Raw genomic sequence first — 115343 nt, 5'->3', positions numbered from 1 at the left:
GCCACGCCCTGCCGCACCCGGTGCCCCTCCGGGGTCAGAAAACAGTCGTGCGGCGGCCTCGGATGCCGGAAGGCCAGCCCCCGCTTCACCAGCGAAGCGAGCTGGGCCTCGGTACCCCGCAGCCGCCCGGTCACCGGGTCGGCGGCGTCGATGACCCGCCGCTGCGCGGCGGTCGGCGGTCGGGTCACGGCGCGCTCCTCTCCGGCCGGGGGCGGCATCCGAAGCACGCGCCCCACCTGCTCGAAGGCTACGACCCGCCACTGACAACCGCCTCTACTGCCGGTAGCCGCCGAGGAACCGCCCGATCCGCCCGATCGCCGCCTCCAGGTCCTCGGCCCGGGGCAGCGTGAGGATGCGGAAGTGATCAGGAGCCGGCCAGTTGAAGCCCGTGCCCTGGACCACCTGGATCTTCTCCCGCAGCAGCAGGTCCAGTACGAACCGCTCGTCGTCGTGGATCGGGTGCACCTTGGGATCCAGCCGCGGGAAGGCGTACAGCGCGCCCTTCGGCTTCACGCACGTCACGCCGGGGATCTCGTTGAGCTTCTCCCAGGCGACATCGCGCTGCTCCCGCAGCCGCCCGCCGGGAGCGGTCAGTTCGCCGATGGACTGCCGGCCGCCGAGCGCGGCCTGGATGGCGTACTGCGCGGGCGCGTTGGCGCACAGCCGCATGGAGGCCAGCATGGTGAGGCCCTCCAGGTAGTCCTTGGCGTGCTGCCTGGGGCCGGTGACCACCATCCAGCCGGAGCGGAAGCCCGCCACGCGGTACGTCTTCGACAGGCCGCAGAAGGTGAGGACCACGAGATCGGGGGCGAGGGCGGCGGCCGAGTGGTGCACGGCGTCGTCGTAGAGGATCTGGTCGTAGATCTCGTCGGCGAACACCATCAGGCCGTGCCGCCGGGCCAGGTCGAGGATGCCCTCGACGATCTCCCTGGGGTAGACCGCGCCGGTCGGGTTGTTGGGGTTGATGATCACGACCGCCTTGGTCCGGTCGGTGATCTTCGACGCCATGTCGTCCAGGTCCGGGTACCAGTCGGCCTGCTCGTCGCACAGGTAGTGGACCGCCTTGCCGCCGGCGAGGGTGGTCACCGCCGTCCACAGGGGGAAGTCCGGGGCGGGGATGAGGATCTCGTCGCCGTCCTCGATCAGCGCCTGCACGGCCATGGAGACCAGCTCGGAGACGCCGTTGCCGAGGAAGACGTCGTCGACTCCGACGTCCAGGCCCAGCGTCTGGTAGCGCTGGGCGACCGCCCGGCGGGCCGAGAGGATGCCCCGCGAGTCGGTGTAGCCGTGCGCCTGGGGCAGCATCCGGATCATGTCCTGGAGGATCTCCTCCGGCGCCTCGAAACCGAAGAGCGCGGGATTGCCGGTGTTCAGGCGGAGCACGCTGTGGCCGGCCTCCTCCAGCGCGTTGGCGTGTTCTATGACCGGGCCGCGGATCTCGTAACAGACCTCGCTCAGCTTGCTCGACTGCCGGAACTCCATGCGCGCTTCCCCTCCGGAATCTGGTGTTGCTTGGTTTTACCAAGTAGCGGCTTGGAAAGTCCAACAACTTGTCTAGACTGCGTCGCATGCCACCTCGCCGAAGCTACGACCAGTACTGTTCCGCCGCCCGCGCACTCGATGTCGTCGGCGACCGCTGGACCCTGCTGATCGTCCGGGAGCTCCTCGCCGGTCCCCGCCGCTACACCGACCTGCACGCCGACCTGCCCGGCGTCAGCACGGACGTCCTTGCCTCCCGGCTGAAGGACATGGAGCGTGACGGCCTCGCGACCCGCCGCCGGCTGCCCCCGCCCGGAGCGGCCTACGTGTACGAAGTCACGGCGCGGGGACGGGATTTGCTGCCCGTGCTCCAGGCCCTCGGGGCATGGGGGCAGGCGGAGCTCGGCGAGCGGCGCCCCACGGACGCGGTGCGGGCCCACTGGTTCGCCCTGCCGCTGCTGCGCCTGCTCGACGGGGAGGGGCTCGTCGAAGTCCGCCTGGAGGAAGGGCTGTTCCACCTGCGCGCCGGTGCCGAGGACGGCCCCGTGTACGGGGACGGGCCCGCTCCCGGTGAGCCGGACGCCCGGCTGGTCCTGGACACCGGCACCTGCACGGCCCTCGGCCGGGGAGAGCTGAGCCTGGCCCAGGCCGTGCGGGAGGGGCGGATCGAGGTGACCGGCGAGGGCACCCTCGCGAAGGCGCTCCGCGAGGCATGAGGGAAGGCCCGCCGAAGCGGGCCTTCCTAGGCGGCGTCAGGCGTTCGGAGGCACCCGGGCCGGACGGCCCGGCCCGCGCGTCAGCGCGTAGCCGCCGACACCCGCGAGCGCGGCCAGCGCGCCGCCGAGCGCGGTCCACACCCACCGGTCCGACCACCGGCCCGAGCTCCAGCCGTCCTCGGGCTCCAGGCCGGCCAGCACCGCCGCGTCCTCCTGCTCCTCCTCGGGCCGGGTCGCGATCCCCGGCACCAGCGGCTTTGCGAGCGAGCCGTCCACCGCGGCCGAACCGCCGATGTCCGCGGAGTCCACCCGCACTTCGGAGCCGACCGGGAGACCGAGGTCGGAGGTGGGCACGCCGATGGCGGTGAGACGGACGTAGTACGTGCCGGGCAGCGGGTCGTCGGCCCACGGCTCCGACCAGGCGCGCACCGTGCGCAGTACACAGGCCAGCTCCACCGAGGGGGCGTCCGCCGCCGCGGTACGCGTCTGCGCCCCGTACTGGCAGGCCTGGCGGCGGCGCAGTCCGTCGTAGACGTCGACCTGCCAGGTCTGGGAGGCGTGCGCCTGAGGGAGCTTCACCGTCGCACGGACCGTGGGGCGCTGTCCGGTGTCGGCGGGGAACGACCAGTACAGGTAGTCACCGGTGGAGCCGCTCGCCGTGGCCTGCCGCCCCTGCTCGATCTCCGTCGCCGTACGGAACGACGTGCCCGCCCGGGTGGGGGCCGCCTCGCCGTCCGCCGACGGGCTCGGCGAGGAGTCGGCGGCGGCCGGGGCGGCCGCCAGGCCGAGGGCCAGCAGTGCGGCGCTCAACACGCTCACGGTTCGCATCAGTTGGTCCTCCAGATCGCAACCCGCCAGCGCGACAGCCAGCCCCAGACGAGACCGGCGAGGAAGCCGGTGAGGATCAGCGCGCCCAGCAGCCACCAGCCCCGGCCGAGACCGAAGGAGGCCACGTCGTCCGCCTGCGACGGCCCGTCCACGACGTCGACCGTCAGCTCCAGCGGCAGACCGGGCGTCGTCTTCACGCCGGAGACGGCCGAGTAGGAGTTGGTGACCGCGAGGCACACCGTCTCCGCCGCCGGCTTGTCGCCGTCGGAGTCCTCGCGCTCGGGCTTCGGATACCGCAGACCCGTCGAGATCACGTCGGTACGGCCGGTGCCGGCCGCCTCACCGCGCACGATCTCCCGGCCGTGGACGGTGACGGCCCGCAGCAGCACCCCGTAGTCCGGGTTCACCGCCCGGTCCGCCGCCACGCTCACCGAGGCCCGCAGTTCCTGGCCCGGGAGGACGTCGACGCGGTACCAGCGCTGCTTGCCGAACTCCTCCCGGTCGGTGAACAGGCCGGACTTCAGCGTCGGCGCCCCGGTACACCCGGCCGCGCCCCGGGTGGCCACCGGCGTCACCACGGGTTCGGCCGCCCGGACCACCAACTGGTTCACACGGTCGGTGAGTTGGTCCTGATGCTCGACGGATGTGTAGGTGCCGCCGGTGGCCTCGGCGATGCAGCTCAACTGCCGGCTCAGCTTGGCGGTCGGCACGAGACCCAGCGTGTCGATGGTCAGCCCGATGCCCTTGGCGGCGATCTCGCGGGCGACCTCGCACGGGTCGAGCGGGGCGCAGGTGTCCTCGCCGTCGCTGATCAGCACGATGCGCTTGGAGCCGTTCCCGCCGTCCAGGTCGCCGGCCGCCTTCAGCAGGGCCGGGCCGATCGGCGTCCACCCCGTCGGGGTCAGCGTGGCGACGGCCGTCTTGGCCTCGGTGCGGTCCAGCGGGCCGACCGGGTAGAGCTGCGCGGTGTCCTTGCAGCCGGTCTTCCGGTCGTCCCCGGGGTAGTCGGCTCCGAGAGTGCGGATGCCGAGTTCCACCTCCTCGGGCGTCGCGTCGAGCACCTCGTTGAACGCCTGTTTCGCGGCGGCCATCCGCGACTGTCCGTCGATGTCCCGTGCCCGCATCGAACCGCTGACATCGAGGACGAGGTCGACCTTGGGGGCGTCCTGGCCCGTGGGTTCACCGGCGGCCGCGCCGGCCGGGAAGGCGAGCCCGGCCGTCAACATGGCGAGCAGGGCACACGCCACTGCCGCCGGCCGTTTTCTTGTGATCATCGGCGGATCCTATTGATCGCCGGTTCCCTGCTCCAAAACGAGGCTCAGACGAGGGGATTGGGCAGCTCCGCCCACTGGTCCCCGGCCGTCCGCGGGGAGAGCCGCATCAGCGTGAGCGCCTTCGTGGGCAGCGGGCCGGCGCGCAGCGCCGCGAGGTCCGGGGTGCGCGGCAGATCCCGCAGGGCCGCCTCCAGCGCCTGGGCGAGGGCCGCCCCCGACCCGGCCGTGCCGGCCAGCGCGCCCGCCACCAGGGAGCCGAACAGCTTGCGCCGGAGCGCGCGTTGGTCGTCCGTGACCATGCGGGCGGGCAGGTCCGGCACCGTGATGCCGTGCCGGGTGAGGCGGGCCGGGCTGACCCGGATGTCGGCCAGGTCCCGGTAGACCAGCCGCAGCGGATCACCCGCCGGCGAGAGGACCACCAGCAGGTTCTGACCGTGCGCCTCCAGGGCCACACCCAGCTCCAGCATCCGCAGCCCGACGGTCAGGGCGAGCCGCGCGAAGGCCGCCAGCCAGCCAGGCGAGCGGGGGAGCGAGGTGGTGGCGAGCGCCGCCACCGGCAGGACACGTTCGCCGCTCGCCGCGTACGCCCGCGGCGACTCCCGCAGCACGGCCGCGAGGTCCGGGGAACCGGCCGCCGCCGCGCCCAGCGTGCGGGTCATGTGCAGCAGTCCGTCCAAGCGCGCCGCCGGCGCCTCGGCGAAGTCCGACAGCACGGCGGACGCGGCGACCGAGGGCAGCGAGATGTCCCGCACCGACGACGTCAGCCGGGCGCTGAGCGCCGTCTTGACGTGCGGCCCGCCGGGCAGGGCGAGCGTCCGCAGGGACATCAGGGGATGCGCGGTCAGCCGCTCCTCGCACGCCCGCTTCAGCACATGCGCCGCCTGCCACGGATGCACCGGCAGCACCACCCGCTCCCCGTCCCGCAGCTCCCGCGGCCACGCACCGGTCACCAAGCACTCCTCCGCCCGCACCGGCACCAGCCCGAGCTCCACGACCGGCCGGTGCTCGGGCCCGTAGGCGAACTGCTCGGCCACCGAGAAACCGGGCCGGGAGCGGCACGCCGGGTGGAACGGATGCCCGTCGACGATCCGCTGCTCCCACCCCCAGTCGCTCTCCGGCCACTCGTCCGGGCGGCGCCCCTCCTGCGCCGCCCTCGACAGCGCCAACGAGGCGACGCTGTGGCCCACTTCGGCGGCGAAGGACGCGGAGTGCGGTACGGCGAGATCGGTCACCAGCCGAGCCGGATCGTCGTACTCCGCCTCGCCGAGCCGTACGACGGTGACGCACGCGCCGGTCGCGTACGGATCCGGCCGCGGGCCGTGCAGCCGCCGGCCGTCGGACAGACGCAGGGACAGGCCGTCCCGGCCCAGGTCCCTGCGGGCGACCCAGGGCAGCGGATCGTGGGCGATACCGCGCCACAGCCGGGACAGTACGGCCGCCCGGGCACCGGGCAGTTCTGCCTCGTACCGGGGCAGAAGACCGGGCCGCACGACGGCCAGCTCGTCGGCGATCTCGGCCTCGGCGGTGGGGGAACGGTGCACGAGCGGGCTCCTCGGGTACGAATAGGGCGTCACGACGGGATGACGCATACATACTGATCATCTCCGCCCGGAGGTCCTCACGGACCGCAGGGAACACAGGGAACGAGTGGATCGCGTGGACCTCATGCCCCCGCCCGCCGACGGTGACTCCGGCCACGGCGACATCACAGCCGACGGCTGCGCCGCCGACGCGTACGCCGCCGACGCGTACGCCGCCGTGCCGCTGCTGAACTGTCTGCTGCGGGAGGTGGCCCGGCCGGTGCGTCGGGAGGGCCGGTACCGGATCTACCGGCTGCCCGGCGGAGACCGCCTGCTGCGCGTGCGCGGCACGCGGCGTCCCGCCGGACCCGAACTCCGCGTCGCGGGCCGCTGGCGCCCCGTCGGCCACACGGAACTGGTCAAACTCGTCGCCGAGGAGCTCCGCCGGCACACCGGGCTGTCCAACCACGAACTGCCCGCCGAGATGATCGACAGCCGGGACGCCGTGGCCGCGCTGCTCGCCGCCCGCGCGGGGAAGGCCCCGCCCGAGGACCCCTACCGGCGTTCCGAGCAGTGCCTCCTCACCGGCCACACCCATCACCCCGCCCCCAAGGCGCGCGGGGGCGGGCCCGCCGCCGGCTGGCTGCCGTACGCGCCCGAGGCGTACGCCCGGTTCCCGCTGACCCTGCTCGGACTGCGGGAGGACACCGTCGTAGAGGAGGGCGACACCTCCGCCCTCGACGCCCTCGGCGCGGCCCCGCCCGGCTACCGGCTGCTGCCCGCCCACCCCTGGCAGCTCGACCTGGCCGGCCAGGAGCTCGCCGCCGCCTTCGCGGACGGCAGACTCGTCCGGCTCGGAACGACCGCCTGCGAGGCCTGGCCGACGGCCGCGATCCGCACGCTCTACGCGCCCGACCAGGACCTCTTCCTCAAGTTCAGCCTGGACGTGCGCATCACCAACGACATCCGCCGGCTGTGGCGCCACGACCTGCTCGCGCTGCGCCGGACCGACGCGGCCGTGGGCGCCGCCTTCGACACGTGCGACGGCCGCTCGGCCTGGCTCAGCGACCGCGGCTACCGCACCGCCGACTTCGCCTTCGAGGCCCTGGCCGTCCTCGTCCGCGACGGCTTCGGCGGGCGCCTCCTGCCCGGCGCGACCCCGCTGCTCGCCGCCGGGCTCGTCGAGGGCTTCGACGGCAGTCCCCTCGACCGTGCCCCCGATCCCGCCGCCTGGTGGCAGGCGTATCTCGCGCAGGCCGTGCCCCCGGTGCTGGAGGCCTTCGCCGGGCACGGCGTCGTCGTCGAGGCCCATCTGCAGAACACCCTGGTCGCCGTGGACGCCGCCGGCATACCCGTGCAGACGCTGTACCGGGACGCCGAGGGCGTCAAGCTGCTGCCGGAGGTGTCGCGGGAAGCCGGCTGGGAGCGGCTCGTGTACTGCCTGGTCGTCAACCACCTCATGGAGATCGCCGGCGCCCTCACCGAACGCCACCCCGGCTTCGACCCGTGGCCCGCCGCCCGCCGCGAACTCGCCCGTCACGGCCTCCCCGAGATCCCCGCGCTGCTCGCCTCACCCACCCTCCCGGGCAAGACCAACCTGCTGCTCCGCTGGACGAACGCGAACGGCGCGGACGCCCGCTACCTGCCGCTGCCCAACCCGCTGCGCGACGCGTAGACCGCCGGCACCGCCCGCGCCCCCGGGCGGCCCTGTCCCGCGTTCCGCGGCCGGGATGCCGATGCGCGCGTCCGTCGCTTCGCGGTCCGTGCGAGGTCGGGTGGCTCTGTTTCGTGGGGGTCGGCCGTGGTGCGGTGCGCGTCCCTAGCGGTGTAACCACGCGGGTTCGGGTCGCTCTGTTCCGTGGATGCGGCCGGGATGCCGGGCAGTCCGCCGCCGAGGCGGCTCGTGCGGGCCGCCGGCCGGGCGGCGGCCGCTCACCCGTCCGGACTCTCCGGCAGGGCGCCGACGGCGGGCGGCGGTCAGGGTGAGGGTGCCGAGGAGTGTCCGCCGTGACGGGCGGGCCGTGCCGGTCCCGGCTCGGCCGGGTGGCTGTGCGTGCCGTGCCTGCTGCGAGGAGAGGTATGACCGAGACCGACCGGGCCACCACCCCCGCCACCCAGGCCGGAAACGATCAGAGCCCGGCCTCCGGCGAGCCGGCTTCCGCCAGGGCCGACCTCCGGAGGGTGGGTGCGAACCCCGACCACTGGTACCCGGTCGCCCTGTCCCGGCGGGTGCGGCGTGAGCAGGTGACGGCGACCGCGTTCGCCGGCGAACGCATCGCCCTCTTCCGCGGCAGCAGCGGCGAGGTCCACGCCCTGGAGGACCGCTGCGCCCACCGGCAGGTCCCGCTGAGCATGGGAGTCGTGGAGGGCGAGACCCTCCGCTGCCGCTACCACGCCTGGGCCTACCGCGGTGACGGCCGCATCTCGCAGATCCCGTACCTGGCGAAAGGCGACCGCCGCCCACCCCGCGGCGTGCGCGGCTACCCCGTCCGCGAGGCGTACGGCCTGGTGTTCGTCTTCCCGGGCGACCCGCTGCGGGCGGCGGCCACGCCCCTGCCCGAACTGCCGGACTTCGGCTCACCGCGGTACCGGACGATGACGTACTCCCGGACCGTGCGCTGCCACTACTCGTTCATGCACGAGAACCTCCTCGACATGAACCACCAGTTCCTCCACCGCGGCGTCGTCGGCAGGCTCCACCCCCGACTGCTGGGATACCAGGCCGACGAGCGGTCGGTGGAGGCCAGGTACCTGTTCACGCACTCGGGCGGGAAGCGGAACCGCAGCGCCGGCCTGCTGGCCGCCGAGGGCCTGGGCGGCGGCACCGCCGACGTCATGACCATCCGCACCGAGTACCCGTACCAGACCCTCGACCTGGTCCCGGAGAACGCCGACCGCCCGGCCTTCCGCCTCTGGGCCGCTTACGTACCCGAGGACGCCGAGCAGCGCACCTGCCACGCCTACGGCCTGCTCATGATCGAGAAGCCCGGGATCCCCGGTCTGCTCCAGCTGGCCTGGCCGTTCATCCGGCGTTTCACCGAGCGCGTGTTCGCCGAGGACCGCATGGCCGTGGAAGCCGAGCAGCGGGCCTGGGACGAGCAGGGCGAGGACCGCAACCACGAGGTCTTCCCCCTGATCCTCGACGTCCGCGAGGTACTTCGCGCCAACGGCGTTCCCCTCCGGGCCCGGTCCGCCGAATGCGGCCGCACCGCACGGTGCGACGCCGTCCGGGCTCAGGAGTGACCCGGACCTGTTGCCGTTGCCGCCGTGTCCGGCCCCGGCCCGGGCGGGACATCGTCGTCCAGGTCCCCCCGGAGAGCGGCGACGACGGACGCCGTCATGGACGCAGGGCGAGCAGCGCGAGCGGCCCCCACACCGCCGGGACCGACCAGAGCGCCCAGTCGCCGGCGGACTGTGCCCAGAGCGTCAGCACGGCCGCGCCGGCCATGCCGACGCCGTGCCCCCGCACCACCGAGGCCGCCCTCCCATGACGCCGGTCGCCCCGCGCGAACAGCGGCCAGGCGCCACCGATGAGCGCGGGCAGGCCGAACGAGAGGCGGATCATCGCGCCGCCGAGGCGGTCCTCGGGCCACCCCACGGGCGAGTCGGACGTCCGCTGCCGCCGTCCGCCGTCGTCCCGCACCTCGACGACCTGCCCCTGCCAGATCACGCCCACGGCCTTCTCGCCCGGCTCCAGCTCCGACACCACCGGATCAGCGCGCAGGAACGTCACCTGCCGGCGCTCCCCGGACGGCAGCGCCGACTCCGCTTCCGGTGAGGAGTTCCGCTCCCCGCGGTGCGGGTCGGCCGTCCGGACGGTGAACCGCTGCTCCCACCGGCACCCCGACGCCTTCACCGGCACCGAGACGCACCCAGGCGCGGCACGGAACTCCCCCATCCCGGTCCAGCGCCCCACGGATCTCACCGTATGCGAGCCCACCGGCCGGACCGAACGCCTTTCCGACCGCATGGAATGATGACCGGAGACAAGGCGACGGCGGAACGAGGAAGCCGGTGTGAATCCGGCGCGGTCCCGCCACTGTGATCGGTGAGCCGCTCCCGGCAGGCCACTGCCCGCGCACGTGCGGGAGGCCGGGAGCCGGCATCGGAACCGAGAGCCAGGAGACTCACGCGGTCGCCTCCTCGACGAACCACCGGGGCGGATCTCCCCGGAGAGAGGAAGGTGCGGCGTGTCCGCGAGGCCGGCCGGAGGGGCTCCCTGCCGCATCGTCGTCTGCCGGGACTGCTGCTGCGGCAGCCGGAAGGTGACCGGCGTCGATCACGCCGCCCAGACCGAGCGCCTGCGCGCCGCTGCTCCCGTGCGCGTCTCGGACTGTCTCGACGTCTGCGACCAGGCCAATGTCATCGTCGTCCAGCCGTCCGCCGAGGGGCGGGCCGCCGGTGCGCGGCCGGTGTGGCTGGGCCTGGTCAACGACCCCGCCGCCACCGAGGACGTCGTCTCCTGGGTGCGAGAGGGCGGCCCCGGTGTCGCGCCACGGCCCGAGATCCTCGACCTGTACGTCTTCACGCCGCTCACGAGGCGACGTTCGAACGGCTCATGACGGCGCCGGCGCCGAGCGCACGGGCGATTCAAGAGTCGCGGTGAGCGAGGTCGGCGTCGGCCGTGCCGGGGCGTTCCGACCAGAACGCGGGGGCCGTCAGCCGCCACACGACCATGAGGACCACCCCCGTGACGGTGATGCCGATGCCGATGACGAGCGGGGGACCGAGCCCGAGCCAGGACGCGCCGCTGTAGGAGTTGGCGGGATCGGCCATGTCCGACACGGACTCCACGAGCAGCCAGGTCAGCAGTCCGGCACCGACCAGCGGGCCGAGGCCGATCAGGAAGAAGTCGCGGACGCTTCGGGTCAGTCGGTGGCGGTAGTAGACCGCGCACGCGATGCCGGTGAGCGCGTAGTAGAACGCGATCAGCAGGGACAGCGCGGTAAGGGAGTCGAAGAGGGCGTTCTCGCTGATGCGGAAGAGGACGAGATACCAGACGATGGCGATGCCGGCGACCCACCAGGTGCTCACGTCGGGGGTGCGGAACCGCGGATGGATGCGGCCGAACCGCGCGGGCAGCGCGTGCCGGCGTGCCATCGACAGGCCGGTGCGGGACGCCGGGATGATCGTCGTCTGCGTGGAGGCGAGCGCGGACGTGGAGACGGCCAGCAGCACGACCCAGTCCCAGCCGCCCATCGCCTCTTCGGCGAGCAGCGCGAAGACGAACTCCTCCTCGGCCGCGTTCTCGGCGAGGTAGCCGGTTCCGGCGTAGGCCACGACCGCGAAGGCGACCGCGACGTAGGTCACCAGCAGCAGCACCGTCGACCACACGGCCGCCTTGCCGGGGGCGGTCGCGGAGTCCTCGACCTCCTCGGTGAGGTTGACCGCGGACTCCCAGCCCCAGTAGACGAACACGCCGAGCAGCAAGGACGCGGTCAGGGGGGCACCGCCGGCGCCGAACGGGTCCAGCCAGCCGAGCCTCGGTTCGACGGAGTCGAGGGTGCCGGTGCCGGCGTACACCCGGTAGAGCGCCACCACGGCGAAGACGAGCAGACAGATCACCTGCGCAAGGATGAGGACGTTCTGCACCTTCGCCGACAGCTCCGTGCCGATCACACAGACGGCCGTCATCACCAGGACGAGCAGCACCGTGAGCACCTGGCGTACGACGTCGTCGTCCGCCCAGCCGTCCAGGCCGACGGCGAGCAGGAAGAAGGTCACCGCGACGTCCGCGAGCGAACCGACCACCAGCACACCGGTCATCGCGATGGCCCAGCCGCCGAGCCATCCCGCCCACGGCCCCATGGCCCGGGTGACCCACGAGAAGGTCGTGCCGCAGTCCTGGTCGGCCTTGTTGAGGTAGTAGAACGCCGACGCGATCAGCAGCATGGGCACGAACGACGCGAGCATCACCCCCGGCGCGTAGATGCCCACCAGCGCCACGACCGGGCCGATGACCGCCGCCACGGAGTACGCGGGGGAGGTCGCGTTGAGCCCGATGACCAGCGCGTCCAGAAACCCGATCGCGTCGGGCTTCAGGCTCGCGGACGGTGGCGGGCCCGCGTCCGTGGTGTCCTTGGCCATGCTCTGCACTCCCGTTGTGTGTCGATGCTCCATACAACAGGCACGTTCCAGGCATTTTGGCCATTGTTTATGATTCGGCGTCTTATGTCGTCAAAGGGGGGCGAACGCGGGGACGTGGTCGCTCCCGTCACCTCCCGGGTGACGGATCTGTGTCATGACGGACCCGTCGTCCAGTCCGTACGATTCACCAATGCTGAAAGAGGTCACCGCGACCCGTTACATCGCACCGCTGCGATCCGGCGGCTCCGTCCCCGGCGTCGTCGAGGCCGACGACCTGGGCACCTACGTCGTGAAGTTCACGGGCTCCGCACAGGGCCGCAAGGCGCTGGTCGCCGAGGTGATCGTGGGGGAGCTGGCCCGGGCTCTCGGGCTGCGGTTCCCGGAGCTCGTGCTGGTGCACTTCGATCCGGCGATCGCGGACCACGAACCGCACCAGGAGGTGCGAGGGCTGCACGCGGCCAGCGCCGGCGTGAACCTCGGCATGGACTACCTGCCGGGCGCCCGGGACTTCACGCCCGAGGTGGCGCGGGCCTTCCCGGTCGATCCTCTGGAGGCGGGGCGGATCGTGTGGCTCGACGCTCTGACCGTGAACGTCGACCGCACCATCCACAGCTCCAACCTGATGGTCTGGCCCACCCTCGGCGTCGCACCCCCGCGCCTGTGGCTGATCGACCACGGTGCCGCCCTCGTCTTCCACCACCGCTGGGACGGCACCGACCCCGCCAAGGCCTACGACTTCCGGCACCACGCCCTCGGTCACTACGGGCCCGACGTCCGGGCCGCCGACGCTGAGCTCGCGCCCAGGGTGACGGAGCGGCTCCTGCGCAAGATCCTCGCGGAGGTCCCGGACGCCTGGCTCGCGGACGACCCGGCGTTCGCCACGACGGACGAGGCGCGCGAGGCCTACGTGGAGTACCTCCACGCGCGCGTACGCTCCTCCGGGGCCTGGCTGCCCACCGGCTTCCCCTCCGGGGAGGAGATCGCCGCCGAGGAGGCCCTGAGGGCGGCGAGGAACCAGCAAGGACGACCCGCGTGGCTCAGGCAGGTCCCCGACCTGCACGGCAAGCCCGCGGCCCGACAGGATTGGTCGGTGCACCTCGGATGAGTGGCCGCGTCGAGATCGAGTACTGCACCCGGTGCCGCTGGCTGCCCCGCGCGGCATGGCTGGCGCAGGAGCTGCTGACGACCTTCGAGGCCGAGCTGACGGAGCTGGCCCTGAAGCCCGGCACGGGCGGGGTGTTCGTCGTCCGCGTCGGTGACGAGGTCGTCTGGGATCGGCGCGAGCAGGGCTTCCCCGAGCCGACGGCCGTGAAGAAGGCCGTACGCGACCGAGTGGCCCCGGGGAAGACCCTGGGCCACTCGGAGCGGTAGCGGCTGGTCAGCCCTTGAGCTGCTGGTACGCCGGCAGGGTCAGGAACTCGGCGTAGTCCTCGTCGAGGGCGACCTTCAGAAGCAGGTCGTGCGCCTGCTGCCAGGTGCCCGCCGCGAAGGCCTCGTCGCCGATCTCGGCCTTGATGTTCGCGAGTTCCTCGGCGGCGACCTCGCGGGCCAGTTCGGCGGTGACCAGCTCGCCGTTGTCGAGGACGACGCCCGCGTTGATCCACTGCCAGATCTGGGACCGGGAGATCTCGGCGGTGGCGGCGTCCTCCATCAGGTTGAAGATCGCGACCGCGCCGAGACCGCGCAGCCAGGCCTCGATGTAACGGATGCCGACCTGCACGGCGTTGACCAGGCCCGCGTACGTCGGCCTGGCGTCCAGCGAGTCGATGGCGATCAGGTCGGCGGCCCGGACGTCGACGTCCTCGCGCAGCCGGTCCTTCTGGTGGGGCTTGTCGCCGAGGACCCTGTCGAAGGACTCCATGGCGATCGGCACCAGGTCGGGGTGGGCCACCCAGGAGCCGTCGAAACCGTCGTTCGCCTCACGGTCCTTGTCGGCGCGGACCTTCTCGAAGGCGACCTTGTTGACCTCGGCGTCCCGGCGGGACGGGATGAAGGCCGCCATGCCGCCGATCGCGTGCGCGCCGCGCTTGTGGCAGGTGCGGACGAGGAGTTCGGTGTACGCGCGCATGAACGGGGCCGTCATCGTGACCGCGTTGCGGTCCGGCAGGACGAACTCGGCACCGCCGTCACGGAAGTTCTTGACGATGGAGAACAGGTAGTCCCAGCGGCCGGCGTTCAGCCCGGAGGCGTGGTCGCGCAGCTCGTAGAGGATCTCCTCCATCTCGTACGCGGCCGTGATCGTCTCGATCAGGACGGTCGCGCGGACGGTGCCCTGCGGGATGCCGACGTAGTCCTGCGCGAAGACGAACACCTCGTTCCAGAGGCGGGCCTCCAGGTGCGACTCCGTCTTGGGGAGGTAGAAGTAGGGGCCCTTGCCGAGACCCAGCAGGCGCCTCGCGTTGTGGAAGAAGTACAGCCCGAAGTCGACGAGCGCGCCGGGCACCGGGGTGCCGTCGGCGTCCACGAGATGACGCTCGTTCAGATGCCAGCCACGCGGGCGCATCACGACCGTGGCGAGCTCCTCGTTCGCCTTCAGGGCGTACGACTTGCCTGACCTCGGGTCCGTGAAGTCGATGTTCCGGGTGTAGGCGTCGATCAGGTTGAGCTGACCGCGGACCACGTTCTCCCACGTGGGGGCGGACGCGTCCTCGAAGTCCGCGAGCCACACCCGGGCGCCGGAGTTGAGGGCGTTGATGGTCATCTTGCGGTCGGTGGGGCCGGTGATCTCGACCCGGCGGTCGTTCAGGGCCTCGGGGGCGGGAGCTACCTGCCAGGAGTCGTCGGCGCGGATCGCGGCCGTCTCCGGGAGGAAGTCGAGGGTGGAGGTGCGGGCGATCTCGGCGCGGCGCTCGGCGCGGCGGGCCAGGAGTTCGTCACGCCGCGGGGTGAACCGCCGGTGCAGCTCGGCCACGAAGGCGAGCGCCGCTTCGGTGAGGACCTCCTCCTGCCGGGACAGGGGTTCGGCGTCGACGATGGCCAGCGGGGACGGCGCTGGTGCGGACATGGAGTGTCACTTCCTTCAGCGAGCTGCGAAGACGAGTCGGCGGTTCGGCACCGGGCCGCAGAGTGGATACTAGTTTCCTCATGGTGGAAGTTCAATCGCCTTCATTCGAGGCGGGCGAGGTCGGCCTCGGTGTCGATGTCGAAGGGCCGGGCCACGTCCCCGCACTCGACGAGCGTGACCGACCGCACGTGCTCCTTCAGGTAGGCGCGCGCGCCCCGGTCGCCGGTCGCGGTCGCCGCGATCCCCGCCCAGTGGGCGGCGCCGAACAGCACGGGATGGCCGCGGACCCCGTCATAGGCGGCCGACACCAGTGACTCCTCGTCCGCAAGGGCCCCGAGGACCCGGGCCACCGCCTCGGGCCCGATGCCGGGCTGGTCGACGAGCGAGACCAGGACGGCGCCGGCGCCCGTACCGGCGAGCGAGTCGAGACCGGCCCGCAAAGAAGTCCCCATGCCCTGTTCCCAGCCGGGGTTGTCGACGAGGACGCAGCCCGGCAGCGAGGCCCGGGCGCGCACCTCGTCCGACCGGGCGCCCAGCACCACATGGACCCGTGCGCAGCCGCCCTCGCGCAGCGCCCGCACCGCGTGCTCCACGAGTGGCCGGCCGTGATGGGTGAGCAGGGCCTTGGGACGCCCGCCGAGCCGCCGCCCGCCCCCGGCGGCGAGCAGCAACCCGGCGACCTCGAACCCCTCGTCCGTCGTCTTCCTCATCGTCATGGGTCCTGCATACCGCACGGAGCCGTCACGCAGCGGAGCAAGTCGATGACGCAATGGACTGGCGCCTGGTGGGTCGGGTCGTTTACTGTCCCCGCACCGACCGGCCGGGCGTGCCCGGGCCGGAAGGCAGGCGCACGGCGAGGTGCGAGGGGGAGGACTGTGTTGCGGAGCGTGGAGCAGAGGCGGCAGGGGTCTGTGACCAGCGGCGGCGAGGATCCGCGCGTGACGGAGCTGCGCTCCGCCGTGGCGCGGCTGCGCCGCCGGCTCGCCGCCCACCCGGGTGAGTTCGCCGACCGGAGCATCGCCGAGGAGGAACTGGCCGCCCTGGACGCGATGGCCGCCGAGGGTACTCCCGAGGTCCCGCGGCTGCGCCGCTCACTGCTGCTGATCGCCGGTGCGATCGGTTCGGTGAGCGCGCTGTCCCCGGAACTGGCGGAGGTGCGCCGGACCGTCGACCTCTTCGGAGGGCCGGTGCGCGGGCTCGGCTAGGGCCTGCTGGGGGCTTCCCGGGGGGCACGCCGAGAGCATGCAGCGGACGCCGCGCGGCCGCCCCCGCGGGGCGACGGGGCCACTTTCGTGAGCGGCCCGGGGTGAGCCGGTTCGCCCGGAAGAAACCGGTCGCCCGGTGCGGGACCGCCGCGGCAGGGCTGTCCTTCTCGGGTGTACGCGCTCCGTCCGGGGCGCGGTGGCTCCGCGGCTGTCGTGACCGCCCGCGCCACCGCACCGGAGTGCTGTTCCGCGGCGGCCCGTACGGAGCCGTTGCCGGGCCGGGACCCGCTCGCGTCGCGTCAGTGCGTCAGGCGGGGCTCTGGCTCGCGAGGGCCTCGGAGAGTTCGCCGGCGATCTGCTGGAGCACCGGGACGATCTTCTCCGTCGCCTCCTCCGTAACGCGCCCCGCCGGGCCGGAGATGGAGATGGCCGCGGCCGTGGGGGAGCCGGGCACCGAGACCGCCAGACAGCGGACGCCGATCTCCTGCTCGTTGTCGTCGATGGCGTAGCCCTGGCTGCGCACGTCCTCCAGGGCGGCGAGGAACCCGTCGGGCGTGGTGATCGTCTTCTCTGTCGCGGCGGGCATGCCCGTGCGGGCGAGCAGCGCGCGCACCTCCTCCGGCGGGAAGCCGGCGAGCAGCGCCTTGCCCACGCCCGTGGAATGCGGCAGCACGCGCCGCCCCACCTCCGTGAACATGCGCATCGAGTGCTTCGACGGCACCTGCGCCACGTAGACGATCTCGTCCCCGTCCAGCAGCGCCATGTTCGCCGTCTCGCCGGTCTCCTCGACCAGCCGGGCGAGATAGGGCCGCGCCCAGGTGCCCAGCAGCCGGGAGGCGGACTCGCCCAGGCGGATGAGGCGCGGGCCCAGCGCGTACCGCCGGTTGGGCTGCTGACGCACGTACCCGCAGGACACCAGCGTGCGCATCAGGCGGTGGATGGTCGGCAGGGGCAGCCCACTGCTCGCGGACAGCTCGCTCAGGCCGACCTCGCCGCCCGCGTCCGCCATCCGTTCGAGCAGGTCGAAGGCGCGCTCCAGGGACTGGACTCCGCCGTTGGCGGAGGACCGGGCGGAGTCGGTGGTGCTGGCGCTGGACGTCGGCACGGCGCGTTCCTTTCGGGCTGGCGGAAGAGCTGAAGCCTACCCGGCGGTCGGTTGACTCCCCGCTTGTCCGTAGCTACGTTCTGCTTGTTGGAAACGTTATTCCGCTTTGCGGAAGCCTCCAGGGTTGGTTGCGTGCGGGGTGCGGTAGTTCCAGTGTGCCCTTGACGGTGGGAGAGAGGGAGTGAAGACTCCTTCAACAGAAAGTTGAATTCCGTTACGCGGAAGCAGGCGGAAACGGGTAGACGGATCAGACGGAAGCGAAGGGGTTCGGGTGTCCGACGCTGAACTGGTGCTGCGCTCGACGCGAGTCATCACCCCCGAGGGGACCCGCGCCGCTTCGGTCGCGGTCACCGCCGGCACGATCACGGCCGTCCTCCCGTACGACGCACCCCTGCCGGAGGGGGCCCGGCTCGAGGACCTGGGCGACCACGTCCTGCTGCCCGGCCTGGTCGACACCCACGTGCACGTCAACGACCCCGGCCGCACCGAGTGGGAGGGTTTCTGGACCGCCACCCGCGCCGCCGCGGCCGGCGGTATCACCACGCTCGTCGACATGCCCCTCAACTCCATCCCGCCGACCACGACCGTCGAGCACCTCCGTACCAAGCGGCGGGTCGCCGCCGACAAGGCGCACATCGACGTCGGCTTCTGGGGCGGTGCCCTGCCGGACAACGTCAGGGACCTGCGCCCGCTGCACGAAGCCGGGGTGTTCGGCTTCAAGGCGTTCCTGTCACCGTCCGGCGTGGAGGAGTTCCCACACCTGGAGCGGGGCCCGCTCGCCCGCGCGATGGCCGAGATCGCCGCCTTCGACGGGCTTCTCATCGTGCACGCCGAGGACCCGCACCGGCTCTCCTCGGCACCCCGGCGAAGCGGCCCCAGGTACGCCGACTTCCTCGCCTCCCGCCCGCGGGACGCCGAGGACACCGCCATCGACCGGCTCATCCGCGAGGCCAGGGCGCTCGACGCGCGCGTGCACGTCCTGCACCTGTCCTCCGGCGACGCCCTGCCGCTGATCGCCGAGGCGAAGGCGGACGGCGTCCGGCTGACCGTCGAGACCTGCCCCCACTACCTGACCCTCACCGCCGAGGAAGTCCCCGACGGGGCCAGCGAGTTCAAGTGCTGCCCGCCGATCCGCGAGGCCGCCAACCAGGACCTGCTCTGGCAGGCCCTGGCCGACGGCACCATCGACTGCGTCGTCACCGACCACTCCCCGTCCACGGCCGACCTGAAGACGGACGACTTCGCCACCGCCTGGGGTGGCATCTCGGGGCTGCAGCTGAGTCTGGCGGCGGTCTGGACCGAGGCCCGCAGGCGGGGGCACGGCCTGCAGGACGTGGTCCGCTGGATGTCCTCGCGTACCGCCCAACTGGTGGGCCTGGACCCGCTCAAGGGCGCCATCGCGCCGGGCCGTGACGCCGACTTCGCCGTCCTCGCCCCGGACGAGACCTTCACCGTCGACCCGGCGGCCCTCCAGCACCGCAACCACGTCACGGCGTACGCGGGCAGGACCCTGTACGGCGTCGTGAAGTCCACCTGGCTGCGCGGACAGCGCATCGTCGCGGACGGCGAGTTCACCGAACCGAAGGGCCGACTCCTCACCAGGCGGCCGTGACCACCCCCGCATCCGCGAACCCACCGGCCGACTCCCGAAAGGCACCACCCGTGACGGCGATCCCCAGCTTCACCGGCGACGCGAACCCCTACGGAGGCGGCGACCCGTACGCGGACTACCGCACCGCCGACTTCCCCTTCGCCCGGTACGCCGACCTCGCCGACCGGCGCCTCGGTGCCGGGGTCGTCGCCGCCAACGACGAGTTCTTCGCCCAGCGCGAGAACCTGCTTCTGCCCGGGCGCGCCGAGTTCGACCCCGAGCGCTTCGGGCACAAGGGCAAGATCATGGACGGCTGGGAGACGCGCCGCCGCCGGGGCGCCTCGGCCGACCACCCGTGGCCCGCCGCCGAGGACCACGACTGGGCGCTGGTCCGCCTCGGCGCGCCGGGCGTGATCCGGGGGATCGTCGTCGACACGGCCCACTTCCGCGGCAACTACCCGCAGGCGGTGTCGGTCGAGGGAACGTCGGTGCCGGGCTCACCGTCCCCGGAGGAACTCCTCGGCGACGACGTGAAGTGGACGACCCTGGTCCCGCGCACCCCGGTCGGCGGCCACGCGGCGAACGGCTTCGAGGTCCGCGTGGAGCGGCGCTTCACGCACCTGCGCGTCAACCAGCACCCCGACGGCGGCATCGCACGCCTGCGCGTGTACGGCGAGGCCGTCCCGGACCCCGGGTGGCTGGAGGCGCTGGGCACCTTCGACGTCGTCGCCCTGGAGAACGGCGGCCGGGCCGAGGACGCCTCCGACCTCTTCTACTCCCCGGCGGGCAACACCATCCAGCCGGGCCGCTCCCGCCAGATGGACGACGGCTGGGAGACCCGCCGCCGACGCGACCAGGGCCACGACTGGATCCGCTACCGGCTGGTGGCCCAGGCCCGGATCCGCGCCCTGGAGATCGACACCGCGTACCTCAAGGGCAACAGCGCCGGCTGGGCCGCGGTGTCCGTGCGCGACGGCGAGGACGGCGAGTGGCACGAGATCCTGCCCCGCACCCGCCTCCAGCCCGACACCGACCACCGCTTCGTCCTGCCCGCCCCGGCCGTCGGCACGCACGCCCGCGTGGACATCTTCCCGGACGGCGGCATCTCCCGGCTGCGCCTGTTCGGCTCACTGACCCAGGAGGGCCTCAGCCGCCTCGCGGCACGCCACCAGGAGCTGGGCGGCTAGGGTCCGTCCCGAGCTCTTCGAGCAGGGGCCCCAATCGCCGCACCGGCTGGAAGCCCAGTACGCGCAGTACGAGGGCTTCCGGGCAGCACGCCGAGAGACGGCACCGCACGCCGCGTGGCCGCCTCGGTGCGGCGTGGTCACTTCAGGGCCCAGCCACCCGGCCGGTGGGGCGCACCGGCCCGGCGGCCCGGTGCGCCCGCCTGTCTCACGCCGCGTGCCCGCCGTCCACCGCGAACTCCGCCCCGGTCACATACGTCGCGCCGGCCAGATAGGTCACCGTCGACGCCACCTCGTCCGCCGTCCCGAACCGGCCCAGCGCGGTCATCGCCGCCTGGCCCGGCGCGAACGGTCCGTCCGCCGGGTTCATATCGGTGTCGGTCGGGCCCGGCAGGACGAGGTTCGCGGTGATGCCGCGCCCGCCCAGCTCCCTCGCCAGGGCCTTCGTCAGGCCGGCCAGAGCCGCCTTGCTCATCGCGTACAGCGTCCCGCCGGGGCCCGGCACGCGCTGGGCCATGCAACTGCCGATCGTGATGATCCGCCCGCCCTCCGTCATCCGCGCGGCGGCGGCCTGGGAGGCGAGGAAGACACCGCGTACGTTGACGGCGAGCACCCGGTCCACATCCGCGAGCGACAGGGTCTCCAGCGGCCCGAGCACCCCCACCCCGGCGTTGTTGACCAGCACGTCGAGGCCGCCGAGCGCCTCGGCCGCCGTGGCCACGGCACCGGCCGCGTCGTCCGCGTCCGCCACGTCCGCGCGCACCGCCACCGCCCGGCGCCCCAGCGCCTCCACGGCCCGTACGACGTCCTCGGCCGCCTCCTTGCCGTTCACATAGCCGACGGCCACATCCGCGCCCTCCCGGGCCAGCCGCAGCGCCGTCGCCGCGCCGATGCCCCGGCTGCCGCCGGTCACCAGCGCCGTCCTGCCGTCGAGAGTTCCCTGAGAAGAAGTCATGTGCCCATCCCAGCCCCGGGCCGACCGGAGCGCTGGCGGCGAACGGACACGGAGTTCTGGTCCTCCCGCCGAAGAGGCGTACGGGCCGGCGATGAGTTGCGGATGTCCCCGGGGTCTGAACCGATGGCAACAGATCCCGTTCGTCCCTGGAAGGAAACACCGCCATGGGCAAGCTCGTCTCCACCCTCTTCGTCACGCTCGACGGCGTCTACCAGGCCCCCGGCGGGCCCCAGGAGGACACCCGCGGGGGCTTCACCCACGGCGGCTGGAGCTTCCCGTACGCCGACGACGACTTCGGCCGCTTCATCAGCGAGGTCTTCACCCGGCCGGGCGCCTTCCTGCTGGGCCGCCGTACGTACGACATCTTCGCCACGTACTGGCCGAAGGTGACCGACCCCGGCGACCCGGTCGCCTCCAAGCTCAACTCCCTGCCCAAGTACGTGCCCTCCTCGACCCTGACGGATCCCGGGTGGGCGGGCACCACCGTGCTCTCCGGCGACCTGGCCGAGGAGGTCACCGCCCTGAAGGAGCACACCGACGGCGAGGTCCAGGTACACGGCAGCGGCGCCCTGCTCAAGTCCCTGCTGGCGCTCGACCTCGTCGACACGCTGCATCTGCTGACCTTCCCGGTCGTGCTCGGCAGCGGGTTCCGGCTGTTCCCGGAAGGGGCCCGGCCGACCGCGTTCGAGCACGCCGGAGGCAGCGTCACCGGCGCGGGAGTCTCGGTCCAGACGTACGACCTGGCGGGCCGCCCTCGGTACGGCGAGTTCGGGCTGCCGGAGAACGCGTAGCCGGGCCCGGCCGCCGGCCCGACTTCCCGGTGAGGCCACGGAGTTCACCGGAAGGCGTCCTGCCCAGCCAGCCGTCCGGCTGCTACCGCGAGTACACGGTGGCACGGCCGATCACCACGCGTCGTCCGACCTGGTCGACCACGGCTGCTGAGGCGGTCCGTCCAGCCGCTCAGGACGACTTCCGGCTCCCGGCGGCCGCGAACAGGGCGATGCCCAGCACCAGCAGGGCGATGCTCGCGTAGACCTCGTAGCCGTCGAGGACGCCCGGTCGCCGCACGAGGCCCCAGTTCCAGCCGGTGAACTCGTGCACCAGGCCCGCCACGCCCTGGACCAGGGCGAGGAAGCCGAGAATCTCCAGTACCTGCTTCATGGCGGAAAGCCTCGCCCCGCGGACCTCCTGCGCACATCGGCCGCGGGGCGAGCTTCCTCGGACGTGAGTCCCGGCTCCGCCGGTCCGGCCCCGCCGAAAGTCTGCGCCGGGGCGACTTTGGTCGACGATCCCGTCCGCAGCGGGGTGAAGTGCGCCGGGGCTGCGTAGATTTGCCGTCCGTGAGTGGTGACAAGGCGGGGCGGTCCTCCCCGGTACCGGCGGAGCAGACACCCGCGCTCTTCACCGGGCCCAGATGGTTCATCCCGTCGGCCCTGCTCCACGAACTGGACCCCGACACCACCCGGGCCGGGCGACGGCCCCGGCGCACCGCCCGCGACTGGATCGTTGACTTCTCCTGCTTCCTGCTGGCCGTGCTGGTGGGTGTGCTCGCCGCCGAGGCGATCAACGACAACCCCCGGGTGCCACTCGGCCTGGTCGTCCTGGACCAGGTGATCGGCGCGCTGGCCTGCGCGGCGGTGTGGCTGCGGCGCCGCTGGCCACTGGGGCTGGCCGTGGCGCTGACCGCCGTCACCGTGGTCTCGGACACGGCGGGCGGCGCCGGCGCGATCGCCTTGTTCACCCTCGCCGTGCACCGCCCCTTCCGCTACGTGGCCTGGGTGGGCGGCACCGGCGCCGCCATGGCCCCGCTGATCTACTGGCTGCGTCCCGACCCGGACCTGCCCTACCTCGTGACCGTGGTCCTCGCCGTCCTGCTCACCGTGGCCATCGTCGGGTGGGGCATGTTCGTGCGGTCCAAGCGGCAGCTGATGCTGAGTCTGAGGGACCGTGCCCGGCGCGCCGAGACGGAGGCGCGGCTGCGGGCCGAGCAGGCACAGCGGCTCGCCCGCGAGGCCATCGCGCGGGAGATGCACGACGTGCTCGCCCACCGGCTGACCCTGCTCAGCGTGCACGCGGGCGCGTTGGAGTTCCGGCCCGACGCGCCCCCGGCGGAGACGGCGCGGGCGGCGGGTGTGATCCGGGAGAGCGCCCACGAGGCCCTGCAGGACCTGCGGGAGATCATCGGCGTCCTCAGGGCGGCCGAGCCCGACGACACGGGGCGTCCGCAGCCCACGCTCGCGGCACTGGACACGCTGGTCGCCGAGTGCCGCGAAGCCGGCATGAAGGTCTCACTGCACCACCGCGTGACCGACCCGGCCGCGGTCCCGTCCGCCGTCGGCCGTACCGCCTACCGGATCGCCCAGGAGGGCCTCACCAACGCCCGCAAGCACGCCCCCGGGACAGAGGTCACGGTGTCCGTCACCGGCGCACCCGGCGACGGCCTGGCCGTCACCGTGCGCAACCCGTCTCCCGAGGGTGAGGTGCCGCCCGTACCCGGATCCGGGCAGGGTCTGATCGGGCTGACCGAGCGGGCGACCCTCGCCGGCGGCGGCCTGGAGCACGGGTACACCCGGGAAGGCGGGTTCGAGGTGCGCGCATGGTTGCCGTGGGGCCCGCACGGGACGGCCCGGCACCGGCCCCCGGCCGGCTCGGGACCGCCGTGCGCGTGAGCCCACGGTCCGTCAACGCGGCGCCGCCGAGGTGACGTCGGCGTCGCACGGTCACACCTCTGCGGCCCCGTGCCCGCCCCGGCCGTGATTTCGTTGGGCCCATGACTGCGATCAGACTGCTCCTCGTCGACGACGATCCGCTGGTGCGGGCCGGGCTGTCCTTCATGATGGGCGGCGCCGACGACATCGAGATCGTCGGGGAGGCGGCCGACGGGGGCGAGGCGGAGACGCTCGTCGACCGCACCCGCCCGGACGTCGTCCTCATGGACATCCGGATGCCGACGGTGGACGGTCTCACGGCGACGGAGCGGCTGCGCGCCCGCGACGACGCCCCGCAGGTGGTGGTCCTCACCACCTTCCACGCCGACGAGCAGGTGCTGCGGGCGCTGCGCGCGGGTGCCGCCGGATTCGTTCTCAAGGACACCCCGCCGGCCGAGATCCTCGCGGCGGTGCGCAAGGTCGCCGCCGGCGACCCGGTCCTGTCGCCCACCGTGACCCGCCAGCTGATGCGGCACGCCGTCGGCACCGCCGCCGACACCCGTCGCACGCGGGCGCGGGAGCGCATGGCCGCCCTCAACGACCGCGAGCGCGAGGTCGCCGTCGCGGTCGGCCGGGGCCTGTCCAACGCCGAGATCGCCACCGGCCTCTTCATGAGCGTCGCCACCGTCAAGACGCACGTCTCCCGCATCCTGGCCAAGCTCGACCTCAACAACCGTGTGCAGATCGCGCTGCTCGCCTACGACGCGGGCCTGCTGGACGGGGAACAGGAGGGGCACTGAACCGCCGGGCGATCCCGGCCCTCAGACTAACGCCCGGGCCGCCGCCCCGCCGGCGATCTCCACCAGGCGGACCGGCCTGCGCTCCCGCCGCGACAGCTCGCACGCCTCGGCGATACGCAGCGCCTGAAGGGCCTCGCGCCCGTCGCAGGGGTTGGGCCGCTCGCCCCGTACGACCTCGACGAACGCGTTCAGCTCCGCCTCGTAGGCCGGGCCGAAGCGCTCCAGGAAGCCGGTCCAGGGCTTGTCCGCGGCCGGCGGCCCGGTCGGCTCGGTGGACGCGATCGGCGTCCGGTCGTCCAGTCCGACCACGATCTGGTCGAGTTCCCCGGCCAGCTCCATGCGGACGTCGTAACCCGCCCCGTTCAGCCGGGCTCCGGTGACGGTCGCGAGGGTGCCGTCGTCGAGGGTGAGCAGCGCCGCGCCGGTGTCCACGTCACCGGCCTGGCGGAACATCGCCGGGCCGGCGTCGGACCCGGCCGCGTACACGTCCACCACCTCCCGGCCGGTCACCCAGCGCAGCACGTCGAAGTCGTGGATCAGCGTGTCCCGGTACAGCCCGCCCGACAGCGGCAGCCACGCGGCCGGCGGCGGCGTCTGGTCGCTGGTCAGCGCCCGTACGGTGTGCAGCCGCCCCAGCCTGCCGGACCGCACGGCCTCCCGCGCGCCCGTGTACCCCGTGTCGAAGCGCCGCTGGAAGCCCATCTGGAGCACCGTCCCGGCCGTCTCGACCTCCGCGATCGCGCTGAGCGTGCCCGGCAGATCCAGCGCGATGGGCTTCTCGCAGAAGACCGGCAGCCCCGAGCGTGCTGCCCGGCCGATCAGTTCGGCGTGAGCCGACGTGTTCGTCGTGATCACCACGGCGTCGACCCCCCACCGGAAGATCTCCTCCACACCCGGCGCCGCCGTCTCACCCAGCCGGTGGGCCAGTTCCTGGGCCCGCGCGGTGTCCGCGTCCGTGAGGATCAGGGATCCGACGTCCCGGTTCCGGCTGAGCGTTTTCGCGTGGATCGTGCCGATACGGCCCGTCCCGATGACCCCGATGCGCATGGAAACAAAGTGCGTCCCCAGCCCGCCGCTGTCAATCCATATGTCCGGACAATCTGACTACACGACTTCCCGTCAACAACGCACGGAGCTACGCTCGGCCCGTGCCGAAACCAGAAGTGGACCCGACCGTGCAGCTCGAGCTGAGCGTGGACCGCAGCTCTCCCGTGCCCTTGTACTTCCAGCTGTCCCAGCAGCTCGAGGCCGCCATCGAGCACGGCACGCTGACCCCCGGAAGCCTGTTGGGCAACGAGATCGAACTCGCAGCCCGGCTCGGTCTGTCCCGGCCGACCGTCCGCCAGGCCATCCAGTCGCTCGTCGACAAGGGCCTCCTCGTCCGCCGCCGCGGGGTCGGCACCCAGGTCGTGCACAGCCAGGTCAAGCGCCCCCTGGAGCTCAGCAGCCTCTACGACGACCTGGAGGCGGCCGGGCAGCGCCCGGCCACCAAGGTACTGGTCAACACGCTCGTCCCCGCCTCCGCCGAGGTCGCCGCAGCGCTCGGCGTCGCCGAGGACAGCGACGTCCACCGCGTGGAACGCCTCCGCCTCGCCCACGGCGAGCCCATGGCCCACCTCTGCAACTTCCTGCCCCCCGGCCTCATCGACCTGGACACCGACCAGCTGGAGGCCACCGGCCTCTACCGGCTGATGCGCGCCGCCGGCATCACCCTCCACAGCGCCCGCCAGTCGATCGGCGCCCGGGCGGCGACGACGGAGGAGGCGGACCGTCTGGTGGAGGAGACGGGGGCTCCGCTGCTGACCATGCAACGCGTCACGTTCGACGACACGGGCCGCGCGGTCGAGTACGGCACGCACACCTACCGTCCGACGCGCTATTCCTTCGAATTCCAGTTGCTCGTGCGTCCTTGAGGGGCGCGGGGAACGGCGCGACAAGCCCCCACGCACCCGCACAGCCGCGACGATCCGCATCACCCCTGTGCTCCGCACCCTGCCTCACCGTGAGGCAGAATCGGCGGCGATGAGCACCTACCGCGACTTCACCGCCCCCATCGGCTCCCGCCGCGCCACCGCGCTCCGCACGGTCGGCACCCGGGAGCGCCGCTCACTCCTGACGGCACCCCGCGTGCCGACGGTCGGCATCGACATCGGCGGTACGAAGGTGATGGCGGGCGTCGTCGACGCCGACGGCAACATCCTGGAGAAGGTCCGCACCGAGACCCCGGACAAGTCCAAGAGCCCCAAGGTCGTCGAGGACACGATCGCCGAGCTGGTCCTGGACCTGTCCGACCGGCACGACGTGCACGCCGTCGGCATCGGCGCGGCCGGCTGGGTCGACGCCGACCGCAACCGCGTGCTGTTCGCCCCCCACCTGTCGTGGCGCAACGAACCGCTGCGCGACCGCCTCTCGGGCCGGCTCTCGGTACCGGTCCTCGTGGACAACGACGCGAACACCGCCGCCTGGGCGGAGTGGCGATTCGGCGCAGGGCGCGGCGAGGACCACCTCGTCATGATCACGCTGGGCACCGGCATCGGCGGCGCCATCCTGGAGGACGGACAGGTCAAGCGCGGCAAGTACGGCGTCGCCGGCGAGTTCGGTCACATGCAGGTCGTCCCCGGCGGGCACCGCTGCCCGTGCGGCAACCGCGGCTGCTGGGAGCAGTACAGCTCCGGGAACGCCCTGGTCCGCGAGGCACGCGAACTGGCCGCGGCCGACTCGCCGGTGGCGTACGGGATCATCGAGCACGTCAAGGGCAACGTCTCCGACATCACCGGCCCGATGATCACCGAGCTGGCCCGTGAGGGCGACGCCATGTGCATCGAGCTGCTTCAGGACATCGGCCAGTGGCTGGGCGTCGGCATCGCCAACCTCGCCGCCGCTCTCGACCCCTCCTGCTTCGTGATCGGCGGCGGCGTCTCGGCCGCCGACGACCTGCTCATCGGCCCCGCCAGGGACGCCTTCCGCAGGCATCTGACGGGCCGCGGCTACCGCCCCGAGGCCCGTATCACCCGGGCCCAGCTCGGCCCCGAGGCAGGCATGGTCGGCGCCGCCGACCTGGCCCGGCTGGTGGCCCGCCGCTTCCGGCGCGCCAAGCGCCGCCGGGTGGAGCGGCACGAGCGCTACGAGCGGTACGCGCAGTTCCGCCGCAGTACCCAGGAGACGCTGTGACCGCCTCCCTGCCGCACCAGGGCTCCTGGCCGGAGGGGGAGCATCCGGCCGAGGACCGCCGCCACATGATCCGCCGCCGGGCACTCACCCTGCTGATCATCGTGCTGCTCATCGGCATCCCCGCCGGCTACCTGGTGATCTCCGCGAACCAGAGCCGGGACAGCGGCAAGGACAAGGAAGCGAAGTACTCGGCCACCGGCCTGACCGCAGGCTGGCCGTCCAAGCTCCAGCGCCGCATCTACCAGGTGCCCGTCCCGCACCCGGCCTGGCACGTGGCGTACTACGAGACCAACAACTGGCGGACCAGCCGCCTGTACGCCCAGTTCGAGACCAACGCGGCCGGTCTGGACGCCTATCTGACGGGCCTGGGCGTGACCCGGAAGGACCTGAAGGACGGGGCCGTCACCATCGGCGCCCGGGACCGGAAGATCACCGGCTGGAAGTTCCCCGAGGCCGACGGGTGGTACGGCTTCGTCCACCGGCAGCAGAACCCGGCCCCCACGCACGACGTGGTCGTGGACCTGTCCAACCCGGCGTATCCGTGGGTGTACGTGGTGTCCCGGACGGTGCCCTGACCCCTGCGCCGGGGCCGGTTGTCAGACCTCGCCCGTAGAGTCGGAGACAACTGGTCCGGCGAAGGGGCGGGAGGTGACAGGACACATGGGTGACACGGCCGCGGTGGCCGAGCGGGCGGGGGACGCGAGGGTCCCGGTCCGGCTCCCGGCCGTCTTCCTGCCCGCGCCCCTCCCACGCGACGGACGCGTCGCCTTCTGGGACCCCGAGGGCGAGCTCCTGCCCTCCGAGGACACCGAGCTGACCGTCGTGCGCCGGCACGGCGCGGGTGTCCGGCGGCGGACCACCCCGGCGCTGTCCCTCCCGCTGGACACGGCCCTGCCGCTCCTGGTGCGCGCCCGGCACGACCCGGCGGCCCACCCCGCCACCGCCTGCTGGGGAGCCGCCGCCCTGCACGCGCTGCGGCTGACCGCGCGCGGCCGGCTGCTGCCCGGCCTGACCGCCACCGGGCACGACGCCTGGCGCGCCGGCCCGCTCGACCCGGACGACATCGCCCACCTGCGCGCGGTGGCCGCCGCCCTGCCCTGCGAGGGGCACGCCGTCCCGCTGCCCGGGCCGGGCCCGATCCGGCTGCCCGAGCCGGAAGCCCTGGTGCGGGCCTTCCTCGACGCGGTCGCCGACACCCTGCCCCGCACCCCGGCCGCGCCCCACGCCACCGGCAGGCCCTTCGCCGCCCGCGGTGCCCAGCACCTGCCCGACGCCCACGACTGGGCCGCCGAGGTCGCCGCCGGCATGGACGCGGGCGTGCGGATCTCGCTCCGCCTGGACCTCTCGGCCTACGACCTGTTCGACGACGCCTCCGGCGGCGGCGTACGCAGCGCCGGCGCCGCGATCGTCCAGGTGCACAGCCTCGCCGACCCCACCCTCGTCACCGACGCCGCAGCTCTGTGGGCGGGCGCGGCCGGTGACGCCTTCGGCCCCCGCGCCCGCGTGGACTCGGCTCTCGCCGTCCGCCGCGCGGCCCGGATCTGGCCCCCGCTCGACCGGCTCTCCGACCGGGACGTGCCCGATGTGCTGGCGCTGACCGAGGAGGAGCTGAACGACCTCCTCGGCGTCGCCGCCACCCGGCTGGCCGCGGCCGGGGTCGCCGTGCACTGGCCGCGGGACCTCGCCCAGGACCTGTCCGCCACGGCGGTGGTGCGGCCGGCCCCCGGCTCGGCGACCGACGGCACCGGCTTCTTCGAGAGCGAGGACCTGCTCGGCTTCCGCTGGCAGCTGGCGCTCGGCGGCGACCCGCTCACCGAGGCCGAGATGGACGCCCTCGCCGAGGCCCACCGTCCCGTCGTCCGGCTGCGCGACCAGTGGGTGCTGGTCGACCCGGCCCTCGTCCGCAAGGCCCGCAAGCGGGACCTGGGCCTGCTCGACCCGGTCGACGCGCTGTCCGTCGCCCTCACCGGCACCGCCGAGGTGGACGGCGAGACCGTCGAGGCCGTACCGGCCGGCGCGCTGGCCGCCCTGCGCGACCGTCTGACCTCAGGGGTACGCCCGGCCGAGCCGCCGCCCGGCCTGCACGCCACCCTCCGCGACTACCAGCTCCGGGGCCTGGCCTGGCTCGACCTGATGACCTCCCTCGGCCTCGGCGGCTGCCTCGCCGACGACATGGGCCTGGGCAAGACCGTCACCCTCATCGCCCTGCATCTGAAACGTGCCCGCCGCGAGCCCACCCTGGTGGTCTGCCCGGCCTCGCTGCTGGGCAACTGGCAGCGGGAGATCACGCGGTTCGCACCCGGCGTCCCCGTCCGCCGCTTCCACGGCCCGGACCGCAGCCTGACCGGCCTGGACGGCGGCTTCGTCCTCACCACGTACGGCACGATGCGCTCGGCGGCCCCCGCCCTGGCCGAGCAGGCGTGGGGCATGGTCGTCGCCGATGAGGCCCAGCACGTGAAGAACCCCTACTCGGCCACGGCCAAGGCGCTGCGCACCATCCCGTCCCCCGCTCGCGTGGCCCTGACCGGCACACCGGTCGAGAACAACCTGTCGGAGCTGTGGGCGCTGCTCGACTGGACGACCCCGGGCCTGCTCGGCCCGCTGAAATCCTTCCGCGCCCGGCACGCCCGGGCCGTGGAGAACGGCGAGGACGCGGAGGCGGTGGAGCGCCTCGCCCGCCTGGTCCGGCCCTTCCTGCTGCGCCGGAAGAAGTCCGACCCGGGCATCGTGCCCGAACTCCCGCCCAAGACGGAGACCGACCATCCGGTGCCCCTCACCCGCGAACAGGCCGCGCTGTACGAGGCGGTGGTCCGCGAGTCGATGCTCGCCATCGAGACCGCCGAGGGCATGGCCCGCCGGGGCATGGTGCTGAAACTGCTGACCTCGCTGAAGCAGATCTGCGACCACCCCGCGCTGTACCTGAAGGAGGAGCACGCGCCGGCCGGTGACCGGCTCGCCGCCCGTTCCGGCAAACTGGCCCTGCTGGACGAGCTGCTGGACACCCTGCTCGCCGAGGACGGCTCCGCGCTCGTCTTCACGCAGTACGTGGGGATGGCCCGGCTGATCACCTCGCACCTGGCCTCCCGGGCGGTCCCGGTCGACCTCCTGCACGGAGGCACGCCGGTCCCCGAGCGGGAGCGCATGGTGGACCGTTTCCAGGCCGGTTCGGCCCCGGTCCTGGTGCTGTCCCTCAAGGCGGCCGGCACCGGCCTCAACCTCACCCGGGCGGGCCATGTCGTCCACTTCGACCGCTGGTGGAACCCGGCCGTCGAGGAACAGGCCACCGACCGGGCCTACCGCATCGGCCAGACCCAGCCCGTCCAGGTCCACCGCCTCATCACCGAGGGCACGGTCGAGGACCGCATCGCCGACATGCTCCAGGCCAAGCGGGCCCTGGCCGACGCGATCCTCGGCTCCGGCGAGTCGGCCCTCACGGAACTGACCGACCGCGAGCTGTCCGACCTGGTGTCCCTGCGGAGGACGTCATGACCGGCCGCAGGAGGCCTCGATGACCTCCCGCCCCTCCGACGAGGCCCGCCGGGCGCTGCGCGCGGCCCGGGAGCGGGCACCACGCGACCAGGACACGGCACCGGGTTCCCGCCCCGCGCCCCCGTCGTCCGCAAGCGCCGCAGGCCAGGAGCCCCGCCGGCCGGCGGACGTGGCCCGCGAGGCACTGCGAAGGGCGGTGTCCGAACACCCGGGCGGCGCACGGCCGGCGAGTGACACGGGCACGGCGGGGGATGCCGACGCGGCAGCCGGTGAGCCGGGGCAGTTCACGGCGGACACGGCGGGAGTCGCGGGGCCGGAGGCAGAGAGCGGGGAGAGCCTGGCCGGGACGGACTCGGCCGACGCCGCCGCCCCCGAGGTGGGCCGGCCCGCCGCCCCACCGGAGAACACGGTGACCGGCCACGGAGGGAGCACCGACCGGCCCGCCCCACGCGCGGCGGACATCGCACGCGAGGCGTTGCGCGCCGCCCGGGACGACGCGCGGCGGGCGCGGGAGGAGACCGAGAACGAAGGGGCCCGGCGCAGGCGCGGGGCGCGGCAGCGGCGTGTGGACGAGCGGGCGGCAGCCGCCCGACGGGCGCGCGAGCACGCCGTCGGAGACGAAGCGCATGACGTACGGCAGTTGCTGTCGGACGCCTTCCGGATGCCCGGGGCCCCGGGCGATACGGGCGACCCCGAGCTGAAGCCCGAGGGTACGGGTGGTGCCGCTGACGCCCCGGCCCTGCGTGAGGGTGCGAGTGGTGCCGGGAACGCCCCGGCCTTGCGGGAGGGTGTGGGCGATGTGGGTGCCGCCCAGGCCTTGCGTGGGGGTGCGGGCGATGTGGGTGGCGCTGCCCTGCGGGAGGGTACGGGTGGTGCCGCGAGTGGCCCGGCTCTGCGTGAGAGTGCGGGCGAGGTGGGCGCCCATGCCCTTCCGAGGGGTGCGGGCGCGGTGGCGGGTGCGGCCCTTCCGGAGGGTGCCGGCGATGCGAGTGGTGCGGACCCGGCGTCCGAGGGCCCGGGGCAGGCCGGCCAGGAGGACTCGCCCCCGACCAGGGCCGGCTCGCCGCGCAGCGCTGCCGCCGCGCCCGCGACCGAAGGCAGCGGCACTCCCGCCGCCACAGCCACCCCACCTCCCCACGGCCCCGGGTCACCCACCACCCCGCCGTCGGTCCGTCGCTCCGCTGACAGCCCTCACAACACCCGGGCTCCCCGCTCGATGGCCGCCCCCGGCCGGGACAGCGAACTCCGCCGTACCTTCCCGGCCTTGCCGCCCCGGGAGCCGGACGGCGACGGCTTCGCCGAGAGCTGGTGGGGCAACGCCTGGGTGGCCGCGCTGGAGCAGGGCGCGCTGGACGTCAAGCGGCTGGAGCGAGGGCGGGGGTATGCCGGGCAGGGGAATGTCGACGCCATCACCGTGACGCCCGGACTGGTCCTGGCGTACGTGCGGGGAAGCCGTCCGCGCCCGTACCGCGTGCAGGTCCGGTTGCGCACGCTGGACGAGTCCGACTGGGAGCGGTTCCTGGACTCCGCCGCCGACCGGCCCGGGCACATCGCGGCCCTGCTCGACAAGGAGCTGCCCCAGTCCCTCGCGGACTGCGGCGTGCCCCTGCTGCCGCGCCCCGGTGACCTGGAGCCGCGCTGCAGCTGCCCTGACCGGGGCCATCCGTGCAAGCACGCCGCCGCCCTCTGCTACCAGACCGCGCGGCTGCTCGACGCCGACCCCTTCGTGCTGCTCCTGCTGCGTGGCCGGGGTGAACGGCAACTGCTCGACGCCCTGTCACGGCTCAGCGCCACGAGGGCGGCGCGCGCCGCTCAGGACAAGGAACCGGCGCCGCTCCCCGGCGTGCGGGCCAAAGACATGCTCGAGCCGCGCACCCTCCCGCCGCTGCCCGCCCCGCTGCCCCCTCCTCCGCACCCCGAGCAGCCTCCGGCCTACCCGGCCTCACCCGGGGGCCCGGACCCCTTCGCCCTGGACCAGCTGGCCACCGACGCCGCCGCCAGGGCTCACGCCCTGCTCGCCACGGGCCGGGACCCGGTCGGGCAGTTGACGCTCTGGGAGGACGCGGTCCGCCTGGCCGCGGCCCGCCCCGGCTCGGGACTGACCGCGGGCACCCGGGCGCTCTACTCCTCCCTCGCCTCCGCGGCGGGCCGCACCACGTCCGACCTCGCCCGCGCGGTCGCCGCCTGGCGGCAGGGCGGACCTGAGGGCCTCGCCGTACTGGAGGAACCGTGGGACCCGCCGGCCGGCCGGTTCGACCGGGCCCGCCCGCTCCTGCTCGCCGCCGACCTGCCCGCCTTCCGCCCCTGGCGCAACCGCCTGACCCACCCGCACGGCCACCTCCAGCTCCGCCTCGGCCGCGACGGCCTGTGGTACGCCTACGAGTCCGAGCCGGGCCGCGACGACTGGTGGCCGCGCGGCACTCCCGACCTGGATCCCGTCGGCGCGCTGACCGGCGTCGGCGTTCCCGGCGAACCGTGAGGCCGGTGACACCGGTACCGGACGACGCGTAGCCACCGCTCCCTCCTGGGCCCCGACCCCCTTCCGATCCTTGGAGAACGCCATGACCGGCACCTTCCGTCCTGACTTCGGGCTCACCGCGCAGGACTACGGCCGCCACCGCGCCGGATTCCCACCGCAGATCGTCACTCACCTGTACCGGCACGGCATCGCCTTCCCCGGCGAGGACGTCGTCGACCTCGGGACCGGTACCGGCGCCCTGGCCCGGGTGTTCGCGCTCGCGGGGGCGCGGGTGACCGGCGTGGACCCGGCGGCTTCACTGCTCGACCAGGCCCGGGTGCTCGACGGGGAAGCCGGAGTGGAGATCGACTACCGGGTGGGCACGGCGGAGTCGACGGGGCTGCCGGGCGGGTCGTACGACGTGGTGTCGGCCGGCCAGTGCTGGCACTGGTTCGACGCGCCGAAGGCCACGGCCGAGGTGCGGCGGCTGTTGCGCCCCGGCGGCCGGGTGGTCATCGCCCACTTCGACTGGCTGCCACTGCCGGGCAACGTGGTCGAGGCGACCGAGGAGCTGATCCTCTCCTTCAACCCGGCCTGGACGATGGGCGGGGGCACCGGCCTGTACCCGCGCTGGCTGACCGACCTGGCCACCGCGGGTTTCACCGGCATCGAGACGTTCTCCTTCGACCTGGCCGTGCCCTACCCGCCCGAGGCGTGGCGGGGCCGGATCCGGGCCAGTGCCGGAGTCGGCGCCAGCCTGCCGCCGGAGGACGTGGACCGATTCGACGACGCGCTCGCCGGGGTGCTCCGCGACCGTTTCCCCGGCGAGGTGATCGAAGTCCCGCATCGCACCTGGGCCGTTGTAGCCACCAGGGGCGACGGCTAGTCCGCGGGGGTCGAGTCCCCGTAATCGATCCGGATCACCGTGTAGGTCTCGCCCTCCGCGGGCGGTCGCCTCCAGGAGCGGGTGGCGAACGTGTGCAGCCGCCCGTTCACGATGGCGTGACGCGGCAGGTGGACACCGAACTCCGCGGCCACCGCTTCCAGCAGCGGCCGTTCCACCCCGGCCCCGTCCTCCACGTCCCCGAAGAACCGGCCCGGATCCAGTGCCCGCGGTATCTCCCCGCTCGATCGGACCTCTCCGTCCGCGTACGTGAACGCGTACTGCTCGGCACCGTCTCGCGCCACCGACAGGTGGAAGAACGGTTCCCTGTGGCACGCCCGCAGGCCGCTCCACACCACCACCGCGCGGGTGCCCGCACTGGCGCTCGCGGCCGGGCAGACGAACCGCCGCCGGTCGAAGAGGGAGGCATCGCCGTCGAAGGCGAAACTCCAGCCGGGACCGGCCCGGCCCACCGCCATCAGTGCCCTGTCCTCGAAGGACGAGAACTCCCTCTTGCCGCGCAGCCATCTGCGGCGCGCCTCCCAGGCCGTCATCGGTTCGTCCAGCGCGGCGCCGTCCCCGTCCGCGAGACGTCCCGGCAACTCCTCCGGCCCCACCCCCTCCACCAGCACGAACCGGTAGGCCGTGCGGTTGCCGCCGGGGTCCGGTTCCGCGAGCCACGCCAGACCGCCCGGGTCGAGCCGGGACACCGGCCCCGGTGCCTCACCCGCCTGCCCGGCCCTCGGCGTGGACAGCAGCTCGGCGCCACGCTCCGGGGTCAGCAGCGGCCCGAGCAGGGGGTCGGCCAACCAACCCAGCGGCGCCAAGTGGTCCGGACCCAGGGGCTCCCACAAGGGCAGAGCTCCCATCAGCGTCCGCCACGCCCCGTCGGTGTCTCCCCACCGGGCCAGCTCCCGCGCCCGCTCGACCGCTTCCCCGAACGGTCCGGCCGGCTCGTACCGGTACGTCCCGTCGCGCACCTGATCCAGCGTCGCGTAAGCCAGTGACACCAGTTCCTCGTCGGCGCCCCGCAGCTGGAACCTCAGGCCGGAGTCGCCCCGGTAGGAGTGCGCCGCGTGCTCGGCGACCAGCGGCGGCAGCAGCTCGGGCGCGTACGTCGGGTCCGTCACCACGCCGTCGAAGTACACCGCGTGGGACTCTCCGAGCAGACGGCGTATCTGGTCGCCCAGCCCGGCGGCCCTCGGTCTGCCGTACTCCTTGGCCTCGTCCAGCTCCCTCAGGGCCCGCTCCCAGCCGCCGCGCAGCGCCTCCAGCCGGGCCCGCTCCACCTGGGCGTCCAGCTCTCGGGTCGTGTCGCTGACGAACGGCGGCTCCCCGTCGCCGCGGTGCGCCCGCAGGCTGTGGAACTCCCGGTACATGTCCCGCATGAACTCGAGGAAGTTCGCGTGCCGCTCGGGTGACTCGGCACGCCAGCTCGCCCACGTGTAGACGGCCCACTCGCCGTCCTCGTCCACGTCCCCGGGGTCCAGGAGGACGTACGTGGCGTCGGACTCGGCATCGAGCTGAAGACCCTCCCGCCAGAGGTCCGCCTCCCGCCGCCCCCCGGGTCCGGCGTCCTCGTCCAGGTACTCCTCGGCCATGTCCGCGAGCCCCGACTCGTTGTCGTGCCAGTGCGCGTCCCGGGTCCCCGCCAGCAGCCACACGAACCCGCCCGCGTGCCGCCACCCGTCGCTGACCTTCAGGAACTCCCGGTACGACGGGGGCATTCGCCGGCCGAGGCGCTCCTCCATGGCTGAGATCAGCTCCTCGGAGGCGGGCGGGAACCCCAGCCACCGCGCCTGCCGGGCGCCCTCGTCGTCCTCGTTCCTCACCTCGTCGTCCGTCAGGGAGTCCGCCCACTCCCCGCTCCACCTCAACAGGAAGGACCGCCAGTCGAATCGCGTGGTGTCCGTCATGGAACCGATGCTGCCACCCACCACTGACAGCGACCCGCTGCCGCCGGGCTACCGGCGGTGCATCGTGTCCAGGGCGGCGGCCAGGACGTGGGGATCGTGGTGGCCCTTGTGGACGGCGGGCGGTTGCCTGCCGAGCCCGAGGAGCCGGGCCACAGCCGTCCAGGCGGTGCGCACGGAGTACTCGACCGTGAAGGTGACGTCGTCGGGCACCTCGGCGAACTGTCCGATGAAGGCCAGGTTGACCGATCCGCTGGGCACCACCTGCGGCCGGTCGCCGCGACGGCGGGCCAGGAACGGGCTGGTGACGTACGGCATGAGGCAGGGCACGACGGTGGAGGTCTCCAGGGCACGGGCCGTCACCGTGTCGTCGAACGGCAGGTGGTGCAGGACTTCTTCGAGGATCTCCCGGCCGGAGCACATGGTCATCGGCTTGGGTGTGTGATCGCCGGCGCGGCCGGGGAACAGGGCGTAGCCCCACCAGACCGAGACGTCCCCGGGCTGGTCGCGGTAGACGGGCTGGCGGGGCACGACGACGGTGAGCAGCCAGTTGGACTCGGTGGAGGTCATCAGGCCGCCCTTGCCGGTCTCGCGGCCGCTGAACTCCTCCAGCGCCTTGAGAAGGGCGGGATCCTTCGAGGTGACGGTGAACGACTCCCAGCGGGACTCCTTGACGTGTTTGTCGAAGGCGTCCGGGTTGCCGAAGTCGTCGCGCCCGCGGGCCAGGCGGTGCCAGAGCAGCCAGGCGTCCGAGCGATGGGGAGGCGGGGACGGTGCGGCGGTGTGCGAGCCGAGGCGGGAGGCATCGGTCATGGAGCCGTTGGTGACCAGGACCAGATCCTCGGGGACCACCTCGATCCGCTCGTCACGGCCGTGACGTGACAGCTGTATGTACTCGACCCGCGTACTCCGGCAGCCCGGTGCGAGCCCGAGGTCGGTGACGTGGCATCCGGTGTGGAAAGTGACGCCGTGTTCGCGCAGCCAGGCGGTCAGGGGGCGCACGACGGAGTCGTACTGGTTGTAGCGGGTGTGGTGGACGCCGGACAGGGACGAGAACCGGGGGAGGAGGTGGAGGAAGCGCCTGAGGTAGCGGCGGAACTCGATGGCGCTGTGCCAGGGCTGGAAGGCGAACGTGGTGCACCACAGCATCCAGAAGGTGGTGGTGAAGAAGTGCTCGCCGAAGCAGTCGGTGATCCGCTTGCCGTCGAGGTGCCCCTCGGGGGTGGCCAGGCAGCGGACCAACTCCAGCCGGTCACGCTCGGAGAACCCCATGCAGCGGGTGTCGACGGCCTTTCCGTCGCCGTCGACCAGGCGCGCGATGTCGTCCCAGGCGAACTCCTCCTGCCCGGCGAGTATCTCCTGGGTCACCGACACGGAGGGGTCGTCGAGGCTGGGGATGCCGGAGAGCAGGTCGTAGGTGCAGCGGTACTCCGTCTCGAACATCCGCGCGCCGCGCATGGTGTAGCCGGCGTGCGCCGTGCCGTCCGCGTCCAGGCTGCCGCCCACCCGTCGCTGCTCCTCGAAGAAGTGGATGTCGGCTCCGTCGAAACCGCCGTCGCGGATCAGGAACGTGGCCGCGGCCAGCGCCGCGATCCCGCTGCCCACCAGATACGCCTTCGCCATCACACAACTCCTCGTCGCAGCCGGTCGATCGGAACCGCACAGGCGCCCGGCCGGCGGACCGTCACCGGCCGGGCTCGTTCTGACCGTGGCGTCACGCGGACCGCCGGCCGCCGCGCCACGGCGGGGCCACCGTGCGGTTGCCGTGGTCCCACGCGTGGGCGGCCTTGTCGGTCTGCCGGCGCAGCCGGTCCTGGAGCTGGTCGACGAGTTCCGTGCCCGTCGCCGCTTCGGCGAGGACGATGATCTGCCGCCCGCCGACGTGCAGATCCGCCGTGGCCGACCAGGGGCGGTCCGCGTGGTGAGCGGCCGCCCGCACGATCCGCACCTCGCCGGTGACGGAGGGCAGTCCCGGCCGGTCCACGACGGCGTCGACCTTCGTACGCGCGTACTGCAGGGTCTCCTCGTCCACCGGGCCGTCGGTACGCAGCCGCACCGCGGGCGCGGGCCGAGTCTTGTCACTGGTCATCACGGGTTCCTCCTCGGAATCAAGGGCGTTCGGCGTGGTTCAGGCCGCGGTGCCGGGCAGCCACAGGTCGGGGCCGAAGACCTCGTAGCGGACGCGCCGCGCCGGGATTCCGGCGCGCAGCAGTCGCGCGCGGATGTCGCGCATGAACGGCAGCGGGCCGCACAGGAACACCGTGGCGTCCTCGGGAAGTCCGATGCCGTCGAGGTTCATCAGGCCCGCACGGGAGCCGGCTTCCTCCGGGCCGGGACGCTCGTACCAGAAGACGGCGCGGGCGCCCGGCAGCCGCCCGACGAGTTCGCGTGTCTCGGTGCGCAGGGCGTGCTCGGCGGGGGAGCGGTCGGCGTGCAGGACCAGCACCGGACGGGTAGACCCCTGGGCGGCCAGATGGGCGAGCATGCCGGTCATGGGGGTGCCGCCGATGCCCGCCGAGACCAGGACGACCGGGGTGGTGGCGTCGGCCGGGTCATCGAGGAAGACGTCGCCGAAGGGCGCGGAGAGGGTCAGTTCGTCTCCCTCGCGGACCTGCTCGTGCAGGAGGGTGGAGACCTCGCCGTCCGGGGTGTCCGGCGTGGCGGCGACACGTTTGACGGTGATGCGGCGCAGGTTCCCGCCGGGGTCGCAGGACAGGCTGTACTGGCGCAGCTGGTGGATCCCGTCGGCCATCAGGACCCGTACGCTCACGTACTGGCCGGCCCGCGCCCTCGGCGCGGGTTCGCCGTCGGCCGGGCGGAGGACGAAGGACACCACGTCGGCGGTCTCGGTGCGGCGCTCGACGACCGTCCACTGCCGCCAGACGCGGCCGGGCTCGACGTCCGCGTCCTGGTACAGGCGGGCCTCACGGCCGATCAGGGCACCGGCCATCAGCCAGTACACCTCGTCCCAGGCGGCCGCCACCTCCGGGGTGACCGCGTCGCCGAGTACCTCGGCTATCGCCCCGAACAGGTACTTGTGCACGATCGTGTACTGATCGTCGGTGACGCCGACGGCGGCGTGCTTGTGCGCGATCCGGTCCAGCAGCGCGTCAGGGCGGGTGCCGGGATCGGCGAGCAGTGCGGTGGCGAACCCGGCGATCGAGCCGGCCAGCGCGCGGCGCTGGGCTCCGCTGGCCTGGTTGCCGCGGTTGAACATCCCGTCGAGGAGTTCCGGCCGGTCGCGGAACATCGCGCCGTAGAAGCGGGTGGTGATCTCGTCGAGCGCTCCGGCCACGGCGGGCAGGGTGGCACGGACCACTGCGGCGGATTCTGCGGACAGCATGGCGTCTCCCGGGCTGAAGAGGGGGGAAGGGCGCCGCGTCGTATCGGGCGGCGTCTTCTGTGTAGCAGGCACGCGACCGCGTTTCGGCGCTGTTCGGCGGTGCAGGGCGAAGAGGGGCCGAACGGCCCCATGGGTTCGGGTCCCTCGGCCCCACGACCCGTTCCGCCGTGGGGCCTCACGGCACCGGGACGAGTTCCTGTCGGCCCCGTCCGCGGAGCGCCGCGCTGTGGACGGGGCCCGGGCGGTCCACTGGGGTGGCGCCACATCCGGTACGTGGTCACGGCCGTCGGCAGGGTGGGAGCTCCGCTCACGGCCGACCGCGCCGTCACGCCGTACGCCCCGTCAGGTCGCCGAGCACGGCCCTTCTGACGCGGGCGAGTTCGCCACCGAGTCGACCGACCGGGTCCAGGGGGGTGATGCCGACTGCCAGGCCTCACCCTGCCCGGGGCAGGCCGACCGAGATCGAAAGGTGGTTGCCGGTGTCGCGAGGCGTCCCGGTCTTTGGCCGCGCGCGGCCGGGAGCGCCCATGGCCCGTCGACCGCCGGCGGGTCGGCCACGCCCGCGTACGCCGGGATCCTCCACGGCACCGGCCGGCCACGGGATGCCGAACGGCCTCCGCCCCCACGGAAAGTGGGGAAGCACGGCCGTCGGGCCCGCTGGGCGCTCCCGGAATGGGGCCTGTCGGTCCCGGTCCCCGGGACCTGCGGCCTCTGCTGAGGGACGCTTCCTTTCCACCACTCTGTGACCGCGACCCCGATACAGGAGGTGGACACCATGTCCCGCACCGTCACCGTAGGCCTCGACGGCTCGCCCGAGAGCCGTGCCGCCGCAGAGTGGGCGGCCCGAGAGGCGAAGCTGCGCGGCCTGCGGCTGCGGCTTGCGCACGTCTGGGAACCCGTCCCGGATGCCATGGCGCAGGCCCCGCTCCTCGGTGCCGAGACCCAGGCGCACTGGAGCGAGCGGATTCCGCGCGAGGCGGCCGAGGGACTGCGCCTGCGCCACCCGGAGGTGGACGTGGCCGTCGAGCAGATCCCCGGCAGGCCGATGGACGTGTTGGCCGAGGTGGCGAAGGACACTGATCTGCTGGTCCTGGGGTCGCGCGGGCTGAGCGGCATCGGGGGATTCCTCGTCGGTTCCGTGAGCATGTCGGTGATCGCGCACACCGAGACCCCCGTCGTTCTGGTCCGGGCCGGGCAGCGCGCCGCCGACGAGCACGAGAAGGACCCGGGGGGCGTCCCGTCCACCGCCACCGCGTACCGGCCCGTGGTGCTCGGCCTCGACACGGAGCATCCCCATGACGCGCTGATCGCCTTCGCCTTCGAGGAGGCCGCCCGCCGTGGCACCGCGGTGAAGGCCGTGCACGGCTGGAACCTGCCGCCCTACTTCGCCTACGGCCTTCCCGCGGACCTCGAACTCAACGCCGAACTGGGCCGGCAGGAGGCCGCGGCCCTGGCCGAGGTCCTGCGCCCCTGGCGGGAGAAGTACCCGGACGTGGAGGTCATCGAGGAGTCCCCCGCCGGCAGCCCCGCCCTGCACGTCGTCGACGCGTCCCGCGCGGCGTCGCTGGTCGTCGTCGGCCGTCGGATCCGCCGCAACCCGTTCGGCGCCCACATCGGGCCCGTCACCCACGCGGTGCTGCACCACGCCACCGCCCCCGTCGCCGTAGTCGCGCACGACTGAGCGCGTTCCCGGAGGCGGTGGAGACCATGAACGCACCTGTCGAACGACCCGTCGACGCGCCCCTGGTCGTGGGAGTGGACGGCTCCGAGCCGAGTTTGCGCGCCGTCGACTGGGCGGCCGACGAGGCGGCGCTGCGCGGGGTGCCACTGCGGGTGGTGTACGCCTGCCTGTGGCAGCGGTACGAGGGTGCCGCGCTCGCCCGGGACATCGGGAAGCCGAGCACGCTGCCGCTGCCCCAGGACGTCGTCGGCGCCGCCGCCCGGCGGGCACGCGTGCGCCATCCGCACCTGCGGGTGGCCACCGACGTGGTGTTCGAGGAGCCGGAGTACGCCCTGGTGCGAGAGGGGAGGACCGCCGCCGCACTGGTGTTGGGCACCCGTGGCCGCAGCGGCATCGCGGAGCTGCTGCTCGGCTCCGTCAGCCTGGCCGTCGCCGCCCACGCCCACTGCCCGGTGATCGTGCTGCGCGGCAGCCACGACAACCAGGCGGCACCGCCGGTGCGCGGTCGCGTCGTGGTGGGTGTCGGCCAGGAGGCGAAGGAGTCGGCGGCCGTGCGGTTCGCCGTGGAGGAGGCGCGGCGGCGCGGCGTGATCCTGGAGGCCGTACGGGCCTGGCGGTGCCCCGCGCACGAGACCACCGACCACCCGCTGCTGTCCGGCGAACCGGCCCGCCTCCACGAGGAGCGGGCGTCCGGGGAACTGGAGACGGCTCTGCGGGACGTCCCGGCGGACGTCGCTGTGCGCCGGCGCACGGTCGAGGGCCCGGCCCGTCGGGTACTGGTCGACGCCTCCCACGAGGCCGACCTGCTGGTCGTCGGTGCCAGGCGCCGTGAGGGGCACGTCGGGCTCCAGCTCGGGCGGGTCGCCCACGCGGTGCTGCACCACTCCGCCTGCGCGGTCGCCGTGGTACCGCACCGGGAGCACGACGACGGCTGACCGGCGTCGTGCCGCGAACCGCTCGCCGGCCGACAGGGATCCCGTAGCCGAGAAGGGAAGACGGACATGAGGCACAACAAGGTCGGTTCCGTGATGACCACGGACGTCGTTCGCGTCGAGTACGGCACCCCCTTCAAGGAGGTCGTCCGGTTGCTGGCCGACCACCGGATCAGCGGGCTGCCGGTGATCGACGAGGACGAGAAGGTGATCGGGGTCGTCTCCGAAACGGACCTGATGCTGCGGCAGGCCGACACACCCCGCCCGTTCCAGGCGAAGCGTCGCTTCCGGCTCGCCGGACTGACCCGCGGCGCCCGGAGGCAGGCCGCGAAGGCGCGGGCCCGCACGGCCGGACAGCTGATGACCGCGCCACCCGTCACCGCGCGCGCCGACGACACCATCGTCGAGGCCGCCCGCACCATGGCCCAGCGGCGCGTGGAGCGGCTCCCCGTGGTGGACGGGGAGGACCGGCTCGCCGGCATCGTCACCCGGCGGGATCTGCTGCAGGTCTTCCTGCGGCCGGACCCGGACATCCGCCGGCAGGTGATCGACGAGGTCCTGGTAGGCGCGCTGTGGCAGGCACCACGCAGCGTCGACGTTCTGGTGGCGGAAGGTGTCGTCACCCTCGCCGGAAGCCTTGAGCGCAAGAGCGAGACGGAGATCGCCGTCTCCATGACACGCCAGATCGACGGCGTCGTCGCCGTGGTCGACGAGCTCACCCACCGGCTGGACGACTCGCACCTCCGGCCGGACGAGCCCGCGCTGCACGGCGTCGCCGAGGACTGGCTGCGCAGGCTGTGAGAGCGCCGGGACGACTCCCGGCCCCGCGGGCGTGGACAGCCCGGGCCGGTTCCCGGCTCGTGTGCCCCGCGTCGGAAAGCAGCTGCGCCAGACCTCGTGGCTCACGTCGGCAGGGCATCCTCTCGCATGCCCAGGAGCCACGAGAGTGCCGCGCGGGAACTCGAGAGGGAGGGGAACCCGGGATCCCGCGCAGCGGCCGCCGCCCTCACCGGCACACGGGGCGGCGGCCGCTCGGGCCGCGCCCTACCGTGGAGGGCATGGCCACCCGCCCCGATGGGAGGAGAGCACGTGGAGATCGTCGCGTACGGTGTCCTCGCGGACGAGGAACCGCTGCTGCGCGAGGCGTTCGACCGGGCGTTCGCCGACCGTCATGAGCTGCGCTGCCTGGGACTGTTCCTGGACCGGGACACCGCCCCGACCGCCGAGGGCCACGAGGTCGTGCTGTCCGGCGTCAACGACACCCTGGACGCGGAGGTGCTGCGCTCGCTGGCCGACGGCGGCACCAGGCTGATCGCCCAGCGGGCCACCGGATTCAACAACATCGACCTGACGGTGGCCGGGGAACTGGGGCTCACGGTGGCCCGCGTGTCGTACTACTCCCCGTATTCCGTCGCCGAGTTCGCCTGGGCGCTGGCGCTGGCCGTCGACCGCCGGATCGTGCGGGCCGCGCACCGCACCCGGGAGTTCGACTTCCGGCTCGACGGACTGATGGGGCGCGATCTGCACGGCCGGACCGCGGGGGTGGTCGGCACGGGCAAGATCGGCACCGCCTTCGCCCGGATCGCCCATGGTTTCGGCATGCGGCTGCTGGGCTGGGACATCACCGAGAATCCGGACTGCCTGGCCCTGGGGATGCGGTACGTCGAGCACGAGCGGCTGCTCGCGGAGGCCGACCTGGTCAGCCTGCACGTGCCGCTGCTGCCGAGCACCCACCACCTGGTGGACGCCGAAGCGCTGGCACTGATGAAGGACGACGCGATCCTGATCAACACCAGCCGCGGCGGCCTGATCGACACTGACGCCCTGCTGGGCACCCTGCGCGCCGGCAAACCGGGAGGTGTCGGACTGGACGTGTACGAGGAGGAGGCCGGGCTGTTCTTCCTCGACAAGTCCCTGGAGGTGATGACCGACGAACGCCTCGCCCGCCTCATGACCTTCAACAACGTCCTGGTGACCTCGCACCAGGCGTACTTCACCCGGGACGCCGTGGAGCAGATCGCCGAGGCCACGGTCCGCAACATCGAGGACTACTTCGCCGGCCGCACCGGTGACAACACGCTGACCCAGCCCTCCGGCCCCGTCCCGCACCGTCGCGCGCACGGCTGACCCCGGAACGGAGGAACGCACCGAGGTACCTGCGTTCAACGCGCGGTGGAGGCCCGCGGGGTACCGGCCAGGGCCGTGTCCAGATCGGAGTGGAGCTCGAAGGCCCCGGCCAGGCCCACGTTGCGAAGGATCCGCCGGAAGCTGGCGCTGTCCGTGACCAGCCGGAGCCGGCCCTGCCGCGCCTCGGCCCGGTTCCGTGCCCGGCACAGCACCCCGAGGCCGGCGCAGTCGATGAAGGCCGTGGAGCGCAGATCCAGCACCACATCAGGGTGCGGGGCCGCGGTCAGGGCCTCCAGCCGGAACGCGAGGGACGGCGCGGTGCGGATGTCGATTTCGCCGCGCAGCTCCACGACGGTGGTGCCGTCGACGGTGTGCTCCGTACGGGAAGGCGCTGGGCTGAGGTCGTTCTGGGGCATGGACCGAGAAAACAGGACAAGGCGATGCGCCGGTAGGGCCTGTCGGCCCTGACCGCCTGGTCCGCCCGGGGCCGTCCTGCGAAGCGGGGCGGACGAGCGGCCCGGGTATCGCCCGCACTCCCGGACGGACCGGCCACACGGCCCGCCGGCCGTGGTGTGGCATCGGGCCGTTCTGCGACTCCCACGGGACCCATGGCCCCTCACCTCGCGGGCCCCGGCGGGCTCAGGGTGGAAGGACGCAGTACCGCTTGTACCGAGCTAAGGACGGCCGGCCGATGTACCCCAACGATGGTTTCCGCGAGCTGAAGCGGCACGAGTGCCTGCGGCTGATGGCCGAGGTGCCCGTGGGCCGCATCGTCTACACGCTCAGGGCCCTGCCCGCCGTGCTGCCGGTCAACTTCAGCCTGGACGGCGACGGTGCGGTTCTGCTGCGCACTTCCGCGACTTCGGAACTGGTCCGTGCGATCGATGGTGCTGTGGTCGCCTTCGAGGCCGACGACGTCGACGCCGGCCGGCAGTCCGGCTGGAGTGTCGTCGTCACGGGCCCGGCCGGTGTGGTGACCGATCCCGCCGAGCACGAGCGCCTGGTCCGCACCGGCCCGGTCTCCTGGGCACCGGCGCCGCAGGAGGTCTTCGTACGCATCGAGCCCGAACTGGTCACCGGGCGAGAGCTCGTCGGCGGACGCACCCTGTACGGGGTGGACCTCCCCGCCTGAACGTCCCTTGCTCCGGCCCGTCCCTTCTCGTGCCGCCCGTCGGCCGGTTCCCTGGCGGCCGAATCCGCGTGGGGCCCAACGGCCCGGCACGGCGGGACGGATGGCGGGCCCCGGGTGCGCTGACAGGCCCTGCCCGCGGGCACCGCGAGCGACGAGCATCGCAGGTGCAGAGATCCTGCGCGTGGAGTGAGGGAGAGACCGGCGATGACGGCAACGGTGGCATCTGGACCCCGGGCGGCAACCGGGGCATGGCGAGGCTTCGTCGGTACACGCTGGCGGGACCACATCGACGTGCGCGACTTCATCCAGGCCAACTACACGCCCTACGAGGGTGGTCCCGCCTTCCTGGCCGGGCCGACCGCGCGCACGCTCGCGGTCTGGGGCAAGGTCGCCGCCCTCTTCCCCGAGGAACGGCGTCGCGGCGTCCTCGACGTGGACCCCGGTCTGCCCTCCACCATCACCTCGCACCGCCCCGGTTACATCGACCGCGACCGCGAGCTGGTCGTCGGCCTGCAGACGGACGCCCCGCTGCGGCGGGCGATCATGCCCAATGGCGGGCTGCGGATGGTGGAGAACGGGCTCAAGGCGTACGGCTACCAGGCCGACCCGTTCGTCACGCGCGTCTTCAGCACCTACCGCAAGACCCACAACGACGGTGTCTTCGACGCCTACACCCCCGAGATGCGCGCTGCCCGCAAGGCGGGGATCATCACCGGACTGCCGGACGCGTACGGCCGTGGCCGGATCATCGGCGACTACCGGCGCGTCGCGCTGTACGGCACGGACCGTCTGGTCGAGGCCAAGCGGGCCGAACGCGCCCGGCTGGACGCGCGGCCCTCCAGCCCGGACGTCATCCGCGACCGCGAGGAACTGGCCGAGCAGGTCCGGGCGTTGGGCGAGCTCGCGCGGATGGCGGCCTCGTACGGCTGTGATGTCACCCGCCCCGCCGCCACGGCGCACGAGGCGGTGCAGTGGCTCTACCTCGGCTTCCTGGCCGCGGTGAAGGAACAGAACGGTGCCGCGATGTCGCTGGGCCGCACCTCCACCTTCCTGGACGTGTACCTGCAGCGCGACCTCGACGAGGGCCGCATCGACGAGACGCGCGCCCAGGAGCTGATCGACGACTTCGTGATCAAGCTGCGGATCGTGCGGTTCCTGCGGACGCCCGAGTACGACGCGCTGTTCTCCGGTGACCCCACCTGGGTGACGGAGTCGATCGGCGGCATCGGTACCGACGGCCGCCCCCTGGTCACCCGCACCTCCTTCCGCTTCCTGCAGACCCTCTACAACCTCGGTCCCGCCCCCGAGCCGAACCTGACGGTCCTGTGGTCGCCCCGACTGCCCGCGGGCTTCAAGGAGTTCTGCGCGCGGGTCTCCATCGACACCAGCGCGATCCAGTACGAGTCCGACGACCTGATGCGCCCGCGCACCGGTGACGACACGGCGATCGCCTGCTGTGTCTCGGCGATGGCGGTGGGCCGGCAGATGCAGTTCTTCGGGGCGCGGGTCAACCTGGCCAAGGCGCTGCTGTACGCGGTCAACGGCGGCCGGGACGAGATGACCGGCGAGCAGATCGCGCCCGCGATGCCCGCCCTGACCGGCGAGTACCTCGACTACGACGAGCTTTCGGCGGCGTACGACCGGATGCTGGACTGGCTGGCCCGGACGTATGTCGACGCGCTGAACGTCATCCACTACATGCACGACAAGTACGCCTACGAACGCATCGAGATGGCGCTGCACGACTACCCGGTCCACCGGTTCATGGCGTGCGGCATCGCCGGTCTGTCGGTCGCCGTGGACAGTCTGTCCGCCGTCAAGCACGCTCGCGTGAAGGTCTTCCGGGACGCCTCCGGGCTGGCCGTCGACTTCCGGACCGAAGGGGACTTCCCGGCGTACGGCAACAACGACGACCGCGCCGACAGCCTCGCCGTCGGCCTGGTGGAGTCGTTCATGGCGAAGGTGCGCGAGCACCCCACGTACCGGGACGCCGAGCACACTCAGTCGGTGCTGACCATCACCTCGAACGTCGTCTACGGCGAGCACACCGGCAACACACCCGACGGCCGCCGCGCCGGCGCCCCGTTCGCACCGGGCGCCAACCCGATGAACGGCCGGGACCGGCACGGTGTGGCGGCCTCCGCCCTGTCGGTCGCCAAACTCCCCTACGAGCAGGCCCGCGACGGCATCTCGCTGACCACGACGATCACACCCGAGGGGCTGGGCCACGACCCCGCCGAGCGCGCCGGCCACCTGGTCGGCATCCTCGACGCCTACATGGCCTCCGGCGGCTTCCACATGAACGTCAACGTCCTGGACCGCAAGACCCTCGAGGACGCCATGGAACACCCCGAGAAGTACCCGGAGCTGACCGTCCGGGTCTCCGGATACGCCGTCAACTTCGTCCGCCTGACCCGTGAGCAGCAGCTCGACGTGATCAGCCGCACCTTCCACGGAGCGCTGTGAACACCACCGTCGAGCAGGTGACCGGCCGCGTCCACTCCTGGGACCTGTCCACGGGAGTGGACGGTCCCGGGACCCGGTTCGTCCTGTTCCTCAGCGGCTGCCCCCTGCGCTGCCTGTACTGCGCGAACCCCGACACCTGGCACATGCGCGACGGCAAGCCGACCACCGTCGGCGAGGTGCTGGGCGAGATCGAGAAGTACCGGCCCTTCATCACCACCGCGGGCGGGGGAGTGACGCTCACCGGCGGCGAGGCCCTGCTGCAGCCCGCGTTCACGGCCGCGGTCTTCCGCCGCTGCAAGGAACTCGGTCTGCACACCGCCCTCGACACCTCCGGTTTCCTCGGTGCCCGCGCGACCGGCGAACTGCTCGCCGACACCGACCTGGTCCTGCTGGACGTCAAGTCCTTCGACGTCCGCGCCTACCGGAAGCTGACCGGGGGAGACCTCTCCCCGACTCTGAACTTCGCCACCCGCCTGGACCGGCTGGGTATCCCGGTGTGGATCCGCTACGTCCTCGTGCCCGGCTGGACCGACGACCCGGCGGCCGTCGACGGGCTCGGCGCGTTCCTCGCCGGGCTGGGCAACGTCGACCGTGTGGACGTCCTGCCGTTCCACAAGCTCGGCGCCCACAAGTACGGCGAACTGGGCATTCCCTTCCCGCTGCGCGACACCCCCACCCCGGGTCCGGATCTGGCGGAGCGGGTGCGCGAGCAGTTCCGGGAACACGGCCTGCGGGCGCTGTGAAGGAGCGGCCTGCCTGATCGAGGTGCGGCGGCAAGGAGTCCCGACCGGATATCCGGTCGGGACTCCTTGCCGCTTCCGATCACGCCTGTGCGTCGGTCGCCTCGCCCAGCCCGTAGTAGGCCGCGCGCATCAGCCCCTGCATGTCGTCGAGCATCGGCATCCGCGGGTTGGCCGGCGCGCACTGGTCCTCGTAGGCGTTCAGGGCCTGCTGGGGCAGGGCGTCGAGGAAGGCCCGTTCGTCGATGCCGAGGGCCTGGAACGACGGCTCGATGCCCACGGCGTCGCGCAGGCGCTCCACGGCGGCGGCGAGCGAATCCACCCCCTCCTGCGGGGTGGCGGCGGGCAGACCGAGGGTGCGGGCGATGTCCTGGAAGCGTTCGGGGGCGCGGTAGTCCTCGTACTTGGGCCAGCCGGTCAGCTTCGTGGGAGCGGTGCCGTTGTATCGGATGACGTGCGGCAGCAGGACCGCGTTGGTGCGGCCGTGGGCGATGTGGAAGGTGGCGCCGAGGGTGTGGGACATGGCGTGGACGATGCCGAGGAAGGCGTTGCCGAACGCCATGCCCGCGATGGTGCCGGCGTTGTGCATCTTCTCCCGGGCCCCGGCGGAGCCGTCGCGGTCGTTCACGGCTGCTTCGATGTGACCGAAGACGAGGCGGATCGCGTGCAGGGCGAGGCCGTCGGTGAAGTCGTTGGCGTAGACGGACACATACGACTCGATGGCGTGGGTGAGGGCGTCGAAGCCGCTGTCGGCGGCCAGGGCGGGGGGCAGTCCGGTGGTGAGGAGGGGGTCGACGATGGCCACGCTGGGGGTGAGCGCGTAGTCGGCCAGCGGGTACTTCTTGCCGGTGGCCGGGTCGGAGATGACGGCGAACGGGGTGACCTCCGCGCCGGTGCCGGACGTGGTGGGAACGCAGACCAGGCGGGCGCGGGCGCCCAGGACGGGGAAGCGGAAGGCACGCTTGCGGATGTCGGAGAACTTCTGCCGCATGTCCGCGAAGTCGATGTCCTTGCCGGCGGCCTGCTGCTCGTACAGCAGCCACATCACCTTCGCCGCGTCCATGGGCGAGCCGCCGCCCAGGGCGATGATCGTGTCCGGGCGGAAGTCCCGCATGAGACCGGCACCGTGACGCACGGAGTCGATGCTCGGCTCGGGCTCGACGTTGTCGATGATCTGCAGGGTCACCGGCTCCGGCCGGCGCTGCAGGACGCGGGTGACGCGGTCGACGAAACCGAGGCGGGTCATGGTGGCGTCGGTGACGACCGTGACGCGGTGGACGTCCGGCATGGCCTGCAGGTAGCGGATGGCCTGCGGCTCGAAGTAGATCTTCGGCGGCACCTTGAACCACTGGAGGTTGTTGCGGCGGGTGGAGACCCGCTTGACGTTCAGCAGCTGTGCGGCGGAGACGTTGTTGGACACCGACGTGCTGCCCCAGGAGCCGCACCCCAGCGTCAGCGACGGCAGCAGGCCGTTGTAGATGCCGCCGATCGCGCCCTGCGAGGACGGGGAGTTGACGATGACCCGGACCGTCTTCATACGGTGGCCGTACGCTTCGGCGAGCGCCCGGTCCTCGGTGTGGATCACCGCGCTGTGCCCCTGGCCGTGGAAGGCGACCATGTCGGCGGCCAGGGCGAAGCCCTGCTGCTCGGACCCCGCACGCAGCACGGTGAGTACGGGGCAGAGCTTCTCGCGGGTCAGCGGCTCGTCGGGGCCGACCCGCGTGGCCTCGGCCAGGATGACGGAGGTGCCGGCCGGCACGGTGAACCCGGCCTGCTCGGCGATCCACACCGGACTCCGCCCGACGGCCGCGGAGTTGACCTTGGGCTCGCAGCCGCCGCCCGCGGCCTTGCCGACGGGGAAGAGAAAGGCCTCCAGCAGCGCCTTCTCCTCGGCGGTCGCCACATGGGCGTGCAGGGCGCGGAACTCGGCCAGGGCGGCGTCATAGATCTGGTCGTCCAGGATGACGGCCTGCTCGGAGGCACAGATCATGCCGTTGTCGAAGGACTTCGACAGGACCAGGTCGTTGACGGCCCGGCGCAGCTTCGCCGTTCTGTGCACATAGGCGGGGACGTTGCCGGCACCGACGCCCAGGGCCGGCTTGCCGGCCGAGTAGGCCGCCTTGACCATGGCGTTGCCGCCGGTGGCGAGGATGAGGGAGACGCCGGGGTGGTGCATGAGCGTCCTGGTCGCCTCGACGGACGGGGCCTCGATCCACTGGACGCAGTGTTCCGGCGCGCCCGCGGCCACGGCGGCGTCACGCACGATCCGTGCCGCTTCGGCGCTGCACCGCTGGGCGGAGGGGTGGAAGGCGAAGACCACCGGATTGCGGGTCTTCAGCGCCATGAGGGCCTTGAAGATCGTGGTGGAGGTCGGGTTGGTGACGGGAGTGACCGCGGCCACCACGCCGACCGGCTCGGCGATCTCGACCATGTCCTCGATGTCGTCGCGGGCGATCACGCCGACGGTCTTCATCGGGCCCATGCCGTGCGTGACGTGTTCACAGGCGAACATGTTCTTGGCCGCCTTGTCCTCGAACAGGCCGCGTCCGGTTTCCTCCACGGCCAGCCGGGCCAGCGCGGTGTGCTGGTCCAGAGCGGCGACCGACGCCTTCTTGACGACGTGGTCGACCTGCTCCTGGTCGAGTTCCTCGTAGTCGGCCAGGGCCTTGAGCCCGTTCGTGACCAGCCGGTCGACGGCGACGGCGATGTCGGACGGCCCTTCGCCGGGGGCAGCGGTCGCGGTGCGGTCGTCGTGGCGGGTCATGGGTGTGCCTCCGTCGTCGGAAGGTGAGGCCGCACAGTCGGCGGCCCGTCGGGAGAGCGGCGCCCCGGGGGACCGGCGCCGCTCCACCCTCAGCCTCTCTCCGGCGCCCCGGTGCCGCGCAGGTCCGCCAGGTCCCCGTTCGGTGTCCGTCCGGCCCCGGGCGCGGGGGCCGGACGGCCCTGCGGACTGTCGCGGCCGGTGAGCGGACGCGAGGAGCACCGCGCGTCCGGACGAGTGTCGTCGACCCGGAACGTCAGGTTGTTCACGACCCCCACCACGCCATCCACCCGCCACGTCAGCCGGAAGGCGACGGGGATGTCGCTGCGCCGTTCCAGCGGCCCCTCCAGCACGACCATGCCGTCCCGGACCGAGACGCTCACCGCGCGGGGCGGCAGGCCGAGCGCGCGGGTGAGGACCTCGTCGGTCACGCTCCGGCGGATCTCGTCGTCCGTTCGCAGGAAGACCCGCAGCAGGTCCCGCCGGGTGGCGATACCGATCAGCCGGTCCTCCTCGTCCACCACGGGAAGCCGGCCGACGCGGTGGCGCTCCATCACGCGGGCGGCGTCCGCGACGCGTTGTTCGGGGTGCATGGTTACGGCGGGCGAGGACATCAGCTCGTCCGCGACCGGGGCCCGGTCCGCCGCGCTGGGGCGACGGGCGCTCCCGGGCCGGGCTGCCCGTCGGCGCATCAGGTCGGTGGCGGAGACCACGCCCACGACCTTGCCGTCGTCGTCCACCACGGGCAGGCCGCTGACGCGGTGGCGGTCCAGCAGCCGTGCCAGGTCCTCGAACGATGTGTCCCGGCGGGCTTCGACGACCTCGCCGGTCATCACCTCGCCGACGACGCGGGTCAGCACGCCGCCTCCTCTCCGGCCGGTCGGCCCCGGTGAGGGCAGCTCACCTGCTGTCGCTGACGTCGGTTCCGGTGAGAGCGGCCCGTCCGGCCTCCAGGCGCGCGACCGGCACGCGGAACGGTGAGCAGGAGACGTAGTCGAGTCCGGCGGCGTGGAAGAAGTGCACCGACTCCGGGTCTCCGCCGTGCTCGCCGCAGACCCCGATCTTCAGGTCGGGCCGGGCGGCGCGGCCCTCGGCGACGGCGATCTCGACCAGGCGCCCCACACCGGCGCGGTCGATCGTCTCGAACGGGGACACGGTGAAGATGCCCTTGTCGAGGTAGGCGGAGAAGAACGCGGCCTCGACGTCGTCCCGGGAGAAGCCCCACGTGGTCTGGGTGAGGTCGTTGGTGCCGAAGGAGAAGAACTGCGCCTCCTCGGCGATGCGGCCCGCGGTGAGGGCGGCCCGGGGCAGCTCGATCATCGTGCCGACCGGGCAGTCGACGGACACACCGGATTCCTTGGAGACGTCGGCCAGGACCTGCCGCACCTCCTCCCGTACGAGTCGCAGCTCCTCGACCGTGTCGATCAGCGGCACCATGATCTCCGCCCGTGGATCTCCGCCCGCCTGCCCGCGTTCGACGACCGCCTCGGCGATCGCCCGTACCTGCATGGCGACCAGACCCGGCGCCACCAGCCCCAGACGCACGCCGCGCAGGCCCAGCATCGGGTTCTCCTCGTGCATGCGGTTCACGGCGTCCAGCAGCTCGGCGTCGTGCGCGCCGGGCGGGGTGCCGCGCGCCTCGGCGGCGGCGAGGCGTACGGCGAGCTCGGTGCGGTCCGGCAGGAATTCGTGCAGCGGCGGATCCAGCAGCCGGATCGTGACCGGCAGGCCGTCCATCGCCTCCAGGATGGCGGTGAAGTCCTGCCGCTGCAGCGGCAGCAGCGCGTCCAGCGCCCGCTCCCGCTCTGCGTCGGTACGGGCCAGGATCATCGCCTCGACCAGCCGCCGGCGGTCGCCGAGGAACATGTGCTCGGTGCGGCACAGGCCGATGCCCTCGGCACCGAACCGGCGGGCCCGGGCGGCGTCCTCGGGTGTGTCGGCGTTCGCCCGCACGCCCAGCCGCCGCACGCCGTCGGCCCGTCGCATGGCGCCGGCCACGGCCTCCACCAGCCCGGCCGGGACCGCGCCGGTCTCGAAGTACCGCATCACCGCCGAGTCGACGAGCGGGGCCGCGCCCGGGTAGACGGCGCCGTCGGAGCCGTCCACGGAGACGACCGTGCCCTCCTCGAGGGTGACCTCACCCACGGTGAGGCGGCGCCCCTGCGGATCCACGGTGATCTCCTCGGCCCCGCACACGCACACCTTGCCCATGCCGCGGGCGACCACGGCCGCGTGGCTGGTCTTCCCGCCCCGGCTGGTGAGCACGGCCTGGGCGGCGACCATGCCGGGAAGGTCGTCGGGGGTGGTCTCCTGCCGCACGAGGACGACCTTCTCCCCGGCGGCGGCCCGGCGGACCGCCTCGGCGGAGTCGAACACCACGGCGCCGACGGCGGCCCCCGGCGAGGCCGGGATCCCGTGCGCGAGCGCCTCACCCACGGCCGAGGTGTCGAACCGGGGGAACATCAGCCGGGCCAGCCCGTCCCCGCTGACGCGGGCCAGGGCCTCGTCCGGGCTGATGAGCCCCTCGTCGGCCAGTCCGGCGGCGATGGTGAACGCGGCCTCGGCCGTCCGCTTGCCCACCCGGGTCTGCAGCATCCACAGCCGGCCACGCTCGATGGTGAACTCGATGTCGCACAGGTCCCGGTAGTGGGTCTCCAACGTCCCCAGGTATTCGCGGAGTTGAGCGTACGAGGCCGGATCCAGGCGCTCCAGCCCGGTCAGCGGGACGGTGTTCCGGACGCCCGCGACGACGTCCTCGCCCTGGGCGTTGGGGAGGTAGTCGCCGTACAGGCCGGCGCTTCCGGTGGCCGGGTCGCGGGTGAAGGCGACGCCGCTGCCGGAGTCGGGGCCGAGATTGCCGAAGACCATGGTCTGCACGTTCACCGCGGTACCGAGGTCGTCGGGGATGTGTTCGCGGCGACGGTACAGGCGGGCGCGTTCGCCGTTCCAGGACTCGAAGACGGCGAGGACCGCACGGCGCAGCTGCTCGGCCGGGGACTGGGGGAAGTGTTCACCCTTCTCGAGCCGGATCAGCTCCTTGTACGCCTCGACGAGCCCGGCCAGATCGGCCGCGCCCAGCCCCAGGTCGTCGCGGGCCCCGCGGGCTTCCTTGAGCCGGGCCATGAGGTCCTCGAACAAGCCGCTGTCGACGCCCATGACAGTGCTGCCGAACATCTGCACGAGACGGCGGTAGGAGTCCCAGGCGAAGCGTTCGTTCCCGGAGGTCTCGGCCAGGCCGAGCACGGAGTCGTCGTTGAGGCCGATGTCCAGGATCGTCTCCATCATGCCGGGCATCGAGAAGCGGGCCCCGGAGCGGACCGACAGCAGCAGCGGGTCGTCCCGCTGCCCCAGCCGTCGCCCGGCGGCCCGTTCCAGGCCGGTGAGGTGATCGGAGATCTCGCGGGCCAGACCGGGCGGCTCGGACCCGGTGGCGAGGAAGGCGCGGCAGGCTTCGGTGGTGACGGTGAAGCCGGGCGGGACCGGCAGCCCCATCCGGGTCATCTCGGCCAGGTTGGCGCCCTTGCCGCCGAGCAGGTCGGCCATGTCCCGGCCGCCCTCGGTGAACGCGTACGTGTAACGGACCATGGCGGTGCTCTTCCTTCCGGCGCTCCAGGAGGTGGTGCAGGGGTCTCACATCTCGAAGACGATGCGTGCCTTGACCTGCCCGTTCAGGACTTCGGCGATGGACTCGTTGACGGCCCGCAGCGGCCGGGTCTCGTAGATCACCCGGGTGCGTCCGGCCGCGTGCAGCCGGAACACCTCCTGGAGGTCCTGGCGGGTGCCGACGATCGAACCGATGACGGAGGTGCCGTTCAGGACGGTGTCGAAGATCGGTACCCGGATGGTGCCGCCGGCGGGCAGCGCGACCATGACCAGCTTGCCGCCGCGCCGCAGACCGCCGTAGACGGCGGCGAACGCCTCCTCGTTCACGGCCAGCGCGACGGCCGCGTGGGCGCCGCCGTGCCGCCTGAGCACCTCGGCCGGATCCTGCGCGCGGGCGTCGATCACGATGTCGGCACCCAGCTCCCGGGCGAGCTCCAGCTTGTCGTCGGTGACGTCGATCGCGGCGACCGTGGCACCGGCGATCTTCGCGTACTGAACGGCCAGGTGCCCGAGACCGCCGACCCCCGAGACGGCCACCAGCTGGGTCGGGCGCACGTCGGCGACCTTCAGGGCCTTGTACGTGGTCACACCGGCGCAGGTCAGCGGGGCCGCTTCGCGTGGGTCGATGCCGTCGGGGACCGGGGCGGCGAAATCGGCCGAGGCGAGCATCTTCTCGGCGTACCCGCCGTCCACTCCGTAGCCGGTGTTGCGCTGCCGCTCGCAGAGCGTCTCCCAGCCGGACAGGCAGTGCTCGCAGCGCCCGCAGGCCCAGCCCAGCCAGGGCACGGCCACCCGCTGCCCGACCGGCGGACCGGCGACACCGTCCCCGAGCGCCTCGACGATGCCGACGCCCTCGTGACCGGGCACGAACGGCGGGCTGGGCCTGACCGGCCAGTCGCCGTGCGCGGCGTGGATGTCGGTGTGGCACAGCCCGGACGCCTCGAGGCGGATACGGACCTCACCGGGGCCCGGCTCCGGGTCCGGCCGCTCCTCGATCACCAGCGGTGCGCCGAAGGACCGGACGACTGCTGCCTTCATGGAATGCTCCTCAAGCTCTGTCGATGGGGTGCGGTTCCACGGTCGGCCGCTTTCCGGCGCGGCGGCAGGTGCTGAATGTCCTCGCGGGCGGGGCCGATCGGCCCCGAGCGGTGAGGAAACGGGCCCCGACCGGGTACCCGGAGGCGGGCGCCCGGGTGAGTAGGGCCGACCGGCCCTGGCCCTTGGGCCCCGGATCGAGCAAGATCTGCGATAGGCGGGACCGGCCGCCGCCGCCCGGCGGGCGCGGTCCGGAGCGGATTTCGGACAACGCGGAACACGCGGAACAAGGAGCATGCGATGGCGGACGGTGACAAGCCCGGCCCCGACCACCCGATCCGGGTCTTCCTGCTGGACGACCACGAGGTGGTACGTCGCGGGGTGCACGACCTCCTGAACGACGAACCGGACATCACCGTCGTCGGCGAGGCCGCCACCGCCGAGCAGGCCCTGGTACGCGTGCCCGCGCTGCGCCCGCAGGTCGCGGTGCTCGACGTCCGGCTGCCCGACGGCGACGGCGTGACCGTGTGCCGGGAGCTGCGCTCGAGCATGCCGGAGCTGGCCTGTCTGATGCTGACCTCCTTCGACGACGAGGAGGCCCTGCTGGACTCGATCATGGCCGGCGCGTCCGGCTATGTGCTGAAGCAGATCCAGGGCTCGGACCTGGTCTCGGCCGTGCGCACGGTGGCCGCAGGCCAGTCGCTGCTCGACCCCAGCGCCACGGCCAAGCTGATGGCCCGGCTGCGCCAGGGGCAGGAGCCGGAACCCGAGCCCGAGACGCTGCCGGGCCTGACCGACCGCGAGCGGGAGATCCTCGCCCTCATCGGGGAGGGCCTCACCAACCGCCAGATCGGCCAGCGGCTCTACCTCGCCGAGAAGACGGTGAAGAACCACATCTCACGGCTGCTGGCCAAGCTCGGTGTGGAACGCCGCATCCAGGCCGCGGTCATCGCCACCCAGGCCCAGGACCGGCTCAGGCGAGAAGGCCCCTGAAGAGGAGGAGGCCATGGCGTCGCCACTCGAGGAGAAGACCGTGGCCAGGTTGGTGGCGGCGGCCACCGCGGCCCCGTCCATGCACAACGCGCAGCCGTGGCGCTTCCGCTTTCTCACCGGTGAACGGGTCGTTCTGCTCCACGCCGACCTGGAACGGGCCATGCCCCGCTCGGATCCGGACAACCGGGCGTTGCACATCGGCTGTGGTGCGGCGCTGTTCAACCTGCGCGTCGCGTCCGTGCACGCGGGCCTCGCCCCCAGGACGCGACTGGTGCCCGAGCCGGAAGATCCGCTGTTGCTCGCCGCCGTGCACCTGGCCGGCCCCGCCGAGCGGGCGCCGGATCCGGACCTGGCTCGGCTGTATCCGGCGATCCGGCAGCGGCACACCAGCCGCCACCCCTTCGCCGACAAGGACGTGCCCGAGGACGTCCGGGCCACGTTGCGGGAGGCCGCGGCCCGGGAGGGAGCCGAGCTGCTGTTCCCCGGCCCCTGGCACGCCGACACCGTGCTCGAGCTGGTGCGCGACGCGGAAAGCCGCGACGTCATGGACCCCGCCGCCAACGAGGACCTGGTGCGCTGGACCCGGCTCGGGCCGGAGGCGGACACCGCCGTCGACGGCGTCCCCGAGTACGCCTTCGGGCCGCGCAAACGGGACGGCAAGGCTCCCGTCCGGGACTTCACCGGCCGCCGGCCGGTGGCCGACCGCGGCAGCACCAGCTTCGAGCGCACCGCGCACCTCGCCCTGCTCAGCACCCCCGGCGACGGCCCGGCCGACTGGCTGCGCGCCGGCCAGGCCCTGGAACGGGTCCTGCTGGAGGCCACCCTGGCCGACCTCGCCACCTCACTGACCTCCCACGCCCTGGAGGACCGCGACCTGCGCCTGCTGGCCCGCGACCCGGGATCGGGCACCGGTCAGGTGCAGATGGTGCTGCGTCTCGGCTACGGCCCGCGCGGCCCGGCCACGCCCCGCCGCCCGGTGGCAGACGTTCTCGACGTCGTGTGAGCCCGAAGGTGCCGCGCGGGGTCACAGGCGGATGACGACGAGGGCGATGTCGTCGGGGGCGCCCCCGGTGACATCGAGGCGGGTCAGCAGCGCGTCGGCCAGTCGGCCGGGCGCCAGGGCGTGGTCCTCTGCCAGGGCCGTGGTCAGGCGTGCCAGGCCGGCGTCGATGTCCTCGCCACGGCGTTCGATGAGGCCGTCGGTGTAGAGCACGAGGGTGTCTCCGGGGGTGTAGGTGAGCCCGGACTGCGGACGGGGGACATGGTGCTCGCGTGTGCCGAGCGGCGGATCGGTGGCCTGGTCCAGCAGGTCGCAGGTCCCGTCGGCGTGGAGCAGGATCGGCGGAGGGTGCCCGGCGTTGCTGTAGATGATCAGCCTGCTGCGGGTGTCGATGAGTACCTTGACCGCGGTCGCTGCCATCGCGCCGTCCACGGACCGGGCGTACAGCCCGAGGACCTCCAGCGCCTGGGCGGGACTGGGAATGGCGCGGATGACGGCGCTCAGGGCGCTGCGGAGCATGCCCATGATCGCCGCGGCGTGCAGGCCGTGGCCGACGACGTCTCCGACCGCCGCGGCGTAGCGGTCGGGCGGCAGGTCGACGACGTCGTACCAGTCGCCGCACACGTTCAGTGAGGTGGTCGCCGGCCGATAGCGCACCGCGATGTTGTCGTGCCGGTCCAGGTCGGGCACGGCGAGCATGGCCTCCTGCAGGGTCACGGCGACCTGCCGTTCACGGGCATGGGCCTGGAGCAGTTCCTGGTTCAGGCGGTGCAGTTCGCGGGTCCGCGCGTACAGCTCGGCGGCCATGCCCTTCTCCCGCTCGGTGAACTCCTCGCCGTGCTGGATCGCCCGGCGTGAACGGACGAAGGCGGTGACGTCCTCGGCCCGCTGGACGATCCACCGCACGGTACCGTCCGGCCCGGCGATCGGGGTGTGGATCTTGGACCACCACCGTTCCTCGAAGCCGCCTGGCCGGCCCGGGGCGGGGATGTCATAGCGCTGCAGCACCAGGGTGTCCGGATTCCCGGAGTCGAGGACCCGGTGCAGCGACGCTTCGAGGGTCCGTTGCGCGTCGTCGGGCCCGGCGTGATTCACCGGGAGGGCGTCGAAGAAGTACTCCCCGACCAGCTCGTTCCTGGTCCGGCCGGTGGCCCGCAGGTAGGCCGGATTGACGTAGCGGATCACCAGGTCCGAGTCCAGCACCAGGTACGGGCTTGGTGTGGCGTCGAAGAACGCCGTGAAGTCGAGGTCCGTTGTCATCAGGCGCTCTCCGTACTCCCCGAGCGCGACTGCCGGCACTTCCAATCTACGAGCTGTCCGGCACCCGGGGCGACGGAACCCGCGCCGGGGAACCGTCAGGTGTTCATCTGAGCTCGCGCCCGGTGACCATCTCCGACTCGATCCGCACGAACGCCGCGTCCCGCAGGGGCATCCAGGACGTGGGCCCGCTCTGCGAGAGCCGCTCGTGCTCGGCGGGATCCGTCACGACGGAGGCCCGGCCGGTGACGACCACGCTCCAGCCGGACCGGGCCGCCGCGTCGAACTCGTCCGCCTCGAAGGCGACCACGACGCCGTCGATGGCCCGCACGAGATCCGAGCCCGGCGAGGTGCGCAGCAGGACCGAGGCGTCGGTGTCCAGCGAGAAGTTGACGGGGAGGACCGCGGGCAGCGCGTGCCGGGTGTAGACCACGCGGCCGACCGGCACCTTGGCGAGCAGGCGCACACACTCTTCCCGGTCCAGTGCGCGAAACGCCTCGTTCTGGAACATCAGTCCATCGTGCGCGCGGTGGCGGCGGACCGGTAGGGCCGACCGGCCCTACCCCCTCAGCGGAAGGGGCGCGCCTAAGGTGTAGACCTGCCCGGGAGGTCCTGACGCGTCAGCCGGTGACACCCGGGACGGAGCAGCAAGCCAGGACAAGCGTGATCAGGGCGGCTGCCGCGGTGAGCGCCACGAACACGGTCCGCGGTGCCGGGGAGCCCGTGGCGTGCGGTGCGAGGATGCGGCGCATGCGCAGCACCGCTGACGGCCCGCCCGCCGCGAACGCCTTGTCGGGTGCTTGCCCGGACGCCACCGCGAACAAGGCGGTGGCGAGTGCGTCCCGCGAACACCGGCGCAACGCCCTGTCGTCGGCCGCCATTTCGAGCAGGAGTGGTACCTCGGTGCGAACGGACTCGGCCAAGGGCAGTCCGCGGAAGGTTCTGCCGCAGGCCACGGCCGCGGCCGTCAGCAGGTGGTGGCGGCCCGCGATGTGCGCCCGCTCATGCTCCAGCACGGCGGTCAGTTGCTGTTCGGCCAGGACATGGAGGGCGCCCGAGCTGATCACCACCTGCGGTGCGCGGCCGGGCAGGCAGTACACCGCCGGCGTCTCGTGCTGCAGCACCGTTGCCCGCAGTTCCGGCCGCCGCGTGCCGACGAGGCGCAGGAGCTCGGCGTGACGTGCGCGGTGACGCCCCGCACTGACGAGTTCACGGGCGAGGGCGGCAGCGAATGCGGCGGGCGCGACGGCCGCCGCGGACAGGGCCACCCACATGCGGGTGCCCGCGTCCGGCAGGCCGTCCGGCAGGAGGGGTCCGCACTCCGTGACACCGGAGAGGACCAGTCGCAGGGCTGTCAGCGACACAGAAGCGGTGAGGGCCGACGCGAGCAGATTCCACACCGCGACGGCGAGCCGGGGGCGCCGGTGCGGCCAGTGGCTGCGGGAGAGTGCTCTCGGCAGCAGGACGCCCACCACCAGGGCGATGGACAGGGGCGGCAGCACGTGATGGCCTGCCATGAGCAACTCGCCCGAAGAACCCAGGAGTTGCAGCGGCTCGGTCACGAGGACGCTCCGTGCTCCCCGGCGCTGCCGGGTATCCGGCCCATCGCGCGCAGTGCGGCGGCCAGCGCGGACACGTCTTCCGGCGGCATGTGTTCCACGAAGCGCTGCAACGCCGCCTGACGGTCCTCGGTGTTGCCGAGCGCGTCCTGCATGAGGGCGGCGGTGTACTCCTCGCGGCTGCGCTCGGGTTCGTAGAGCCAGGCGCGCCCGGCCTTCTCGCGCCGGAGCAGGCCCTTGCGGTGGAGGATGTCCGCGACGGTCATCACGGTCGTGTAGGCCACGGGTCGCCTGTCGTTGATGTCGTCGACGACCTCCCGGACCGTGGCAGGCCGTCCCCACCGCCACAGCCGGTCCATGATTTCGGCCTCGAGGTCACCCAGCCGTCGCACCCTTCCCCCTCATCCGCCCCGTCACCGAGGTGCCCACATCGTATGGCACCTGCAGCCACCGACGACCGGCCTCGTGGCCCGCTTCAGCGGTCGGCGGGCTGGAACCCGCGCAGCCGCAGGCTGTTGCCGACCACGAAGACCGAGGAGAAGGCCATGGCCGCTCCGGCGATCATCGGGTTGAGCAGGCCGGCGGCGGCGAGTGGCAGGGCGGCGACGTTGTAGGCGAAGGCCCAGAAGAGGTTGGACCTGATGGTGCCCAGCGTCTTGCGGGAGAGGCGGATGGCGTCCGCCGCGGCCCCCAGGTCGCCCCGCACGAGGGTCAGGTCGCCTGCCTCGATCGCCGCGTCCGTGCCCGTTCCCATCGCCAGGCCCAGGTCGGCCTGGGCCAGTGCGGCGGCGTCGTTGACACCGTCGCCGACCATCGCGACCGAGCGGCCTTCGCTCTGCAGGCGCTTGACGACGTCGACCTTGTCCTGCGGCATGACCTCGGCGATCACATGCTCGGGGGCGATGCCCACCTCGGCGCCGACCGCCTCGGCGACCGCCTTGTTGTCGCCGGTCAGCAGCATGGGCGTCAACCCGAGGGCGCGCAGCCGCTCGACGGCCTCCGGGCTGGTCTCCTTGACGGCATCGGCGACTTCCAGGACCGCGCGTGCCTCGCCGTCCCAGGCGACCGCGATGACCGTACGTCCGGCTGCCTCGGCCTCGGCCTTGGCGCGTCGCAGGTCCACCGGCAGGGAGATGGCCCACTCGGCGAGCAGCTTCTCCCGGCCGACGAGGACCGAGTGGCCCTCGACGACGCCCTGGACGCCGAGGCCCGGGATGTTCGCGAAGTCCTCCGGAGCCGGCAGGGTGCCGACGCGTGCTGCGGCGCCGGTGGCGACGGCCTGCGCGACGGGGTGCTCGGAGGAGTGCTCCAGGGCGCCGGCGAGGCGCAGGACCTCCTCCTCGTCCGTGTCGTCGGCGGGGTGCATGGTGAGCAGGGTCATCCTGCCGGTGGTCACGGTGCCCGTCTTGTCCAGCACGACGGTGTCGACCTTGCGCGTCGTCTCCAGGACCTCGGGCCCCTTGATGAGGATGCCGAGTTGGGCGCCGCGCCCCGTGCCGACCATCAGCGCGGTCGGCGTGGCCAGGCCCAGGGCGCACGGGCAGGCGATGATCAGGACGGCGACCGCGGCGGTGAAGGCGGCGGTCAGTCCCGCACCGTTGCCGAGCCAGAAGCCCAGAGTGCCGAGCGCCAGGGCGATCACGACCGGGACGAAGACCGCGGAGATCCTGTCGGCGAGCCGCTGGGCCGCGGCCTTGCCGTTCTGCGCGTCCTCCACCAGCTTGGCCATGCGGGCGAGCTGCGTGTCGGCGCCGATCCGGGTGGCCTCGACGACCAGGCGGCCGCCGGCGTTCAGCGTGGCCCCCGTGACGGCGTCCCCGACGCCCACCTCGACCGGCACCGACTCGCCGGTGAGCATCGAGGCGTCCACGGCGGAGGACCCCTCGACCACCACACCGTCGGTGGCGATCTTCTCGCCGGGCCGCACCAGGAACCGGTCGCCAACCCTCAACTCGCCGACCGCGATGAGCTCTTCCCGGCCACCGCGCACCACCGTGACGTCCTTGGCGCCCAGCTCCAGCAGGGCCTTCAGCGCCGCCCCCGCCTTCCGCTTGGAGCGCGCCTCGAAGAACCGCCCGGCCAGGATGAAGGCCGTGACACCTGCCGCGGCCTCCAAGTAGATGTTCCCCGCGCCGTCGCTGCGCGCGATGGTGAGTTCGAAGGGGTGGGTCATGCCGGGCGTGCCGGCCGTACCGAAGAACAGCGCCCACAGCGACCACAGGAACGCAGCCGAGGTACCGACCGAGATCAGCGTGTCCATGGTGGCGGCGCCGTGCTTGGCGTTGGTCCAGGCGGCCCTGTGGAACGGCCAGGCCGCGTACGTCACCACCGGTGCCGCCAAGGTGAGCGAGAGCCACTGCCAGTACTCGAACTGCAACGCCGGGGTCATGGCCATCGCGATCACGGGGGCGGCGAGTGCCACGGCGGTGGTCAGCCGACGGCGCAGCGGCCGCAACCCGTCGACCTCCTCCTGCTCCTCCGAGTCCTCACCGGACGTGGACCCGTCGGCGCGCTCGGTCTCGGTCTGCGGCTCCCGTGCGGTGTAGCCGGTCGCCTCGACCGCCGCGATGAGGTCCGGCACGGTGACGTCCTCGCGGAAGGTGACCTTCGCCTTCTCGGTGGCGTAGTTGACGGTGGCGTCGACCCCGTCCATCCGGTTGAGCTTCTTCTCGATCCGGGCGGCGCACGAGGCGCACGTCATACCGCCGATGGCGAGTTCGACCTCGGCGGCTCCGGGCGTGGTGGTGGTCATGTCTGCTCCTCGGAGCTCACGGACGCGTTGTGCGACGGACAGGGAGGGGGACGGGAGCCGCGAGGACTCCGCGGCCCTCCGTCCGGCAGGTGGGTCAGGCGGCCACGCGGCCGGCGAAGCCGTAACCGGCCTCGTCGACGGTCTTGGCGATCAGCGCGTCGAGCGCCTCGCCGGGCTCGGCCGCGGTCGTCACCGTGACCAGGCCGGTGCCGGTCTCGACCTCGACCGCCAAGACCTCGTCCAGCCCGCCCACGGCCCTGGCGACGACGCCCTGGCAGTGCGCGCTGCCGACGCCGTCGACCTTGTAGGTCGTCCTGACCTCCGCGGTGGTGTGGCAGCTTCCGTCAGGGGTGCAGCAGTTCGACACGGTGTCCTCCGCTCGTAGCGACTCTCTATACCCCCGGGGGGTATTCAGTAGCCCCATGTATACCCCCCACCGGTACCTTCTGACAAGCGTGAGCCGACCCGACTTGTCGCGGTGCGACGGCCTTCACCTCGCCGTCGAACGGCGGCGTTCGCCATGCGGCCGTCGAGTCGCGGTGCCGTCCACCGCGGATGCCGACGATCACCGTGGGGGTCATGGGCCGTCATGGGCCGTCATGGGCCGTCACATCCCGGCGACCACCGTGCATCCGGGCAGCCTCAGCAGACTTCAGCCCTGGTGTCGCCCTGCCTCGCGGCGTCGGTTCGAGAGTCGACCAGTTCCTGTGGCGCCTCAACCGTTCGCGGGCCGACCGCCGTTGAGCCCATGGAAGTGCCTGAGCCTCGCCCCGTCCTTGCCGCTGTCTCGTGATGGCGTTCGTGCTGTGCGCCGTCCTGCACGGTGTGCCCGAGGAGACGCGCGAGCCGTTGCCCGTGCCTGGCGGCCAGGACGCTGCGGACGTCGAGGCCGACGCTGCGCAGGAGGACCGTCGAAGGGGCTCTGCATCCGGGTCCGGTCGTACGCGAGGTTCAGCCGGCCATCATGGCCAGCATCGCCGCCATCGTGCTGCCCATGCCGATGTGGGACAGCAGTGCGGCACCGGGTGAGGTACCCGGCGCGCGTCGGCGGCGTCGGCCGCTCGCGGTCGCCTGGGAGCGGTGCTTCTCGTTCCTCGGCCGGGTCCTGTCCCATACGGAGACGGCCGGCGACGCGATGAACACCACGATCGCGTCGGGCAGGGCCAGAAGGCGGTGCGTCCAGCCGGACCGGCCACCACGGCGGCCCGGTGCCATGGCGGACCGGTCGGCGCCGCGGAAGCGGGTCCACAGGGACGCGGCGATCGAGAGCACGAAGTACACGGCGAGTCCGGCCAGGACCAGGCGCCAGACCGAGGCGGAGCCGGACGCCGCCGCCTGGGTGCCGGCGGAGGCCATGCCGTGACCGGCCGCCCCGGAATGGCCGTGACCTGACATCCCTGTCAGGCTCGCTCCCCCATGACCGTGTCCGGACGTGCCCAGGGCGAGAACAGGACCGGAGGCGCTGCCGGGCATGGCAAGCGTCATGATGACCATGGCCGCGCTGCCGAGGACGTGGTGTCCCCAGTGGCGGCCGTGGCGCCAGCCGCGTCGCAGCGTGTGCTGTACGGACAGCACGACCCCACCGAGACCGACGGTGGCGAACACCGTCACCCACACGATGCCGTGGTCCCCGAAGGACATCGAAGTGGCCGGCAGGAACATGGCGGCCATGCCCGCGGCCATGACCAGGTCGCCTCCCGCGGCGAACCGGGCTTCTCCGCTGTCGGCCGCCGCGAGCCGGGCCAGGCTCACCATGGCGACGAGCACGGAGACCGCCGCGAGTGACCAGGTCAGAGCCGGACTTCCCATTGCTGCCCTCCGTATCGGGCCGACCACTACTGATGCCCTTAGTACGTGACGGAGGCCGCAGACGTTCAGCCTTACCCCCGCGGGGTATATCGACCCCGCGGTCCTCTCGACCTGAGGGGCGGGTTCCAGCGGCCACGACCACCCGGACGGGGGAGGCTTGGACCCGTCGCGGCCTTCGAGCAGGGCCTCCATCGCCTCCTCCGGGGCCGGCCGCGACCCGCAGCGGCGCGGGGCAGCCGTGCGAGGTCGAGAGGCCGCCTGCTCGCCCTGGCGGATCACCCGCGCCGTTCGGCCCCGCACCGCATCTTTCACCTCATCCAGCCCGTATCCTCACGGCCCCCGTCATGGGGGCAGGCGTGATACATGAGAGGGTCTGAGGCGTGAGTGAGACACCGTCGAACACCCTGCAATACCGCTTTGACGGGCCAGAAGACGCACCTGTCCTGATCCTGGGCCCCTCCCTGGGTACCACATGGCACATGTGGGACCGCCAGGTCCCCGAACTGACCAAGCAGTGGCGCGTGTTCCGGTTCGACCTGCCCGGACACGGCGGCGCACCCGCCTACCCGGCGGGATCGGTCACGGACCTCGCCGCCCGGCTGCTGGCCACCCTCGAGGGGCTCGGCGTCCAGCGGTTCGGCTACGCGGGCTGCGCGCTCGGCGGCGCCGTCGGCATCGAGCTGGCCCTGCGCCACCCGGAGCGGCTCGCCTCACTCACGCTGATCGCCGCCTCACCCCGGTTCGGCACGGCCGACGAGTTCCGGCAACGAGGTGTGATCGTCCGTACCAACGGCCTCGACCCCATCGCCCGTACCGCGCCCGAGCGCTGGTTCACCGGCGGGTTCGCCGCCGCCCAGCCCGCGATCACCGAGTGGGCCGTGCAGATGGTGCGCACCACCGACCCCGGTTGCTACATCGCCGCCTGCGAGGCACTCGCCTCGTTCGACGTCCGGGCCGAGCTCGGCCGCGTCGGCGTACCGACCCTGGTTCTCGTCGGCTCGGACGACCAGGTCACCGGCCCCGCCGAGGCCCGTACGCTGGTCGCCGGCATCCCGGACGCCCGCCTCGCCGTCGTACCCGGCGCCTCCCACCTGGTGCCCGTGGAGCAGCCCGCGGCGGTCACCGATCTCCTGGTACGGCACTTCTCCACCGCCTGGCAGCCCGCCTTCGAGACCTCCACCGGCCAGACGGCCCTGCCCGCGTCGGCCGTCAAGCAGGTCCTGTCGCCCGCTCCGCCGCAGCCCCCGCAGACGGGACCGGTCGGCGAGATCGCCCCGGTGGCCGTGCCGCCTCAGGCCCAGGGACGGCCCGACCCCTACGACGCCGGGCTCAAGGTGCGCCGGGAAGTGCTGGGCGACGCACACGTCGACCAGGAGCTGGCGCGGGCCGACGACTTCTCCGGGGACTTCCAGGAGTTCCTCACCCGCTACACCTGGGGCGAGATCTGGGACCGCCCCGGTCTTGACCGGCGGACCCGCAGCTGTATCACCCTCACCGCGCTGGTCGCCGGCGGCCACCTGGAGGAACTGGCCTTCCACACCAGAGCCGCCCTGCGCAACGGCCTCACCCCGGCCGAGATCAAGGAGGTGCTGCTCCAGGCGGCCGTCTACTGCGGCATGCCCGCGGCGAACAGCGCGTTCAAGGTCGCCCAGCAGGTCATCCGCGAGGAGACCACCCCCCAGGAGTGAGCCCGCGGGGGAGCCCGGGGGCAGGATGGACGCATGAAGCTCACGAAGATGTCGCACGCCTGCGTCCGCCTCGAGAAGGACGGCCGGACCCTCGTCGTCGACCCCGGCGGGTTCAGCGAGGAGGACGCCGCACTCGGCGCGGACGCGATCCTCGTCACCCACGAGCACCCCGACCACTTCGACGAGTCCCGGCTGCGCGCCGCGATGGAGAACAACCCGGCCGCCGAGATCTGGACCCTCGGGTCCGTCGCGGAGAAGATCTCCCCGGCGTTCCCCGGCCGCGTGCACACCGTCGGCCACGGCGACACGTTCACCGCCGCCGGTTTCGACGTCCAGGTCCACGGCGAGCTCCACGCGGTGATCCACCCGGACATCCCGCGCATCACCAACGTCGGATACCTCGTCGACGGCGGCAAGGTCTTCCACCCCGGCGACGCCCTCACCGTCCCGGAGCACCCGGTGGAGACGCTGATGCTTCCCGTCATGGCCCCCTGGAGCAAGATCTCCGAGGTCATCGACTACGTCCGCGAAGTGAGGCCGCGGCGCGCCTACGACATCCACGACGCCCTGCTCACCGACCTGGCCCGCCCGATCTACGACCGCCAGATCGGGCAGCTCGGCGGCGCGGAGCACCTGCGGCTCACCCCGGGGACGTCGGCGGACCTCTGACGCCGGGACGGCGCTGTCAGACCCGCCGGGTAGGTTGTGGGGCATGCGCATCGCGACCTGGAACGTGAACTCGATCACCGCCCGCCTGCCGAGGCTCCTGGCCTGGCTGGAGAGCAGCGGCACGGACGTGCTGTGCCTCCAGGAGGCCAAGGTCGCCGAGGAGCAGTTCCCGTCGGAGCAGCTGCGCGAGCTGGGCTACGAGTCGGCGGTCCACGCGACCGGCCGGTGGAACGGTGTGGCGGTGCTGTCCCGCGTCGGCATCGAGGACGTCGTCAAGGGTCTGCCCGGCGACCCCGGGTTCGACGGTTCGGTCGAGCCCCGCGCCATCTCGGCGACCTGCGGCCCGCTCCGCGTCTGGTCGGTGTACGTGCCGAACGGCCGTGAGGTGGACCACCCGCACTACGCCTACAAGCTCCAGTGGTTCGAGGCGCTCAAGGCGGCCGTCGCCGGTGACGCGGCCGGCAGCCGCCCCTTCGCGGTGATGGGCGACTACAACGTGGCGCCGACGGACGACGACGTGTTCGACCCGGCCGCCTACGAGGGCTCCACCCACGTCACCCCGGCCGAGCGGGCCGCCCTGGCCTCGCTGCGGGAGGCGGGCCTGTCCGACGTGGTCCCGCGCCCCCTCAAGTACGACCACCCGTTCACGTACTGGGACTACCGCCAGCTGTGCTTCCCGAAGAACCGGGGCATGCGCATCGACCTGGTGTACGCGAACGAGCCGTTCGCGAAGGCGGTCGAGGACGCCTACGTCGACCGCGAGGAGCGCAAGGGCAAGGGCGCCTCGGACCACGCGCCGGTGGTCGTCGACCTGGACCTGTAGGCCGGACCCGGGGCGCCACGGCACGAGCAGTGGGCCCCGGCCGGGATCTCCACACCCGCCGTGCCGCCGGAGGCCGGCGCCGCCGGTGACCCGCGCGCCTCCACGCCCGACCCCCCGCACGGTGCTCGTGAACCGGATCCCCCGGACACATCGGCGCACGGCCGACTCCTCACTCGGCATGGACCCGACCGGAATCGCAGGCCCGCGCGCCTGTGGTGCGTACGGCGGTACGAATGACACGCTGGACGTATGAACATCCCTTTCCTGGGCAACCGGCGCCACAAGGCCGGGGTCCCCGATCCGGCAGGCATCGAGGAACTCCTCGCCGAGTGCGAACTGCTCCGCTCCCAGGCGTCCCGGGAGGGTGTCCGGCTGGACGACTCGACCGCCTCGCTGGAGGCGCTGGACCAGCTGGTGCCGCGCTGGCGGGACGACGAGGAGACGCTGGCCTGGCTCGGTAACGACGCCGGGCTCTACCTGGGCACCGTCATCGTGCGTTCCGTGCCGGGAGCCGCGTGGGAGATCAGGGCCGACGGGCAGCCCATTGTGCGGCTCGCCTCCGGCCGGGAGTTCGACGTGGTGGAGTCCGGCCACGAGTGGGCCGCCAACGGGGTGCCCGAGCTGTCCCAGCTGTACGCGGAAGTCGCGGAGGCGTGACGTCCGACCCTCAAAACCTCACACAACCTTTGGCCCAAAGTCCGCCGTAAATACGGCTAATGATCGAAAGGTGCGTGTCGCCCCGCACGGGTGACCGTGCCTGGATACGTTGCGGCAACCACCGCACAGCTGAGAGTGAGTAGGGCTGGGTATGGCCGTGGATCCGCTGATCGAGCTGCGTGACGTCAACAAGCACTTCGGCGAGCTGCATGTCCTTCAGGACATCAACCTCACTGTCGGCAGGGGAGAGGTGGTCGTCGTCATCGGCCCGTCGGGGTCGGGGAAGTCGACCCTGTGCCGGGCGATCAACCGGCTGGAGACCATCGAGTCCGGGGAGATCGTCCTCGACGGGCAGCCGCTGCCGGAGGAGGGCAAGCCCCTGGCGCGGCTGCGTGCCGATGTCGGCATGGTTTTCCAGTCGTTCAACCTCTTCGCCCACAAGACCGTCCTGCAGAACGTCTCCCTGGGACAGGTCAAGGTCCGCGGGCGCCGGAAGGAGGACGCCGACAAGCGCTCCCGTGAACTCCTCGACCGGGTCGGCGTCGCCGACCAGGCGGACAAGTACCCGGCCCAGCTCTCCGGCGGCCAGCAGCAGCGCGTGGCCATCGCCCGCGCTCTGGCCATGGAGCCCAAGGTGATGCTCTTCGACGAGCCGACCTCCGCCCTCGACCCAGAAATGATCAACGAGGTGCTCGAGGCCATGCGGCAACTGGCCCGGGAGGGCATGACCATGATCGTCGTCACGCACGAGATGGGCTTCGCCCGCTCGGCGGCCAACCGTGTCGTCTTCATGGCCGACGGCCGGATCGTCGAGGACCGGAGTCCCGACGAGTTCTTCACCAACCCCAGCAGCGACCGTGCCAAGGACTTCCTCTCCAAGATCCTCAAGCACTGAACGGACGGGCACCGGAAGGCCCATCGTGCCGAACCTCGACTACGATGTGCCCTTCATCCCTGTCGGATAGGGGGCTTCACCGAGTTCCGCCGAACCCGGCCGGGATGAGCAGGTCGCCCATCCGGCCCGCGGGTGCGGCGGTTCACATCGGCCAGGCCCGTCCGGCGGCAGCCGCAGATCACTGCTCGCGCAGCGGAACCGACACGTATGACGGGTCGTTCGCAGGCGAGGAGAAGGTCAGCTGCGCGCCGGACGGGTTGTGCTCGATGTAGAGCGGGTCGACCGTGTCGACGACCAGGGCGAGGCGATGCCCGGCCGGGACGTCGTAGGCCGTGGAGTACAGCTCCAGGTCCACGCCGAACGGCTTTCCGGGGGTGCGCCCGTGGAAGGTGTACGGCGCGTTGGTCACCAGCTTGCCGAGGCCGAGCGGCCCCACGTCGTAGAGGTAGGCGACGAGGGTGCCGCTCTCCTCGGTGGGGGTGACGGTGGTGTGCAACTTCGCCGTCCCGCGTACCTGTCGGGCCGTCTGGTACTTCTCCGACTGCCACACGGCCGCCCAGCGGCGGGGGAGGAGGGGGATGGAGGCCATCGGGGGCAGCTGGGCCACCTGGTCGAGGATGCTGGACAGGAAGACGGTCCCGCCGTCCGCGCCCGAGTTCACGTTCGCGCGGATCGTGGTCGTGCCCCCCAGGGCGATCTTCCGCTCGGTCGCGGCTGCCGACTTCCAGTCCGGATAGCCCTCGTAGCCGCCCGAGGAGCGGGGCTTGAGCCGAACGGGCTGTTCCCGGTCGATGCCGTTGTCCACACCCCTGAGGTGGTGGTCGAGCCAGCGCTCGGTGTCCTTCCACACGTCGTTGGGCAGCCCGAACAGTCCGGTGAGCTCGGCGGTGGCGTGGTCTCCGGGGCGCATCTCCAGCCGCTTGGGGCCGGTCAGCTTCTCGTAGAAGTCGGCGTACTGGTTGGGTGGGAAGACCGTGTCGCCCCAGGCGCCTGCGAGCATGACCGCCGTGCCGTTGGCGTTGATCTGGTCGACGTAGGTCACAGCGGAACGTTTCTTCCCCCAGGCGATCAGCTCCGGCTCCTTCGCCAGGTTGGAGGCGTAGAAGTCGTCGAAGGTCTGCCGGAGTTCGGCTCCCTGGCGGCCCGTCACCAGACTCGCGCCGTCCAGCAGGGCGGCCGCCTGGACGTGCTGGGTGCGTCCGCTGTAGATGGAGTCGATCAGGTCGGCCCAGCCGCTGAGCGCGGCGACCGTGCGGACCCGCTTGTCGTGCGCGGCGGTGAGCAGGCTGATGCCGGCGCCGTAGGAGACGCCCGCCATGCCGATGTGCCCGGAGTCCGAGGGTGTGTTGGCGAGCGCCCAGTCGATGACCTTCGAGGCGTCGGCCACGTCGGGCGGTCCGGCGACTTCTATCTCGCCGCCCGACTGCCAGAAGCCGCGCACGTTGTAGGTGACGACGACGTACCCCGAGTCGGCGAGTTTCTGCGCCTGGGCCAGGTACTCGACCTGGGGCAGGCCCCAGCTCGTGGGCATGACGAGCAGCGGGTAGCGACGCGTGCCGCCGGCGGCGGCCGGGGTGACGACGTTGGCCTTGAGGACGGTGCCGCCGTCGCCGGAGATGTCGACGAACCGGACGGGGTTCGGCGCCGCCTGTGCGGTGGGGGCGAGCCCGAGGGCGGTGCCGGCGACCAGGGTCGCCGAGACGACGCCTGCGGCGGTGGTGCGCAGAACCTGGCGGTGGTGTCCCACAGGTCACTCCTCAATCGTGTCAATGCAAAGTGACCAGACGGTAACCTCACCTCCTTACCACTGGTAACCCGTCGGTAAGTTACGTGCCAGTAACGATTGTTGAGAAGTGGAGGAGCTAGTGCCGGGGCACTAGGAGGCGCGGTGGCTGTTGCGCGGAACCGGAGCCGCGGGCAGCGGGGACTGTGCCGCCCGGGTCACGTCCGCCACCAGTTCGACGACGTCCGGGCCGTACGCCTGGGAGTTGATCACCTTCAGCAGCAGCACGAAGGAGCCGGCGCCGTACTTGCGGGCGAGCCGCTCCTGGTTGCGGGCGAGGTAGCGGGTGGCGGCCTGGTTGGTGATGGAGGTCTGGCCGCAGAACAGGAAGACGGGACGGGTGTTCTGGCTCCGCTCCGCGGTGAGCCGGGCGAGCAGCGCGTACTCCTCCTTGCCGTTCTCCACGCGGTAGCGGTCGGAGCCGACCTGGAACGAGCCCCGGTCCGGGCCGGGTTCGGCGTCGACGTTCACCCGCACCCCGGGGAGCAGGGAGGACAGGTGCGCGGCCATGCGGCGGTTGGAGGCCGGTCCGCCGACACAGAACTCGGTGCGCTCACCGAAGCCCTGACGTGCCGTGTCGTGCGGGAGGATCTGGGCGTGGGCGTTGCAGTCCTTGATCAGCGCGGCCAGTTCGAGGAGCGCGAACACGTCGTAGCGCATCACCGCGAACTCGGGTCCAGCCGCGCCCCGGTTCACCACCAGCAGCGACTCGGAGTTGTCGGGCAGTCCGAAAAAGGCCTGCTTCCGGCGGAGCCCCCGCTTCCACAGGTAGGTGCGGGCCACCCAGCCGATCGCGGCACTTATCCCCGCCGCGACCACGCCCAGGACGATGTTGCGCACGTCGTCATTCATGGGCGCGCATGGTAGCGGGCCCGACGCACCGGCGTCCGACGCGTTCATGACGCCGCCGTGGCGATGAATTAAGCTGCGCGAACGGCCCTTGACTGGAGGTGCGGATGCGTCGCCCTGTGGCACGGAAGCTGACGGTCCTGGCGGTTTCGGCCGCCGTGGTGATGTCGGTGGGGGCGTCGGCGCCACCCGTCGGCTCGGGCAACGGCGTTGAGAAGAAGCCCTTGGCCGTCGGCTACGGAGGCGCTGTCTCCAGCGTCGACCCGGACGCCTCCGCGGCCGGGATCGAGGTCCTGAGGCAGGGCGGCAACGCCGTCGACGCGGCCGTCGCCACCGCCGCCGCGCTCGGCGTCACCGAGCCCTACTCCGCCGGCATCGGCGGGGGCGGCTACTTCGTCTACTACGACGCCAGGTCCCGCACGGTCCGCACCATCGACGGCCGCGAGACCGCCCCGCTCACCGCCGACAAGAACCTGTTCACCGAGAGCGGCAAGCCCATCCCCTTCGCCCAGGCCGTCAGCAGCGGCCTGAGCGTCGGAACCCCGGGCACGCCCGCCACCTGGCAGACGGCACTGGACGAGTGGGGCAGCAAGGGGCTCGCCAGTGTCCTGAAGCCGGCCGAGCGGCTCGCCCGCGACGGCTTCACGGTCGACGAGACCTTCCGCTCGCAGACGGCCTCCAACGAGACCCGCTTCCGCTACTTCCCGGACACCGCCGAGCTGTTCCTGCCGGGCGGGCGGCTCCCCGCCGTCGGATCCACCTTCAAGAACCCCGGCCTCGCCCGCACCTACGCGGAGCTGGGCCGCGGGGGCGTGCGCGCGCTCTACCGCGGAGACATCGGCCGGGACATCGTCGACACGGTCAACAAGCCGCCGGTCGACCCCGACTCCGGCTGGAACGCCCGCCCCGGTGCCCTCTCCATGCGGGACCTGGCCGCCTACCGCACCAAGCTCCAAGCGCCCACCCGGACGTCCTACCGCGGCCTCGGGGTGTACTCCATGGCGCCGTCGTCCTCCGGCGGCACGACGGTCGGTGAGGCGCTCAACATCCTGGAGCGGACCGACCTGTCGAAGGCGAGCCAGGCGCAGTACCTGCACCGCTTCATCGAGGCCAGCCGGATCGCGTTCGCGGACCGCGGGCGGTGGGTGGGCGACCCCGCCTTCGAGGACGTACCGACCAAGGAGCTGCTGTCCCAGCGGTACGCCGACTCGCGCGCGTGTCTCATCAAGGACGACGCGGTGCTCACCAGTCCGGTGGCGCCCGGGGATCCGCGCCATCCGGCGCCCTGCAAGGCCGGCGGCAAGGCGGCTCCCACGACGTACGAGGGCGACAGCACCACCCATCTGACGGTGGCCGACAAGTGGGGGAACGTCGTCGCCTACACGCTCACCATCGAGCAGACCGGTGGCAGCGGCATCACCGTGCCGGGGCGGGGGTTCATCCTCAACAACGAGCTGACGGACTTCTCCTTCGCCCCGGCGAACCCGGCCGTGCACGACCCGAACCTGCCGGGGCCGGGGAAGCGGCCCCGGTCGTCGATCTCGCCGACGATCGTTCTCGACCGGCATGACAAGCCCGTGGTGGCGCTGGGGTCGCCGGGCGGGGCGACCATCATCACGACGGTCCTGCAAACGCTCACCGGATTCCTCGACCGGGGGTTGCCGTTGGCCGACGCGATCGCCGCGCCTCGGGCCAGTCAGCGCAACGCCGCGCAGACCGAGCTGGAGCCCGGACTGTATGACAACGCCGCGTTGAGGAAGCAGCTCGAAGCGATCGGGCACTCCTTCAAGGTCAACCCGGAGATCGGTGCGGCCACGGGTGTTCAGCGGCTGGCCGGTGGGAAGTGGCTGGCAGCCGCTGAGGCCGTGCGCCGGGGTGGTGGATCGGCCATGGTGGTGCGGCCCGTGCGTTGAGTGCCGGGTGCGTGGGCGTGGGGGTTTCTCGCGCGGTTCCCCGCGCCCCTATCGGGGCGTTGCCGATCCCCGCGTCTGAAAGGCCAGGTGGCCGTCCTCCACGTCCACCGTCACCTGGCCGCCCTCCTCGACCCTGCCGTCGAGCAGCAGTCGGGAGAGCTGGTTGTCGACCTCGCGCTGGATCGTGCGGCGCAGCGGGCGGGCGCCGTACTCCGGCTGGTAGCCGTGCTCGGCCAGCCATTCCACCGCTCGGTCGGTGAACGTCACCGAGATTCCCTTGTCCCGTACGAGGGAGCGGGTGCGGTCCAGCAGGAGGTCGGTGATCCGGCGCAGCTGGTCCGTGGACAGCTGGTGGAAGACGACGATCTCGTCGATGCGGTTGAGGAACTCGGGGCGGAAGTGCTCGCGCAGGGGGCGCAGGATCTGTTCGCGCCGGGCCGCCTCGTCGGCGTCGGCGCCGCCCGACGCGAAGCCCAGGGTGGCGCCGCGGCGGGTGATCGCCTCGGAGCCGAGGTTGCTGGTCATCACGATGACGGTGTTGGTGAAGTCCACCGTGCGGCCCTGGGAGTCGGTGAGGCGTCCGTCGTCGAGGACCTGGAGCAGGATGTTGAAGACGTCCGGGTGGGCCTTCTCCACCTCGTCGAGCAGCAGCAGCGAGTACGGGTGGCGGCGGACCACCTCGGTGAGCTGGCCGGCCTCCTCGTGGCCCACGTAGCCGGGCGGGGCGCCGACCAGCCGGCTGACAGTGTGCCGCTCCTGGTACTCGCTCATGTCGAGGCGCACCATGCGGTCCTCGCTGCCGAACAAGGCCTCGGCGAGCGCCCGCGCCAGCTCGGTCTTGCCGACGCCCGTCGGGCCGAGGAAGAGGAAGCTGCCGATCGGCCGGTCGGGGCTCGCGAGTCCGGCGCGGGAGCGCAGCACCGCGTCCGACACCACGCGTACCGCCTCGTCCTGGCCGATGACCCGCTGGTGCAGGTGCTCCTCCAGGCCGAGCAGGCGGTCCTTCTCCTCCTGGGTGAGGCTGCTGACCGGGATGCCGGTCTGCCGGGAGACGACCTCGGCGATCGCCTCGGCGCCGACGACCAGGTCCTGCCCCTCGTCGATCTCGCCGTCGCCGCCGGCCTGGGCGATCCGCTGCTTCACATCCACGATCCGGTCGCGCAGCTGGGTGGCCTGCTCGTACTGCTCGTCCGCGACCGCCTGGTCCTTGTCCCGGGTCAGCTGCTCCAGCTCCCGTTCCAGGGCCCGCAGGTCCGTGCCCTTGGTCCGGGCGCGCAGCCGTACCCGGGCGCCGGCCTGGTCGATCAGGTCGATCGCCTTGTCGGGCAGCCGGCGTTCGGTGAGGTAGCGGTCCGACAGCTCCACGGCGGCGACCAGCGCCTCGTCGGTGTAGCGGACCTGGTGGTGGGCCTCGTAGCGGTCCTGGAGCCCGCGCAGGATCTCGATCGCGTCGGCCGCGGTCGGCTCCGGAACCATGATCGGCTGGAAGCGGCGGGCCAGCGCGGCGTCCTTCTCGATCCGGCGGTACTCCTCCAGCGTGGTGGCGCCCACGATGTGCAGCTCACCCCGGGCGAGGGCCGGCTTGAGGATGTTGCCGGCGTCCATCGAGCTGCCGTCGCCCCCACCGGAACCGGCGCCCACGACCGTGTGCAGTTCGTCGATGAAGATGATCAACTGGTCGGAGTGGGCGCGGATCTCGCTGACGATGTTGTTCATCCGCTCCTCGAAGTCGCCCCGGTAGCGGGTGCCCGCGACCACGCCCGTCAGGTCCAGCGCCACCACGCGGCGCCCGATCAGCACGTCGGGCACGTCCCCCTCGGAGATGCGGTGGGCCAGCCCCTCCACGATGGCGGTCTTGCCGACGCCCGCGTCACCGATCAGCACCGGATTGTTCTTGCCGCGCCGGGAGAGGACCTCGACGGTCTGCTCGATCTCCTGGTCGCGGCCGATGACCGGGTCGATGCGGCCCTGCCGGGCCAGGTCGGTGAGGTCACGGCCGTACTTGTCCAGGGTCGGCGTGTTCGTCACGCGCGGCCGCTCGGCCTGCGGCGCCTCCTGCGTCTCGGGCGGGGTGGAAGGGGCGAACCGGGCCGCGTTCAGGATGTGCCCGGCGGCCGAGTCCGGGTTCGACGCCAGGGCGCTGAGCACGTGCTCCGGGCCGATGTAGCCGTAGCCGCGGGCCCGGGCCAGGTCGTGCGCGTCCAGCAGGGCCCGCTTGGCCGCGGGGGTGAGGGAGAGCGCGGTCGGCGGCGGTGCGTCGTCCGGGCCGTGCTGGGCGGGCCCCGACCGCTCGTCGATCTGGGAGGCCATCGAGTCCGGATTCGCTCCGGCCTTGCTGAGCAGGGTCCGGGTGGGCTCGGTGGCGAGCGCCGCCCGCAGCAGGTGCTGTGTGTCGAGGTCCCGGCTGCCGTGCTCGGCGGCGTACTGGGCCGCGCCGCGGACGAGTTCCCGGGCCGGCTGGCTGAGCAGTCGCCCGAGGTCGATCTGCCGGGGACCGGGACGCGGTCCGCCGAAGAAGCGTGCGAGGAATTCTCCGAAGGGGTCCGAGCCGTAGCCCTCCGGGCTGGTGAAGCCGCTGCTCATGGGCCTTCCGTTCCCGGCGTCCCCGGCGCCCGGGCGGGGGACGCCCTCGCTGGTCGACGTGCCGGGGTCGGGTAACCCGGGCGGCAGCCCGTTACACCTGGGGCGCACTCGTAGAACACCTTCGCACGATCGCCGGGGGAGGGCACCTTCGGGATGTATACGGAGAAAAAAGGCGGCCGGTGGCTCGCTTCAGCGGCTCGCTTCAGCGCTCGGTGAGGATCCTCGGCCCCGCGTCCGTGATCGCGACGGTGTGCTCCGCGTGGGCGGCGCGGGAGCCGTCGTTCGTCTTCAGGGTCCAGCCGTCCGGCGCCGCGTGGAAGCCGTCCGTGCCGCCGCCGATGACCATGGGCTCGATCGCCAGCACCATGCCGTGCCGCAGCCGCATCCCGCGCCCCGGCCGGCCCTCGTTCGGCACGGACGGATCCTCGTGCATACGGCGGCCGATGCCGTGGCCGCCGAAGCCGTCCGGGATGCCGTACCCCGCGGCGCGGCACACCGTGCCGATCGCGTGGGCGATGTCGCCGATCCGGTTGCCGACGACGGCCGCCCCGATGCCCGCCGCGAGGGCCCGCTCGGCGGTCTCGATCAGCCGCAGGTCGGCGGCGCGGGCGGTGCCCACGGTGAAGCTGAGCGCCGAGTCGCCGACCCAGCCGCCCAGTTCGGCGCCGAAGTCGAGGGACACGAGGTCGCCGTCGCGCAGCCGGTAGTGGTCCGGGACGCCGTGCACGATCGCGTCGTTGACGGAGGCGCAGAGGACGGCGGGGAAGGGGGTCGGGGCGAACGAAGGCCGGTAGCCGAGGAAGGGTGAGGTCGCCCCCGCCTCGCGCAGCACGCCGTGGGCCACCTCGTCGAGTTCCTTCAGGGAGACGCCCACGCCGGCGGCCTGCCGGGCGGCGGTCAGGGCGCGGGCGACCACCTGGCCCGCTTCGTGCATGGCGTCGATCGATGTGTCGGTCTTCAGCTCAACCATGCCAATTACTATACCGGTATTAGAATGGGGGTCATGGTGCGCACCCCTCTCACCCCCGAAGAGCGTGAACGCGGCGAGCGGCTCGGCCGGCTGCTGCGTGAGGCGCGTGGTGACCGGAGCATGACGGAGGTCGCGGCGTGCGCGGGCCTCTCCGCGGAGACCCTGCGCAAGATCGAGACCGGGCGGGCCCCGACCCCGGCCTTCTTCACCGTGGCCGCGCTGGCGGGCGTGCTCGGGCTGTCCATGGACGAGTTGCTGCGGCAGTGCGTGCCGGTGCCGGTCTGAGGCGGTGACCCGAGGGTCCCGCGCCGCATGTGAAAACTCCCCGTAGCACGCCCGTAACACGCCTGGTGTTGCCTTACCGGACGGAGTACCCGGTCCGGACGCGGGGGTTGAGCGATGGCGGCGGAGCAACTCCCCTCCGAGGTGCGGGAGTTCGCGCAGTACCTGGACGGTCTGCTGTCACGCCTGGACCCGTCCGGCGGCTGGTGCGCGGTGTTTTGGCAGCGTGACCCGGAGGGCATGCGGGCCTGTCTCGAAGGGCGCGAGCTGCCACCCTGGGACGTGGTCGAGGCGCTGCTCCAGGACCTCGCCGGGCAGTACGGACCCGGGGGCACCGGTCGGGAGCCGGAACGCGCCCGGTCCTTGCACGCGTCCGCGCTCGCCGCGTACGACGCCGAGCCGGGCGCCCGCGACGCCCTCGGTGACCGGCTCGACGTCATGCTGCGCGAACAGAGGTACGCCGCCGACCGCCGGGCCGACCTGACCCGCCGCCTCGCCTCCGCCACCACCCGCGAACAGGCCGACGCCCTCCGCCTGGACCTGGCCTGGGCGCAGGACGACCACGAACGCGCGACGGCACGGTGCGCGGAACTCCGGGCCCGGATGGCCGACCTGGACCGCCGCGCCGGGCACGCCGCCGGCCTGCCGGACGGGGCGGCCGGGAGGCAGGCCGGCGGGGCGGGGGCGCCCGGGGGCGCGGGGGCGTGGGTGTGGGCAGGGCGCTCCACCGAGGTCGGGGCGGGTGGGGCGCCCGCCGGGGTCGCCGTGGACGCCGGGGACGCCGGTGGTACGGGGATGGTTGGGGCGTCGGGTGGAGCCGTCGGTCCGGAGCCGGAATCCCACACCGACGACTACCCAGGCGGCCGGACCAGGGAAGCCACCGCGCCGCCCCGAGCCGTCTCCGAACCTCCGGCCGCCGAGATCCCCGCCCCCAAGCAGCGCAAACGCCGTCGCGGCGGCGCTCGCTTCGCCGGCCTGATCGAGGAGGAGGCCGCGCCGGTCGTCGTACCGCCCGCCGTCGTCCCGACGCTCCCCGAGCCTTCACCCGCCCAGGGGCGCGCCCCGCGCGGCGCGCGGTTCGCCAGGGCCGCCGCCGAGGAGGCCGTGGTGGAGCGGACGGATCCGTCTGGCGCGGCGGCCGCCGGCGCGGCGGACCGGACCGAGGTCGGGCGGACCGTCGAGACGCTGACCCGGCTGCGGCGGGAGGGGCGCAGCGGGGAGGCGCACGCGGTGCTGGTCGAGGCCGCGTCCTGCCCACCCGCCCGGTTCCCGCTGCTCGCGGACGCCCTGGAGCGCGCCGGGCTCGGTGCGGACTGGCAGACCCTGCTGTGGGAGGCCGCCTCGCTGCCCGCCGGACGGCTGGTCGCCGCGGCGGACGCGCTGAGCGCGGCCGGGCGCGCGGGCGACGGGCGGCAGATCCTGCGGCAGGGCGTCGCCAGACCCCCGCACGAGGTCGGGCAGGCCGTGCTCGGCCTCACCGCCGAGGGACGTCGCCGCGAGGTGCGCGCGCTGCTCGACGCGTACGTCAGAGCCCGCACCCCTCAGGAGGCGGCCCGCAGCGCCGAACCCGACCCGCAGCGCCTCGTGCCGCTCCTGCTGGAGGCCGCGCAGGGCGTGTCGGACGAGCGCCGGTGGGACCTGCTGCACGCCCTCCGGGTCGCGGGATTCCCCGCCTGACCGGCGCCGCCGCGGCCCCGGCGACTCACCCACAGGGGTGCGAATCGCGCCCGGCCCCGCGGGTTGGGGACGATGGTCTTGGCAAGCCCGTGCCGGAGGCTTACGTTCGTGGCTCTACGGCCCGCTTCTACGGGCGTAGAGGCGCTGACGTCGCGTCGAAGGAGCAGCTCATGGCCAACGTCGTACGTGCCGCTCTGGTCCAGGCCGCCTGGACCGGCGACACCGAGTCCATGGTGGCGAAACACGAGGAGCACGCCCGCGAGGCGGCCCGCCGGGGCGCGAAGATCATCGGTTTTCAGGAAGTCTTCAACAGTCCCTACTTCTGCCAGGTCGAGGAGCCGGAGCACTACCGCTGGGCCGAGCCGGTGCCCGACGGGCCCACCGTGCGGCGGATGCGCGATCTGGCGCGGGAGACCGGCATGGTGATCGTCGCACCGGTGTTCGAGGCGGAACAGCCCGGCTTCTACTACAACACCGCGGCCGTGATCGACTCCGACGGCGACTATCTCGGCAAGTACCGCAAGCACCACATCCCGCAGCTCAAGGGCTTCCGCGAGAAGTACTACTTCAAGCCGGGCAACCTCGGCTGGCCCGTCTTCGACACGGCGGTCGGCAGGATCGGCGTCTACATCTGCTACGACCGGCACTTCCCGGAGGGCTGGCGGCAGCTCGGCCTGGCCGGGGCCCAGCTCGTCTACAACCCCTCCGCCACCCACCGGAGCCTGTCGTCCCATCTGTGGCGGCTGGAACAGCCGGCGGCCGCCGTCGCCAACGGGTACTACGTCGCCGCGATCAACCGCGTCGGGCAGGAGGAGTACGGCGACAACGACTTCTACGGCACGAGCTACTTCGTCGACCCGCGCGGGCAGATCGTGGGAGACGTCGCCAGCGACAGCCAGGAGGAGCTCGTGATCCGGGACCTCGACATCGACCTCATCGAAGAAGTGCGGCAGACGTGGGCCTTCTACCGCGACCGCCGTCCCGACGCCTACGAAGGGCTGGTGCAGCCGTGACCAACGACCTGCTGGGCCGCCACCGGGCCGTGCTCCCCGACTGGCTCGCCCTCTACTACGAGGACCCCATCGAGATCACCCACGGCGAGGGCCGCCACGTGTGGGACGCCCAGGGCAACCGCTACCTGGACTTCTTCGGCGGCATCCTCACCACCATGACCGCGCACGCGCTGCCCGAGGTGACCAAGGCGGTGAGCGAGCAGGCCGGGCGGATCATCCACTCCTCCACCCTCTACCTCAACCGGCCGATGATCGAACTCGCCGAGCGCATCGCCCAGTTGAGCGGCATCCCGAACGCCCGGGTCTTCTTCACCACGTCCGGCACCGAGGCCAACGACACCGCCCTGCTGCTCGCCACGGCCTACCGGCGCAGCAACACGATCCTGGCGATGCGCAACAGCTACCACGGCCGTAGCTTCAGCTCCGTCGGCATCACCGGCAATCGCGGCTGGTCCCCGACCTCCCTGTCGCCGCTGCAGACGTTGTACGTCCACGGCGGCGTGCGCACGCGCGGCCCCTACGCCTCCCTCGGCGACGCCGACTTCATCGCGGCCTGCGTCGAGGACCTGGTCGACCTGCTCGGGCACACCCGCGCCCCGGCCGCTCTGATCGCCGAACCCATCCAGGGCGTCGGCGGCTTCACCTCCCCGCCGGACGGGCTGTACGCCGCCTTCCGCGAGGTGCTGCACGAGCGCGGGATCCTGTGGATCGCCGACGAGGTGCAGACCGGCTGGGGCCGCACCGGCGAGCACTTCTGGGGCTGGCAGGCCCACGGCCAGAACGGGCCGCCGGACATCATGACCTTCGCCAAGGGCATCGGCAACGGCATGTCCATCGGCGGAGTCGTCGCCCGCTCCGAGATCATGAACTGCCTGGACTCCAACAGCATCTCCACGTTCGGCGGCACCCAGATCACCATGGCGGCCGGCCTCGCCAACCTCAACTACCTGCTGGAACACGACCTCCAGGGCAATTCCCGGCGGGTCGGCGGCATGCTCATCGAGCGGCTGCGGTCGGCTGCCGCACAGGTCCCGGCCGTGCGCGAGGTGCGCGGACGCGGACTGATGATCGGCATCGAGATCACCAGGCCGGGGACCGACGAGGCCGACCCGAAGGCCGCGGCGGCCGTGCTGGAGGCGGCCCGCGAGGGCGGCCTGCTGATCGGCAAGGGCGGCGGCCACAACACCAGCTCGCTGCGTGTCGCCCCGCCGCTGTCCCTCAACGTCGCGGAGGCCGGGGAGGGCGCCGCGATCCTCGAGAACGCTCTGCGGAGCATCCAGTAGCAGTGCACTGAGCGAGGGAAGTCACCATGACCATCACCCTGGGCTCCCTGGAACCCGCGCTGTCGGTCCGGCAGGTCCTCACCCTGGAGCGGGTGCTCGCCGGGGAGCCCGAGGTGGTGGCCGGCGCGGGTCACCTCGACCGGCCGGTGCGCTGGGTGCACGTCGCCGAGGCCGCCGACGTCGGCGTGATGCTCAGCGGCGGCGAGATGGTCCTCACCACCGGTGTGCTGCTCGCGGGTGACGAGGACAAGCAGGCCGATTACGTCCGGTCGCTGCACCGCGCGGAGGCCGCCGCCGTCGTCCTCGGGCTCGGCCGTGCCTTCCCGGTCGCGCCGGACGTGATGCGCCGGGCGGCCGAGCGGTGCGGACTGCCGATGGTCGTCCTGCACCGGCCCTTCCCCTTCGCCGAGCTGACCGAGGAGGTCCAGTCGCGGCTCGTGCGGCGCAAGTACGCCGCCGTCAGCCTCTCCGAGGCCGTCCGTAGCGAACTCACCGCCCTCATCACCGCGGGCGCCCCACTGCAACGCCTGCTCGACGAGGTCGCCCGACACAGCGCCTGCCCCGTGGTCGTCACCAACCTCGCCCACCGGGTCCTCGGCACGGCGGGGGAGCGCCCGGCGGTGGACGACGTGCTGCGCGACTGGGAGCGCATCGCCCGCCAGGCATGGGGGCACCACCCAGGCCGTTCAGGCACTGGGGGAGGCACCGAGGGCGACGGCTGGATCCGTGCCGAACTGGGCGGGCGCGGGGAGCGGTGGGGCCGGATCGTGCTGTGCGGCTACCGGGGCGACACCGCCACCGGACGGCTGCTCGCCGACCGCGCCGCCGAGGCTCTCGTCCTGCACCGCATGCTCGGCGGCGCCGCCGCGTGCTCCTGGGAGGAGCAGTGCGCGCAGAGCCTGCTGACCGACCTGGTCAGCGGTGTCGTACCGGCACGGCAACTGCTGCCCCGGGCGCGTGCGGCCGGACTGCCGGTCAACCGGCGCACGTTCGTGCCGCTGGTCGTCCGCGACGGCGACACCGGCCGGCTGGAGCGCCTGCTGCGGCTGCTGGGCCTGCCCGGGCTGGTGGCCGAACTCGCCGACGGTGCCACCGCCGTGCTGCTCAGCCTCGCCCGCGACCAGGACGCGGAAGCCCTCGCCGCGCACTTCGCGACCCGGCTGCGCACCGAGCCGGGGCCGTCGCACACGGTCGTCGCCGCGGCCGACCCCCGGGTCGTCTGGGAAGACGTGCCCGCCGGACTGCGGGAGGCCCAGCACGTGGCGGACGCCGTGGCCGACTTCGCCGCCGCCCTCGATCTGCCGCTCGTCGTCCGCCTCAAGGACGTCCACCTGCGGGGCCTGATCCGTCTGCTGCGGGACGACCCGCACGTGCAGTCCTTCGCCGAGCGGGAGCTGGACGGGCTGCTGCGCGAGTCCGACGAGGACCTGCTGTCCGTCCTGCGCACCTACCTGGCCACCGGCCGCAACAAGTCCCGCACCGCCCAGCTCCACCACGTCTCCCGGCCCGCCCTCTACCGCCGCCTGGAGGCGATACAGGCCCGCCTCGGCGTGGACCTCGACGACTTCGAGCAGGCCGCCTCGGTGCACATCGCGCTCCTCGCGCACGACGCGCAACAGCAGTGAAACACGGGATCACCTGGGAAAACGGCGGTGAAACATGGGCCCACGGCAGAGTGACACGGTGACACGCCGCACGCCCCGGGACGTGACACGGTGCAACTCAAAGACCGGGAGCGGACTTCCTAGGCTCACGGCACACCGAGCGACCGGAGGTCCCGATGAGCCGAGTGATCCGTGCCGCCGTCTTCCAGACCGCCTGGACCGGCGACAAGGAGTCGATGATCCAGGTCCACGAGCAGGCGGTCCGCGACGCCGCCGCGCAGGGTGCCCAGGTCCTGTGCTTCCAGGAGTTGTTCTACGGACCGTACTTCTGCCAGGTCCAGGACCCGGCCTTCTACGAGTACGCCGAGCGGATTCCCGAAGGCCCGGTCGTCCGCCGCTTCCAGGCCCTCGCGAAGGAACTGGGCATCGTCCTGGTCCTGCCGATGTACGAGGAGGAGCAGCCCGGCGTCCTCTACAACACCGCCGCCGTGATCGACGCGGACGGCTCCTACCTCGGCAAGTACCGCAAGACGCACATCCCTCAGGTCAGGGGCTTCTGGGAGAAGTTCTACTTCCGCCCGGGCAACTCGGGCTGGCCCGTCTTCGACACGGCCGTCGGCAGGGTCGGTGTCTACATCTGCTACGACCGCCACTTCCCCGAGGGCTGGCGGGCACTGGGCCTCGCGGGTGCGGAGATCGTCTTCAACCCCTCCGCCACCTCCCGCGGCCTCTCCGGCTACCTGTGGCAGCTGGAACAGCCGGCGGCGGCCGTGGCCAACGAGTACTTCGTCGGCGCGATCAACCGGGTGGGCGTCGAGGAGTACGGCGACAACGACTTCTACGGAACCTCGTACTTCGTGGACCCGGAGGCCCAGTTCGTCGGCGAGGTGGCGAGCGACAAGGAGCCCGAACTCGTCGTCCGCGACCTGGACATGGCCAAACTCCGCGAGGTCCGCGACCGCTGGCAGTTCTACCGGGACCGGGCGCCGGGGGCGTACGGGCCGCTGACGATGCCGTGAAGGGCAGCGCCCCAGGGGAACGGGGCCGTACTCGAGATGCGGCTGCCGCCGCGCGGGCGCGACCAGCCACACACAACCGGCACGTTCACACGGTGAGGAGCGACAGAGCATGAGCACTCGAACCGTCATCCGCGGCGGCCTCGTCATCACCGCATCCGACGAGATCCACGCCGACGTCCTGATCGAGGACGGCCGCATCGCCGCCCTCGCCGCCACCGGCACCCCAGCGGCGGACACCTTCACAGCGGACCGCACGATCGACGCCACCGGAAAGTACGTCATCCCCGGCGGCGTCGACGCCCACACGCACATGGAACTGCCGTTCGGCGGCACCTTCGCCTCCGACACCTTCGAGACCGGCACCCGCGCCGCCGCCTGGGGCGGCACGACGACGATCGTCGACTTCGCCGTGCAGAGCGTGGGGCACAGCCTGCGCGAGGGGCTCGACGCCTGGCACGCCAAGGCCGACGGCAACTGCGCGATCGACTACGGCTTCCACATGATCGTCTCCGACGTCAACGAGCACACCCTCAAGGAGATGGACCACCTGGTCGAGGAGGGAGTCACCTCCTTCAAGCAGTTCATGGCCTACCCGGGGGTCTTCTACTCCGACGACGGCCAGATCCTGCGCGCCATGCAGCGCTCCGCCGACAACGGCGGCCTGATCATGATGCACGCCGAGAACGGCATCGCGATCGACGTCCTGGTCGAACAGGCCCTGGCCCGGGGTGAGACCGACCCGCGCTACCACGGCGAGGTCCGCAAGGCCCTGCTGGAGGCCGAGGCCACTCACCGCGCCATCCGGCTCGCGCAGGTCGCCGGCGCGCCCCTGTACGTCGTGCACGTCTCGGCGACGGAGGCGGTCGCCGAGCTGGCGCGGGCCCGGGACGAGGGGCTCAACGTCTTCGGCGAGACGTGCCCGCAGTACCTGTTCCTGTCCACGGACAACCTCGCCGAGCCCGGTTTCGAGGGCGCCAAGTACGTGTGCAGCACACCGCTCAGGCCCCGCGAACACCAGGCCAGGCTGTGGCAGGGCCTGCGCACCAACGACCTCCAGGTCGTCTCCACCGACCACTGCCCCTTCTGCTTCACCGGCCAGAAGGAACTCGGCCGCGGCGACTTCTCCAAGATCCCCAACGGTCTCCCGGGCGTCGAGAACCGCATGGACCTGCTGCACCAGGCGGTCCTCGAGGGGCACATCTCGCGCCGCCGCTGGATCGAGATCGCCTGCGCCACCCCGGCCCGGATGTTCGGCCTGTACCCGAAGAAGGGCACCATCGCGCCGGGCGCCGACGCCGACGTCGTCATCTACGACCCGCACGCCGAGCAGGTCATGTCGGCCGATACGCACCACATGAACGTCGACTACTCGGCGTACGAGGGCAAGCGCGTGACCGGCCGGGTCGAGACGGTCCTCTCGCGTGGCCTGCCCGTCATCACCGAGCGGGAGTACACCGGGCACGCCGGACACGGCGTCTTCACCCCGCGATCCACCTGTCAGTACCTCAGCTAGGAGTGGCGCAGATGGACTTCGGACTCGTCCTGCAGACCGACCCGCCGGCCTCGCGGGTGATCAGCCTGATGCAACGCGCGGAGGACAACGGCTTCTCGTACGGCTGGACCTTCGACTCGGCCGTGCTGTGGCAGGAGCCGTTCGTGATCTACAGCCAGGTCCTGGCCAACACCACGAGGCTGAAGGTCGGGCCGATGGTGACCAACCCGGGAACCCGCACCTGGGAGGTCACCGCCTCCACCTTCGCCACCCTCAACGACATGTTCGGCAACCGCACGGTCTGCGGCATCGGCCGCGGCGACTCGGCGATGCGCGTGGCCGGCCGCAAGCCCAACACCCTGGCCCGGATCAGCGACGCCATGAAGGTCATCCGGGCCCTCGCCGGCGGCCGGGAGGCCGATCTCGGCGGCGGCACCGTCGTGCGCTTCCCGTGGATCAAGCCCGGCGCCGAACTGCCCGTGTGGATGGCCGCGTACGGCCCCAAGGCCCTGAGGATGGCCGGCGAGGAGGCCGACGGCTTCATCCTCCAGCTGGCCGACCTGTATCTGACCGAGTACATGGTCAGGGCGGTGAAGGACGCGGCCGTCGCCGCCGGCCGGGACCCCGGTGAGGTGACGGTCTGCGTGGCCGCCCCGGCGTACGTCACCGAGGACGACTCGCCGGCGGCGCTCGCCCACGCGCGCGAGCAGTGCCGCTGGTTCGGCGGGATGGTCGGCAACCATGTCGCCGACCTGGTGTCCAAGTACGGCGAGCACTCCGCCGCCGTACCCGACGAACTCACCGACTACATCAAGGCGCGCCAGGGCTACGACTACTCCCACCACGGCCGGGCCGGCAACCCGGACACCCAGTTCGTGCCGGACGAGATCGTCGACCGGTTCTGCCTGATCGGCCCGGTCGAGAAGCACGTCGAGAAGCTGAACGCGCTGCGCGCCCTCGGCGTGGACCAGTTCGCCGTCTACGACATGCACGACGCGCAGGAGGCCGTGATCGACGCGTACGGATCGCGGGTGATCCCGGCCGTCAACGGCTGACCCCTCCCGCGCGGTAAACCCCCTTGTACTTCCCCTTCCCGGCGGCCCGGGAAGGGGGCCCAGGACGCTCCCGAGCGCACCCCCCCATCGGCGTCACCCGCATGGCCTTTCCCGTCCCGCCTCCCCTGATTGGCCCGGCCCATGACCGACACCGTTCCCACGGCCACCCCGCCGACCTCACAAGTGACCCTCGCCGACGGCCGGGTGGAGATCGCCCCGGGCGCTCCCGCGCCGACCGGCCGCTACGCCAACGAGGACCTGCTGCCGGTCCCCGTCGAGGGGCGTACCTGGACCACGTACAACTTCTCCGCGCTGTGGGTGGGCATGGCCCACAACACGGCCTCCTGGACCCTGGCCTCCGGTCTGATCGCCGTCGGCATGGACTGGAAGCAGGCGGTGTTCACCATCGCCCTGGCCAACGTGATCGTGCTGATACCGATGCTGCTCACCGGGCACGCCGGGCCGAAGTACGGCATACCCTTCCCCGTCTTCGCCCGGGCCTCCTTCGGCGTCCGCGGGGCCAACCTGCCCGCCGTCGTACGGGCGTTGGTGGCGTGCGGCTGGTTCGGCATCCAGACCTGGATCGGCGGCGAGGCCATCTACTTCCTGGCCGGCAAGCTCATCGGCGGCGGCTGGACCGACGCGGCGAAGGTCGGGGGCTACGCCTGGACCATGTGGCTGTCGTTCGCGATCTTCTGGGCGCTGCAGGTCGTCATCATCTACCGGGGCATGGAGACGATCCGCCGCTTCGAGAACTGGGCGGCGCCCTTCGTGCTCGTCGGGGCGTTCGTGATGCTGTGGTGGATGAGCGGCAAGGCGGGCGGGTTCGGCCCGCTGTTCGACCAGCCGTCGAAGCTGGGCTGGGGCGCCGACTTCTGGAAACTGTTCGCACCCGCGCTCATGGGCATGATCGGCTTCTGGTCCACGCTGTCGCTGAACATCCCGGACTTCACCCGCTACGGCAAGAGCCAGAAGGCCCAGACATGGGGCCAGGCACTCGGTCTGCCGACGACGATGACGCTGTTCGCGTTCCTGTCGGTGATGGTCACCTCGGGCTCCCAGGCCGTCTACGGCGAACCCGTCTGGGACCCCGTCCAGCTGGCCGCCAAGACCGACAACACGGTGGGCCTGCTCTTCGCCCTGGTCACGGTCCTGGTGGCGACGCTGTCCGTCAACGTCGCGGCCAACCTGGTCTCCCCGGCCTTCGACTTCTCCAACATCGCCCCGCGCAGGATCAGTTTCCGGGCGGGCGCACTCGCCACCTGCGTCCTGGGCGTGCTGATCTTCCCGTGGAAGCTGTACTCCGACCCCCAGGGCTACATCTTCACCTGGCTCGGACTGGTCGGCGGCCTGCTCGGCACCGTCGCGGGCATCCTCATCGCCGACTACTGGATCCTGCGCCGCTCCCGGCTGGACCTGGCCGACCTGTACCGGACGGGCGGCCGCTACTGGTACGAGGGCGGCTGGAACTGGCGGGCCGTGGTCGCCTTCGCGGCCGGCGGTGTACTGGCCGTGGGCGGCGCGAGCTTCGAGCCGCTGACCGACGGCCGTCCCGTCCCGGCCCTGGCGGACCTGGCCGACTACGGCTGGGCGGTGGGCCTCGGCACGTCGATGCTGCTGTACCTGGTGCTGATGACGGCGACGGGCCGGAACAGGACCACCGCCTGACGGGGACGACGGCGCCGGAGGGCGAACGGCCGGTCAGCCCGCGCCGCCCCCGCCCTCCAGCGCGGCGACCGCTTCCTTCGCGGCCTTGATGGCTCCCTTGTTGATGGTGTCCGTGCCGGGCGCCTTCCTGGACTCGAAGTCACTGCCGTTGTACGTGACGACGACCAGCACGTTGGACGCACGGGCGACGACCAGGCCCTCGCGGGTCTCCTGCTTGTCCTCGGTGGTGAGGTTCACGACGGAGTAAGCGCTGTCGCCCAGACCGGGCACGGGACCTCCGCCGCTCTTCTCCTCCGTGCGCGCCGTGTACGACTTCTGCGCAGCCTCGTCCGACTTCATCACCTCGAACGACACGTCGAGCCAGCGGTAGTCGTACCCCTTGAGCGCGTTCCACGAGCAGGTGCGGCGCAGCTTCGAGTCCGTGGACGGGATCTCCTTGCCCGCCGTCTTCGCGCCCGGCACCAGCGACGTGACGGTCTTCCCGCTGACGCTCGCGCAGGGTGCGGGAGCGGCCGCGTACGCCTGCGACACGGTGGACGTCGACGGGCCGGACGCGGACTGGGTCCCGGGCTTCTCCTCGGCCGGCCTGTGCTCGGCGGCCTGCGGCGCGGCGAGCGGGCCGGACGACAGGGTCCAGCCCGCCGCGGCGAGCACGACCACCGGCGACAGGCGCGCGGTCAGGGCCAAGGGCAGGGGTAGAGAACGCACGGCGCCCTTCAGGTGGGGGACGGACGGTGCGGAACGGGTCCGCACGGCGGACGGGACGACAGTTTCACACGAGTCCCTGTGGCGCGGAAGTGCCGTCCGGCACCCAAGCCGCGGGAATACCGACCGCACCGGCGCGGTCGCGCTGAGCAGCGTTGATCGCATGCCGGCGGCCTCGCCCGCAGTAACACCTGCGGGGGCGGCCGGCCGCGTCCGGGCTCGATGGTCAAATGTGGCGCGTGCGGGCATTCCGGCTCCGCTACCATCAACTTCTTCACATTTGGACTAGGGGAGGTCCCACGATGCGCGTCCGCATCGAAAGCGACGGGGACGGTCAGGCTCTGACGGAGCTTCAGGCATGGTTCGCCCGTGATCCGAAGGCGCGGCGGCTGCCCGTCACCCCCGTCTCCACGCCGGGCCCCACCATGGGCGCGCTCGACGCCCTGGAAGTAGTGCTGGGAGCGGCCGGCGACATCGCGAACTTCTCGGTCGCCTACGCCAGCTGGCGGCTGACGCGGGCCGGGGCGGGGAACCGGGGCGGGCGCACGCTGACGTTCGGGGGCACGACGGTCGACATCAGCCATCTCGATCCGGAGCAGCTGGCGGATCTCCTGCGCCGCCTGGAGGCCGGTGACGAGACCGACGGCGCTCCCCGGTCATGACCGATCGGTCGGCCCCGTCGTCCAGGGCGGTGTTCTTCGGTGTCCACGACTTCGACGGGTTTCCCAAGCTCGAAGGAGTCCGTAAGAACATCCCCGCGCTGCGCGCCCAGCTGACCGATCCGGAGATGGACGCGATACGTTGGGAGGACTGCAACGTCCTCCCAGCCGACAGCTCGCGGGATGCGTTCCTGGCCGCCGTGCACACCGCCGCGCAAGAGGCCTCCGACCTGCTCCTGGTCTACTACGCCGGGCACGGTCACCACTTACCGGACGGCCAGGACCTGCTCCTCGCCACCAAGAAGTCGAGCCACAACCAGGACTTCTACTCGGTCGAGTACAGCAGGGTCAGGCGGTACGTCGAGAACTCCCTGGCACGGCGCAAGGTCGTCATCGTCGACTGCTGCTACAGCGGGATGGCCCTGCGGATGGGCGGCGGGGACCCGGGCGAGGCGGACCCGGCACTCGCCATCGAGGGGGCCTGCGTCCTCACCTCGGCTGCCGAGACCGAGCAGTCGCTGTGCCTCCCGGAGGGCAGCGTCTTCACCCTCGAGCTGGTGAAGGTACTCAAGCACGGCATCACGGGGCCTCTGGACGAGGAGGGGCGCAGGGGCGAGGATCAGAGCCACCTCCTGACCGGCGATGTCCTGAGGGTGATCAGAAACCGGTTGGCGGGGAGGGTCGAAGACCGCCACCAGGTACCCGAGCCGCGCATCGCCTGCCGCGGCGACGGTTTCCGTATTCCGCTCGCCCGCAACCGGGCCTACACCGAGGACGAGCCCGCCGCCACGGACGGCGCAGCCGACCAGCCGCCGCCCCCGGCGCGTGATCCGCTGGCCCTGGTGATTCCTCAGCAGAACTTCGTGGAGGGGCTCGGCGGATTCGAGCGGAACCTCATCCCCGAATGCCTTCCCTACGTGTCCCCGGGGCAGGACCACAGGACTGAACCGGCCCGTCTGTTCCGGCGCCTGCGCGAGTCCGAGGACCGGGGGGTGCTGCTCATCGGCGCGGCCGGCATCGGCAAGACCCGGACGGTGCTCGAAGTGGGCCGGGTCGCGCTGGACGAGGGCTGGCGCGTGCTGCATCTGCGCCCCAGCGGGAAGGAGTCCGTGACCACCGAACTCATCAGCCATGTCCTGGCCGAGGACAGCCCGGCCCTGGTGGTGATGGACTACCTCCACCACTACTTCACGAAGAACGATCCCGACCCCCGTCTCGACCTGACCACCCTGCGATACCAGCTCCTGCCGGAGGCGCGCCGCAAGGGGATCAAGGTCGCCTTCCTGGCCACGGCGCGTCCCGGGTGGCTGCGCAAGACGGACGAGATCCACCTGTACGAGCTCTTCGACGAGGAGGAGCTGAGGAAGGACGAGGAATTCCAGCGGCTGGTGGCAGAGCAGGCGCTGACCAGGCTGGCGCCCACCGCCGTCGCCACGTTGGGCATGGACCGCATGTGGGAGATCTGCGGCCACCGGCCCATCATCGCGCTGCTGGTCGCCCGTGAGGTGGAGCGAAGATTCGTCGGCGGCGACCTGCGGGACGTCTCCGGTTTGAGGGCGAGCGGCGAGCTGTCCACCTGGCTCAGGAACCGGCTGGAGGAGGACGACCTCGCCGTGGTCCGCAGGGAGGGGTCCGGTGGCAGGCCGACCGCTTTCGACCGGGCCTCGGCATCCGACCTGCTGGTGGCCGCCGCGGCCGCCGCGGCCAGCTGTCCTCAGGAGTACGCCGAGGTGGTCGCGGCGGCCAAGGCGGCACTGCCCCGGGCGTCCGAGGACAGGCCGGGTGCGGAGGAGGTGGTGGAGACCCTGGTCGACCTGGGCTGGCTGCAGCGCGGAGGCCCGGCCGACACCCTGGCCACGGCCCACGACATCGTCTGCGATCAGCTCGTCGAGTCGGTGATCCTGCCGGCGGGCTCCCGTACCCCGGACCGGCGAAGGGCCCGGTCCCTGCTGGGCGGTTGCCTGACCACCCCCCGGACCATCGGGCGCTACGCGACGAACCTCGCCCGGCTGATGAACGACCTGGCGCCCGCCCCCCGGGACTCGGTGTCGGAGCTGCTCGATCAGTGGTTCTCGGACAACTCCCCGGCCATCGGCGACCTCATGCGGCACGACGCCGACGCGGGCAGCTATGCCCTCGGGGCGCTCGTCGCGGGGCCGCCCTGGTCGCAGGCCGCCATGCGGAACTGGCAGAACATCGCCGGCCCCTGGCTCGAGGAGTACGGCGACCGCGCCGACTTCCGCCACCTGCTCCACAGCGGCCTGTCACGCCTGCCCCCGGAAAGCGCGGTCCTGCTCGTCCCGGCGGCACTGCGCTGGCTGGAGGTCTACGGCCCGCGACAGGACGCCAGCTACGTCCTGGGCCCGCTGCTCAGCCGAACCGACCTCCCGGCCGAGCTGAGCCCGTCCCTGGAGAACGCGATCGGCTGGGTGAACCTCCACGGAGAGTCCCAGACAGCCCACTACGTCCTGAGCGCCTTGGTCGCCCGCAGCGACCTCACCGTCCGGCAGGCCAGGAAGGCGGTCCCGGCGGCCCTGCGCTGGTGCGAACGCTCGATGGCCGCGCGGCAGACCGGAACGGTCCTCCATCCCCTGCTGGCGCGGACCGATCTGACCGCCTCCGAGGTGCGCCGAGTGATCGCGGCGGCCTACACCTGGGTGGGCCACCACATCGCCCTCCAGAGCTCGTCCAGGGTCCTGTCGGCGCTGCTGACCCATCCCGACCTGCCGCGCGAGGAGGTCCGTTACGCCGCCACGCTGGCCCTCGAGTGGCTGGAGCACCACTGCGACACGCGGCATGCCAACTGGGTCCTGTACCGGTTGCTGGGCCTGCGGGGAGCGCCCCAGCAGACTCAGCAGGCGGTCACCCACGCGCTGGGGTGGCTGACGTCCTACGCCACGGAGAAGACCTCCGACTACCTGATCGGCCGGCTGCTCGAGCACGATGCTCTCACCCCAGCGGAACGAGGACTCGTGATCGGGTTCGCGGGCCAGTGGCTGGACGCCCACGCGACGGAGGACGACGGCGACTTCCTGATCCGCCGGCTGCTCGAGCGCGATGACCTCACTCCTGAGGAACGGCAGCTCGTGGTCGGGTTCGCGGGGCGGTGGCTGGTCGCCCACGCGAGCGAGGTGGACGCCAGCTTCATCCTGTCCGAGATGCTGGCCCGGCGTGACCTCACCGATGAACAGGCCCGGCTGGCCATCGGACAGGCGGTGTCCTGGCTGGAGTCCCACGGCCAGGTCAAGGCGGCGGGGTACGTGCTGAAGGACCTCCTCGCCCGGGAGGAGATTCCCGCCTACGAGGCCGGCCGGGTCAGCACCTTCGCCAACGAATGGCTGCTGCGGCACAAGGAGGACAAGGACGCCAGTTTCGTCCTGCCCGGGCTGCTGGCCCGGCCCGGCCTCACCGGCGAGCAGGCGGAGCAGGCCGTCACCTCGGCGACGTGCTGGCTGCGCGTGCACGGCCTCGCCGACACCGCCGATCACGTCCTGCGGCCGCTTCTCGAACGGCCCGGCCTGGCGCCCAGCCGGGCGCGGACCGCTGTCTTCCACGCGGTCCGGTGGCTGGAGCGGTTCCGGGAGGAGAAGAGCGCGGGGCGCCTGTTCGCCGTGCTGCTCGCGCGCCGCGACCTGACCGCGGACCAGGTCGGCACCGCCGCTCAGGGTGCCCTGGCCTGGCTGGAGCGGGGCTACTCGGGGGCCGGGGCCGAGCGCCTCCTGCCGGAGCTGCTCGGGCGGGCCGAACTCTCGCCCCAGCAGCGCGCGCGAGCCATCGAGTTGTCCGATGTCCGCGAGCGGCAGAACACCGGCACGCGGGTCGAGGCTCTGGCGCTGCAGCGGGTGCTCCGGGGACGCGCGGCGCGCAACGACGAGGACAAGCGGCGGGAACTCGTTTCCGGGGTGGAGTGGCTGGAGGAGAAGGCCACGCACGAGGAGGCGCTCCCGGTGCTGACCTCCGTGCTGGAGCACTCCGTGCTGAAGGATCCCGAGCTGGCGGGGGACCTCACCGGCAGAGCCGTCACCTCGGCCCTGGCCTGGCTGGAGGAGCACTGGGCGGAGATCACCGCCACCCACCTGATCCAGCGGTTGCTGAAGGTGCCCGGGGTGACGGACGAGCACCTCGGCGGCGTGGTGTTCTACGCTCAGCGGTGGCTCGTGAGACATGGCGAGCTCCTGCGAGCCCGGCACGTGCTGGAGCCCCTCCTCTCCCACGCCGGGCTGGACGAGGAGCAGATCGACGCGGGCGCCCTTCTGACCCTCGGCTGGCTGCGGCGCTGGAGTGCCGAACCCAAGGCGTTCTATCTCCTGGAAAGACTGCTGGAATGCCCCGGCCTCGTGGAGGGGCGGGTGCGGGACGCTGTCGCGTTCACCCGCACGTGGCTCACCCGCCATCGCTCGATGAAGGAGGCGGGCTTCGTCCTCACGCCCTTGCTGGCCCGCGAAGATCTGACGGACGATGAATGGGAGTGGGTTCTTCCGCAGGCCATGGGCTGGCTGCGGGACCACGGGACCAGCCGTGCGGTGCGGCGCATCCTGACCCAGCTCGCCGAACACGACCGGATCAAGCCGGCCGAGCTCGACGAACTGCTCGACGCCGGCATCGCCTGGGTGGAGACCCACAGTCATTCGCCGCAGCTCTACCACACACTCCAGGCGCTGTGGGGCCGGACGGATCTGAGTGAGGCCCAGATCAGGAAGCTGGCCGATGTCGCACTCCGGTGGATCTCACAGCAGAAGACGGCGAAAACCTGGGGGGTGCTGGGAATTCTCGCCGGGCGCTCGGACCTGCCGGCCGACCAGGCCGCCGCGGTGGATTCCCTGGTGACCACCCGGGTGTCGGCGGACCCCACCGGGCTCGACGTGAGCTTCGTGCTGGAGGCCCTCCTGACGCGTCCGGACGTCACACTGGCGCAGCGCACAAAGGTGATCTCCTGGTCCCTCGCCTGGTTGGAGCGCCATATGCCGGAGCGGCGGTCCCGCTTCCTCCTCAGGGCCCTGCTCGGCGTGGAGGACCTGTCGGCGGCCGAGAGAGGCCGGGTCGTGGAGTGGTCACTGGAGTGGCTGGAGCGCTACACCGACGGCACCGCTGAGACGTTCGCCGACAAGGACGCTGAGACGGTCCTGGGCCCGCTCCGGTCGGTGGACCTCGACGAGGTGCAGTCGCGGCGGCTCCAGGCCTGCCTTCAGCAGAGCGACGCGGCGGGTGGGACGCCTTCCGGCGAGGTGCCCCTGGTGGTGCTGGCGAAGCCGGCGGTTCCCACCTCGCGAGCCTCGGCGGAGGCGGGGAGCGCTTCCGGTGTGCTCCTGGTACCGGCGGCAGCCGGCCCGGGTCCGGACACGCCTGTCCCACCGGCGACGGAAACCTCGGATCCCGTCTGCGGTGCGGCCGGTGGAACATGACGGAGCCGGGCCACCACCGGCACCACCGCACGAGAACAGCGAGCGAGAGGCCCCATGTTCACCACCCGCCCCACCCTCCAGGGCACCTTCGGCATGGTGTCCTCCACCCACTGGCTCGCCTCACAGACGGCGATGGCCGTCCTGGAGGACGGCGGCAACGCCTACGACGCGGCGGTGGCGGGCGCGTTCGTGCTGCACGTCGTCGAGCCGCATCTCAACGGCCCGGCGGGCGAGGTCCCGATCCTGCTCGCCCCGGCCGGCGGCGAGGTACGCGTGCTCTGCGGGCAGGGCGTCGCACCGGCGGGGGCGACGGTCGCCCACTACCGGGGCCTCGGCCTGGACCTGGTCCCCGGCACCGGGCCGCTGGCCGCCGCCGTGCCCGGCGCCTTCGACGCCTGGATGCTGCTGCTGCGCGACCACGGCACCAAGTCCCTCGCCGAGGTCCTCCGGTACGCCATCGGGTACGCCGAGCACGGCCACCCGCCCGTGGAGCGCGTCGGGGCGGCCGTGGAGACCGTACGCGAGCTGTTCGAGACCGAGTGGCCGTCCTCGGCGGAGGTCTACCTGCCCGGCGGCAGGGCGCCGCGACCCGGTGAGCTCCTGCGCAACCCCGCGCTCGCCGCCACCTGGAAACGCCTGCTCGCCGAAACCGCCGGCGCCGGGAACCGGGACGCCGGGATCGAGGCCGCGCGGGAGGTGTGGCGCACCGGGTTCATCGCCGAGGCCCTGGTACGCCAGGCCGGCCGGCCCACCATGGACACCAGCGGCGAACGGCACAGCGGCACCCTCACGGCCGCCGACCTCGCCGCCTGGTCCGCGACCTACGAGCCGCCGGTGACGTACGACTGGAACGGCTGGACCGTGTGCAAGCCGGGGCCCTGGAGCCAGGGCCCGGTCCTGCTCCAGCAACTCGCCCTCCTCCCGCCCGAACTGCCCCGGTACGGCTCGGCCGACTACGTCCACCTCCTGGTCGAGAACTGCAAGCTCGCCATGGCGGACCGCGAGGCCTGGTACGGGGACGCCGCCGAGGCGCCGATCGACGACCTGCTGTCCGACGGGTACAACGCCGCCCGGCGCGCGCTCGTCGGCGAGCGGGCCTGCCACGACCTGCGGCCCGGCAGCCCCGGCGGACGCACTCCGCGTCTGAGCGCACGCGCGCGGGCGGCGGGCGCAGCCCAGGAGGGCCTCGACGCCCTGGGCATCGGCGAACCGACGGTCGCCGGGAGCCCGGCGCATCCGGTGCCGGGCGAACCCGGCATCGCCGCCGACGGGACCACCCGGGGCGACACCTGCCACCTCGACGTCGTCGACCGCTGGGGCAACATGGTCTCCGCCACGCCCAGCGGCGGCTGGCTCCAGTCCAACCCGGTCGTGCCAGAACTCGGCTTCCCGCTCGGCACCCGCCTGCAGATGGCCTGGCTGGAGGAGGGCCTGCCCGGCTCCCTCACCCCGGGCCGCCGCCCGCGCAGCACCCTGTCCCCGTCGATCGCGCTGCGCGACGGCGTACCCGTCCTGGCGTTCGGCACGCCCGGCGGGGACCAGCAGGACCAGTGGCAGACGCACTTCTTTTTGGCGGTCGCGCTGCGCGCCCCGGTCCGCGGCGGCCTCGACCTCCAGGGCGCGATCGACGCGCCGAACTGGCACAACGACAGCTTCCCCGGCTCCTTCTACCCGCGGGGCATGCGGCCGGGGAGTGTGACCGTGGAATCCCGCACGGACCCGTCCGTGGTCGCGGAACTGCGGCGGCGCGGCCACCAGGTGACCGTCGGCGGACCCTGGTCGGAGGGCCGTCTGTGCGCGGTCGCACGTGACCCGGAGACGGGGGTCCTGTCGGCGGCGGCCAACCCGCGCGGCACGCAGGGTTACGCGGTCGGCCGCTGAGGCGGAGCACTTCGGGCGGGCCGCCGCCCCGGCTTGCGAACCGTGTTCCTGTTCATCGGGATTCCACCCGGGGTGCACCGGGCGGGTGGGGATTGTCAGTGCCGCGTGTTGTCATGGAGGGGTGATCGAAAGCACCGAAACCATCGAAGAGTTTCTCCTCCAGCACGCCTCCGACGTCGAGGAGGCGATCCGCGGGGCGGCCGCCACCGAGATCATGCCGCGCTGGCGCCGGCTCGCCGCACACGAGGTGGATCAGAAGAGCGGCCCGCACGACCTGGTGACGGACGCCGACCGCAAGGCCGAGCTGTACCTGACCGAGGAGCTGGCCGCGCTGCTGCCCGGCTCGGTCGTCGTCGGTGAGGAGGCGGTCCACGCCAACCCGGCGTCTTACGAGGCGATATGCGGCGACGCCCCCGTCTGGATCATCGACCCGGTCGACGGGACACGGCAGTTCGTGCGCGGCGACGCCGGGTTCTGCACGCTCGTCGCGCTGGCCCAGGGCGGCACCCTGCTCGCGTCCTGGACCTACGCCCCCGCCCGTGACCGGCTCGCCACCGCCCAGCGCGGCAAGGGCGCTTACCTCGACGGAGAGCGGCTGTTCGCCGGCGTGCCCGAGCCCGGCAGGGACCTCCGCGTGGCCACCTCCCACCCGGACTACACGACGGACGAGCAGAAGCACGCCCTGCTCGGCCTGCGCACCGCCGGCGTGGCACCGCGCCCGTGCGGCTCGGCCGGACTCGAATATCTCGCCATCGCCCGGGGCGAGTCCGACGCGACCGCCTTCTCCTGGGAAGCGGCCTGGGACCACGCGGCCGGTCTGCTCCTGGTCGAGGAGGCGGGCGGCGCCCATCTGACCCTCGCGGGCGAGCCGTTCCGCGTCACCGGCGGCAACGCCCTGCCGTTCACCGCGGCCCGCGACGCGGCCACGGCCCGCCGGGTTGCGGCGCTGCTGGCCGACGGAGCTTGATCATCACGCACCGTATACGTTCCGTAGCGCACATCGCATTCCGGGAGCCCTTCCCGCCGGATTTCACCCGCGGCCGGTGACTGTCCGTCCCGCGGCATATCCTGATCTCAGTGGCCGTCGGCTGACGAAGGGGTCCAGGTGCCGTCGATGCTCGATGCCGTCGTGGTGGGTGCGGGACCGAACGGACTGACCGCCGCCGTGGAACTGGCCCGCCGGGGCTTCTCCGTCGCCGTCTTCGAGGCCCAGGCCACGGTGGGCGGCGGAGCCCGTACCGAGGAGCTCACCCTGCCCGGGTTCCGGCACGACCCGTGTTCAGCGGCCCACCCGCTGGCCATCAACTCACCCGCGTTCCGCGCCCTGCAGCTCGAGCGCCACGGCCTGGAGTGGCTGCACGCCGAGTTCCCCATGGCGCACCCCTTCCCGGACGGCACGGCGGCCGTGCTGGCCCGTTCGGTCGGCGAGACGGCCGCCTCCTTCGGGCCGCGCGACGCCGGGGCGTACCGCAGGCTCGTCGAGCCCTTCCTGCCCAAGTGGGACGTCCTCGCACGCGACTTCATGTCCCTGCCGCTCACCGCGCTGCCCCGTGATCCGGTCACCCTCGCCCGCTTCGGCCTGGTCGGCCTGCCCCCGTCGACCCTGCTGATGCGCCGCTTCCGCGACGAGCCGGCCAGGGCCCTGTTCGCCGGGCTCGTCGCCCATGTCATGGCACCACTCGGAGGCTTCGCCACCGGAGCCATCGGCCTGGTCTTCGCCCTCGCGGCGCACGCCCGGGGCTGGCCCGTCGCCCGCGGCGGCTCCCAGGCCATCTCCGACGCCCTCACCGCCCGGCTGCTGGACCTCGGCGGCAGCGTCCACACCGACTACGAGGTCAAGCGCCTCGACGACCTGCCGCCGGCCAGGGCGTATGTCTTCGACACCTCGCCCACGGCCCTGGCCCGCATCGCCGGTTTCGGCGACCACTACGCCGGCTACCGCTACGGACCGGGCGTCTTCAAGATCGACTACGCGCTGGACGGCCCCGTGCCCTGGACCGCGAAGGAGGCCCGCTCCGCCGGCACGGTCCAGATCGGCGCCGACCGCGCGGAGATCGGGGCGGCCCTGCGCGCGGCGGCCCGGGAGGGCCGGGCCCCCGGGAAACCGTTCCTGATCACGGTCCAGCCGAGCATCGTCGACCCCACCCGGGCACCGGCGGGCAAGCACGTCTTCTGGGCCTACGGGCATGTCCCGCACGGCTGGACCGGTGACCTCACGGACGCGATAGAGCGCCAACTGGAGCGTTTCGCTCCCGGGTTCCGCGACCGTGTCCTGGCCCGCGCCACCGCGGGACCGGCCGAACTGTTCGCCCGGAACGCCAACTACGTCGGCGGGGACATCGCCTCCGGCGCGGTATCCGGCCTCCAGCTCCTGCTGCGCCCGAAGCTCACCCTGTCCCCGTACACGACCCCCCACCCGGCCGTCTTCATCTGTTCGTCGGCGACCCCGCCGGGTCCCGGTGTGCACGGAATGTCGGGGCACAACGCGGCGAAGGCCGTCTGGAAGCGGCTGAGGCAGGCGTGACCACCATCGAACTGGTCCAGGGCGACATCACCCGGCAGCGCGTCGACGCCATCGTCAACGCGGCCAACTCCTCCCTGCTGGGCGGGGGAGGAGTCGACGGCGCGATCCACCGGCGCGGCGGCCCGGCCATCCTCGAGGAGTGCCGAAAGCTCCGCGCCGGGCACTACGGCAAAGGCCTGGCCACGGGCAGGGCCGTCGCCACCACCGCCGGCGACCTGGACGCCCGCTGGGTGATCCACACCGTCGGCCCCGTCTTCAGTGCGAGCGAGGACCGCTCAGGCCTCCTCGCCTCCTGCTACCGCGAGTCGCTGCGGATCGCCGACGAGCTCGGCGCCCGTACCGTCGCCTTCCCGGCGATCTCCACCGGTGTGTACCGCTACCCGCTGGAGGACGCCGCGCGGATCGCGGTCGACGCGGTGCGGGCGGCGAGGACCGATGTCGAGGAGGTCCGGTTCGTGCTCTTCGACGAGCGTGCCCACGCGGCGTTCGCCGCGCGACTGAGCTGACGCGAACCTCGTCGCGGCCGGACGCGGGCGGGTTTCAGACGGGCTCGGGCTCGAAGTGCCGCAGCAGGTCCCGGCCGGGCTGGACGAGGCCGTACGTGCTCTCCGGTACGGCGTTCCAGGCGCCGGGGAGGTCGCCCAGCGGCTCCGACACGACCAGGCGGGTCTCCTCGGAGATCTCCCTCAGGAACGCGAGATCGGGGTGGAGGGCGCGCACGTCCTCCACGCGGCTGCTGTAGTACAGCGACCGCGAGGCACCGCCGCTGGAATACCGGAAGAACCACAGCCGCTCGCCGTCGGTCACGGCGACGGTCATCTGGAGCGGTTCCGCCACCCCGTGTTCACGCCCCAGCCGCTCGACGAGTCCCGCCATCCGCGCCACCGCGCCCGGCGGATCACCGTCGAGCCCGAAGGTGAGGGCCACATGGAACATCACCTCGGAGTCGGTCGTGCCCTCGAGCGACGGGAACAGCGCCGGGTCGACGGCGAGCATGAGGTCCCGGCGCAGCTCGTGGAACCCGTCGATCGCACCGTTGTGCATCCACATCCATTGCCGGTGCCGGAAGGGGTGACAGTTGGTCTGCTGCACCGCGCTCCCGGTGGAAGCGCGCACGTGGGCGAAGAACAGCGACGAGCGCACATGGTCGGCGATCTCCCGGAGGTTGCGGTTGCTCCAGGCCGGCCCGGTGTCGCGGAACACCGCGGGGGTGCGCAGATGCGACGCGTACCAGCCGACGCCGAACCCGTCTCCGTTGGTGGTCTCGACGCCCATCCGCGCGTGCAGGCTCTGGTCGATCAGCGAATGCTCCGGGCGGTACAGCACGTCGTCGAGCAGCACGGGAGTGCCCGAGTAGGCGAGCCAGCGACACATGCTCGGTGCCCCCGTTCCGGGCCGCCCCGGCCGTGCCGTGCGGCTCCCTCGGTGGTGCCTTTCCGATCCGCGGCCCGCGCGCCGGGGCGGCGGGCGCGTACCTCCACCTGACCCCGGGACCCCGGGCCGCCGCATCGCCCGCAGCGGGTGGTTGCGTTCCCTCCCCCGTGCGCGTGCACGGGGGAGGGAACGCTGAGATCCTGAGCGAAACGAGTACTGCTCGTGCCCCGACGGACGGCAGGCGGTGGTGACCCCTATGGCCGCGACCGACGCGACCGGTACGGAGCCCGCGCCCGCGGGTGTCGACCCCACGGGTGATCCGCTGTTGCGCACCCGTTTCGTCCTGCCGGAGCGGCCCGCCACGTTCCTGCGCCGGTCCCGCCTGGTCCGGCACCTCGACCAGGCTCTCGTGACGCCCCTGACGATGGTCAACGGGTCCGCGGGCGCGGGCAAGACCCTCCTGGTCGCCGACTGGGCGGCCGGCCTGCGCGAACCCGTGGCCTGGCTCACCACCGACACCGCCGACCAGGCCCCCGGGGTCTTCTGGGCGTATCTGCTGGAGGCGCTGCGCGCCGCCGGCGTGCCCGTGGCGGGCGACGTCGGCTGCCCGGCGGAGGCCGGCCGGGTGGACCGGCGGACGCTGACCTGCCTGGCCGCCGACCTCGAGAGCCGGGACCACGCCACCGTCGTCGTCCTCGACGAGTTCGACCGGGTGACCTCACCCGAGATCGCGGAGCAGTTGCGGTTCGTGCTGCGCCACGCCGGAGGCGGCATGCGGCTGGTCGTCGTCACGCGCACCGAACCCCTGCTGCCCCTGCACCGCTACCGTGCGGCGGGCGAGCTGACGGAGATCCGGGACGCGGAGCTGGCCTTCACCTCCGAGGAGGCCCGGGAACTGCTGTCACGCCACGGGCTGCACCTGCCGGCGAGCGCCGTGCGGACCCTGGTGGGGCGGACCCAGGGGTGGGCCGCGGGCCTCAGCCTGTGCGCACTGGCCGCCCGGCAGGGACCGGACCCCCAGGCCTACCTGAAGCAGTTCGAAGTCGGCCACAGCACGGTGGCCGACTTCCTGCTGGCCGAGGTGCTGGACCGGCAGGCCCCCGGTACGCAGGACCTGCTGCTGCGCATCAGCGTCCTGGAACGCTTCTGCCCCGACCTGGTGAACGCGCTGACGCTGCGCACCGACGCGGAACCGGTCCTGGCCGCGCTGCGGCGCGAGAACGCCTTCGTCCACTACCTGGGCCACTCGTGGTACAGCCTGCACCCCCTCTTCGCGGAGATCCTCCGCGCCCACCTGCGCGAGCGTTTCCCCGGCCTGGAGCCGGAGCTGCGCGGCCGGGCCGCGCGGTGGCTGCGCCGGTCCGGAGCCCTGCACGAAGCGCTCGTCCAGGGCGCGGCGGCCGGAGACTGGGAGTTCGCCACCCGCGCCGTCGTCGACGACCTCGCGATCGGGCAGCTCTTCACCGGCCTGCGCGCCGGGGACCTGTCCACCCTGTTCGCACGGATGACCCCCGAAGCGACGGGCCCGGCGCCGGACCTCGTCCGCGCGGCACGCGAACTGGCCCGGCACGATCTCGATCACGGCCTCGCCCACCTGCGCCGGGCCGGGGAGCAACTGGCCGGGGACGGAACCGGCCCCGCGCCCGGCCGGCTCAGCTGTGCCCTGCTGGAAGCCCTGGCCGGACGGCTGACCGGCGCTCCGGGCAGGGCGGAACGCGCCGCCGAGCAGGCGGGAGTCCTCCGGCAGGAGGTCCCCGCCCAGCTCCTCGACGACCACCCGGAGATCACCGCCCTCCTGCTCGCCCACCTGGGTTCCGCCCGCCTGTGGGCAGGGCGTTTCGGCGCCGCCCGGAGCGCCCTGTCGGCGGTCGCCGGACAGCCGGGCGGAGCGGCGCTGGCACTGCCCCGGTGGGAGGCCCTCGGCCACCTGGCCCTGATCGACTACCTCGACGGCTGGCCCGGCCGGGCGGAACACAAGGCCCGGGCGGCGGCAGGCCAGGCGGAGCACTACAGCCTGCCCCAGCAGTCCTGGGCCGGCACCGGCCCTCTGGTCCTGGCCGCCGTGCACATCGACCGCGACGAACTCGACGAGGCCCAGGCGCTCCTCGACGCGGCGGCCGGCACCACGCCACTAGTCGAGGACCCGGTGCTTCAGGCGGGCCGGAGCCTCACCCGCGGGCTCCTGCTCCTGGCCAGAGGGGACACCAGGGCCGCACTGGCAGCGGCGGAGGTGACCGTCCCGGCAGCCGTGAACTCACCCTGGGCGCGGGACCGGAGCGCCCTGCTCGCGTCCGCCGCCCATCTGGCCCAGGGAGATCCCGAGCTGGCCGAGAAGGCCGTGGAGCCGGCGGCACACCACCGGACGGCCTGTGCGGTCGCGGCGGCACGGGCCCGGCTCGCGGCGGGGCGCCCGGAAGAGGCGCTCGGCCTCATCGACGCACTGCCCGAGGACGACCGGCCCGGTCCGGCGGTGACCGTCCGCGCCACGCTGGTACGCGCCCAGGCCGCCCTGGAGACCGGGGATCTTCAGACCGCCCGCCGCCTCCTCGCCCGCGCGCTCCTGGACGGCCGGCGGGATCGGCTGCGCCGGCCGTTCCGGGAGGCCGGACCCTGGATCCGCCCGCTGCTGAGCACCGGCCGGCCACGGGAACTGGCCGAGGGCTGGCTCGTCCCCGGCAGCGGCCGGTACCGCGTCCCCGGGCGCACCCCGCCGCTGGCTCCCGCGCCCCCCGCCCCGGACCTGCCCGTCGAGGAACTGAGCGAGCGCGAGCGGGACGTGCTGCGCAGACTGTCCCAGATGATGTCGACGCAGGAGATCGCCGCCGACCTCCACGTCTCCGCGAACACCGTGAAGACCCACCTGAAGAGCATCTACCGCAAACTCGCGGTGGGCCGACGCGGCGACGCCGTGCGCCGAGGGCGTGATCTGCGCCTTCTGTGAGAAGTGAGGGCGGGTTCGTGCGCCGGGTGACTCACGGGGCCGCCGTGGGGATCCTGCCGGAGCGGGCGGCGGCGCCCAGCGCTGCGAAATCCCGCTCGTTCCGGTCGGCGTAGGCCTGCGCGAACGAGGCGAGCGCGCGCTCGAAGCGGTCGCTGCCGCCCAGGTAGGCCGCGATCGCCACGGGATCGCCCGAGCGGGCGTGGGCCCGCGCCAGGCTCGCCCCGCACAGCCGCGCGAACAGGCGCAGCAGGCCCGGGTCCATCGTGTCCGGACGCGCGATGCCCTTCCAGTCCCGCAACTGCCGTACGTAGAAGTCCCGGTCGTGTCCGTCGAGGCCCACGGCGTGGGTCCAGCCCAGGAGGATGTCGCTGGTGGTCTGGATCAGCCGCTGTCCCGCGACCACGCGGCGGCCCTGGTTGTCGTAGTGGTCGCCACCGGTGTGGGCGGCGAGCACCGACGCCCCCGCCTCCTTGGCCTGCAGCAGCAGGGGATCGTCGTCGTCCCGGCCGAGCAGGAGCACGATCCAGCAGCGGGTGCCGACGCTGCCGACCCCCACCACCTTGCGGGCGGTGTCCACCGGACGGTAGCGGCGCAGCAGGTACCGGTGCTCGGACGACAGACTGCGGGCGTAGCCCTCCAGGACGGCGTGCAGTTCCCTCTCCCGATCGTGCGGCGAGGAGTCGGTCTCCAGGTCCCTGAGCGGGGTGATCAGCGGCGGGTCGGGCGCGATCCGCCGCCCTTCGGGCGTCCTCCGGGTGAGTTTCGCGAAGGCCTGCATGTGGGTGCGGGTGCGGGCCTTCGCCGTCGCCTCGTCGGAACGGCGCCTCGCCTCCTTGGTCATCGACGCGGCCATCAGTTCCCGGAGCTGGTCGACGTCGTCCTGCGCGTACCAGACGTCCAGCGTGCGCATGCCGGCGAACTCCCGCATCCGCTGCCGGTAGGCCCGTACACACGCCTGCACCGCACTGTCCTGCTCCGCGGTGCCGAAATCGTTGGCCCGGCCGGCGATGGCGAAGCTGGCCGCCAGCCGCTTGACGTCCCACTCGAACGGCCCGGCCAGGGTCTCGTCGAAGTCGTTGATGTCGAACACCAGATGGCGCTCCGGAGAGGCCAGCAGCCGGAAGTTCAGCAGATGGGCGTCCCCGCACAGCTGCACCCGCAGCCCGGTGTCCGGGGCGGCCCCGAGATCCGCGGCCATGATCGCCGCCGCGCCCCGGTAGAAGCGGAACGGGGACTCCAGCATCCGGGCGTAGCGGATCGGCACCAGCTCCGGTACCCGATCGGCCGACTGGCGCTCCACCACCTCGACCGGGTCGAAACGCCCGGGGCCCGCCTCGAAGACGCCGTGGGAAGAACGCGGGACCCGGCGCCGCACGCTCCGGCCCTCGGCCGCCCGCTCGGCCGGCGACAGGAAGGCGGTGAAGGGGCTTGCTACGGTCATGGTTCAGCCCTCCGGCCGTCAGGGGAGGTCCTCGGGCGGCTCGCGCCCCTGCCTGCGCACTCCCGCCCTCACCGCCTGGGCGAGGATCCGTGCGGCCAGACCCACCAGCAGCAGGCCGCCCAGCATCTGCAGCATCGTCAGCACGCGTCCCGTCTGGGAGCGGGCGACGATGTCGCCGTATCCGACGGTGCTGAACGTGGTGAGCGTGAAGTACAGGGAGTCCGTCTTGGTCATCGGCTCGCTGAACGAGCCCGGGGTGGTGTGCTCCACCGTGAAGTAGGTGCCCGCGAAGAGCAACAGGAACAGTGCCAGTGTCGTGGCCAGGGCCTCGACCGCCTTCAGCCGGGGATAGGGCGAGGACACGATGGCCCGTACCTCCCGCCAGAAGATCACGAGGACGAGCAGCAGGCCGCAGGCCAGCAGCGTCGAGGTGCGGGCCGTGCTGTGCCCGTCCAGTGGCAGCTCGTAGTAGACGATGACGAGCCCGAGCGCGATGAGCGCGGCACGGACGAGGGCGGCGAACTGCGCGCGCCGCCCGGAACGCCGCTCCTGCTGCTCCCGCGCTCGCCGAGGCCGGGTGGGCCCGGTCCGGGAAACCCCTGGATGGTCCATTTCGTGTCTCTCGGTCCCGTGGACTGGGCCTTCCACTTCATCGCGGTGGCGCCGGACGCGGATCACCCACGGCGGGTGATCCGGTCATCGGGCGGGCGTGGGCCCCCGACCGGGGAGAGCCGGTCTCGACGCGCCCGGGAGGACGTCGCCGCCGGACGGTCACCCGCCCCGGGTGAGGCGGCCGGGACCGAGGCGTGAGCACGCTGGGAGCGGCCGGGGGAAGCCCTGGCCCACGCCAACCTCCAGCTCCGGTCGCCGAAGGCACCGGACACAGCGGAAACGAGGCAGCAGCATGGCCGCCACTCATCCCACACACGGACGTACGGCGAAGCGCGAATGGGCCGTCGGTGTGATGGCCCTCGGAGCCGTCATGCTCATGATCGCCGGAATACTCGGCATCATGCGCGGTATCGCGGCGATCGCCGAGGACGACGTGTTCCTCTCGACGTCCGACTACGTCTTCGAGTTCGACCTCACGGGCTGGGGCTGGGTCCACCTGATCCTGGGCGCGGTCGCCGTGGCCGTCAGCATCGGGCTGTTCCAGGCGTCGACATGGGCGCGCGTGGCCGGCGTCATCATCGCCGGACTCGTCATCATCGCCAACTTCCTCTCCCTCCCGTACTACCCGGTCTGGTCCGTCGTCATGATCGCCATCTCGGGCCTCGTCATCTGGGCCCTGTGCACCGTGCGCAAGGACGACGCCTGGCAGCCCTTCGAACAGCCGCCGGGCAACCCCTGAACCGCGTGTTCAGACGCGGGTGCGGACCAGCAGGAGCGCGACGTCGTCGTCGGGCTCCGGACTCAGCGCGCTGAGCAGGCTGTCGCCGGTGCGCTGCAGGCTGGGCCCCGCGTTCCGCAGGAGCCGGGTCAGCGTGGTGAGGCCGGCGTCGATCGGCTCCCCGCGGTTCTCGACCAGCCCGTCGGTGTACAGCGCGAGCAGGGAGCCCGGGGCGAGCTCCACCTCCACGGTGCGGAACTCCACACCGCCCACCCCGAGCGGGACACCGCCGGGTACGTCGACCAGCTCGGCGCTGCCGTCCGGCCCGGCGAGCACCGGCGGCAGGTGACCGGCGCTGGACAGCGCGCAGACGCCGGCCCGCAGATCACACACGGCGTACACGCACGTGGCGATCGCGTCGCCGAGCGAACCGGCGATGTCGTCGAGGTGCCGCAGCAGCTCGGCGGGCGGCAGATCGAGCCGGGCCAGAGCCCGCGTGGCGGTGCTCAGCTGCCCCATGATCGCCGCTGCCTGGACGCCCTTGCCCATCACGTCGCCGACGACGAAGGCGGTGCGTCCCCGGCCCAGCGGCAGCACGTCGTACCAGTCGCCGCCGACCTCGCTGAGGGCCGGACGGTAGCGGGCGGCGATCTCCAGCCCCTCCCGCTCGGCGGGCGTGGCCGGGAGCAGGCTGCGCTGGAGCGTCAGGGCGGTGCCGCGTTCCCGCCCGTAGAGGCGGGCGTTGTCGATGCAGATCGCGGCGCGCGCGGCGAGTTCCGAGGCGAGCACCTGGTCCCGGTCGTCGAAGGGGCGCTCGTCGACCGTGCGGTACAGCGTGAGCGTGCCCAGCACCTTGCCCCGGGCCATCAGCGGCAGGGCCAGATAGGAGTGGGCGCCGGCCTCGCGCAGCGTCTGCGCGGCGCGCGCGTCCCGGGCGATGCGCCGCATCATGCTGGCGTCCACGCGCTCCACCAGGACCGGGCGGGCACTGCGGACGCACTGCGTGATGATCCGAGACGGCCCGTAGGTGGCCAGCTCGCCCACCGGGTCGGCGGCGTGGATCGCGTCGGTGGGGTATCCGGCCGCCACCGCCAGCGCCCGGAACTCGGCGGGCGCGCTGTCGAACACCGCGGGGATGGTGCCGTGGGCGACGACGGACTCCAGGACGTCCACGGCTGCCAGGTCCGCCACGTGTGAGACGACCACGTCGGCCAGCTCCCGGGCGGTCTGCTGCAGATCGAGCGTGGTGCCGATCCGCACTCCGGCGTCGGCGATCACCGACAGGTGCTGGCGCGCCTGCGCGACCTCGGCGGCGGCCTGCTGGCGCTCGGTGACGTCCAGTACGGCCATCGCCAGACCGAGCACCCGGCCGTCGGTGTCCTCGATGCGGTGGTACGACTCCGAGTAGGCGCGGTCCTGCTCGTCCGCCACCGTACGGCCCAGGGTCTGCTGGTCGAGCAGGGGTCTGCCGGTCTTGAGGACGTGCCGCATCCGGCCCTCGATGGCCTCCACGTCCAGGTCCGGCAGCACCTCCCCGACCCGGCGTCCCAGCACGGCCTCCTCCGGTACGCCGTTGATCCGCTCCAGGGCGGGGTTGACCCCGACCCAGCGCAGCTCGTTGTCGAAGACGGCGATACCGAGCGGCGTCTGGTTGACGAGACTGTGCGAGAGGGCGAGGTCCCGCTCCACGTTCCGGACCGTCGTCGCGTCCGCGGCGAGTCCGAGCAGGTGAGGCTGCCCCTCGGAGTCCAGCAGCCGCATGGTGCGGAACTCCACGGCCCGTTCCGAGCCGTCCTTGTGCCGCAGCGGGAAGACCCCCGCCCAGCGGTCGCCCGCTCTGACCTGGGCGAACAGCTCCCTGCCGCGGGGGCGGTTCTCGGGGGCGATCAGGAGCGTGTCGGCGCGCTGCCGCAGGGCCTCGGCCGCGGTGTAACCGAGCAGCCGCTCGATCTCGGGGCTCCACAGGGCGATGTGCCCCTCCGCGTCCAGGACCACCGCCGCGACCTTCAGCAGGTCCAGCAGGCCGCCGGGCGCAGCCGTGACGCCGTCGCGATCCGGGGTCGCATACCCGTTCATGCCAGCCGCTCCTTCCGGCGCGGCAAGAGGTACCGCCGAGATCCGTTGCGCGGGTTTGTTCGCTGAGGTCACAGTACGGTCGCAGGCGCGGCACTGTCGCGCCGAAAGGACAAAAGACCGAGGGCCTGTACGGACAGTGAAGGAGAGCACTCTTGGGTGACCGGTCGCTGGGGGAGACTCTGTCCACGGCGTCGGGGAGCACAGCCGCGTCTTCGAGCGACTGCCGGCGGCGCCGCACGGGGCCCTGGTGCGCGAGTACGTCACGTCCGCGAGCCACACCGGGCTGCGTCCCGCCGCGCCGGACGCGCTGGTTGGGCCGTGGACGGGGGAGCGGGGCCCGGCCGCCTTCGACCGGCAGCTCGCGCAGGCCGACCAGCGCCACACCGACGACATCCAGCCGCTGTATCCCACGATCGGCCTGCCCGTCACCGTGTGCCGGGGCACCGAGGACACCTGGATTCCCTTCGCCAAGGGACGGCAACTCGCCGTCCTGATCCCGGGCGCACGGCTCCGGCCGGTCCCGGACGCCGGGCATCTCCTACCGCTGGACGCGCCGGCCCGGCCGGCGAGCGAGGTGCTCGCCTTCCTCACGAGCTGAGCGGATACCGCGCCACCCAATCAGGACCGCACAAAGTCCGACGCGATCGTTGCTTCGATTGTGTTCGAGTCCTAGTGTGTGCCTGCTCAGCAGTTGCTCCGTCACCGTCAGTTGCACGAGTCCCAACAGAAACTCCCATCCCGGGAGGAAAGTTGAGTTCCGTGACTGACGTGCCCTCAGTCCGTGCAGCACCCTGTCGAACCGAGGAAGGCCACGGTCATGCCGCACCCGCACCCGTCCCCTGCCGACCGGCCCGCCCACTTCGAGCGTCCGGTGGTCAGCCGTCGCCGTCTGCTGGAGGGAGGAGCCGCCGTGCTCGGCGCGCTCGCCCTGCCGGTGTCGCCCGCCGTGGCGCACGCGGCCGGCCGGCGTCCGGCGGCGGACGGTCCTCCGGAGTGGAACGACGGCCTGTCCGTGTACCGGGTGGGCACCGAACCGCCGCACACCACGCTCATGCCGTACGGGGACCTGGGGCAGGCCCTGGCCGGTGACCGCGAGCGCTCGCCGTACCGGCTGAGCCTGGACGGCACATGGAAGTTCGCCTACGCCGACCGCCCCGACGACCGGGACGCCGACTTCCACCGCACGGACGTGGACGACTCGGGATGGGACACCATCCCCGTGCCCTCCGCCTGGCAGCTGCACGGCTACGACTTCCCGATCTACGTCAACATCACCTACCCCTGGTGGGGCCCCAACGGCGGCGGCGAGAACGCGCAGCCACCGGCCGCCCCCACCCGCCACAACCCCGTCGGCCAGTACCGCCGCACGTTCACCGTGCCCCGCGACTGGGAGGGCCGGCGCACCTTCCTGCACTTCGAGGGCGTCAAGTCCGCCCACTACGTGTGGATCAACGGCGAACTCGCGGGCTACCACGAGGACTCCTACACCTCCGCCGAGTACGACATCACCCGCCACCTCAAGCCGGGCACCAACCAGATCGCCGTCGAGGTCTACCGCTACTCCGACGCCGAGTGGATGGAGGACCAGGACATGATCCGGCTGAGCGGCATCTTCCGCTCGGTCCACCTGTACTCCACGCCCAACGTGCACCTGCGCGACTTCAAACTGGACACCCCGCTCGGCGACGACTACACCACCGCCGAACTCCAGGTCACGGCGCACGTCCGCGACTACGGCGGCGAGGGCGCGGGCCGCCACACCGTCGAGACCCAGCTGTACGACGCGCGCGGCCACGCCGTCTGGTCCCGGCCCCTGAACCTGCCCGTCGACGTGCCGGACGGTGACGAGGCCTCCGCGACGGCCTCGAGGGCCGTCCCGTCGCCGAAACTCTGGTCGGCCGAGCACCCGAACCTGTACACCGCCGTACTGCGCCTGCGCGACGAGGCCGGAAAGGTGATCGAGACCCTCTCGCACCGGGTCGGCTTCCGCGAGTTCGCGCTCAAGGACGGCCTGATGCGCATCAACGGCAAGCCGGTCTCCTTCCGCGGCACCAACCGCCACGAGATGCACCCGGTCACCGGCTCGGCCCTCACCCGCGCGCAGATGATCGAGGACATCGAGATCATCAAGCGCCTCAACATCAACAGCGTCCGCACCTCGCACTACCCCAACAACCCGCTGTGGCTGGAACTCGCCGACGAGTACGGCCTGTACCTCGTGGGCGAGACCAACCTGGAGACCCACGGCATCCGTGACGAGTACCCGGGCAGCGGCCACCCCGAGTGGACCGAGGCGTGCGTGGCGCGCGCCCGGAACATGGTCCACCGCGACAAGAACCACGCCTCGGTGGTCATCTGGTCGCTCGGCAACGAGGCGGGCGGCGGCACCACCTTCAACGCCATGCACGACTGGATCCGCTCCTACGACCCCACCCGCGTCATCCAGTACGAGGGCGACGACCGCCCGGGCATCAGCGACATCCGCTCCGAGATGTACGACAGCCCGCAGCGGGTCGAGCAGCGCGCCAAGGACACCGCGGACACCCGCCCGTACGTGATGATCGAGTACTCCCACGGCATGGGGAACTCCAACGGCAACTTCAAGAAGTACTGGGACATCGTCCGCCGCTACGACGTGCTCCAGGGCGGCTGGATCTGGGACTTCGTCGACCAGGCCCTGCGCTGGCCCACCCCGACGCGGAAACTGCTGACGGAGTCCGGCCCGGGCGCGCTCCGCGGTGAGATCATCGCTCCCGCCGGCACCTTCGACCGCGCCAAGGGCGTCTTTGGCGGCACCGTCTTCCCGCGCGACCGCGGCCTCGACATCACCGGCTCCCTCACCCTGGAGGCCTGGGTCACCCCGCACGTGACCGGCTACCACCAGCCGATCATCGCCAAGGGCGACACCCAGTACGCCCTCAAGCAGTCGGACCGGACACTGGAGTTCTTCATCCACGGCGCAGGCCAGTGGGTCACCGCGAGCTGGCCACTGCCCGACGGCTGGACCGGCGAGGAGCACCACGTCGCCGGTGTCTTCGACGCGGACGCCGGCACCCTCACCCTGTACGTCGACGGCCAGGTGCGCGGCACCCGGACCACCACCCGGCGCCCCGGCGACAACACGGCGTCCCTGTCGCTGGCCACCGACGTCGACAACCCGACCCGCGAGTTCAGCGGCACCATCCGCCGGGCCCGCGTCTACGCCCGCGCGCTCAGCGCCGCGGAACTGGCCTCGGACACCCGCGGCCCGGACGACGAGGGCGTGCGGTTCTGGTTCGACGCGGCCACGGCCGGCCTCACCGAAAAGCGCCCGCGCGACAAGACGTTCTACGCCTACGGCGGTGACTGGGGCGACAACCCCAACGACGGACCCTTCGCCGGCGACGGCATCATCACCGCCGACCGCGGCCTCACGGGCAAGTCCGCCGAAGTCAAGCAGATCTACCAGGCCATCAACGCCACCCGGGCCCCGGGCGGTCCCGGCGCGGTCAAGCTCACCAACGAGTACCTCTTCACCAACCTCCGTGAATTCGACGGGCACTGGGCCCTGGTCGCCGACGGCAAGGTCGTCCAGCGCGGCCGGCTGAGCCGTGACCAGCTGAATGTCGCGCCGCTGAGCAGCAAGGAAGTCAAGGTGCCGGTGCGGCTTCCGGCGATGCCCGAGCCGGGCACCGAGTACTTCCTGCAGCTCTCCTTCACCACCAAGGAGCCCACCCGGTGGGCGAAGGCGGGCTTCGAGGTGGCCAAGCAGCAACTCGCCCTGGACACGGGCGGGCCCACCGTGAAACCGGTGCCGCTGCGCAGCGTGCCCGCCGTGCGCCACACCGACCGGGACGGCGACGTCACGGTCACGGGCAGGGGCTTCTCGGTCACCGTCGACAAGAGCACCGGCACCATCACGTCGTACGAGGCGGCCGGTAGCCGCCTGATCACCTCCGGCCCCGTCCCGAACTTCTGGCGGGCACCCACCGACAACGACCGGGGCAACGGACACCACACCCGCAACCAGGTGTGGCGGGACGCCGGAGCCAGGCGCGAGGTGGCGGACGTACGGGTACGGCCCCTGGACGACCGGGCCGTCGAGATCACGGTCACCGGCACTCTTCCGACCACCCCGCAGTCCACCTACAGCACGACGTACACGGTCTTCGGCAACGGCGAGATCAAGGTCGACAACACCCTGCACCCGGGCGCGTCGAACCTGCCGTACATCCCCGAGGTCGGCAACCTGCTGTTCCTGCCCCGCCGTCTGGACCGGCTGCACTACTACGGCCGGGGCCCCGAGGAGAACATGTGGGACCGCAACAACGCCACCGACGTGGGCCTGTACTCCGGCACCGTCTCCGGGCAGTGGACCTCCTACCTGCGCCCCCAGGAGAACGGCAACAAGACCGACGTCCGCTGGGCCGCGCTGACCGACCGGGGCGGGCGCGGACTGCTCGTCGCCGGTGAGCCGCTGCTGGAGGTGAACGCCTCGCACTTCACTCCCGAGGACCTGTCGGCCGGCGCCCGCCACGACTACCAGCTCACCCCCCGGGATGCCGTCGTCCTCCGGGTCAACCACCGCCAGATGGGTGTGGGCGGCGACAACAGCTGGGGCGCCCACACCCACGACGAGTTCAAGCTCCTCGCGGGCCGGGACTACGCGTACACCTACCGGCTGCGTCCGCTCACACGCGTGAGCGAGGCGATGGGGGCCTCGCGCCGGCCCACCGCGACCGAATAGGGCCGACCACGCCTCAGCGGCGCCGCCTCAGTCGGTGGCGTCGCTGAGGCCCAGGCGCAGATGCTCCACGTGGTACACGGCCTGGTCGAGCAGCTCGGCGACATGGTGGTCGTGCAGCGCGTACACCACCGAACGGCCCCGTCGCTCGCCCACCACCAGGCCGAGATTGCGCAGCAACCGCAGCTGGTGCGAGCAGGCGGACTGCTCCATGCCCACCTCGGCGGCCAACTCCGTGGCCGGCAGCGGGCCTTCCCTGAGGCGCGCGAGGATCAGCAGCCGGGACGGCGTGGACAGGGCCTGGAGCGTGGTGGCGACCTTCGCGACGTTGTCCGCGTCCAGGCGTACGCGCTCGGTGGCGTCCTGCGCGGGGATGACGGCTCCATGACCCATGACGCCATCGTACCGGCCCCACGCCAACACATGAATGAATCTTCATCTGTGCCCGTGAGGCGCCTGCGCGCGGAAGGTCGAGGTCGGATTCTCGCCAGACCCGGCCGCGATCGGTGCCCGATGCTGGAGCCATGCAGATGGGGATGCACACCGACACCGAGCGCTGCGTGCGCGCCGTCCGGTCCAAGGACGCGCGGTTCGACGGCTGGTTCTTCACGGCCGTCCTGACAACCGGCATCTACTGCCGGCCCAGTTGCCCGGTCGTGCCGCCGAAGCCGGAGAACATGGTCTTCCACCCGAGCGCGGCGGCCTGCCAGCAGGCCGGTTTCCGGGCCTGCAAACGCTGCCGGCCCGACACCAGCCCCGGCTCCCCGGAGTGGAACCGGCGCGCCGACCTCGTGGCCCGGGCCATGCGGCTGATCGCCGACGGCGTCGTGGACCGCGAGGGTGTGCCCGGCCTCGCCGCCCGCC

At 72.4% G+C, this 115343-nt stretch carries 92 protein-coding genes and 1 riboswitch (2 of these 93 cut by a window edge); of the genes, 53 read left to right on the top strand and 39 right to left on the bottom strand.

Features of this window, described 5'->3' with window-relative positions; all coding sequences use genetic code 11:
• On the bottom strand, positions 1 to 188 hold the 5' portion of the coding sequence (locus tag IE212_RS10595) for a hypothetical protein (RefSeq protein WP_190197501.1). 442 nt of this gene lie to the left of the window's left edge; 188 of the gene's 630 nt are visible here — the first part of the coding sequence; its start codon is at positions 186 to 188; the stop codon falls past the left edge of the window.
• 85 nt (positions 189 to 273) lie between these two features.
• A complete protein-coding gene (locus tag IE212_RS10590) occupies positions 274 to 1482 on the bottom strand; it encodes a pyridoxal phosphate-dependent aminotransferase (protein WP_190197500.1) in 1209 nt (402 codons plus the stop codon).
• An 86-nt stretch (positions 1483 to 1568) separates the two neighbouring features.
• Here IE212_RS10590 and IE212_RS10585 point away from each other — a divergent pair, with 86 nt between their 5' ends.
• Positions 1569 to 2195 carry a winged helix-turn-helix transcriptional regulator gene (locus IE212_RS10585; protein ID WP_190197499.1) on the top strand — a complete coding sequence of 209 codons (627 nt, stop codon included), beginning with the start codon at positions 1569 to 1571 and terminating at the stop codon, positions 2193 to 2195.
• Positions 2196 to 2231: 36 nt separating this feature from the next.
• On the opposite strand, the gene IE212_RS10580 is transcribed toward IE212_RS10585, so the two are convergent.
• From IE212_RS10580 to IE212_RS10570, 3 genes are read right to left on the bottom strand one after another with little or no spacing between them, the layout of a single operon-like run.
• Positions 2232 to 3023 carry a hypothetical protein gene (locus IE212_RS10580; RefSeq protein ID WP_190197498.1) on the bottom strand — a complete coding sequence of 264 codons (792 nt, stop codon included), beginning with the start codon at positions 3021 to 3023 and terminating at the stop codon, positions 2232 to 2234.
• Positions 3023 to 4297, bottom strand: a complete 1275-nt coding sequence (locus tag IE212_RS10575) for a VWA domain-containing protein (RefSeq protein ID WP_190197497.1) — start codon at positions 4295 to 4297, stop codon at positions 3023 to 3025. Before IE212_RS10575 ends, IE212_RS10580 begins: the two co-directional genes overlap by 1 nt.
• Before the next feature lie 44 nt (positions 4298 to 4341).
• Positions 4342 to 5838 carry an IucA/IucC family protein gene (locus IE212_RS10570; RefSeq protein WP_190197496.1) on the bottom strand — a complete coding sequence of 499 codons (1497 nt, stop codon included), beginning with the start codon at positions 5836 to 5838 and terminating at the stop codon, positions 4342 to 4344.
• A 106-nt stretch (positions 5839 to 5944) separates the two neighbouring features.
• Between IE212_RS10570 and IE212_RS10565 the strand changes: the two genes are divergently transcribed.
• On the top strand, positions 5945 to 7492 hold the full coding sequence (locus tag IE212_RS10565; RefSeq protein WP_373301371.1) for an IucA/IucC family protein: 1548 nt from the start codon (positions 5945 to 5947) through the stop codon (positions 7490 to 7492).
• A gap of 404 nt (positions 7493 to 7896) precedes the next feature.
• Entirely contained in the window at positions 7897 to 9060 is a 1164-nt protein-coding gene (locus tag IE212_RS10560) for a Rieske 2Fe-2S domain-containing protein (protein WP_190197495.1), read from the top strand.
• 94 nt (positions 9061 to 9154) lie between these two features.
• Here IE212_RS10560 and IE212_RS10555 read toward each other — a convergent pair whose 3' ends face one another.
• Positions 9155 to 9733, bottom strand: a complete 579-nt coding sequence (locus tag IE212_RS10555; protein WP_190197494.1) for a hypothetical protein — start codon at positions 9731 to 9733, stop codon at positions 9155 to 9157.
• 38 nt (positions 9734 to 9771) lie between these two features.
• Positions 9772 to 9961, top strand: a riboswitch (cobalamin riboswitch).
• Between the two features lie 46 nt (positions 9962 to 10007).
• On the opposite strand from IE212_RS10555, the gene IE212_RS10550 reads away from it, so the two are divergent.
• Positions 10008 to 10379, top strand: coding sequence for a (2Fe-2S) ferredoxin domain-containing protein (locus IE212_RS10550; RefSeq protein WP_190197493.1), 372 nt, complete (start codon positions 10008 to 10010; stop codon positions 10377 to 10379).
• A 28-nt stretch (positions 10380 to 10407) separates the two neighbouring features.
• Here the strand turns inward: IE212_RS10550 and IE212_RS10545 are convergent, their stop codons facing one another.
• The gene (locus tag IE212_RS10545) at positions 10408 to 11904 is read right to left on the bottom strand and encodes an APC family permease (RefSeq protein WP_190197492.1); all 1497 of its coding nucleotides are present in this window, start codon (positions 11902 to 11904) and stop codon (positions 10408 to 10410) included.
• A gap of 190 nt (positions 11905 to 12094) precedes the next feature.
• Here IE212_RS10545 and IE212_RS10540 point away from each other — a divergent pair, with 190 nt between their 5' ends.
• Positions 12095 to 13009: a HipA family kinase gene (locus IE212_RS10540; RefSeq protein ID WP_190197491.1), complete on the top strand. Its 915-nt coding sequence runs from the start codon at positions 12095 to 12097 to the stop codon at positions 13007 to 13009.
• Entirely contained in the window at positions 13006 to 13275 is a 270-nt protein-coding gene (locus IE212_RS10535) for an Rdx family protein (protein ID WP_190197490.1), read from the top strand. The genes IE212_RS10540 and IE212_RS10535 overlap by 4 nt, the downstream gene beginning before the upstream one ends.
• Positions 13276 to 13282: 7 nt before the next feature.
• On the opposite strand, the gene aceB is transcribed toward IE212_RS10535, so the two are convergent.
• Complete coding sequence (gene aceB, locus IE212_RS10530; RefSeq protein WP_190197489.1) at positions 13283 to 14908, bottom strand: malate synthase A; 1626 nt, start codon at positions 14906 to 14908, stop codon at positions 13283 to 13285.
• A gap of 101 nt (positions 14909 to 15009) precedes the next feature.
• Entirely contained in the window at positions 15010 to 15624 is a 615-nt protein-coding gene (locus IE212_RS10525) for a nucleotidyltransferase family protein (RefSeq protein ID WP_190197488.1), read from the bottom strand.
• Positions 15625 to 15783: 159 nt separating this feature from the next.
• On the opposite strand from IE212_RS10525, the gene IE212_RS10520 reads away from it, so the two are divergent.
• Positions 15784 to 16113, top strand: coding sequence for a DUF5955 family protein (locus IE212_RS10520; RefSeq protein ID WP_190197487.1), 330 nt, complete (start codon positions 15784 to 15786; stop codon positions 16111 to 16113).
• A gap of 307 nt (positions 16114 to 16420) precedes the next feature.
• Here the strand turns inward: IE212_RS10520 and IE212_RS10515 are convergent, their stop codons facing one another.
• Entirely contained in the window at positions 16421 to 17218 is a 798-nt protein-coding gene (locus IE212_RS10515; RefSeq protein WP_190197486.1) for an IclR family transcriptional regulator, read from the bottom strand.
• Positions 17219 to 17489: 271 nt separating this feature from the next.
• On the opposite strand from IE212_RS10515, the gene allB reads away from it, so the two are divergent.
• Both allB and alc read left to right on the top strand, forming a co-directional pair.
• The gene (allB, locus tag IE212_RS10510) at positions 17490 to 18830 is read left to right on the top strand and encodes an allantoinase AllB (RefSeq protein ID WP_190197485.1); all 1341 of its coding nucleotides are present in this window, start codon (positions 17490 to 17492) and stop codon (positions 18828 to 18830) included.
• Between the two features lie 50 nt (positions 18831 to 18880).
• A complete protein-coding gene (gene alc / locus IE212_RS10505; protein ID WP_190197484.1) occupies positions 18881 to 19996 on the top strand; it encodes an allantoicase in 1116 nt (371 codons plus the stop codon).
• A 205-nt stretch (positions 19997 to 20201) separates the two neighbouring features.
• Here alc and IE212_RS10500 read toward each other — a convergent pair whose 3' ends face one another.
• Entirely contained in the window at positions 20202 to 20948 is a 747-nt protein-coding gene (locus IE212_RS10500; protein WP_190197483.1) for an SDR family oxidoreductase, read from the bottom strand.
• A gap of 164 nt (positions 20949 to 21112) precedes the next feature.
• Here IE212_RS10500 and IE212_RS10495 point away from each other — a divergent pair, with 164 nt between their 5' ends.
• Positions 21113 to 21739, top strand: coding sequence for a dihydrofolate reductase family protein (locus tag IE212_RS10495; RefSeq protein ID WP_190197482.1), 627 nt, complete (start codon positions 21113 to 21115; stop codon positions 21737 to 21739).
• A gap of 169 nt (positions 21740 to 21908) precedes the next feature.
• Here IE212_RS10495 and IE212_RS10490 read toward each other — a convergent pair whose 3' ends face one another.
• Positions 21909 to 22109: a hypothetical protein gene (locus IE212_RS10490; protein ID WP_190197481.1), complete on the bottom strand. Its 201-nt coding sequence runs from the start codon at positions 22107 to 22109 to the stop codon at positions 21909 to 21911.
• Positions 22110 to 22288: 179 nt separating this feature from the next.
• Between IE212_RS10490 and IE212_RS10485 the strand changes: the two genes are divergently transcribed.
• Both IE212_RS10485 and IE212_RS10480 read left to right on the top strand, forming a co-directional pair.
• Positions 22289 to 23617, top strand: a complete 1329-nt coding sequence (locus IE212_RS10485; RefSeq protein WP_190197480.1) for a sensor histidine kinase — start codon at positions 22289 to 22291, stop codon at positions 23615 to 23617.
• 101 nt (positions 23618 to 23718) lie between these two features.
• Positions 23719 to 24396 carry a response regulator gene (locus IE212_RS10480; protein ID WP_190197479.1) on the top strand — a complete coding sequence of 226 codons (678 nt, stop codon included), beginning with the start codon at positions 23719 to 23721 and terminating at the stop codon, positions 24394 to 24396.
• Positions 24397 to 24417: 21 nt separating this feature from the next.
• Here IE212_RS10480 and IE212_RS10475 read toward each other — a convergent pair whose 3' ends face one another.
• Positions 24418 to 25443 carry a Gfo/Idh/MocA family protein gene (locus tag IE212_RS10475; protein ID WP_190197478.1) on the bottom strand — a complete coding sequence of 342 codons (1026 nt, stop codon included), beginning with the start codon at positions 25441 to 25443 and terminating at the stop codon, positions 24418 to 24420.
• A 128-nt stretch (positions 25444 to 25571) separates the two neighbouring features.
• Here IE212_RS10475 and IE212_RS10470 point away from each other — a divergent pair, with 128 nt between their 5' ends.
• The 6 genes from IE212_RS10470 to IE212_RS10445 all read left to right on the top strand — a co-directional run bounded on the left by IE212_RS10470 (position 25572) and on the right by IE212_RS10445 (position 34400).
• On the top strand, positions 25572 to 26309 hold the full coding sequence (locus IE212_RS10470; protein ID WP_190197696.1) for a GntR family transcriptional regulator: 738 nt from the start codon (positions 25572 to 25574) through the stop codon (positions 26307 to 26309).
• A gap of 109 nt (positions 26310 to 26418) precedes the next feature.
• Positions 26419 to 27567: an ROK family glucokinase gene (locus tag IE212_RS10465; protein WP_190197477.1), complete on the top strand. Its 1149-nt coding sequence runs from the start codon at positions 26419 to 26421 to the stop codon at positions 27565 to 27567.
• On the top strand, positions 27564 to 28142 hold the full coding sequence (locus IE212_RS10460) for a sugar kinase (RefSeq protein ID WP_190197476.1): 579 nt from the start codon (positions 27564 to 27566) through the stop codon (positions 28140 to 28142). The genes IE212_RS10465 and IE212_RS10460 overlap by 4 nt, the downstream gene beginning before the upstream one ends.
• Positions 28143 to 28227: 85 nt before the next feature.
• A complete protein-coding gene (locus IE212_RS10455; protein WP_190197475.1) occupies positions 28228 to 31056 on the top strand; it encodes an SCO1167/SCO6262 family helicase in 2829 nt (942 codons plus the stop codon).
• Positions 31057 to 31075: 19 nt separating this feature from the next.
• Positions 31076 to 33535: an SWIM zinc finger family protein gene (locus tag IE212_RS10450; protein WP_229864197.1), complete on the top strand. Its 2460-nt coding sequence runs from the start codon at positions 31076 to 31078 to the stop codon at positions 33533 to 33535.
• Positions 33536 to 33617: 82 nt separating this feature from the next.
• Entirely contained in the window at positions 33618 to 34400 is a 783-nt protein-coding gene (locus IE212_RS10445; RefSeq protein ID WP_190197474.1) for a class I SAM-dependent methyltransferase, read from the top strand.
• Here IE212_RS10445 and IE212_RS10440 read toward each other — a convergent pair.
• The 4 genes from IE212_RS10440 to IE212_RS10425 are packed head-to-tail and all read right to left on the bottom strand — an operon-like array spanning position 34397 to position 39653.
• Positions 34397 to 36313: an SMI1/KNR4 family protein gene (locus tag IE212_RS10440; RefSeq protein ID WP_190197473.1), complete on the bottom strand. Its 1917-nt coding sequence runs from the start codon at positions 36311 to 36313 to the stop codon at positions 34397 to 34399. The genes IE212_RS10445 and IE212_RS10440 overlap by 4 nt on opposite strands.
• A gap of 48 nt (positions 36314 to 36361) precedes the next feature.
• Complete coding sequence (locus IE212_RS10435) at positions 36362 to 37975, bottom strand: oleate hydratase (RefSeq protein WP_268250648.1); 1614 nt, start codon at positions 37973 to 37975, stop codon at positions 36362 to 36364.
• A gap of 49 nt (positions 37976 to 38024) precedes the next feature.
• On the bottom strand, positions 38025 to 38399 hold the full coding sequence (locus IE212_RS10430) for a hypothetical protein (protein WP_190197471.1): 375 nt from the start codon (positions 38397 to 38399) through the stop codon (positions 38025 to 38027).
• 39 nt (positions 38400 to 38438) lie between these two features.
• Positions 38439 to 39653, bottom strand: a complete 1215-nt coding sequence (locus IE212_RS10425) for a globin domain-containing protein (protein WP_190197470.1) — start codon at positions 39651 to 39653, stop codon at positions 38439 to 38441.
• Positions 39654 to 40428: 775 nt separating this feature from the next.
• On the opposite strand from IE212_RS10425, the gene IE212_RS10420 reads away from it, so the two are divergent.
• From IE212_RS10420 to IE212_RS10405, 4 genes are all read left to right on the top strand, one after another.
• Positions 40429 to 41334, top strand: coding sequence for a universal stress protein (locus IE212_RS10420; protein WP_190197469.1), 906 nt, complete (start codon positions 40429 to 40431; stop codon positions 41332 to 41334).
• A gap of 26 nt (positions 41335 to 41360) precedes the next feature.
• Positions 41361 to 42269, top strand: a complete 909-nt coding sequence (locus IE212_RS10415) for a universal stress protein (protein WP_190197468.1) — start codon at positions 41361 to 41363, stop codon at positions 42267 to 42269.
• Positions 42270 to 42335: 66 nt separating this feature from the next.
• The gene (locus IE212_RS10410) at positions 42336 to 43067 is read left to right on the top strand and encodes a CBS domain-containing protein (protein ID WP_190197467.1); all 732 of its coding nucleotides are present in this window, start codon (positions 42336 to 42338) and stop codon (positions 43065 to 43067) included.
• 288 nt (positions 43068 to 43355) lie between these two features.
• Positions 43356 to 44393 carry a 2-hydroxyacid dehydrogenase gene (locus IE212_RS10405; RefSeq protein WP_190197466.1) on the top strand — a complete coding sequence of 346 codons (1038 nt, stop codon included), beginning with the start codon at positions 43356 to 43358 and terminating at the stop codon, positions 44391 to 44393.
• A gap of 35 nt (positions 44394 to 44428) precedes the next feature.
• Here IE212_RS10405 and IE212_RS10400 read toward each other — a convergent pair whose 3' ends face one another.
• Complete coding sequence (locus IE212_RS10400; RefSeq protein WP_190197465.1) at positions 44429 to 44809, bottom strand: STAS domain-containing protein; 381 nt, start codon at positions 44807 to 44809, stop codon at positions 44429 to 44431.
• Between the two features lie 275 nt (positions 44810 to 45084).
• Here IE212_RS10400 and IE212_RS10395 point away from each other — a divergent pair, with 275 nt between their 5' ends.
• The 3 genes from IE212_RS10395 (at position 45085) to pflA (ending at position 48734) form a co-directional block, all read left to right on the top strand.
• Complete coding sequence (locus IE212_RS10395) at positions 45085 to 45525, top strand: pyridoxamine 5'-phosphate oxidase family protein (protein ID WP_190197464.1); 441 nt, start codon at positions 45085 to 45087, stop codon at positions 45523 to 45525.
• Positions 45526 to 45729: 204 nt separating this feature from the next.
• The gene (gene pflB / locus IE212_RS10390; RefSeq protein WP_190197463.1) at positions 45730 to 47991 is read left to right on the top strand and encodes a formate C-acetyltransferase; all 2262 of its coding nucleotides are present in this window, start codon (positions 45730 to 45732) and stop codon (positions 47989 to 47991) included.
• Positions 47988 to 48734, top strand: coding sequence for a pyruvate formate-lyase-activating protein (gene pflA / locus IE212_RS10385; protein WP_190197462.1), 747 nt, complete (start codon positions 47988 to 47990; stop codon positions 48732 to 48734). Before pflB ends, pflA begins: the two co-directional genes overlap by 4 nt.
• A gap of 79 nt (positions 48735 to 48813) precedes the next feature.
• On the opposite strand, the gene adhE is transcribed toward pflA, so the two are convergent.
• From adhE to IE212_RS10365, 4 genes are all read right to left on the bottom strand, one after another.
• Positions 48814 to 51495, bottom strand: a complete 2682-nt coding sequence (gene adhE / locus IE212_RS10380; protein WP_229864193.1) for a bifunctional acetaldehyde-CoA/alcohol dehydrogenase — start codon at positions 51493 to 51495, stop codon at positions 48814 to 48816.
• A gap of 89 nt (positions 51496 to 51584) precedes the next feature.
• On the bottom strand, positions 51585 to 52352 hold the full coding sequence (locus tag IE212_RS10375) for a CBS domain-containing protein (RefSeq protein WP_229864191.1): 768 nt from the start codon (positions 52350 to 52352) through the stop codon (positions 51585 to 51587).
• Positions 52353 to 52392: 40 nt separating this feature from the next.
• On the bottom strand, positions 52393 to 55077 hold the full coding sequence (gene ppdK / locus IE212_RS10370) for a pyruvate, phosphate dikinase (protein ID WP_190197461.1): 2685 nt from the start codon (positions 55075 to 55077) through the stop codon (positions 52393 to 52395).
• Positions 55078 to 55122: 45 nt separating this feature from the next.
• Positions 55123 to 56133, bottom strand: a complete 1011-nt coding sequence (locus IE212_RS10365) for a zinc-dependent alcohol dehydrogenase (protein ID WP_190197460.1) — start codon at positions 56131 to 56133, stop codon at positions 55123 to 55125.
• Between the two features lie 297 nt (positions 56134 to 56430).
• Here IE212_RS10365 and IE212_RS10360 point away from each other — a divergent pair, with 297 nt between their 5' ends.
• Together IE212_RS10360 and IE212_RS10355 are read left to right on the top strand one after the other, a co-directional pair.
• Positions 56431 to 57123, top strand: a complete 693-nt coding sequence (locus IE212_RS10360; RefSeq protein WP_190197459.1) for a response regulator — start codon at positions 56431 to 56433, stop codon at positions 57121 to 57123.
• A 13-nt stretch (positions 57124 to 57136) separates the two neighbouring features.
• Positions 57137 to 58126 carry an Acg family FMN-binding oxidoreductase gene (locus IE212_RS10355; protein WP_190197458.1) on the top strand — a complete coding sequence of 330 codons (990 nt, stop codon included), beginning with the start codon at positions 57137 to 57139 and terminating at the stop codon, positions 58124 to 58126.
• 21 nt (positions 58127 to 58147) lie between these two features.
• On the opposite strand, the gene IE212_RS10350 is transcribed toward IE212_RS10355, so the two are convergent.
• The 7 genes from IE212_RS10350 to IE212_RS10320 all read right to left on the bottom strand — a co-directional run bounded on the left by IE212_RS10350 (position 58148) and on the right by IE212_RS10320 (position 65500).
• Positions 58148 to 59383 carry a PP2C family protein-serine/threonine phosphatase gene (locus tag IE212_RS10350; RefSeq protein WP_190197457.1) on the bottom strand — a complete coding sequence of 412 codons (1236 nt, stop codon included), beginning with the start codon at positions 59381 to 59383 and terminating at the stop codon, positions 58148 to 58150.
• 103 nt (positions 59384 to 59486) lie between these two features.
• Complete coding sequence (locus IE212_RS10345; protein WP_190197456.1) at positions 59487 to 59891, bottom strand: pyridoxamine 5'-phosphate oxidase family protein; 405 nt, start codon at positions 59889 to 59891, stop codon at positions 59487 to 59489.
• A gap of 109 nt (positions 59892 to 60000) precedes the next feature.
• The gene (locus tag IE212_RS10340) at positions 60001 to 60942 is read right to left on the bottom strand and encodes a M56 family metallopeptidase (RefSeq protein WP_229864189.1); all 942 of its coding nucleotides are present in this window, start codon (positions 60940 to 60942) and stop codon (positions 60001 to 60003) included.
• Positions 60939 to 61331, bottom strand: coding sequence for a BlaI/MecI/CopY family transcriptional regulator (locus tag IE212_RS10335; RefSeq protein ID WP_190197455.1), 393 nt, complete (start codon positions 61329 to 61331; stop codon positions 60939 to 60941). Before IE212_RS10335 ends, IE212_RS10340 begins: the two co-directional genes overlap by 4 nt.
• 83 nt (positions 61332 to 61414) lie before the next feature.
• The gene (locus tag IE212_RS10330; RefSeq protein ID WP_190197454.1) at positions 61415 to 63691 is read right to left on the bottom strand and encodes a heavy metal translocating P-type ATPase; all 2277 of its coding nucleotides are present in this window, start codon (positions 63689 to 63691) and stop codon (positions 61415 to 61417) included.
• A 94-nt stretch (positions 63692 to 63785) separates the two neighbouring features.
• Positions 63786 to 64058 carry a cation transporter gene (locus IE212_RS10325; protein WP_190197453.1) on the bottom strand — a complete coding sequence of 91 codons (273 nt, stop codon included), beginning with the start codon at positions 64056 to 64058 and terminating at the stop codon, positions 63786 to 63788.
• 584 nt (positions 64059 to 64642) lie between these two features.
• Positions 64643 to 65500: a DUF5134 domain-containing protein gene (locus IE212_RS10320; RefSeq protein ID WP_229864187.1), complete on the bottom strand. Its 858-nt coding sequence runs from the start codon at positions 65498 to 65500 to the stop codon at positions 64643 to 64645.
• Positions 65501 to 65880: 380 nt separating this feature from the next.
• Here IE212_RS10320 and pcaDC point away from each other — a divergent pair, with 380 nt between their 5' ends.
• The 5 genes from pcaDC to IE212_RS10295 all read left to right on the top strand — a co-directional run bounded on the left by pcaDC (position 65881) and on the right by IE212_RS10295 (position 70232).
• Entirely contained in the window at positions 65881 to 67188 is a 1308-nt protein-coding gene (gene pcaDC / locus IE212_RS10315; protein ID WP_190197452.1) for a bifunctional 3-oxoadipate enol-lactonase/4-carboxymuconolactone decarboxylase PcaDC, read from the top strand.
• A 33-nt stretch (positions 67189 to 67221) separates the two neighbouring features.
• Positions 67222 to 67857, top strand: a complete 636-nt coding sequence (locus IE212_RS10310) for an MBL fold metallo-hydrolase (RefSeq protein WP_190197451.1) — start codon at positions 67222 to 67224, stop codon at positions 67855 to 67857.
• A gap of 43 nt (positions 67858 to 67900) precedes the next feature.
• Positions 67901 to 68680, top strand: coding sequence for an exodeoxyribonuclease III (locus tag IE212_RS10305; RefSeq protein WP_190197450.1), 780 nt, complete (start codon positions 67901 to 67903; stop codon positions 68678 to 68680).
• Between the two features lie 249 nt (positions 68681 to 68929).
• A complete protein-coding gene (locus IE212_RS10300) occupies positions 68930 to 69337 on the top strand; it encodes a DUF6278 family protein (protein WP_190197449.1) in 408 nt (135 codons plus the stop codon).
• Positions 69338 to 69488: 151 nt separating this feature from the next.
• Positions 69489 to 70232: an amino acid ABC transporter ATP-binding protein gene (locus tag IE212_RS10295; protein WP_190197448.1), complete on the top strand. Its 744-nt coding sequence runs from the start codon at positions 69489 to 69491 to the stop codon at positions 70230 to 70232.
• Between the two features lie 178 nt (positions 70233 to 70410).
• On the opposite strand, the gene IE212_RS10290 is transcribed toward IE212_RS10295, so the two are convergent.
• Together IE212_RS10290 and IE212_RS10285 are read right to left on the bottom strand one after the other, a co-directional pair.
• Positions 70411 to 71979, bottom strand: coding sequence for a CocE/NonD family hydrolase (locus IE212_RS10290; protein WP_190197447.1), 1569 nt, complete (start codon positions 71977 to 71979; stop codon positions 70411 to 70413).
• A gap of 129 nt (positions 71980 to 72108) precedes the next feature.
• Positions 72109 to 72867 (bottom strand): hypothetical protein, encoded by a 759-nt coding sequence (locus tag IE212_RS10285; RefSeq protein WP_190197446.1) that lies wholly within the window; start codon positions 72865 to 72867, stop codon positions 72109 to 72111.
• A gap of 104 nt (positions 72868 to 72971) precedes the next feature.
• Here IE212_RS10285 and ggt point away from each other — a divergent pair, with 104 nt between their 5' ends.
• Positions 72972 to 74777, top strand: coding sequence for a gamma-glutamyltransferase (ggt, locus tag IE212_RS10280; protein WP_190197445.1), 1806 nt, complete (start codon positions 72972 to 72974; stop codon positions 74775 to 74777).
• Positions 74778 to 74825: 48 nt separating this feature from the next.
• On the opposite strand, the gene IE212_RS10275 is transcribed toward ggt, so the two are convergent.
• Both IE212_RS10275 and map read right to left on the bottom strand, forming a co-directional pair.
• The gene (locus IE212_RS10275; protein ID WP_190197444.1) at positions 74826 to 77360 is read right to left on the bottom strand and encodes an ATP-dependent Clp protease ATP-binding subunit; all 2535 of its coding nucleotides are present in this window, start codon (positions 77358 to 77360) and stop codon (positions 74826 to 74828) included.
• A 202-nt stretch (positions 77361 to 77562) separates the two neighbouring features.
• Entirely contained in the window at positions 77563 to 78330 is a 768-nt protein-coding gene (gene map / locus IE212_RS10270; protein WP_190197443.1) for a type I methionyl aminopeptidase, read from the bottom strand.
• Positions 78331 to 78363: 33 nt separating this feature from the next.
• On the opposite strand from map, the gene IE212_RS10265 reads away from it, so the two are divergent.
• From IE212_RS10265 to IE212_RS10225, 9 genes are all read left to right on the top strand, one after another.
• Entirely contained in the window at positions 78364 to 78615 is a 252-nt protein-coding gene (locus IE212_RS10265; protein WP_190197442.1) for a helix-turn-helix domain-containing protein, read from the top strand.
• Between the two features lie 114 nt (positions 78616 to 78729).
• A complete protein-coding gene (locus tag IE212_RS10260; protein ID WP_190197441.1) occupies positions 78730 to 80289 on the top strand; it encodes a hypothetical protein in 1560 nt (519 codons plus the stop codon).
• A gap of 170 nt (positions 80290 to 80459) precedes the next feature.
• Complete coding sequence (locus tag IE212_RS10255; protein WP_190197440.1) at positions 80460 to 81302, top strand: nitrilase-related carbon-nitrogen hydrolase; 843 nt, start codon at positions 80460 to 80462, stop codon at positions 81300 to 81302.
• A complete protein-coding gene (locus IE212_RS10250) occupies positions 81299 to 82585 on the top strand; it encodes an aspartate aminotransferase family protein (RefSeq protein ID WP_190197439.1) in 1287 nt (428 codons plus the stop codon). Before IE212_RS10255 ends, IE212_RS10250 begins: the two co-directional genes overlap by 4 nt.
• A gap of 26 nt (positions 82586 to 82611) precedes the next feature.
• A complete protein-coding gene (locus IE212_RS10245; protein ID WP_190197438.1) occupies positions 82612 to 84210 on the top strand; it encodes a PucR family transcriptional regulator in 1599 nt (532 codons plus the stop codon).
• Positions 84211 to 84365: 155 nt separating this feature from the next.
• Entirely contained in the window at positions 84366 to 85208 is an 843-nt protein-coding gene (locus tag IE212_RS10240; RefSeq protein ID WP_190197437.1) for a nitrilase-related carbon-nitrogen hydrolase, read from the top strand.
• 109 nt (positions 85209 to 85317) lie between these two features.
• The gene (gene hydA / locus IE212_RS10235) at positions 85318 to 86721 is read left to right on the top strand and encodes a dihydropyrimidinase (RefSeq protein WP_190197436.1); all 1404 of its coding nucleotides are present in this window, start codon (positions 85318 to 85320) and stop codon (positions 86719 to 86721) included.
• Positions 86722 to 86732: 11 nt separating this feature from the next.
• Positions 86733 to 87755, top strand: a complete 1023-nt coding sequence (locus IE212_RS10230; protein ID WP_190197435.1) for a TIGR03842 family LLM class F420-dependent oxidoreductase — start codon at positions 86733 to 86735, stop codon at positions 87753 to 87755.
• Positions 87756 to 87896: 141 nt separating this feature from the next.
• A complete protein-coding gene (locus IE212_RS10225; RefSeq protein WP_190197434.1) occupies positions 87897 to 89423 on the top strand; it encodes an NCS1 family nucleobase:cation symporter-1 in 1527 nt (508 codons plus the stop codon).
• Between the two features lie 33 nt (positions 89424 to 89456).
• Here the strand turns inward: IE212_RS10225 and IE212_RS10220 are convergent, their stop codons facing one another.
• The gene (locus tag IE212_RS10220) at positions 89457 to 90131 is read right to left on the bottom strand and encodes a hypothetical protein (protein WP_190197433.1); all 675 of its coding nucleotides are present in this window, start codon (positions 90129 to 90131) and stop codon (positions 89457 to 89459) included.
• A 299-nt stretch (positions 90132 to 90430) separates the two neighbouring features.
• Here IE212_RS10220 and IE212_RS10215 point away from each other — a divergent pair, with 299 nt between their 5' ends.
• The 6 genes from IE212_RS10215 to IE212_RS10190 all read left to right on the top strand — a co-directional run bounded on the left by IE212_RS10215 (position 90431) and on the right by IE212_RS10190 (position 101100).
• The gene (locus tag IE212_RS10215; RefSeq protein WP_190197432.1) at positions 90431 to 90790 is read left to right on the top strand and encodes an effector-associated constant component EACC1; all 360 of its coding nucleotides are present in this window, start codon (positions 90431 to 90433) and stop codon (positions 90788 to 90790) included.
• Positions 90787 to 96189: a caspase, EACC1-associated type gene (locus tag IE212_RS10210; RefSeq protein ID WP_190197431.1), complete on the top strand. Its 5403-nt coding sequence runs from the start codon at positions 90787 to 90789 to the stop codon at positions 96187 to 96189. Before IE212_RS10215 ends, IE212_RS10210 begins: the two co-directional genes overlap by 4 nt.
• Before the next feature lie 54 nt (positions 96190 to 96243).
• Complete coding sequence (locus IE212_RS10205; protein WP_190197430.1) at positions 96244 to 98070, top strand: gamma-glutamyltransferase family protein; 1827 nt, start codon at positions 96244 to 96246, stop codon at positions 98068 to 98070.
• Positions 98071 to 98191: 121 nt separating this feature from the next.
• Entirely contained in the window at positions 98192 to 99037 is an 846-nt protein-coding gene (locus tag IE212_RS10200; RefSeq protein WP_190197429.1) for an inositol monophosphatase family protein, read from the top strand.
• Positions 99038 to 99184: 147 nt separating this feature from the next.
• The gene (locus tag IE212_RS10195) at positions 99185 to 100594 is read left to right on the top strand and encodes a phytoene desaturase family protein (protein WP_190197428.1); all 1410 of its coding nucleotides are present in this window, start codon (positions 99185 to 99187) and stop codon (positions 100592 to 100594) included.
• Positions 100591 to 101100 (top strand): O-acetyl-ADP-ribose deacetylase, encoded by a 510-nt coding sequence (locus IE212_RS10190; protein WP_190197427.1) that lies wholly within the window; start codon positions 100591 to 100593, stop codon positions 101098 to 101100. Before IE212_RS10195 ends, IE212_RS10190 begins: the two co-directional genes overlap by 4 nt.
• A gap of 34 nt (positions 101101 to 101134) precedes the next feature.
• Here IE212_RS10190 and IE212_RS10185 read toward each other — a convergent pair whose 3' ends face one another.
• Positions 101135 to 101968 (bottom strand): class II glutamine amidotransferase, encoded by an 834-nt coding sequence (locus IE212_RS10185; RefSeq protein ID WP_190197426.1) that lies wholly within the window; start codon positions 101966 to 101968, stop codon positions 101135 to 101137.
• A gap of 256 nt (positions 101969 to 102224) precedes the next feature.
• Here IE212_RS10185 and IE212_RS10180 point away from each other — a divergent pair, with 256 nt between their 5' ends.
• On the top strand, positions 102225 to 104909 hold the full coding sequence (locus IE212_RS10180) for a winged helix-turn-helix domain-containing protein (RefSeq protein WP_190197425.1): 2685 nt from the start codon (positions 102225 to 102227) through the stop codon (positions 104907 to 104909).
• Positions 104910 to 104940: 31 nt separating this feature from the next.
• Here the strand turns inward: IE212_RS10180 and IE212_RS10175 are convergent, their stop codons facing one another.
• Together IE212_RS10175 and IE212_RS10170 are read right to left on the bottom strand one after the other, a co-directional pair.
• Positions 104941 to 106350 (bottom strand): DUF2252 domain-containing protein, encoded by a 1410-nt coding sequence (locus IE212_RS10175; RefSeq protein WP_190197424.1) that lies wholly within the window; start codon positions 106348 to 106350, stop codon positions 104941 to 104943.
• An 18-nt stretch (positions 106351 to 106368) separates the two neighbouring features.
• The gene (locus IE212_RS10170; protein WP_190197423.1) at positions 106369 to 106962 is read right to left on the bottom strand and encodes a potassium channel family protein; all 594 of its coding nucleotides are present in this window, start codon (positions 106960 to 106962) and stop codon (positions 106369 to 106371) included.
• A gap of 292 nt (positions 106963 to 107254) precedes the next feature.
• On the opposite strand from IE212_RS10170, the gene IE212_RS10165 reads away from it, so the two are divergent.
• The gene (locus IE212_RS10165) at positions 107255 to 107701 is read left to right on the top strand and encodes a DUF7144 family membrane protein (protein ID WP_190197422.1); all 447 of its coding nucleotides are present in this window, start codon (positions 107255 to 107257) and stop codon (positions 107699 to 107701) included.
• 9 nt (positions 107702 to 107710) lie between these two features.
• On the opposite strand, the gene IE212_RS10160 is transcribed toward IE212_RS10165, so the two are convergent.
• The gene (locus tag IE212_RS10160; protein ID WP_190197421.1) at positions 107711 to 109756 is read right to left on the bottom strand and encodes a SpoIIE family protein phosphatase; all 2046 of its coding nucleotides are present in this window, start codon (positions 109754 to 109756) and stop codon (positions 107711 to 107713) included.
• 247 nt (positions 109757 to 110003) lie between these two features.
• Between IE212_RS10160 and IE212_RS10155 the strand changes: the two genes are divergently transcribed.
• Positions 110004 to 110354 (top strand): alpha/beta fold hydrolase, encoded by a 351-nt coding sequence (locus tag IE212_RS10155; RefSeq protein ID WP_190197420.1) that lies wholly within the window; start codon positions 110004 to 110006, stop codon positions 110352 to 110354.
• A gap of 219 nt (positions 110355 to 110573) precedes the next feature.
• Entirely contained in the window at positions 110574 to 114482 is a 3909-nt protein-coding gene (locus tag IE212_RS10150; protein WP_190197690.1) for a glycoside hydrolase family 2 TIM barrel-domain containing protein, read from the top strand.
• 27 nt (positions 114483 to 114509) lie between these two features.
• On the opposite strand, the gene IE212_RS10145 is transcribed toward IE212_RS10150, so the two are convergent.
• Positions 114510 to 114872, bottom strand: a complete 363-nt coding sequence (locus IE212_RS10145; protein WP_190197419.1) for an ArsR/SmtB family transcription factor — start codon at positions 114870 to 114872, stop codon at positions 114510 to 114512.
• Positions 114873 to 115015: 143 nt separating this feature from the next.
• Between IE212_RS10145 and IE212_RS10140 the strand changes: the two genes are divergently transcribed.
• A protein-coding gene (locus tag IE212_RS10140; RefSeq protein WP_190197689.1) for an AlkA N-terminal domain-containing protein crosses the window boundary here: on the top strand, positions 115016 to 115343 show its beginning. 1142 nt of this gene lie beyond the right edge of the window; 328 of the gene's 1470 nt are visible here — the first part of the coding sequence; its start codon is at positions 115016 to 115018; the stop codon falls past the right edge of the window.

Source organism: Streptomyces djakartensis (assembly GCF_014651075.1).
GTDB lineage: Bacteria > Actinomycetota > Actinomycetes > Streptomycetales > Streptomycetaceae > Streptomyces > Streptomyces djakartensis.
This window is presented reverse-complemented; position numbering and strand designations above follow the sequence as displayed.

Excerpts from the sequence above, each read along its gene's own strand:
- IE212_RS10590 (WP_190197500.1), bottom strand. The coding sequence starts at position 1,482 with ATGGAGTTCCGGCAGTCGAGCAAGCTGAGCGAGGTCTGTTACGAGATC.
- IE212_RS10585 (WP_190197499.1), top strand. The coding sequence starts at position 1,569 with ATGCCACCTCGCCGAAGCTACGACCAGTACTGTTCCGCCGCCCGCGCA.
- IE212_RS10580 (WP_190197498.1), bottom strand. The coding sequence starts at position 3,023 with ATGCGAACCGTGAGCGTGTTGAGCGCCGCACTGCTGGCCCTCGGCCTG.
- IE212_RS10575 (WP_190197497.1), bottom strand. The coding sequence starts at position 4,297 with ATGATCACAAGAAAACGGCCGGCGGCAGTGGCGTGTGCCCTGCTCGCC.
- IE212_RS10560 (WP_190197495.1), top strand. The coding sequence starts at position 7,897 with ATGACCGAGACCGACCGGGCCACCACCCCCGCCACCCAGGCCGGAAAC.
- IE212_RS10545 (WP_190197492.1), bottom strand. The coding sequence starts at position 11,904 with ATGGCCAAGGACACCACGGACGCGGGCCCGCCACCGTCCGCGAGCCTG.
- IE212_RS10540 (WP_190197491.1), top strand. The coding sequence starts at position 12,095 with ATGCTGAAAGAGGTCACCGCGACCCGTTACATCGCACCGCTGCGATCC.
- IE212_RS10535 (WP_190197490.1), top strand. The coding sequence starts at position 13,006 with ATGAGTGGCCGCGTCGAGATCGAGTACTGCACCCGGTGCCGCTGGCTG.
- aceB (WP_190197489.1), bottom strand. The coding sequence starts at position 14,908 with ATGTCCGCACCAGCGCCGTCCCCGCTGGCCATCGTCGACGCCGAACCC.
- IE212_RS10525 (WP_190197488.1), bottom strand. The coding sequence starts at position 15,624 with ATGACGATGAGGAAGACGACGGACGAGGGGTTCGAGGTCGCCGGGTTG.
- IE212_RS10500 (WP_190197483.1), bottom strand. The coding sequence starts at position 20,948 with ATGACTTCTTCTCAGGGAACTCTCGACGGCAGGACGGCGCTGGTGACC.
- IE212_RS10495 (WP_190197482.1), top strand. The coding sequence starts at position 21,113 with ATGGGCAAGCTCGTCTCCACCCTCTTCGTCACGCTCGACGGCGTCTAC.
- IE212_RS10490 (WP_190197481.1), bottom strand. The coding sequence starts at position 22,109 with ATGAAGCAGGTACTGGAGATTCTCGGCTTCCTCGCCCTGGTCCAGGGC.
- IE212_RS10480 (WP_190197479.1), top strand. The coding sequence starts at position 23,719 with ATGACTGCGATCAGACTGCTCCTCGTCGACGACGATCCGCTGGTGCGG.
- IE212_RS10475 (WP_190197478.1), bottom strand. The coding sequence starts at position 25,443 with ATGCGCATCGGGGTCATCGGGACGGGCCGTATCGGCACGATCCACGCG.
- IE212_RS10465 (WP_190197477.1), top strand. The coding sequence starts at position 26,419 with ATGAGCACCTACCGCGACTTCACCGCCCCCATCGGCTCCCGCCGCGCC.
- IE212_RS10455 (WP_190197475.1), top strand. The coding sequence starts at position 28,228 with ATGGGTGACACGGCCGCGGTGGCCGAGCGGGCGGGGGACGCGAGGGTC.
- IE212_RS10450 (WP_229864197.1), top strand. The coding sequence starts at position 31,076 with ATGACCTCCCGCCCCTCCGACGAGGCCCGCCGGGCGCTGCGCGCGGCC.
- IE212_RS10445 (WP_190197474.1), top strand. The coding sequence starts at position 33,618 with ATGACCGGCACCTTCCGTCCTGACTTCGGGCTCACCGCGCAGGACTAC.
- IE212_RS10440 (WP_190197473.1), bottom strand. The coding sequence starts at position 36,313 with ATGACGGACACCACGCGATTCGACTGGCGGTCCTTCCTGTTGAGGTGG.
- IE212_RS10430 (WP_190197471.1), bottom strand. The coding sequence starts at position 38,399 with ATGACCAGTGACAAGACTCGGCCCGCGCCCGCGGTGCGGCTGCGTACC.
- IE212_RS10425 (WP_190197470.1), bottom strand. The coding sequence starts at position 39,653 with ATGCTGTCCGCAGAATCCGCCGCAGTGGTCCGTGCCACCCTGCCCGCC.
- IE212_RS10420 (WP_190197469.1), top strand. The coding sequence starts at position 40,429 with ATGTCCCGCACCGTCACCGTAGGCCTCGACGGCTCGCCCGAGAGCCGT.
- IE212_RS10415 (WP_190197468.1), top strand. The coding sequence starts at position 41,361 with ATGAACGCACCTGTCGAACGACCCGTCGACGCGCCCCTGGTCGTGGGA.
- IE212_RS10410 (WP_190197467.1), top strand. The coding sequence starts at position 42,336 with ATGAGGCACAACAAGGTCGGTTCCGTGATGACCACGGACGTCGTTCGC.
- IE212_RS10400 (WP_190197465.1), bottom strand. The coding sequence starts at position 44,809 with ATGCCCCAGAACGACCTCAGCCCAGCGCCTTCCCGTACGGAGCACACC.
- IE212_RS10395 (WP_190197464.1), top strand. The coding sequence starts at position 45,085 with ATGTACCCCAACGATGGTTTCCGCGAGCTGAAGCGGCACGAGTGCCTG.
- pflB (WP_190197463.1), top strand. The coding sequence starts at position 45,730 with ATGACGGCAACGGTGGCATCTGGACCCCGGGCGGCAACCGGGGCATGG.
- adhE (WP_229864193.1), bottom strand. The coding sequence starts at position 51,495 with ATGACCCGCCACGACGACCGCACCGCGACCGCTGCCCCCGGCGAAGGG.
- ppdK (WP_190197461.1), bottom strand. The coding sequence starts at position 55,077 with ATGGTCCGTTACACGTACGCGTTCACCGAGGGCGGCCGGGACATGGCC.
- IE212_RS10365 (WP_190197460.1), bottom strand. The coding sequence starts at position 56,133 with ATGAAGGCAGCAGTCGTCCGGTCCTTCGGCGCACCGCTGGTGATCGAG.
- IE212_RS10360 (WP_190197459.1), top strand. The coding sequence starts at position 56,431 with ATGGCGGACGGTGACAAGCCCGGCCCCGACCACCCGATCCGGGTCTTC.
- IE212_RS10355 (WP_190197458.1), top strand. The coding sequence starts at position 57,137 with ATGGCGTCGCCACTCGAGGAGAAGACCGTGGCCAGGTTGGTGGCGGCG.
- IE212_RS10350 (WP_190197457.1), bottom strand. The coding sequence starts at position 59,383 with ATGACAACGGACCTCGACTTCACGGCGTTCTTCGACGCCACACCAAGC.
- IE212_RS10345 (WP_190197456.1), bottom strand. The coding sequence starts at position 59,891 with ATGTTCCAGAACGAGGCGTTTCGCGCACTGGACCGGGAAGAGTGTGTG.
- IE212_RS10330 (WP_190197454.1), bottom strand. The coding sequence starts at position 63,691 with ATGACCACCACCACGCCCGGAGCCGCCGAGGTCGAACTCGCCATCGGC.
- IE212_RS10320 (WP_229864187.1), bottom strand. The coding sequence starts at position 65,500 with ATGGGAAGTCCGGCTCTGACCTGGTCACTCGCGGCGGTCTCCGTGCTC.
- IE212_RS10310 (WP_190197451.1), top strand. The coding sequence starts at position 67,222 with ATGAAGCTCACGAAGATGTCGCACGCCTGCGTCCGCCTCGAGAAGGAC.
- IE212_RS10305 (WP_190197450.1), top strand. The coding sequence starts at position 67,901 with ATGCGCATCGCGACCTGGAACGTGAACTCGATCACCGCCCGCCTGCCG.
- IE212_RS10300 (WP_190197449.1), top strand. The coding sequence starts at position 68,930 with ATGAACATCCCTTTCCTGGGCAACCGGCGCCACAAGGCCGGGGTCCCC.
- IE212_RS10295 (WP_190197448.1), top strand. The coding sequence starts at position 69,489 with ATGGCCGTGGATCCGCTGATCGAGCTGCGTGACGTCAACAAGCACTTC.
- IE212_RS10285 (WP_190197446.1), bottom strand. The coding sequence starts at position 72,867 with ATGAATGACGACGTGCGCAACATCGTCCTGGGCGTGGTCGCGGCGGGG.
- ggt (WP_190197445.1), top strand. The coding sequence starts at position 72,972 with ATGCGTCGCCCTGTGGCACGGAAGCTGACGGTCCTGGCGGTTTCGGCC.
- IE212_RS10275 (WP_190197444.1), bottom strand. The coding sequence starts at position 77,360 with ATGAGCAGCGGCTTCACCAGCCCGGAGGGCTACGGCTCGGACCCCTTC.
- map (WP_190197443.1), bottom strand. The coding sequence starts at position 78,330 with ATGGTTGAGCTGAAGACCGACACATCGATCGACGCCATGCACGAAGCG.
- IE212_RS10265 (WP_190197442.1), top strand. The coding sequence starts at position 78,364 with ATGGTGCGCACCCCTCTCACCCCCGAAGAGCGTGAACGCGGCGAGCGG.
- IE212_RS10260 (WP_190197441.1), top strand. The coding sequence starts at position 78,730 with ATGGCGGCGGAGCAACTCCCCTCCGAGGTGCGGGAGTTCGCGCAGTAC.
- IE212_RS10255 (WP_190197440.1), top strand. The coding sequence starts at position 80,460 with ATGGCCAACGTCGTACGTGCCGCTCTGGTCCAGGCCGCCTGGACCGGC.
- IE212_RS10245 (WP_190197438.1), top strand. The coding sequence starts at position 82,612 with ATGACCATCACCCTGGGCTCCCTGGAACCCGCGCTGTCGGTCCGGCAG.
- IE212_RS10240 (WP_190197437.1), top strand. The coding sequence starts at position 84,366 with ATGAGCCGAGTGATCCGTGCCGCCGTCTTCCAGACCGCCTGGACCGGC.
- hydA (WP_190197436.1), top strand. The coding sequence starts at position 85,318 with ATGAGCACTCGAACCGTCATCCGCGGCGGCCTCGTCATCACCGCATCC.
- IE212_RS10230 (WP_190197435.1), top strand. The coding sequence starts at position 86,733 with ATGGACTTCGGACTCGTCCTGCAGACCGACCCGCCGGCCTCGCGGGTG.
- IE212_RS10225 (WP_190197434.1), top strand. The coding sequence starts at position 87,897 with ATGACCGACACCGTTCCCACGGCCACCCCGCCGACCTCACAAGTGACC.
- IE212_RS10215 (WP_190197432.1), top strand. The coding sequence starts at position 90,431 with ATGCGCGTCCGCATCGAAAGCGACGGGGACGGTCAGGCTCTGACGGAG.
- IE212_RS10210 (WP_190197431.1), top strand. The coding sequence starts at position 90,787 with ATGACCGATCGGTCGGCCCCGTCGTCCAGGGCGGTGTTCTTCGGTGTC.
- IE212_RS10205 (WP_190197430.1), top strand. The coding sequence starts at position 96,244 with ATGTTCACCACCCGCCCCACCCTCCAGGGCACCTTCGGCATGGTGTCC.
- IE212_RS10195 (WP_190197428.1), top strand. The coding sequence starts at position 99,185 with ATGCTCGATGCCGTCGTGGTGGGTGCGGGACCGAACGGACTGACCGCC.
- IE212_RS10185 (WP_190197426.1), bottom strand. The coding sequence starts at position 101,968 with ATGTGTCGCTGGCTCGCCTACTCGGGCACTCCCGTGCTGCTCGACGAC.
- IE212_RS10180 (WP_190197425.1), top strand. The coding sequence starts at position 102,225 with ATGGCCGCGACCGACGCGACCGGTACGGAGCCCGCGCCCGCGGGTGTC.
- IE212_RS10175 (WP_190197424.1), bottom strand. The coding sequence starts at position 106,350 with ATGACCGTAGCAAGCCCCTTCACCGCCTTCCTGTCGCCGGCCGAGCGG.
- IE212_RS10170 (WP_190197423.1), bottom strand. The coding sequence starts at position 106,962 with ATGGACCATCCAGGGGTTTCCCGGACCGGGCCCACCCGGCCTCGGCGA.
- IE212_RS10165 (WP_190197422.1), top strand. The coding sequence starts at position 107,255 with ATGGCCGCCACTCATCCCACACACGGACGTACGGCGAAGCGCGAATGG.
- IE212_RS10160 (WP_190197421.1), bottom strand. The coding sequence starts at position 109,756 with ATGAACGGGTATGCGACCCCGGATCGCGACGGCGTCACGGCTGCGCCC.
- IE212_RS10150 (WP_190197690.1), top strand. The coding sequence starts at position 110,574 with ATGCCGCACCCGCACCCGTCCCCTGCCGACCGGCCCGCCCACTTCGAG.
- IE212_RS10145 (WP_190197419.1), bottom strand. The coding sequence starts at position 114,872 with ATGGGTCATGGAGCCGTCATCCCCGCGCAGGACGCCACCGAGCGCGTA.